Below are 111641 nucleotides of genomic sequence, written 5' to 3'. Positions count from 1 at the left end.
CGCGGCCGATCGGCGCGCGGGTCCAGGGATCGAGGTAGTGGATGCCGCCCGCCCCGCCGAGCGGCGCGCCGCCGAGGCTGATCCGCAGGGATGCGAAGCCGGTCTCCGGCCGGTCGTACGGGCTGAGCAGGGGACCGGGCGCGACCACGAGCCGGCGCCGGCCGGTCAGCGCGAGCAGCCGCGCCGGCAGGCTTTCCGTCTGCCAGACGGCGCCGACCGCAGCCGGCCGGACCGGCCCAAAGGCGAGACCCGTCGCGGCCTCGATCTCCGCCCGCAGGCGGTGGATCGTCCGGCCGGTCGCGTAGAGCGACGGGGTCGGTTCAAGGGACATGATGGGGCGCCCGGCTCCGGTCGTCTGACTCGTTCGGGCCGTCGTGTAGCGCATTTTCCCCGGCATGGGATGGCCGGGCCTGAATCACCGAAATCGCAGGGACAAGCGCGGCCGTCCCATCAAAACGTCACGTCGTGGAAAGGATTTGGACATATCGTCGCCGTGATTGCCCCTTCAATCCAGGCGGGGGCCGCGAAAGTGCGACCGTTGCAGACGGGCCACGCCGGAGCGGAAACGCCATCCTGCGACGCGGCCTCGGATTGCCGGCTCGCGCCGAGGCGTGCCACCTCAGGTCAGTCTTTCCGGTCCGGCTCCGTCCGGCCGAGGGTCAAGGATAGAAGCGCCGCGGAATGCAAAAGACCGCCCTCGACGCCCTCCGCGACCGCCCCGCGACCTTCCTGTTCCTGCAGGGCATCGCATCTCCGTTCTTCTCCGATCTCGGCAAAGCGCTGCGCGCCCGGGGACACGAGGTCCGGCGCATCAACCTGTGCCCCGGCGACTGGCTGTTCTGGAACGGCAAGGCGGACAACTACCGCGGTCGCCGCGAGGCCTGGGGCACGTATCTCGAATCGTATCTCGACCGCGAGGCCGTCACCGACATCGTGCTGTTCGGCGATTGCCGGCCGTTCCACCGGGCGGCCCGGATGATCGCGGAGGTCCGCGGCCTGCGGGTCCACGTGTTCGAGGAAGGCTACATCCGTCCCAACTGGATCACCTGCGAGCTCGGCGGGGTGAACGGCTTCTCGTCCCTGCCCCGTACGGCGGCCGAAGTCCGCGCGCTGGCGCGCCGCCTGCCCCAGCCCGGAAGGGCGATGCCCTCCACCGGCGACATGGCCCGCCGCAGCGTCTGGGATGTCGGCTACAACGTCGCCAACATCGCGTTCCCCTATCTCTTCCCGCATTTCCGCAGCCACCGGCCAACCCATATCGCGGCCGAGTACGCGGGCTGGATCAAGAAGTTCAGTCGCCGCTCCCACACCCGCCGCGAGGCGGCGCGCTGCGACGAGATCTACCGCGCGGTCGGCTGCGACTACTTCCTGCTGCCGCTCCAACTCGACAGCGACTACCAGATCCGGGTGCACTCGCCGTTCCTGGGCGTCGAAGGCTTCATGGACCGGGTGATCAAGTCCTTCGCGGACGCGTCCTCGGCGCCGACGCGGCTCCTCGTGAAGCTTCATCCGCTGGACAGCGGCCTGATCAACTGGCGCAAGTTCGCCCGCGCCTCGGCCCGGCGCCACGGCGTCAGCGACCGGCTCGACTTCATCGACGGCGGCGATCTCCCGTCCCTGATCAAGGGCGCCCGCGGCGTCGTGATCGTCAACTCGACCGTGGGCATGCTGTCCCTGGAGATGGGCCGCCCCACCCACGCGGTGGGTACCGCGATCTACAACATGGCCGGCCTGACCCATCAGGCCGACCTCGACGGGTTCTGGACGAACCCGACCCCGCCGGACATGGGCCTGATGGCCGATTTCCGACGCGTGGTGCTGCACCGGACGCAGGTGAACGGCGGCTTCTTCTCCAAGGGGGCGATCGAGCGGGCGGTGGCCGGCTCGGTGCCGCGGATGGAATCCGCCCTCCCCGATTCGATGCTGGCCGCCGCGCGGGTGATTCGCGAGGGCGGCGAGAGCGACGGGCAACTCGCGCCTGTCTATTGAACCGTAGCGGGAAACCTGTCGGTTTCCGCTGACAGTTTCCGGGTCCCGGTGACCCATTAAGTCACCGATGAGCCCTCCCCGGCCTTGATTTGTCCGTGCTCCGCGGCGTAGCACCCGCGTCATGCCCCGCATTCTGATCACTGGCGCGTCGAGCGGTATCGGCGCTGCGCTCGCACGCCACTACGCGCGTGCCGACGCGAGCCTCATCCTCGTCGGACGCAATGTCGAGCGGCTCGAAGCCGTGGCCCGGGACTGCCGGGCGAGCGGCGCGACCGTCGAGCCCGTGCGCCTCGACACCCGTGACCGGGCCGCCGCGATCGCCCTGATCCACAGGGTTCACGCCGCCCAGCCACTGGACCTCGTGATCGCCAACGCGGCCGTTAACGGCGGCAACCAGAAGGGCGAGGTCGAGTCCGAGGAAACGGCCTTCGAAACCTCCGACATCAATTACACGGGCTCGCTCAACATCGTGCTGCCCACGCTGACGTTGATGCTCCAGCGCGGTAGCGGCCAGATCGTGCTCGTCTCGTCCCTGGCGGCTTACGCGCCGCTGCAGGATGCCCCGGCCTATAGCGGCGCCAAGGCCGCCCTTGTCGCCCACGGGCTGGCTCTGCGCCAGAAGGTCGGGCCGCGGGGCGTTAAGGTCAACGTCGTGGCGCCGGGCTACGTGAAGACCCCGATGGGCGGCGAGCTGAAGGGCTGGCGGCCCCTGGAGATGAGCGCCGAGCAGGCCGCCCTGTACATCGCCAAGGGCGTCGCCAAGGATCGCGACGTGATCGCCTTCCCGTTCGCGCTGGCGGCCCTCGCCAGGACCGTCCTGCTCCTGCCGGAGAGCATCCGCCGGGCCGGGCTCTACGCCTTCCGGTTCCAGCGGCGGCCGCGCCGCTGATGACCCGGGCCCGTATCGCCCTGTTCGTGCTGGAGGCGCTGCCGAATGCCCGGGTGGTGCGCCGGTTCGTGGCCGATCACAGTGCCGACATCGCCTTCGTCGGGCTCTCGAACGCGGAGCGGCCGTCGAGCGGCGGGCTGACGGGCCAAGTCCGGCGCCATCTCGCTCGCTCCGGCGCCGGGATCCTGCCCTACCTCGCGGTGAATTTCGGGCTGCCCGACCTGCTGCGGCCGTTGGCACCCCTGACCCAGGCCGTGGCCGGCAGTGGCGACGCGCCGGAATCGACGCCGCTCAAGACCCTGTGCCGGCGCCTCGGCATCCCGACCCTGACAGTGGACGACGTCAACGGTCCCGAGGTCGCGCAGAGGCTGCGCGAGACCGCCCCCGACCTGATCCTGACCTACCATTTCGACCAGATCCTGAAGGCCGAAACCATCGGGCTGGCGCGGCTCGGTGGCATCAACGGTCATCCCGGGCTGCTGCCGCGCCATCGCGGGCCGGTCCCGACGATCCACGCCCTCGCGGATGGCCCGGGCGCCTTCGGCATGACCCTGCACCGGCTCGCCGCTACGATCGACACCGGGGCGATCCTCGCCCAGGAGGCCGTCCCGCTGCCCGCGGACACCACCGCCACCCGGGCGACCGTGGCACTCCACGCCCATGGCCGCGGTCTGCTGGAGCGCCTCCTCGATGAGATCGCCCGCACCGGCCGCATCCCTGAGGGCCGCAGCACCGAGGTCTTGCCCTACTGTCCGTTCCCGGACCGCGCGCTGCTCGCCTCCCTGCGCCGGAGGGGCCTGCGCCTGACCGACGGACGGGACCTGCGCGAGGCGGTGAGCCTGTCGGGCCGGGCCGGTTAACCGGCCCTTAAGCCTGTTTCGGAAAGGATCGGTCAGTCCCTCTTCCCGTTCCGACCGAGCGCGCCCGCATGCCGGATACCAGCCCCCTCAAGGCGGCCGCCGACGCGCTGGCCTACGGCCGCCGGATGCAGAGCGGCCAGATTCGTGCGATCTCCGAGAACATCGCGAACGCCGACTCGGTCCCGGCCAATCCCAATGGGGTGCCGTACGCCCGGAAGATCGCGGTGTTCCGGCCGGTCGACGTCGATGCGGGGCGCGAGCCGGTCGGTCGCATCGAGCGCGATTCCAGCGATTTCCGCCGGCGTTACGACCCGTCCAACCTGTCCGCCGACCGGCAAGGCTATGTTCGCCTGCCCAACGTCAACGTCGCCCTCGAATCGGCCGACCTGCAGCGCGTGATCCGCAATTACGAGCTGAACCTCAGCGCCGAGGCGTCGATCGACGCGGTGAGCCGGGCCACGCTCAACCTCCTCGGGTGAGCCGGGCGTTGCGCCGGCCGTAGCCGGCGTAGATCGCCAGCCCGATCACCAGCCAGAGTGCGAGCCGGATCCAGGTGTCGGCCGGCAGCGACGCCATCAGGATCACGCAGGACAGGATGCCGAGCACTGCGACCGGGGTCGCCGCCGGGACGCGGAACGGCCGGGGCCTGTCCGGGTCCGTGCGGCGCAGGATCAGCACGATCGCGCAGACGAGGCTGAACGCCAGGAGCGTGCCGATGCTGACGAGTTCGCCCAGGATATCGATCGGCACCAGCCCGGCCACCGCAGCCGTGAACAGCCCGATCACCACCTGGCTCGACACCGGCGCCCGGGTCTCCGGATCGACCCGGCAGAACAGGGGCGGCAGCAGCCCGTCCCGAGCCATGGCGAAGAAGATCCGGCCCTGCCCGTAGAGCGCGGTGAGCGCCGAGGTGGTCAGCCCGATCAGCGCCCCGATCTTGATCACGATGGCGAAGCTGGGCAGCGCCAGGCGGTCGATGGCCTTGGCGATCGGGTCGGCGACGTCGAGTTCCCGGTAGGGCACGAGGCCGGTGAGCACCGCGGCCACCGCCACGTACAGGACCGTGCTGATCGCCAGCGATCCGATCAGTCCGGCCGGCGCGTCGCGCTGGGGCGCCCGGCACTCGCCCGCCGCGGTCGCGACGGTCTCGAAGCCGATGAAGGCGAAGAACACCACCGCGGCCCCGCGGAACACGCCGCTCCAGCCGAAGCTGCCGAACGTGCCGGCGTTCTCGGGCACGAACGGATGCCACAGCGCCGGCTGCAGATGGACGGCGCCGACGCCCACGAAGGCCAGGATGATCGCGATCTTGGCAACCACCAGGAGCCCGTTGATCAGGGAGGCGTCCCGGGTCGAGCGGGTCAGGAGCGCGGTCAGCGCCAGCACGATCCCGGCCGCCGGCAGGTTCACCCAGCCGCCGTCCCCCGGCGCCCCCGACAGCGCGGCCGGCAGCGTCAGGCCGAAATCCGCCGCGAGCGACTGCGCGTAGCCGGACCAGCCGACCGCAACCGTGGCCGCCGCCAGGGCGAATTCGAGCACCAAGTCCCAGCCGATGATCCAGGCCGGGAAAAGCCCGAGGGTCGCCCGGGTGTAGGTGTAGGTCGATCCCGCCTCCGGGATCATGGCGGCCAGCTCGGCGTAGCACAGGCCGACGAAGCCGCAGGCGATGCCGCCGATCACGAAGGACAGGCTGAGGGCCGGCCCCGCATATTGCGCCGCGGCGGTTCCGGTCAGGACGAAGATGCCGGCGCCGATCGTGGCGCCGAGCCCGATCGCGATCAGGCCCGGGGCCGTGAGGCTCCGCGCGAGTTCGGGATGACCGTTCGCCGGGCTCTCGATCCGGGCGATTGCGGCGGTGTCGGTCATGTCGCAGCTCATGGTCGTCCGGCATCAGCTGTGTCGGATGGGAGCCCGGCGAGCAAGATCCGAGCCGCGACGTCACGCCGCACGTACGGACTCGAGGAAGCGGCCGACCTCGGCGCGCAGGTTCGCGAAGTCCTGCGATAGGCCCGAGACCGAGGCGAGCACGCGGCCGGCCTCGGATCCCGTGACCTGCACGTCGCCGGTGACATCGGTCAGGGTGGCGGTGATAGCGCTGGTGTCGGTGGCGGCCTCCGAGACGTTCCTGAGGATCTCACGGGTCGCCGCGTCCTGCTCCTCGACAGCCGCAGTGATCGCCGTGGCGACGCCGCTCATGTCGCGGATCCGAACGGTGATGCCGTCCACGGCCGTGACGGCCTGCCCGGTCGAGGTCTGGATGCGGTGAACCTGTGTGGCGATCTCCTGCGTGGCCCGGCCCGTCTGCTCAGCGAGTTCCTTGACCTCCGCGGCCACCACCGCGAAGCCCCGGCCTGCCTCCCCGGCCCGCGCCGCTTCGATCGTGGCGTTCAGCGCCAGCAGGTTGGTCTGGCCGGCGATGTTCGAGATCAGCGCCACCACGTCGCCGATGCGCTCGGCCGCCGCGCTCAGCTCGGTCACCAGGGGTGTCGTCGTCGCAGATTGCGCGGCGGCCTCGCGGGCCAACGTGGCCGACGCGTCCACCTGCCGGCCGATCTCGCCAATCGACGAACCCAGCTCCGCGGCGGCCGCCGAGGCCAGCTGGACCTTGATTGCGGCATCCCCCGCGGAGGCCGCCACCGACAGGGACCGGTCCGCCGTCGTGGCCGCCGTCGCCGCCATGCCGGCCGCGCGCGACTCGACGGCGCCGGCCGCGGCGGCGACGTGGTCGAGGATGCCGCCGATCGATTCCTCGAAGGCACGGGCGAGCTGCTCGGTCCCGAACCGGCGCGCCGTCTCCAGGGCGGCCCGGCTCGCTTCGGCCTCGCCCTCCAGCGCCATGGCCCGGGCGAGCTGGGCCTGGGCCTGCCCCTCGGAGGCCGCGAGGGCCCGGAAGGACTGCTCGACAGTGCGGCACACCCAGATCAGGATGCCGGTCTCGATCAGGACGATCGCGGCATGGAGGATCACCCGGCCGAGGTCGGCCCGCCCGTCCGGGAAGATCAGGGCGGGCATCGCAACGTCGAGGGCGAGGTGGTGGATGGCCGTCGCCGCGGCCGCGGCCAGGATCACCCGCCAGTCGCACCACCCGGCCAGCATCGCCAGGCAGGCGAAGAAGTACATGTGCAGGTCGATCTGCCAGGGGTGACCCGCGAAGGCCACCAGCAGGAGGGCGGCCATGCCCACGAGGGCCACGCCGCTCACGATGCGGGTCGCCTCGCTCACCGGGTCGCGCATCCAGAGTGCCGTCGCCAAGGCCGCCAGCGAGGCGGCCGCGACCACCGGGGCGATCGCTGGAAAGGCCGCGCTCGTCACGGCCTCCGCGGCGGCGACCAGCACCACGTGCGCCCAGAGCAGCGGGATCAGGAAGCGGCCGAAGCGGCGCTGCAGGGTTTCGAGATCGTTCATGGGGACGAGTTCCGGGCCGTGTCCGCGCTGGGATCCGGCGAAGGCGTGGCGGGTGCGGACGGGCCGCACCCCTCGGAAAGGCGCCCGTCGAGGACGAGGCTGGCCCCGGCGGCATAGAGGCGGCCGGCGAACCCCGCCCGGTCAGAGCGGGCCAGGAAGACGTCGTCGCGCCCGCCGCGGTTCAGGAGGGTTCCGCCCGCCTCCGCGACGATCCGGGCCGCGTCGGCGGCGCTGCCGCCGGGCGGTCCGATTACCGCCACCACGTCCGCTTGGGGAACCGCCAGGATGACCAGCGGCGCCAGCACGGCGATCAGACCGCCGAACCCGGCCAGGCTCCACTCGACTGACGGCCGGGCGTGATGAGCGGGACGCGCGTCACGGACGCGTACAGTCACCACCGAGATGTCAGGCTGTTCGACATGGTGACGTAACCTTTCAATCTTCGGATCTAAAAAAGTGTGTCCACGGCGCAGGGAGCGGTATCGACGTCGGCTGGAATCATTTCCTTTCTTAAAGGAATTGGATCGAATTTAAAATTTATGATGCGATGTACCGCGTCCTGAATGATCCGCTTAACGGTACTAATAGAAATTAAAAAGTTATGGACATTGTTTTTTACTTGATAGGTATCGTACGAACACCATGATCTTGAGTAAAATAATATTTTTATGGTGAAAGGGACTTCAATATATTCACAGCGTCGAACTTTTAGGCAGGTTGAACGTTTTCGGTTAGCGGTGCCGGCGCCGTGCTCATGGCTTCGCCTTGTCGGAGGCCGGTGGCTGGGCCTCGACCATTCGCGGGTCGGTCCGGAAGAGTCGGGCCACGGACGCCGAGAATCGGATGAAGGCGCGTCCCTGCGGGGTGATGACATAGCCGTCCCCGGACGGCGCGAGGTTGCCCGACGCGGTCTGCTCCGCCAGGCGCCGCTCGATCTGCCGGTACTCCCCGAGATAGAGCGATTCGAACAACGCCTGCGCACGCGCGGGGCTGAACCGTTCCTCGGGACGAGCCGCCATCTGGCCGAGCAGGAAGACGCTGATCGAGCGGTCGATCGTCACCGGGAGAAGCACGAAGACGCTGAGGTTCAGGGCGAGCGAGAATACGCAGGCCCCCAGCGCGTCCCGGCGATGCAGACCCCAGGGACGGCCGAGGACGGCGAGCGCTGTCATCGCCCCGGTGGTGATCACGAAGGCCACCAGCAGCAGGATCAGGCCGCGATAGAACAGGATCGTGACGCCGGATGCGAGGTCCGTCCGGAACAGCAGCACGAAGCAGCCGAACCCGATGAGGATTGCTCCGGCATGCAGCGCGCCCTGGGCCGCGAGCCAGCGCAACGCCACTCCCAGGCGCCCGGGGCCGGTCCGGGTCATCGCGCCGCCCCGCTTACGTCCTGGCCAAGATCCTGGACCGACAGGATCCGGACCATCGGCGACGCGTAGAGCGGCCGGCTCCGCCAGACCCAGGAGTCAGGGTCGGTCCAGGGGGCGTCCCGGGCGGTGACGATGAGTGCGCCGATGCCGGCTGCCGCCGCCCGGCGCCGGACGTCGTCTGCCCCGAGAGTCTCGGAGAAGATCGGCTCGACCTGCGCGAGCCGCTCCGCAACCGCCTCCGCGGAGGCCCCGAACAGCCGCGCCTCCCGGTCGGCCACCGCGACCGGCTGGCGTCCGTAGAGGCCGAAGTCGAACACGCGCGGTGCGGCGGCCGCGTGCTGAAGTACGAGGGTCCGCGGCAGATGCGTGCTGGCCCATTCATAGGCCGTCCGCAAGGCGCGATCGATGTCGGGGCGGGCGTTGAGGAACGCGAAGCTCGGATGGCCGGAGACGCGGAAGGCCCGCATCCCGGCGAATCCGTAGAGCGTCGTCGCGTAGCCGAGCAGGAGCAACGCGGCGATCAGGCCGGGCAGGCGAAGCCGCGTTCCGGCGCCCTGCGCCAGCGCCGTGACGGTCCAGGCCAGGGCGGCGACCTGCGCCAGCAGGACCACGCGCCAGCCCAGATCGTTGTACAGGATCGCCGAGCGCAGGAAGCCGCCGATCAGCAGGGACGACGCCGCCACGATGCTGAGCAGGCGTCCCGCCTCGTGTGCATGCGCGACGCGCCGGGGGACGACCCGCCAGAACAGGAACGTGCCGGCGGCGAAGACCCCGAAGGCCAGGTAGTAGTTGACCGGCAGCAGGATCAGGCGGAGCAGGCTCAAGGTCGGCCCGTCCGCAAATCCCTCCAGGGGCCCGAAGCTGCGGATCGCGAGGACGATCGCCTGCCCGGCCTCATGCCGGCTCGCCAGGAGCCCGGACAGGTAGGGTGCCGCCAGGAGTGCGGCGACGAGCCCGGCCGCCATGAGCCGTCCGGCATCGCGCCAGCGGCGCTCGAGCGCGAGCAGCGCCAGCCAGGTCCCGGCCGCCGCGGCCGCGCCCAGGCACACCCAGACCGACAGGCCCGCGCAGGAAGCGAAGGCGATGCCCGCCACCGCGACCGCGAAGCCCGGCGCGCGCCGGGTCCCGTCCGCCGCCTCCGCGAGGACCAGAAGCCCGAGCCAGGCCGCCAGGGTCGCCGCGACGTGGTGCGGGACCCAGACCAGGGAGCTCGGCCAGTTCAGGACCTGATCGTTCAGCCATTCCGGCATCGGGATCCAGAGCCCGGTGGCGATCCGGTCGCGGACGACCAGCAGGATGTCGAGCCCGGCCGCCGGCAGCAGCAGGAGGGTCGCGCGGCGCACGAGCCGCGGGGAGGCCTCCCGGACCATCCCGGTGGCGGCGAGCAGCCGGTCCAGCAGGCCGAGCAGCCCGATCCCCGTCCAGAACGCGAGCCCCGCGAAGGCGGTGCGCCCGTCGACGAGCGTTCCCCCGGCCCGGTCGATCAGAGCGCACAGCGCGTAGAAGAAGTAGTAGTAGCCGGCGCGCTCGGGCCGGGCGAAGAACGGATCGACCGGCGGCAGGCCGTCCTGGACGATCGCGCGGGTCAGGCTCGCATGCTTCACGAGGTCGATGACGGTGACGGGCTGGTACAGACCCGTACCGGTATCGATGTCGATCAGCGCGTAGCCCACGATCCCGAGCCAGAGCCCGGCGAGCGCCAGCCCGCGCGCCGTGCCGGGTGGGTCGATCCGGCCCCGCAGCGCGCGGATCGCCGGCACCAGCCCGGCCAGCCCCAGCGCCAGGTTGGCCAGCACGGCGGCCGGGATGCCGGCGGCCTGGACCAGCAGGCTGTCGAGAACCGGCAGCAGGCCGATCCCCAGCAGGGCCGAACACAGGAGGCGGTCACCGGGCGCGAGGCTGCGAAACCCCAGAATCCCGGTCAGGCTGCCCAGCGCGCAGCCCGGCAGCAGGATGACGGGAACGCCGAGCAGCGTCGCCATGAGGACGCCGCCCATATCCGAGAGACTACCGTTCATCGCCGGGCCGCCGTTCGTGCCGGTTCCGGCTACCACGCCGGTGTTAACCCTTCCCTCGGCGCAGCCCTCCGGCCCGGGGCTGGTTTATCCGGTGGTTTCGTGTATGGATCGCGCAGCCTCGGCCCGGGTTACCGGGTGGGGCTTGAGCCGCTTGGCGCTGTGACCGTGCTGGACGACATCCCGGCACCGGCCGAACGCCGAGCTCGAGCGCCCCGATCGGGGCGCCGCATCTGACCAGCACAACCCGAAAGGTATGCGATGTCGATCACGGCAGAGCGCAAGACCGCGCTCATCAAGGAACACCGCAAGGACGCCAAGGACACCGGGTCCCCCGAGGTCCAGGTCGCGATCCTCACCGAGCGGATCTCCAACCTGACCGGCCACTTCAAGACCCACGGCAAGGACAATCACTCCCGCCGGGGCCTGCTGAAGATGGTCTCGCAGCGCCGCTCGCTGCTCGACTACGTCAAGCGCAAGGACGAGGCCCGCTACCGCGCCCTCATCGAGCGCCTCGGCATCCGCCGCTAAGACCGACCACGCGCGGTTCCGGGCCCGGCTCGGGGCCGCGTTTCACAATCTCGGGCTGCCGGAATGGGTCCGGCCGCTCGAAAACGGGCCGCTTCGAGGCGCCAGCGTCGGGGCAGGATCGCGAGACACTTTGCCGGTCGAAGTGTCTCGCCGTCTTGCCCCCGACGGCGCCGGGCTTGGCCCGCCGAAGGCAAGGAAGAGACAAGAATGTTCGACGTTCAACGCGAAGAGCTGATGTGGGGCGACCGCAAGCTCGTCCTGGAGACCGGCAAGGTCGCCCGGCAGGCCGACGGCGCGGTGCTGGCCACCTACGGCGAGACCTCCGTGCTGGCCACCGTGGTCGCCGGCAAGGAGCCGAAGGCCGGCATCGACTTCCTCCCGCTCACCGTGAACTACCAGGAGCGCGCCTACGCCGCCGGCCGCATCCCGGGCGGCTACTTCAAGCGCGAGGGCCGTCCCTCCGAGAAGGAGACCCTGGTCTCCCGCCTGATCGACCGCCCGATCCGCCCGCTGTTCATCAACGGCTGGCGCAACGACACCCAGGTCGTCATCACGGTCCTGACCCACGACCTCGAGAACGATCCCGACATCGTGTCGATGGTCGCGGCCTCCGCCGCCCTGACCCTGTCGGGCGTGCCGTTCATGGGCCCGATCGGCGCCGCCCGCGTCGGCTACATCAACGGCGGCTACCGGCTGAACCCGCTGGTCACCGAGACCAAGGAGGAGTCGAGCCTCGACCTCGTCGTCGCCGGTACCCAGGACGCCGTGCTGATGGTCGAGTCGGAGGCCAAGGAGCTCTCCGAGGACGTGATGCTCGGCGCCGTGATGTTCGGTCACAAGCACTTCCAGCCGGTCATCGAGGCGATCATCCGCCTCGCCGAGAAGGCCGCCAAGGAGCCGCGCGACTTCCAGGCCCCCGAGAACGCCGACGTCGAGAAGGCCGTCCTCGAGGTCTGCGAGACCGAGCTGCGCGCCGCCTACACGAAGACCGTCAAGCAGGAGCGCTACGCCGCCGTCGACGCCGTGAAGGCGAAGGTGATGGCCGCCCTCTGCCCCGAGGGCGCTGAGAAGTTCCCGGCCGAGAAGGTCAAGGCCGCGTTCAAGGAGGCGCAGTCGAAGGTCGTGCGCTGGAACGTGCTCGACACCGGTTCGCGCATCGACGGCCGCGACTTGAAGACGGTCCGCCCGATCGTCTCCGAGGTCGGCGTGCTGCCCCGCGCCCACGGCTCGTCGCTGTTCACCCGCGGCGAGACCCAGGCCCTCGTGGTCGCCACACTCGGCACCGGCGAGGACGAGCAGTTCATCGACTCGCTCGACGGCACCTACAAGGAGCGCTTCCTGCTCCACTACAACTTCCCTCCCTATTCGGTCGGCGAGACCGGCCGCATGGGCTCCCCGGGCCGTCGCGAGATCGGCCACGGCAAGCTGGCGTGGCGGGCGATCCGGCCGGTCCTGCCACCGGCGCACGAGTTCCCGTACACGATCCGCGTCGTGTCCGAGATCACCGAGTCCAACGGCTCGTCCTCGATGGCCTCGGTCTGCGGCGGTTCGCTGTCGCTGATGGATGCCGGCGTGCCCCTGCGCCGTCCGGTGGCCGGCATCGCCATGGGCCTCATCCTCGAGGGTGAGCGCTTCGCGGTCCTGTCCGACATCCTGGGCGACGAGGATCACCTCGGCGACATGGACTTCAAGGTGGCCGGCACGGACGAGGGCGTGACCTCGCTCCAGATGGACATCAAGATCGCCGGCATCACCGAGGAGATCATGCGGGTCGCCCTCGACCAGGCGAAGGACGGGCGCGCCCACATCCTGCAGGAGATGGCCAAGGCGCTGACCGACGCCCGGCCGGAGCTGGGCGAATATGCCCCGCGCATCGAGACGATGCAGATCCCGACCGACAAGATCCGCGACGTGATCGGCACCGGCGGCAAGGTGATCCGCGAGATCGTCGAGAAGACCGGGGCCAAGATCAACATCGAGGACACCGGCATCGTGAAGATCGCCTCGGCCGACGGCAAGGCGATCAAGGCGGCCTACAACTGGATCCGCTCGATCGTCGCCGAGCCCGAGAACGGCATGATCTACGACGGCACGATCGTGAAGTGCATGGAGTTCGGCGCCTTCGTGAACTTCTTCGGCGCCAAGGACGGCCTCGTCCACATCTCGGAACTCGCCGTCCAGCGGGTCGCCAAGGTGACGGACGTCGTCAAGGAAGGCGACAAGGTCAAGGTGAAGTTCCTCGGTCAGGACGACCGCGGCAAGATCCGTCTGTCCATGCGCGTCGTCGATCAGCAGACCGGCGAGGACATCACCGAGAAGGTGAAGTCCGAGCGCGAGTCCAGCCGCAGCGACCGGGACGGCGAGCCCCGGCGCGAAGATAACGGCGGCCGCCACCGCGGCGAGCGCCGCCGCGACTCCGCCGGCGAGTGATTGTTCGGGACTGTCCCGCGCGGGCTTCGGCCGGCGCGGGTTGTGATGCGAGAGGCGCGGTCCCCCGGGGCCGCGCCTTTTTCGTATGCGGCCCTTCAGAGACCGTGCCGCAGGTCTTCGAGCAGCGGCCGCAGCTTATATTTGCGCTTATGCGTCTCGATCAGGCCCTCGATCCGGCGCGTCCAGTCGTCAAAACGGTCAGCCGCGTCGTAGGCCTGTAGGGCGCAGCGGAGCCATGTGGCGGCCTCTTCGTATTGGCCGGCCTGGCCCTGATCCATGATCGCTGTGGCCCGCGCCTCCGCGAGCGCGATCACCCAGTCGGGGTGGCTCGCATGGGCCGCCTCGGCGAGGCGCAGGAGCTCGCTGGAATGGGTTCCAAAGCTGTTCTTCGCAGCGGCGACAGCCGCGTCGATCATCCCCTCGTCCAGGAAGATCGCGACGCGGTCCACAGCCCTCTCGGCCTCCGACAATCGGGCGAGCAGGACGTCGCGGTCCGAGGGCCAAGCCTTGCCGGCGACCGCCTTGGCGGCATCGAAATCCGCCTTCGCGAACGTCGCCTCGAAGGCCGTCCGGGCCGCCCGCCGGGCCAGCGCCCCCCGGGCCTCGTCCCGCAGCCAGCGGGCCAGGGGCATCACGGAGCGGTTCGGATGCCCGAGCTCAAGGTTCTCGGCCTCGTCCTGCCCGAGCCCGAGGCCCGCCTCCCCAACGGCCAGGGCCTCCTTGCCGTGGCCGGCGTCCTTGAGAACCTGCGCGAGGTCGAGGGCTTCCGCCGGGCTGGTGAAGGTGGCCTCGGCATGCGCCACCGCCTCCGCGATCCGCCCGAGCCGGGCCAGCTTGCCGGCGACCCGCGCCTGCGCGCCGGCCGCCCGAGCGAGGTTCAGATAGGCCTCGTCCTGCCCGCTCGCGTCGAGCACGCGCAGCCGCACCTCCGTCAGAATGCGGTCTGCGAAATCCGCACCCTCCGGCGGCCAGGGTCCGGGGCCGCCGTCGAGGACGGCCTTCAGCGCCGGGTCGTCCCACCCCGTCTCCAGCGCCTGGATCGCCACCGCGAAGCTCTCGGGCCCGTAATCCGAGATCCGCGCCTCCCAGCCCGCCAACGTGTCGCGCAGGGCGACGCGCGCCTTCGGATCGAGGTCCCCCATCAGCACGGCTTCGGCCATCATCCGACCGAGGTCCTCGAACAGCAGATAGCTCGTCTCGTCGTCCTCGTAGCCGTATTCGAGCCAGTCCTGGACCAGCGGTTCGGCCACCGCTTCCAGAATGCGCAGGGCGTTGCGGCCGTCGCCGGCTTCGAGGAACGGGACCGCCTTCTCCACCAGGGCGCGCAACTCGGCTTCATCGCCGTCGGCCCGGTAGCCGGCCCAGTAATTCGCCCGGCGGCCGTGCCCGGCGAGCAGGTTGCGGGCACGGTCGGCGATCGGCTGCGGGTCGATCGTGCCGTCTGCCGATGCTGCGTGCGGAGCGGTGGTGAGCTCCATCGCGATCCAGTCGATCAGGTCGGGGTCGCTGGTGGCTCGCCGCTGGATCAGATCCACGAGGGCATCCCGGTCGAGGGGTGCGAGCAGATCGGCCAGTGGCGGACGCTCGTCGAGGGCTTGCGGTGCCTCGATCAGCGTCAGAAGAGCCGCGATCACGTGCTTGCAGGCGCCTCCCCACTCGTAGGGGCAGGTGCAACTGGTCTGCGCGATACGGCCGTCCTCGATTCGGAGGACGACGCGATAGGGATCGATCTCGCTGCCCGCCACCTCGGCGGTGATCGTATCGCCCCGGGCCACGAGGCCGGAGACCGCACCGTCCTGATGATAAGCGAGGCCGCGCTCGCGTATCTCGGGAGAGGCGAGGTCGGCGATCGCGGATGGTTTCGGCAGCTTGCGCGCCATGCACGCCTCCATCGTGCGCGGCTGAAGGAACGCAGGCCCCGCGCCCGCGTTCGAACCGCGACCTCACAGCGGGACTCTTTCATGGCCAACGATATGATCAATGAAATCTTCAGCGGGCAGCCGAACCTGACCACCACCGAGCGGGCCGTGTCGGTCGCGCTGGGCCTCGGGATCGCGGCGGCGGCGGCGCAGCCCCGGCCGAACAAGATCCTCAGCCTGCTGGCATTGGTCGTCGGCGTCGGCCTGGCAGTGCGCGGCGCCACCGGCCACTGCGCCGTCAAAGCGGCCGCCGAACACCTCTGAGCGTTCCGCGGAGCCACGGGCCGCCTGAGCATCGTCGTTGCACGAGAGCCGGCGGCCCCCTTCGGGACGATGCGGTAGGCCACAAAAAAGGGGCGCCCTGCGGGGCGCCCCTTCGCGTTCCGGCGTACCGGACTTGGTCAGATAGTCGTGCTGCGGCGGCCGGCGATCATGCCGTAGATGAACAGCACCACGACGGCGCCCACGACGGCTCCGATGAAGCCCGCGCCCTGGTTCGGTCCGTACCAGCCGATGGCCTGGCCCAGGAAGGTCGCCACGAAGGCGCCGACGATGCCGAGGATCGTCGTCAGAATGAAGCCCGACGGCTCGTTCGGTCCGGGCATGAGGAACTTGGCGATGATTCCGGCGAGGAACCCGATGACGATGGTCCAGAGAATACCCATGACGAACCCCAAGGCGTGACAAGCGATGCCGTGTGAACGCACGTCGGTCGGAAGCGGTTGCTCGCAACTGCACATGAGGGGAGAATTTTCCGCCGGTTCCCGCGGCGCGTCGGCGCGCGGCCCTTTACGGCCGGCCCCGAGCCGCGGCAGATACCGGCGTTTCGCCGGCTGGAGACTAGAACTAGAATGAGCATCGAACGGATCGAACCGGGCTCGCGGATGTCGCAGGGCGCCGTCCACGGCAACACCATCTACCTCGCCGGCCAGGTGGCATCCGACCCGGTCGGCACCGGGGTCACCGCTCAGACCCAGAACATCCTGGTACAGATCGACCGGTTGCTCGCCGTCGCCGGCAGCGACAAGGATCACATCCTGTCGGCAACGATCTACCTCGCCGACATCGGCCATTTCGCCGAGATGAACGCCGCCTGGGATGCCTGGGTGTCCAAGGATCACCCGCCGGCGCGCGCCACCGTCGAGGCGCGGCTGTGCGATCCGCAATATCTCGTCGAGATCGTTATCGTCGCCGCGAGGCTGGCGTGATCGCGGCCGGGACGGGCCGAGTCGGACGATCGCTCCGGCGCCTCGTCCCAGCCCGCCATCGGGCGGCCCCGCGCGTGGGAAACGGCTTTCGGTCCCGGATGGCGGCGCTGTTTGCCGCCCTCCTCATCCTCGGCCCGGCCGCGCCCGTGCGGGCCGTGGAGGAGCGGGTCGTCAACATCTACAACTGGTCGGACTACATCGACCCGAAGGTGCTCGACGCCTTCACCCGGGAGACCGGGATCAAGGTCGTCTACGACACCTACGACAACAACGAGATACTCGAGACCAAGCTGCTGGCCGGCCGCTCCGGATACGACATCGTCGTGCCCTCGGGGCCCTATCTCCAGCGGCTGATCCGGGCCGGCGCCTTCATGCCGCTCGACAAGGCGAAACTGAGGAACCTCGGCAACCTTTGGCCCGAGATCGCGAGCCGGCTTTCCGTCTACGACCCCGGTAACACCTACGCGGTCGACTACATGTGGGGCACCACCGGCATCGGCTACAACGTCGCCGCCGTGCGCGAGCGCCTGGGTGCCAACGCGGCCCTGAACTCCTGGACCGTCGTCCTCAATCCCGCATCCGCGAACAAGCTCAAGGATTGCGGGATCATGATGCTCGACAGTCCCGAGGATCTGATTCCCAGCATGCTGCCGGTCTTCGGCGCAAAAGCCGATTCCAAGCGCTGGGACGACCTGACCCTGGTCACGGACGCGCTCTACAAGGTCCGGGGCACCGTGCGGAAGTTCCACGCCTCGGAATACATCCAGGCGCTGGCCAACGGCGATATCTGCGTGGCGGTCGGCTATTCGGGCGACGTGCTGCAGGCCAAGCGCCGGGCCGAGGAGGCCAAAAACGGCATCGAGATCGCGTATGTCGTGCCCAAGGAGGGGGCGCTGATGTGGTTCGACACCTTCGCGATCCCGAAGGATGCCGCTCACCCGGCCGAGGCCCTGGCCTTCATCGACTACATGCTGCGGCCCGAGGTGGCGGCGGCCAACACCAACTTCGTGGCCTATGCCAGCGGCAACCTCGCAGCGAAGAAGTTCGTGAAGCCCGAGATCTTGAGCAATCCCGGCATCTACCCCGACGAGGCGACAATGCAGCGCCTGTCGATCAACACCGCCTGGGACGACCGCACCCAGCGCTACGTCACCCGGCTCTGGACCCGGGTCCGTACCGGGCGCTGAAAAGAGAGGCCCGGCGCCGCTCGATGCGCCGGGCCTCTGGGGCGGGTCTAGTTCTTCAGGTCGTCCGGCACCTTGCCGCCGTTCTCGGCAAGCTTCTTCATCACCTGCTTGTGCAGCCAGATGTTCATCGACGCCGAGTCGTCCTTGTCGCCGGTGTAGTGCAGCTCGTCGGCGAGCTGCTTGCGCTCGGACAGGCTCGACTCGAGGCCGAGCAGCTTCATCAGGTCCACGATCGAGTGGCGCCAGTCGAGCTTCTGCCCGTTCTTCTCGGCGAGGCCGGTGAGCACCGCCTCCACGTCCACCGGCTCGCCGGTGCCCGTGCTGCCGGGGGCCGAAGGCGTACCCGAGCCGGCCGAGCCGCTGGCGGAGCCTGACGTGGACGCGGGCGCGGCGTCCGCGGAACCGCCGCCGAACGGATGGAGGATCTTGCCGACGATGCTGCCGAGGAGGCTCATAGGTCCGCTCCGATAATCGAGGCCCGACCTGTGCGCCGGGCGGGCTGTCAACCGGTTGTCGGCCCAGGCGTTCCGAGAATCGGTCTGCGCGGCGCTGAGACTATCCGCGGGCGCCGTGCAGCGCGATCCCCAGCAGAGTCAGGCCGACGATCAGGAAGATGCCGCTCCAGCGTTCGAGGACGACGGCGCGCGCCGGGTCGCGCAGCGAAAGACTCGCCAGACCCACACTGCAGACTAAGCACCCCAGGCTCATCGCGATAACCGACACGTTCCTTGTGGTCCGAACTCGACGGGTCCAGCCTTAATCAGATCTGGCCGCTGTGCGGCACCGAAGACCACGTAGTCAACGGAAAATGCACAGGGTTCGAGCTGAACAGGCTGGGTCGAGCGTGAACCTCTGACGCTCTCGATTTGAATATCAGTCGGAAAATCAATCCTGTCGCACCGCATTTGAAGGATATGTCGGTCGGATATTCGATTTTGGTTCCCCGTTGGTGTCGGCAGACGGCATGAACCGGCTAGGCCCACCGGATGAGGATCGAAGCACTCGCCTACCCCGCGGCAACCGGGGGTTCGACGCTCAACCCGCGCGCGACAGCGCGTCGGCGAGCACCGCACGCTCCTCCGCGAGCGTGCCGCTCGGCACCGGGCGGCCGGCGCGGTCGTACCAGTAGCGCGCGTTGCCGGCATCGCCCTCGATCCGGTGGAGATGGGCGTGCACCCAGGCGGCCTCCGGCCCAGAGGCGTCCTGGACCAGGGCATGCGCCCGCGCCCAGGCGGCGTCGGCAGTCTCGCTGCCATCCTTGGCGAGCCACCAGAGGGCTGCGAGCGGCGCGGGCCAGGCCGAAGGCGGCTCGGATTCCGTCAACGTCGCCCCGAAGGCGGCCGGCAGGGTCTCGGTCATCGGGCACTCCTCCCCATCCGCGACGGGTCAGCCTCCGGCTGCGCGCTCCGGCAGCCAGCGGCTGCGACGCTGGCGGGCGGACCACGCGTAGCGGGTATCGCCGTCGAGGCGGTCGAGATGGTCCGAAAGCCGGTTGCGTTCAAGCCAGGCGAGCGCGGCCTCGAGTTCGGGCAGGGTCATGGTCGCGCGGCCCTTGCCGAGCACGCGTTTCAGAACCGCATTGTAGCGATGCGCGAGGTTGCCGCCGCGGGGAACGCGCAGTGACGCCTCGTCCTCCACGGCCTGGCCCGCCACCGCGACGGCGAGCCGCTGGCGCAGGGTCCGCTCGGTGACCGAGGGCGGCTCGGGCGCAGGGGCCACCGGGGCCGGCTCGGCGAGGCGCGGGCGCAGCAGGGCGTAGCGGAGCCCGATCGCGTTGCTCTCCAGCGGCGTGATCCCCCCGGGATCCTCGTCCCGCCACGGGGTCCGCTCCGGCACGAGCGCGGTGGCCGGCCGCTCGCGCTTGGGCCGCACGCTGCTGCCCTGCTCGGTCTCCAACTCCAGGCGGAACCGGGCGAAGAGCGGATCGTCCGGGTGGAAGATCAGCGCCTGCTGGTTGTCGTAGGGGCCGGCATGCGGATCGACCCGGGTGGCCCGGGCCAGCATCTGCTCGAGCCAGGGCCGCGAGCGGATATGCGTCAGGGCCGCCACCACGGCGACCTCGGGGGCGTCGAGCCCCTCGTAGGCCATTGCCACCGTGACCAGCACGGCGGGCTCCGCGGTCAGGCGGAACGCCGCCAGGGCCGCGTGGGCGTCGCCCTGGCCGGACGTCGCCAGGCGGACGTCGCGCTCGCCCTGCCCGGCCGGCATCCAGCTCCGCAGGGTCGTCAGGTAGGCGCGCGCACTGGCCTGGTCCGGGGCGACCACGAGCAGCTTGCCGAGCCCCCGCGCCATTTCGCCGGCCGGCAGGTCGCGTTCGAGCCGGCGCCGGGCGCGCAGGCGCTTGGTCGCGAAGAAGGATTCGCTCAGGAGATCCCGGGCGAAGCCGGTGCGCAGGGCCGTGAACAGGGCCGGCCGGGTGGTGACCCGCACCGAGCCGGCACCCAGCCGGTGCGGCCCGACCCGGGGGCTGTCACCCGCGATCCGGCCGCCTTCGAGCCAACTCGCCTCGCCGTCGATCGCCCCGAAGGTGACCGGGAGCACCGCCCGCTCGGCCAGCGCCTGCGACCGCGAGTAGCCGATCACCGCGAGCCCCGGCGCTTCGAGGTCGAGTTCAGGCCCGCGGCCGAGGGCGGACGGCCGGTAGGGCAGGCCGAGGATGCGCCGCCCGTCCGCCCGCTCCAGGGTGCCGGACAGGAACAGGCCGATCTCGGCCGCCTCCATCACGGGCAGCATCGCCCGGGACCACGCTCCGGCCTCGGCCTCCTCGGTGGAGGAGTCATCCGCGCCGGGACGTCCCGGGACCGGGAGATGGTGGACCTCGTCGATCACCAGCAGTGTGCGATGGGCCCGTGCCTCCGCCAGGTGCAAAGCCGGGGCGGCCGCCACCGCCTGATAGGTCGTGACGTAGCCGGCGAGGCCCCGGGCGGGATCGCGCTCGTTGTCGGCCGCGCGGACGCTGAGCGCATGCCCGAACGTCGCCCGCCAGAGCGGATCGGCGAAGGCCTCCTCGGCCTGGAGGCGTAGGGAATCCCGCGGCACCACCCAGACCACGCGGTCCACTCGGCCCGCCGCGATCAGCGTATGCGCCGCGATCACGGGCAGCAGCGACTTGCCGCCGCCGGGCGTCACCGCCGCCAGGATCTTCTGGACATGCCCCGCCTGCCCGCTCGCCATGGCTGCCACGAGGGCCATCAACGTACGCTGGTGCGACCGCAGGGACGGGGCGGGACGGGTCAAGGGCCGGTGAAACAGGGCGACATCCGCGCACCGTGGCCGATCCGGATTCTTTTGTGAATCCCTGGGGACACGGAACGTTCGCGTTTTCGTCCCGGGTGATGAGGTGGCGTACGCCGGTTCGGTTGGAAGGAGCCGCTGCGCGGCGCGTCCCATGCTGGGTCCGGGGCGCATTCCGCTGGCGCTGCATGCGCCCGTGAAAGAGCGCGGCGTTTCATCCCGCGCCGCCCCTTTCCCGGACAGGTGGAGCGGAGCGGAACCTGATCCGGGACCCAGCACGGGACCTGCCGCGCAGCGGCTCCGAAATCCTCAACCCCGGAGAAGCGTCGTAAACGCGCCCCGGGAGGCGGGATCCGGCCATGACAAGCGTTGACACCCGGCCAGCCCCTCACCATAAGGGCGCCGCGGGTGAGAAACCCGCCTTGGGGGAATGTCCCGAGCGGCAAAGGGGGCGGACTGTAAATCCGCTGCGTAAGCTTCGTAGGTTCGAGTCCTACTTCCCCCACCAAGCTTTTTCGAAAAGCCTGCCCGATCAGCCCTGCTTCGCCAGGGCCGCCTCGATGCGCGCGGCGGCCGCGGCCGAGAACCCCTTTCCGGCCAGCCCCTGCCCGGCGGCCGCCTGACCGGTAAGATTGCGCCGCTTGCCCTCCGGCAGGTGCGTCTTGCGCAGGGCGTGCGCGTCGCGGTGGCTGGCATGGGTGATCGCGATAGCCAGCGCGTCGGCGGCGTCGGCGACGCGGAATTCGGCCTTCGGGAGCAGGAAGCGGACCATCGCCTGGATCTGCACCTTCTCGGCGTGGCCGGAGCCGGCCACCGTCTTCTTGATCAGGTTGGCGGCGTACTCGAACACCGGGAGGCCGGCGAGCGCCGGCACCACCAGTGCCATGGCCCGGGCATGGCCGAGCTTGAGCGTCGCCTGGGCGTCCTTGTTGACGAAGGTCTCCTCCACGGCGACCTCATCGGGTGTCTGCGCCGCGACGATGCGCCCGATCCCTTCGAACAGTTCGCGCAGGCGCAGCGCCAGCGGCAGGTCGCCGTCCGAAGTGACGACCCCGCAATCGCCGTAGGTCAGCTTGCTGCCCTGCGCGGTGATCAGGCCCCAGCCGGTGCGGCGGAGCCCCGGGTCGATCCCCAGGATGCGAATGATGCTGCTCATGACGCTCCAGGGCTTTTTGTCTCGTCCATCGTCGTGTTCCGAAAGGCGGCCGCGTCCTTTCCGGCCGGCTGCCCTCGACGATCGGCCCGAGCGTGCCGTACGTATCGTGAACGCCTGGTTTCACCAAGGGACCGGGATTCAGGGAGCCCGACCATGAGCGCGTCAGCACCGATCAGCCGCTTCCCGGTGCCGAAGCTGTCCGAGATGCCCGAGGATCTGCGCGCCCGCATCGCCCTGGTGCAGGAGAAGGCGGGCTTCGTGCCCAACATCTTCCTGGCATTGGCTCACCGCCCGGACGAGTTCCGCGCCTTCATGGCCTATCACGACGCGCTGATGGACAAGCCCGGCGGCCTCACCAAGGCCGAGCGCGAGATGATCGTGGTCGCCACCAGCGCGGCCAACAATTGCCTCTACTGCGTGATCGCCCACGGGGCGATCCTGCGGGTCCGGTCCAAGAACCCGCTGCTCGCCGACCAGGTCGCGGTCGCCTACGCCAAGGCCGACATCACCCCGCGCCAGCGCGCGATGCTGGCCTTCGCGCTGAAGGTGGCGCAGGAGGCCCACACGGTCGAGGCCGAGGACCACGCCGTGCTGGCGGGCCACGGTTTCAGCCCGGACGACATCTGGGACATCGCGGCGATCACCGCCCTGTTCGCCCTGTCGAACCGGCTGGCCAGCGTGACGGAGCTGCGGCCGAACGACGAGTTCTACACGATGGGGCGGTGAGGCGCCCTCACCCGCGGCGGCCGAGCAGGATCATCGCCGTGCCAGCCAGGCACACGGCGCCGCCGGCGATATCCCAGCGGTCCGGCCGCTGCCCTTCCGCGAGCCACAGCCACAGCACCGAGGCGGCCACGTAGACTCCGCCATAGGCCGCGAAGGCGCGCCCCGCCGCCGGGCTGTCCACCAGGGTCAGCAGGCCGGCGAACGCCACCAGGGAGGCGGTCCCCGGCAGGGCCCACCAGGCCGAGCGGCCGAGCCGGAGCCAGGCCCAAAAGGCGAAGCATCCGGCGATCTCCGCGAGGGCGGCGCCGGCATAGGCGAGGAGCGTCATCGCACGAGCCTTCGCACGGGAATCAAACTGGGGCGAGCCGGGATGGATCGACTGGCCGACCATGAATCCTCGGAAGACTTTCAACCGAAGTGCAAGATGCTCCCGCGCCCAAGATCGGCTAAGACCGATCCCGATCGCTTCCGCGTGCTTCCCGGGCCCCCGCCCGATCCACCGCCCCCGGCCATGTCAGACCCGATCGAGACCGCCCGCCTCCAAGTCCTCCACAGCTACGGCATCCTCGATACGCCGCGTGAGCCGGCCTTCGACGACATCGTCACGCTGGCGACGCAGATCTGCGCGGTGCCGGTGGGTCTCGTCAGCCTCGTCGCGGCCGACCGGCAATGGTTCAAGGCCCAATGCGGCTTCCCGTCCTGCGAGACGCCCTTGAGCCAGTCGGTCTGCGCCCACGCGCTGACCGCCGCGGACGGGCTGCTGGTGATCCCCGACCTGACCGCCGATCCGCGCACCCGCGAGAACACCCTGGTGACGGGGGCGCCGTTCATCCGGTTCTATGCCGGGGCGGTGCTGCGGACCGATGACGGCGTCTCGCTCGGAACCCTGTGCGTGATCGACACGGCGCCTCGGCCGGACGGGTTGAAGCCGGATCAGGCCTTCGCCCTGCGGGCGCTGGCGCGGCAGGTTATGGCGCAGCTGGAACTGCGCCGCGCGGTCCGGGAGCGGGAGGGGGCGCTGGCCGCCGAGCGCCAGGTCCGCGACGCCCTGGCGGTCTCGGAGGAGCGCTACCGCCTCTCGTCACGGGCGACCACGGACCTGATCTGGGACTGGAACCCGCAGACGGGCCGGATCCACTGGGATGAGGGCTTGTCGGCTTTGTACGGATATCAGCCGGCGGAAATCGAGCCGAGCAACGATTGGTGGTACGCGCACATCCATCCCGAGGATCGCGACCGCGTCCGCCGCAGCGTCCAGGCGGCCATCGACGGCGCACCCCTGCGCTGGAGCGAGGGATACCGGTTCCGGCGGGCCGACGGGAGCTATGCCACCGTCCTCAACCAGGCGATCATCGTCCGGGGCTCGGAAGGCAGAGCCACCCGGATGACCGGCGTGATGCTGGATGCGACGCAGCAGGCCGAGGCCGACGCGCATCGCGAGATGCTCAGCCAGGAACTCAGCCACCGGCTCAAGAACACCCTGGCGATGGTCCAGGCGATCGCCTCGCAGACCCTGCGGGACGCTCCCGACGTCGCGTCGGCCCGCGACGCCCTGCTGCAGCGCCTTCTGGCGCTCGGCAAGGCGCACGACATCCTGCTCGCCGGCAATGCCGAGCGGGCCGGCATGGAGGCGGTGATCCGCGGGGCCCTGGCGCTCCACGACAATGCCCGCGCCGGCCGCTTGCGGATCGAGGGGCCGCCCCTCGACATCGGGCCCAAGGCGGCCCTCGCCCTGGCGCTGATGATCCATGAGTTGGCGACCAACGCGGCGAAGTTCGGGGCCCTCTCGGCGGCGGCCGGCGCTGTCGGCGTCACCTGGCAGATCGAAACCCGGGGTGACAATCCGCACCTTCGCCTCAGCTGGGCCGAGTCCGGTGGGCCCCCGGTGACCGCGCCTTCGCGCAAGGGGTTCGGCACCCGCCTGATCGAGCGCGCCTTCGCGGGCACGGTCGCCGGGGACGTCGCCCTGGATTACCGGGAGACCGGCCTGCTCTGCGTCCTCACCGCGCCGTTGGCCGGTTTCCAGGGCAAGGACGGGATTTTGAACTGAGGGGCGACCCTGCTCGACGTTAAGGCAGCGACAACAAAAAACCGGTCGAGTGGGGCCATGAGCGCGCGCGACACGGCCGACGACCTGATCCTGCTTCCGGGCGATGCGCACCTGCGCGAGGCGGTCCACGCCTGGGTCGACGGGCTGGCGCGGGAGCGGCGGATGTCGCCCAACACGGTGGAGGCCTACAGCCGGGACCTGCGCCAGTTCCTGGGCCACCTGGCCTCGCGCCTCGGCACCCCGACCATCCCGATGCTGGTGGCCCTGAAGGTGCGCGACATCCGCGCCTTCATGGCCGCCCGCCGGGCCGAGGAGGTGTCCGGCCGCTCGCTGATGCGGATGCTGGCGGGGTTGCGCTCGTTCGGACGCTTCCTGGAGCGCGAGGGTTACGGCAGCGTCTCGGCGCTCGGCGGCGTGCGCGCGCCCAAAGTCCCGCGGCGGCTGCCCCGGCCTATGCCCATCGCCGCCGCAGTGGCACTCACCGACACGGCCATCCGGGCCGGCGAGGAACGCGAACCCTGGGTGCTGGCCCGGGACGCCGCGGTCCTGGCCTTGCTCTACGGCGCGGGCCTGCGCATCTCCGAGGCCCTGGGCCTCACCCGGCGCGACGCGCCGCTCCCCGGCAGCGATCAGGTCACGGTGCTCGGCAAGGGCGGCAAGCAGCGCATGGTGCCGATCCTGCCCGTGGTGGCGAAGGCGGTGGCCGACTACGTCGCCGCCTGCCCGCTGCCGCTGCCGCCGGAGGGGCCGCTGTTCGTGGGGGCCCGCGGTGGGCCGCTTTCGCCGCGCATCATCCAGTACACGGTGGCCCGCGCCCGGGGGGCGCTCGGCCTGCCCGACAGCGCGACGCCCCATGCCCTGCGCCATTCCTTCGCGACGCATCTGCTCGCCCGGCAGGGCGAGCTGCGGGCGATCCAGGAACTGCTCGGCCACGCCTCCCTGTCGACCACGCAGCTCTACACCCAGGTCGACGCCGCCCGGCTGATGAGCGCCTACACGGCTGCGCATCCGCGGGCGGGCCGTTGATCTAGACTATCGACGATAGTGCAAACGGCTAATTGCACGGGTTTTTCGCCTGGATAGTCCGTAGACGTAGCTTATTGGGTCGCCTTTTAAGGGGTTCGTCATCACCTGCATCCATGCTCTGGATTGGGGGATGCGGTTGTCGGGGCGTAGCCATGGAGCTTGATCAGGCGAGGTCGCCGGCGCGCGTCGCGATCGCGGATTGCGATGCGGGACGCCGCGCCGCCCTGCGGGCGATCGTCGAACGCTTCGACCCCCACGCCGTGATCGACGAGGCCACGTCGGGTCAGGCGCTGTGCGACATCCTCCTGCAGAAACGCCCGAGCCTCGCCTTCGTGGGGCTCCAACTCGCCGACCTGAGCGGACCCGAGGCCGTCGCGGTCGCGCGCCGGGCCGGCGCCGAGCCGCCCTGCCTCGTCCTGGTCGCCAACCGGGTGCTGCCACACTGGCAGGAGATCGCCCAGAGCCTCGGCGCCTACGAGGTGCTGAAGACGCCGCTCGATCCCGGCCATATCGAGCAATTGCTGCATGCCGATGCCCGCCGCCGCACCCCGACCCGGGCGCTGCTGGCCTGCTCGTCGCCCGCAGGCCGGACCGCGATCAGCCGGGTGGTGGCCCGCAGCGGCTTCGCGATCGCGCTCGAGGAGACCAATTGCGGCCGCCACGCCTTGAGCCAGCTCAAGCTCGGTGCCTACGATTTCGCCTTCCTCGACGTGAAGCTCGGCGGCATCGAAGGGATGGAACTCGCCTGCCAGATCCAGCCCCTCGGGCTGCCGACCCGGATCACCCTTCTGACCACCTCGGAGCTGGAACCGATCGCCCAGGCGGGGCGCTATTTCGGTGTCGACGCGGTGCTGCGGATGCCGTTCTACGCCCGCGACATCGACCTTGCGCTGCACAACGCCCTGGGCCTGCGCCGGCCGTATCTCCTGAACGCTCTGACGGCGCCGCCGGCCCCGAGCGCACTCCTGCGGATCGCCGACCTTCCGAACGCCCGGCGCAAGATCGCCTGATCCTGCGCCGGGTTCTGCCGATCAGACGTGGATGGCGCGCTTGGACACGGCGAGCGCCGCTTCCTTCACCGCTTCGGTCAGCGTCGGGTGCGCGTGGCAGGTGCGGGCGATGTCCTCGGAGGAGGCGCCGAACTCCATCGCCACCGCGACCTCGGCGATCAGGTTGCCGGCATCCGCGCCCACGATGTGCACGCCGAGAACCCGGTCGGTCTGGGCGTCGGCCAGCACCTTCACGAAGCCCTCCGTGGTGCCGTTCGCCTTGGCGCGGCCGTTGGCTGTGAACGGGAATTTTCCCGCATTGTAGGCGATGCCGTCCTTGGTCAGCTCCTCCTCGGTCTTGCCGACGGAGGCCACCTCCGGGAACGTGTAGACCACGTTCGGGATCACGCCGTAATTGACGTGGCCGGACTGGCCGGCCAGCATCTCGGCGATGGCGACGCCCTCGTCCTCCGCCTTGTGGGCGAGCATCGGCCCGGCGATCACGTCGCCGATCGCGTAGATGCCGGTGACGTTGGTGGCGTAGTGGGCATCCGTGAGGATCCGGCCCTTGTCGTCGCGCTGCACGCCCACCGTGTCGAGGCCGAGGCCCTCGGTGTAGGGCACCCGGCCGATCGCCACGAGGACGACGTCCGCCTGCAGGCTCTCCGCCTCGCCGCCCGCGGCCGGCTCCACGGTGACGTTCGCACCCTTCTTGCCGACCTCGACGCCGGTCACCTTGGTGGACAGCTTGAGCTGGATGCCCTGCTTGGTCAGGATCCGCTGGAACTGCTTGCCGACCTCTCCGTCCATGCCGGGGAGCACCCGGTCAAGATACTCCACCACGGTGACCTCGGCGCCGAGCCGACGCCAGACCGAGCCGAGCTCCAGACCGATCACCCCGGCGCCGATGACCAGGAGCTTCTTCGGCACCCGGTCGAGCTCCAGGGCGCCCGTGGAGGAGACCACGACCTTCTCGTCGATGGTCACGCCCGGCAAGCGCGTCACGTCGGACCCGGTGGCGATGACGATGCTCTTGGTCTCGAGCATCTGGTTGCCGCCATCCTCGGACACGACCTCGACTCGGCCGGCGCCCGCGATCTTGCCGGTGCCGTGGAAGGTGTCGACCTTGTTCTTCTTCAGCAGGAACTCGACGCCCTTGGTGTTGCCGGCGACACCCTCGGCCTTGAAGCTCATCATCTTCTTCAGATCGAGCTTCACGCCGCTGACCTCGATGCCGAGGTCGGGGAAATGCTTGGTCGCCTCCTCGAACGCCTCGGAGGCGTGCAGCAGCGCCTTCGACGGGATGCAGCCGACGTTGAGGCAGGTGCCGCCGTGGGTCGCCCGCTTCTCGACCACGGCGGTCCGCAGGCCGAGCTGCGCCGCGCGGATCGCGCAGACGTAGCCGCCTGGGCCGGTGCCGATGACGACGAGATCGTAGGACATGAGAATTCGCTTCCGGTCGGTCATGCCGCCTGGGGCGGTCGAAGAGAAAGGGGTATCGAGGGCGGCTTAGCGGCCGCCGGCGACGTCGAGGATGGCGCCCGTGGTGTAGGCGGCCTCCTCCGAGAGCAGCCACGCGATCGGCGCGGCGACCTCCTCGGCGGTGCCGGCGCGGCCCATCGGGACGCCGGGCCCGAGGCGCTCGACCCGGTCGGGCTCGCCGCCGCTCGCATGAATCTCGGTGGCGATGATGCCGGGCGCCACCGCGTTGACGCGGATGCCCTCCCCGGCCACCTCGCGGGCGAGCCCAATGGTCAGCGAGTCGATCGCGCCCTTTGAGGCGGCGTAATCGACGAACTGGCCGGGGCCGCCGAGGCGGGCCGCCACCGAGGACAGGTTGACGATGGCGCCCCCTGCCCCGCCGCGCTTGTTCGACATGCGCCGCACCGCCTCGCGGGCGCATAGGAAGCTCCCGACCACGTTGGTGGTCATCATGCGCTGGAGCCGGGCCGCGCTCATGTCGGCCACGTCGGATTTCATGTCGACCACGCCCGCGTTGTTCACGAGCGCCGCGAGCCGGCCGAGCCCGTCCGCGGCCTGGAACAGCGCCAGCACGTCGGCCTCGACGCCGACATCGCTGCGCACGGCCAGGGCCTTGCCGCCCTTGGCGGTGATCGCATCCACCACCGCCTGTGCCGCGGCCGCGTCCGACACGTAGCTCAGGCAGATCGCGTAGCCGCGCTCCGCGAGCAACAGCGACACAGCCCGCCCGATGCCGCGGCTGCCGCCCGTGACGATGGCGACGGATCCAAGCGACGTGGTCAAAGCTCGGCTCCCGTTGATTCCCGCGGCTGGCCGACAAGCGTTTGACGGTCAATATAGGTGGGCAGTCGTGTGTGCTCGTCGAGGATCGCAGTAGCGAGCTGCGCCTCAGTCAGATTCAAGGCCCCGGTCAGATCCGCGCCCCGCAAGATCGCACCGCTCAAGCGTGCATCTTGGAAGTCCGAGTTTCGAAACGCGGCCCCGCTCGCATCGATTCGAGACAGGTCCGCGCGCCGCAGGTCGGCGTTGCTGAGATCCGTGTGACGGAGAAAAGCGCCCTGAAGATTGACGATCGGGTGGGGGCTAGAATTCGCCTGATGGTTCATCGGCAGCGATCCTCATGCGCAACGTCTCGACAATAGCCCTTACGTCGATGGGCGGTTCCGACTCCTCGTAACGCGACCGCCTCTCGCGAAGGTGTGCCTGCAAGAGTTCGAAGACCGGATCTGCGAGGTCGGGAAAATCGCGCCCGATCTCGCGAAGAACATAGATAGCCGCCAGTCGGACTTCGAGCTGTCCGTCGCCGAGTTGCCCCGCCGCGCGGTTGAAGAGTTCCGTGACGTGGGCACGCCGCGCCAACTCCACCTGCGTTGCAGCCGACCCGGCCTGCTTCACTTCTGGTGCAAGCTTTCGCCACGCCAGTGCCGCCCCAACCAGCGCCGCGAGGGCCAGTCACAGATTTCGCACGATCTCCAAGACGAACACCCATGTCTGCATCCGGATGATCTACCGCGGGATCACAGATCCAGCACGAGCCGGGCCGGATCTTCCAGCGCCTCCTTCACCCGCACCAGGAAGGTCACGGCCTCCTTACCGTCCACGATCCGGTGATCGTATGACAGCGCGAGGTACATCATCGGCCGCGCCTCGATCTTGCCGGCGCGGACCACCGGGCGCTCCTCGATGCGGTGCATGCCGAGGATGCCCGATTGCGGGGCGTTGAGGATCGGGGTCGACATCAGCGAGCCGTAGATGCCGCCGTTGGTGATCGTGAAGGTGCCGCCCTGCATGTCCTCGATGGACAGCTTGCCGTCGCGGGCCTTCTTGCCGAAGCCGGCGATGGTCTTCTCGATGCCGGCGATCGACAGGTCGTCGGCGTTGCGCACCACTGGCACGACCAGGCCCTTATCGGTGCCGACCGCGATGCCGATGTGGTAATAGTTCTTGTAGACGAGGTCCTGCCCGTCGATCTCGGCATTGACCGCCGGCACGTCCTTGAGGGCGCCGATCACCGCCTTGGTGAAGAAGCCCATGAAGCCGAGCTTGGTGCCGTGCTTCTTCTCGAAGATGTCCTTGTACTGGCTGCGTAGCGCCATCACGGCCGACATGTCGACGTCGTTGAACGTCGTCAGCATCGCGGCGGTGTCCTGCGCGTCCTTGAGGCGGCGCGCGATGGTCTGGCGCAGCTTCGTCATACGCACGCGCTCCTCGCGCGCGGCATCGTCGGGCGCGGAAGGCGCGCGCGGCGGGGTCGGTCGGGCCTCCTTGGCGGGGGCGGCGGTCGGGGCCGGGCCCTTGGAGATCGCGCCGAGCATGTCGCCCTTGGTCACGCGGCCGTCCTTGCCCGAGCCGTTGATGCCGGAGGGATCGACGCCGCTCTCGCGGGCGAGCTTGGCCACCGCCGGGCCGTTGTCGCCGGTCGAGCGCTGCTGGGAGGCCGGGGCGCCGGCGTCGCCGTGGTTGCCATAGCCGGCGGACGATTCCTGGGCGGGCGCCTCGGACTTCGCGGGGGCGGCCGCCTTCGGCGCCTCGCTGCGGCTCTCGGACTTGGTCTCGGCGGCCTCCTTCGGGGCCTCTTTGGCGGCAGCCTTCTTGCCGCCGCCGGAGGCCGCGGCGGCGCCCGCCTCGACGATCGAGCCGAGCAGGGCGCCGGGCTCCACCGTCTCGCCGTCCTTGACCAGGATCTCGCCAAGCTGGCCGGCAGCCGGGGCGTTGACCTCCAGGGTGACCTTGTCGGTCTCGAGTTCGACGATCGGCTCGTCGACCGCGACCGTGTCGCCGGGCTTCTTGAACCAGCGGCCGATGGTGGCCTCGGTCACGGATTCGCCGAGCGTCGGGACGAGGATGTCGGTAGCCATGGTCTTCGCACTTCCGGATCGGTTGGGCCGTGCCGGACGGCCTGGACGTGTTGGGGACGGCGGCCCGAATGGGTCACCGCCGGGTTTTCAAAAAATCAGACCGCCAGCGCCTCGTTGAGGAACGCCTGGAGCTGGGCCTGGTGCTTGGACATCTGGCCCACGGCCGTGGACGCGGAGGCCGGGCGGCCGACGTAGCGGGCGCGCTTCACCGCGGAGCCGGCCTGGCCGAGCACCCATTCGAGGTAGGGCTCGACGAAGGACCAGGCGCCCATGTTCTTGGGCTCCTCCTGGCACCAGACCACGTCCGCGTTGCGGAACCGGCCCATCTCGTTGGCGAGGGCCTTGAGCGGGAACGGGTAGAGCTGCTCGACGCGCATCAGGTAGACGTCGTTCAGGCCGCGCTTCTCGCGCTCCTCCAGCAGGTCGTAGTAGACCTTGCCGGAGCACAGGACGACGCGGCGGATCTTGTCGTCGCGCACCAGCTTGTTGGGCGCGCCCTCCTCCTCGGAATCGTCCCACAGGACGCGGTGGAAGGTCGAACCCTCGGCCAGCGCGTCGAGCGTCGAGACCGCCCGCTTGTGGCGCAGCAGCGACTTCGGCGTCATCAGCACCAGCGGCTTGCGGAAGTCCCGCTTCAGCTGCCGGCGCAGGATGTGGAAGTAGTTGGCTGGGGTGGTGACGTTGGCCACCTGCATGTTGTCCTCGGCGCAGGCCTGGAGGTAGCGCTCCAGGCGGGCGGAGGAATGCTCGGGACCCTGGCCCTCGTAGCCGTGCGGCAACAGCAGCACGAGGCCGGACATGCGCAGCCACTTGCGCTCGCCGCTCGCGATGAACTGGTCCATCACAACCTGGGCGCCGTTGGCGAAGTCGCCGAACTGGGCCTCCCAGAGGACCAGAGCGTTCGGCTCGGCCAGCGAGTAGCCGTACTCGAAGCCGAGCACCGCCTCCTCGGAGAGCATCGAGTTGATGATCTCGATCGAGGCCTGGCCGTCGCGGATGGCGTTGAGCGGCGTGAAGCGCTGCTCGTTCTCCTGGTCGATCACCACGGCGTGGCGCTGCGAGAAGGTGCCGCGCTCGACGTCCTGGCCGGAGAGCCGGACCCGGTTGCCGTCGAGCAGCGTCGCCCCGAAGGCCAGGGCCTCGGCGGTCGCCCAGTCGATGCCGGCGCCGGTCTCAACCGCCTTGGCGCGGTTGTCCATGAACCGCTGGATCGTGCGATGCAGGTGGAAGCCCGGGGGCGCCTGGGTGATCTTGCGGCCGATCTCCTGCAGGGTTTCGGCCGGCACGGCGGTGCGGCCGCGGCGCGGATCGTCGACGTCCTCGTGCACGGCCTTGAAGCCGGACCAGCGGCCGTCGAGCCAATCGGCCTTGTTGGCCTTGTAGTTGGTGGCGACGTCGAGTTCGGTGTCGAGGATCTGGCGGAACTCGGCCTTGCGGGCGTCCAGGGCCTCCTGGTCGAGGGTGCCGTTCTCGACGAGCCGGCGGCCGTAGGTCTCCAGCACCGAGGGATGCTTGCGGATCCGCTGGTACATCTTCGGCTGGGTGAAAGCCGGCTCGTCGCCCTCGTTGTGGCCGAAGCGGCGGTAGCACAGCATGTCGATCACGACCGGCTTGCCGAACTTCTGCCGGTACTCGACCGCCACCTTGGCCGCGAAGGTCACGGCCTCCGGGTCGTCGCCGTTGCAGTGGAAGATCGGCGCCTCGACCATCTTCGCCACGTCCGACGGATAAGGCGAGGAGCGGGAGAAGCGCGGGTCGGTGGTGAAGCCGATCTGGTTGTTGATGATGAAGTGCACCGAGCCGCCGGTCCGGTGGCCCTTCAGCCCCGACAGGCCGAAGCACTCCGCGACCACGCCCTGCCCGGCGAAGGCGGCATCGCCGTGGATCAGAAGCGGCAGCACGCTGGCGCGCTGGATATGCGGCTTGGCCCACTGGTCCTGCTTGGCCCGGACCTTACCGAGCACCACCGGATCGACGATCTCGAGGTGGGACGGGTTGGCGGTGAGCGACAGGTGGACGTTGTTGCCGTCGAAGGCGCGGTCGGACGAGGCGCCCAGGTGGTACTTCACGTCGCCCGAGCCCTCGACCTCCGCCGGCGAGGCGGAGCCGCCCTTGAACTCGTGGAACACCGCCCGGAACGGCTTGGCCATCACGTTGGTCAGCACGTTGAGCCGGCCCCGGTGGGCCATGCCGAGCACGATCTCGCGCACGCCGAGCGCGCCGCCACGCTTGATGATCTGCTCCAGCGCCGGGATCATCGACTCGCTGCCGTCGAGGCCGAAGCGCTTCGTCCCGGTGTACTTCAGGTCCAGGAACTTCTCGAAGCCCTCGGCCTCGATCAGCTTGTTCAGGATCGCGCGCCGGCCCTCGGGCGTGAAGGAGATTTCCTTGTCCTTGCCCTCGATGCGCTCCTGGATCCACGCCTTTTCGGCGGGATCGGAGATGTGCATGAACTCGACGCCGAGCGTCTGGCAGTAGGTCCGCTCCAGGATGTCGACGATCTCGCGGATCGTCCCGAACTGGAGGCCCAGCACATTGTCGAGGAAGATCGGGCGGTCCCAGTCGGCCTCTTCGGTGAAGCCGTAATGCTGCGGGTGCAACTCCTCGTGGTCGCCGCGCGGGGCGAGCCCCAACGGGTCGAGCTTGGCGTGCAGGTGACCGCGCATGCGGTAGGAGCGGATCAGCATGATCGCCCGCACCGAATCCTTGGCGGCCTGCTCCACAGACACGCCCGTGGTGGCGGCGACGCTGTCGACCGGCTTGCCGGGCTTGGGCTCCTTGGCGTCCCGGGCGACGATCTTGTCGCCGATCGCCTTCTCCAGGGCGCCCCAGTTCCCGTCCAGCGCCGAGACCAGCTCGCCGTTCGCCGGCACCGGCCAGTTGGGCTTCTCCCAGGACGCGCCCGCAGCGTTCTTCGCGACGAGGGTCTCGTCCTCGCCCAGGCCCTTGAAGAAGGCCTGCCATTCCGGATCCACCGAGGCCGGGTTGCGGGCGTAGGCCGCCTGCAATTCCTCGATGTAGGCGGCGTTGGCGCCGTAGAGGAACGAGGTTTCGAGAAGCGCTTCGTTCACGTCCTGGCGTGCCATGGTCCGTTCATCCTGTCGCGCGGGCAGGCCGGCTGCCCTGTCGGCGACCCGCTCGCGGGGCGGATCGCCCTGAAATTGACCCGGGGCGAGAACACGCCCCGACAAGGTCGATATGGGGGTCGCGGCCCTGCGCCGGCCGCAACGCAGGCGCGCTGGCCTCAGCCCTTGAGGACGTCCACCAGGGTCGAGCCGAGCCGGGCCGGCGACGGCGAGACGCGGATGCCGGCCGCCTCCATGGCGGCGATCTTGTCCTCGGCGCCGCCCTTGCCGCCCGAGATGATCGCGCCGGCATGGCCCATGCGGCGGCCCGGAGGCGCCGTGCGGCCGGCGATGAAGCCGACCATGGGCTTGCTTCGGCCCCGCTTGGCCTCGTCCCGCAGGAACTGCGCGGCCTCCTCCTCGGCCGAGCCGCCGATCTCGCCGATCATCACGATCGACTCGGTCTTCGGGTCGGCGAGGAACAACTCCAGCACGTCGATGAACTCGGTGCCCTTCACCGGGTCGCCGCCGATGCCCACGGCCGTGGTCTGGCCGAGGCCGGCGTTGGTGGTCTGGAACACGGCTTCGTAGGTCAGCGTGCCCGAGCGCGAGACGATGCCGACCGAGCCCTGGCGGAAGATGTTGGCCGGCATGATGCCGATCTTCGACTGGCCGGCCGTGACGATGCCGGGGCAGTTCGGGCCGACGAGGCGCGACTTCGAGCCGGTCAGCGCCCGCTTCACCCGCACCATGTCGAGCACCGGGATGCCCTCCGTGATGCACACGATCAGCGGGATCTCGGCCGCAATGGCCTCGCAGATCGCGTCGGCGGCGCCGGGCGGCGGCACGTAGACCACCGAGGCGTCGGCGCCGGTGGCCTCGCGGGCCTCCGCGACCGTGTCGAACACGGGCAGGCCCAGATGGCTCGCGCCGCCCTTTCCGGGGCTGGTGCCGCCGACCATCTTGGTCCCGTACGCGATGGCCTGCTCGGAGTGGAAGGTCCCGTTCTTGCCGGTGAAACCCTGGCAGATGACCTTGGTGTTCGCGTCGATCATCACCGACATGATCAGGCTCCCTTCACGGCGGCGACGATCTTCTGGGCGGCGTCGTCGAGGTCGTCCGCCGGGATCACGTTGAGGCCGGAGCCCCGGATGATGTCCTTGCCCTCTTCGACGTTGGTGCCTTCCAGGCGCACCACCAGGGGCACCTGCAGGCCCACCGCCTTGACGGCGGCGATGACGCCGCGGGCGATGACGTCGCACTTCATGATCCCGCCGAAGATGTTGACGAGGATCCCCTTCACCTGGGGGTCGGCGGTGATGATCTTGAACGCCGCGGTGACCTTCTCCTCGGAAGCGCCGCCGCCGACGTCGAGGAAGTTGGCCGGGCTTTCGCCGTAGAGCTTGATGATGTCGAGGGTGGCCATGGCCAGCCCGGCGCCGTTGACCATGCAGCCGATCGTGCCGTCCAGCGCGATGTAGGCGAGGTCGTATTTCGACGCCTCGATCTCCTTGGCATCCTCCTCGGTCTCGTCCCGCAGCGCGACGATGTCGGCGTGTTTGTAGAGCGCGTTCGAGTCGAACGAGATCTTGGCGTCGAGGCACTTGAGGTGGCCGTCGGCTGAGAGCACCAGCGGGTTGATCTCCAGCATGCTCATGTCCTTGGACACGAACGCCGCGTAGAGTTTTTCCGTGAGCGAGGCCGCCTCCTTGGCCTGGGCGCCGGAGAGGCCCAGCGCCTTGGCGACCGCGCGGCCGTGATGGGGCATCACGCCGGTGGCGGGATCGACCGGGATCGTGTGGATCTTCTCGGGCGTGTCGTGGGCGACCGCCTCGATATCCATGCCGCCCTCGGTGGAGACCACGAAGGCCACGCCGCCGGTGGCGCGATCGACAAGCATCGAGAGGTAGAATTCCTCGGCGATCTGGGCGCCTTCCTCGATGTAGAGGCGGTTGACCTGCTTGCCGGCCGGCCCGGTCTGGATCGTCACCAGGGTCTGGCCGAGCATCTCGCCGGCGTATTGCTTCACCTCGTCGATGGACTTGGTGACCCGCACCCCGCCCTTCGCGCCCTCGGGAGCACCCTTGAACGTGCCCTTGCCGCGGCCGCCCGCGTGGATCTGGCTCTTCACGACCCAGACCGGGCCGCCGAGTTCCTTGGCGGCCGCCTCGGCCTCCGACGGATCGAAGATCGGAACGCCGCGGGAGACCGGTAGGCCGAACTCCTTCAAGACGGCCTTGGCCTGGTATTCATGGATGTTCATCGGGGCCTCGTCAGATAAGCGAATGGCGAGTGGCGAGTGGCGAATGGCGAATGGAAGGCGTCGGGAATGGCGATGGCGTCGATGGCCTCCGACCCCATTCGCCACGCGCGATTCGCCATTCGCCTCTTCCTTCAGGCGAGGTTGGCGTCGACGCCCTTGCAGGCTTCGATCAGGCCGGTCACCGAGGCGACGGACTTCTCGAACATCGCCTTCTCGGCCGGGTCGAAGGTGACTTCGAGGACGCGCTCAACGCCGCCGGCACCGATGACGATTGGCACGCCGATGAACATGCCGGAGACGCCGTACTGGCCGTCGAGATAGGCGGCGCAGGGCAGGACCCGCTTCTTGTCACGCAGGTAGCTCTCGGCCATCGCGATGGCGGATGAGGCCGGCGCGTAGAAGGCCGAGCCGGTCTTGAGCAGGTTGACGATCTCGCCGCCGCCCTTGCGGGTCCGCTCGACCATGGCGTCGAGCTTCTCCTGGGTGGTCCAGCCGAGCTTGACCAGATCCGTGAGCGGCACGCCCGCGACCGTCGAGTAGCGGGTGAGCGGCACCATGTCGTCGCCGTGGCCGCCGAGCACGAAGGCGGTGACGTCCTCGACCGAGACCTTGAACTCGTCGGCCAGGAAGTGGCGGAAGCGGGCCGAATCGAGCACGCCTGCCATGCCGACAATCTTGTTGGTGGGCAGACCCGAGAACTTCTGCAGGGCCCAGACCATCGCGTCGAGCGGGTTGGTGATGCAGATCACGAAAGCATCCGGAGCGTAGCTCTTGATGCCCTCGCCCACCGCCTGCATGACCTTGAGGTTGATGCCGATCAGGTCGTCGCGGCTCATGCCGGGCTTGCGCGGCACGCCGGCGGTGACGATCACCACGTCGGCGCCCTTGATGGCCGCATAATTGCTTGCGCCGGCGTAGGTCGCGTCGAAGCCCTCGACCGGGGCGGCCTCGGCGATGTCGAGCGCCTTGCCCTGCGGCACGCCGTCGACGATGTCGAACAGCACCACGTCGCCGAGATCCTTCAGGCCAGCCAGGAGGGCCAGGGTGCCGCCGATCTGGCCGGCACCGATGAGCGCGATCTTGTTGCGAGCCATGTCGGATCAACCTCCGCTGCGTGTCGTCTTCGGTGGGATCGGCGAGGCGCCGGGACCGTCCGCTGGTCGGTGCCGGCGCGGGATTCGCCGCTCTGGAATCTGCGCGGCTGTGTGGCCGAAAAGCCTCGTCGCTTCAACCCGATGGACCGTTGCGGACTCGGCCGCGCCGGCCCGGGCCTGACGTTGATGTCGCAAGCCTGGGCGACGAAACGCCAATGCGGCGAGGCTTTTAGGTGCACTGCACCCTGCGCCGCGGGTGCGGCAAAGCTCAGATAACAGATCTGAGATCCTGTCATTTCATCAAATTCGCGATGGCCGAACCGGCCCGGCCGCATCGCCGTGTCATGCCCTGAAACGCGAAAGGCCCGGACGCGATGTCCGGGCCTTTCGATGTGTTGCCGACCAACAATGAGGCGCGGCTCGCGCTCAAAGGATCCCGGACCGGAGAACCCGCTGGATCGCGTGGATGACCGCCCCGAATCGCGCCTCGATCAGGTCGCGCGGCACGTCCGCATCGTGCTGGATCGCGAGCGGATGCGTGAAGCGGTAGCTCGCGTCGAAGATGTAGGCGATCGCCCGCTCCCGATCCCGGGCCGAGAAGATGCCAGAGGTGATGCCCTCTTCGACCACGCGCTCGACGAGACTGCGCAGCCGAACACGATGCCGCCGGGCGATCGGCCGGGCCGACACCGTGGCGTCGAGATGGACCGCGAACAGGTTTGGCTCGTCGAACAGGGCGTCGCGCTGGACCGTGGCGAGGGCGGTGAGCAGCCGCTCGATCTTGTCGTCGGCCGGGTCGGGTGCGTCGGCGATGCCGGCGAGCCGAGCCTCGACCTCTCGGAGCCAGCGCCCTGCCACCGCGTCGAGGAGCGCGTCCTTCGATGGGAAATAGCGGTAGACGTTGGCGTGCGTCATGCCGGCTTCCGCCGCAACGGCCACCACCGTCACGCGCTTGGGCCCGAGACGGGACAGGTGCTCGGTGGCGATGCCGAGCAGCCTCACATCGGCCGCGACCGGCGCGCGGGGACGCGACGGGGTAGCCACTTCGCCGGTGTCGCGGAGCGCGTCACTGGCGGTCGTGTCCGCTAAAGGACCCCTGGTCTTGGCGCTGAGCGCCTCTTCCTTAGCCCCGTCGGATTCTGGCTTGAGGAACGGAAGCGGCAGGCGGGAAGTGGACAGGTGGTAGGGCGAGACGGACCCCCATCAGACCGGCGGAAGCGTCCCGGCGCTTCGCGTTGACGTTACGGCTTCCCCCCGGGAGCCCGTTACTTAGCGGATTGGTACCGCTTGCACAGGGTATGTGTCAGTTCGCCTTGAGAACGCAACAAAATTTTCTTGGTTATCACCGTCTCTAGAAGCGGTCCTTCCACGCACGCAGTGCCACAAACACCGCTTCCGGATCTGTGCCGGCTCCAAGTTCGACTGACTTAGCCAGGACAGGCAGGTTGCTGCGCAGGAACGGATTGGTCGCCCGCTCCGCGCCCATCGTCGTCGGAATCAGGAAGCGCTCCTCGGCTTTCGCGCGCTGGGCCTCCTCCTTGCGCGCCATCAGGTCGCAGTTCTCCGGGTCTGCCGCGAGGGCGAAGCGAGCATTCGACAGGACGTAATCGTGGCCGCTGAACACGCGGGTCTCGTCGGGCAAAGGCTCGAACCGACGCAGGGAGCGCCACAGGGTCTCGGGCGGGCTCTCCATCACCCGGCCGCACCCGAGGGTGAACAGTGTGTCGCCGGAACAGACGATCCTGGCCTCGTCGAACCAGTAGGTGACGTGGTCGGCACAATGGCCGGGGGTCTCCCAGACCTGGGCCCTGAGCCCGCCGACCCGCACGGTGTCGCCCTCGCGCACAGTTTCGTCCACGTCCGGCACCGCGCCGCCCGCCTTGGCGGGGGCCACCACCCGGGCCCCGGTGGCCCGCTTCACCGCCGGGATGCCCTCGATGTGGTCGCCGTGCCGGTGGGTGACGAGGATGTCGGTCAGGCGCCAGCCGGTCTCGTCCAGGGCCTTCAGGACCGGGCCGGCCTCCGGCACGTCGATCGCCGCGCAGGCGCCGGTGGCGGGATCGCGGATCAGGACCCCGATATTGTCGCTGCGGCACAGGAAGGTTCGGATCTCGGTCTCGGCAGCCATCGGTTTCCCTCTCCCGGGGCTGCGACAATGCACCGGCGCGTCGCAGCGCGAAACGTCAGCCGTGAACCGGCGGCGGTCGAGCGGGTTCCTTCGCCGGCGGGACCCATGGCGCTTGCGGCGCGCATCGCGTCTCACCATTGAGGTTGATCATCGTCCCGGGCTCGGTGTCCTGCTCGTCCATGCGTCTCGACGTCAACGGCCTGCGTGCCTTCTATGCCAGCCCCCTGGGGGCCGAGACGCATCGCGTCGTCGCCCGCGCCCTTCACGGGTTCCTGGGCTCGGTCTCGGGCCTGCGGGTCCTCGGGCTGGGCTACGCCACGCCGTATCTCGGTCCGATCCACTGCATCGCCGAGCGGACCCTGGCGTTCATGCCGGCGACGCAGGGGGTGGTGAACTGGCCGGGGACCGGCCGGTCCTGTACGGCCCTGGCCGACCCGACCATGATGCCGCTGCCCGAGGCCGCCATCGACCGCGTCGTCCTGGTCCACGCGCTCGAATCGGTGGAGAGCCCGACGGAACTACTGCAGGAGGTCTGGCGCACCCTCACCCCAGGCGGTCGGATGATCCTGGTGGTGCCCAACCGGCGCGGCGTCTGGGCCCGGCGCGAGGCGACGCCGTTCGGCCACGGCCAGCCCTACAGCCGCTCGCAGCTCGGCCGGCTCATGCGCGACACGCTGTTCTCGCCCGAGGGCTGGGCCGAGACCCTGTACATGCCGCCGGTGCGCTCGCGGCTGATGCTGCGCACAGGTCCCGCCTGGGAGCGGCTCGGCTCAGGCCTGGCCCTACCCTTCGCCGGCCTGCACGTGGTCCACGCGACCAAGCAGCTCTACCGCCCGATCGCGGTGCAGCAGGTGCACCGCGCCCGCCGCCTCGCTCCCGCCCGGGTGCTGGTGCCCGCGCCGTCGCCGGGCTGACGCGCACGACGGGCTGGCCGTCGGAGGTCCGTTGGTCTAGGCGGCGGCCCTGATGAGCATCGATTTCACAATCCAGCAGTTCCTGCTCGCCCTCTCGGGCCTGATCGCGATCGTGAACCCGATCGGCGGGGCCTTCATCTTCGCGCAGGTGACCACCGCCTACAGCCATGCCGAGCGGGTTCTGCTGTCGCGCAAGATCGGCGTCTATGCCGCCCTGGTTATGCTCGGCGCGCTCTGGGCCGGCACGCCGATCCTCAACTTCTTCGGGGTGACCCTGGCGGCCCTGCGGATCGCGGGCGGGCTGGTGGTGATGTCCTCGGCCTGGACCCAGCTCAACCGGCCCGAGGCGCGCGAGGCACGCAAGCAGGCCGAGGCGTCCGGCTCGAAGGATCGCGGGGCGACGACCCTGATCGAGGCGAGCCGCGACCCGGCGCCGGGGCCGCTGGCCGAGATCGCATTCTTCCCGCTGACGCTGCCGTTCACCACTGGGCCCGGCACCATCGCGGTGGCGATCACCCTGGGGGCGAACCGGCCCGCCGCCTACGCGGACCGCTTCGGCTTCTATCTCGGCGTCACCCTGGCGGCTCTCGTCGTGGCGCTCGCGGTGGCGCTGATCTACGCCTCGGCCGACCGGGTGGTGGCGCTGATCGGCCCGGCCCGGGCGCGGGTGACCGGCCGCCTGTTCGCGTTCCTGCTGCTCTGCGTCGGGACCCAGATCCTGATCACCGGCCTGACCGACGTGTTCGCGCCGCTGATTGCGGCGCGCTGATCCGCGCCTCAGATCACCGGCAGGGCGTCGAGCCCGCCGAACAGGGCCGCGTGGCCCGCGTAGTAGAGGAACAGGAACAGCGCGAGGGCGGCCCCGTACCAAGCCGGCGCCAGCACCACGTGGCGGGCGCGCACCGCAATCCGCACGTCGTCGGCCGCAATCGCCAACAGCACGACGATGATCCCGGAATGCCCGATCGCGTCGACCTTGCCGAACTCGAACACCGCCGAGACGAAGATCGCGGCCAGGATGATCGCCGAGGCGCGCCGCACCAGCGGGGTCCAGAGCAGTGCGAAGGCCAGGGTGAACTCGATGACGCCGGCCGCCTGCATGAACAGTTCGGGGGTGGCGCCGAGCGTCATCTGCGGCTTGGCGGCGATCAGCGGTGCGGTCCATTCCGGATAGGCCCACTTCTCGATCGACGCCCACATCAGCGTGATGGCGGCGGTCCAGCGGACGATGTCGAGCGGACGCAGGCCGAACGGCGACAGGTCGAGGCCGCGGCAGATCAGGTAGACGGCCACCCCCAGGAAGATCGGGTAGTCGGCGAGGTGGAACACGCCGTACTGCGCCGTGGCGAAGCTGAACAGGAAGACGATGCCCAGGCCGGTGAGCGGCATGGTCCGCCGCCAGATCAGGCAGGCGGCCAGCGCGAGCTGGAACCACGGGATCCAGGCGACGTCGGTCTTGAGCTCCGGGGTGAGGATGATGCCGCCGAGTTCCCAGAGCGAGACGAAGAAGAAGCCCAGCGTGGCACGGACCAGCAGCTCGGTGTCGGTCCGGACCCGGGTGGTCACGCGATCCAGCGCGTTGAGCAGGGCGCCGCCCAGCGGCGTGCCCTCGGCCAGGCATCCGAACATCAGGCACACCAGGGCCAGCACGGTCAGCCCCTCGAAGTTGGCGCACAGCACCTGCTCGAGGCCCTGGGGCTGCCCGGCGACGTCGTAGGCGCAGAACCATTTGACGTGGGCCTGGGCCTCGCCGGTTGCCGCCAGGCTCGCGACTCCGGCGGTGGCGAGAGCGTATCCGGCTGACGTGCGCTTTGTCTTGATTGCTAGCATCGGAGCCTCACCGGTGCATGTCGACACCGTGGTTACCGCTCTATTTAGATAGGTTAATAGGCTTCTCGCCAATGGTTTATTAACGAATATGAGTGGAAGGTTAACGCTGTGGATTTCAAGCGTTGCTGGTTCCGCGACGGCCTGATCCCGCATCCTGAAACGGCAAGCCGTCCACCGTCCTGAGCTCCACCGGCAACCGCAATCGTGTTCCGGGACGGGATCTGCCGACGCGCCGTGAGCAGCGCGATCATGACGTTCCTCAATGATCAACATCCATCATTCGTGTATTTTCAAATATTTTTACTTCGATGTCGTCTTGATTTGCGCAACAAAAATCAAAGCCGTCAAATATTGAAGTATTATATACCGTGATTTGCTGGCTATCATCGAAGTTGGAAACAATTTTTCAAAAATGAGTCTCCAAATTTGCGATCGATCTTGCGGATAAGCTGTCAACAGTTCGGATTATGGGCTTGCCTCGCGCGCCGCGCTGAGCGAACTCTCGGTCCTGCGCGACGCTGGCCAGACGACGAACGGACGCAGTCCCGCTGCGGCCCTGGGCCGGCAACGGAGTGCAAGGTTTGACGAGGGCAAACATTTCGGGTCCCGACCTGCACGGCGCGATGCCCCGGCGGGGCCACGTCCGGTTCCGCCATCCTGCGGCCTCTGCGCCGGGGCGCTGGCACCGCCGGACATCGGGCGGTGGACGAGCGGTCGGCCGATGCCTGGGCGGACCGGCGGCTTGAGCGTGCCCGGTCCACTCGCCCGCAACCGCGGCCCCGTTCTCCCGCCGTCGCGAGGCCCGTTCACCGCGTCCCAGTCGGCGATCGGCCGCGCGCAGGGGAGCGGCCCGGCTGCCCGCCGGACGAGCCCGGATCGACGATACCGACCCTGAAACCCCTGCAGGACCGTCCCGGCACGGCGCAGCGGCGCCCGCGCGGACACCGACCTGTGCCCATCAAGTCAAGGAGACTCTCATGATCGACGTCACGCAGCTCAAGGTTCCGGCCTGGTACACCCCGTCCGAGCTTCAGGACATCCAGCAGGATCTGCTCGGCCCGGGCAACACCAAGGTCCTGATCCTGTGCCTCGGCGGCAAGGGCGGCGTCGGCAAGACGACCATCGCGTTGCAGATCGCGGATCTCTGCGCCGAGGTCGGGCCGGTCCTGGCGGTCGACACCGACCCGGCCAACCGGCACTTCCACACGGCGCTGATGCGCGAGACCGATCCGGGCAGCCAGAACTTCGTGCCGCGCCGTCCGGGCGTGTCCTGCTTCCGGCAGCGCCTGCGGGCTGAGGACTCCACCGGCCGCGTCGATCCGACCTTGGTCCAGGACCTGATCGAGCGCGTGTCCGACGCGGCCGAGCGCTTCGTCGTGGTGGATTTCCCGGCGGGCGACACCGAGACGACCCGGCGCAGCACCGAGATCATTGTCGAGAGCTGCCGCGAGGAGAAGATTCGCCTCTGCGTGGTCGTGGCCGCCGGCGCCGTCGATCCCACCGCCCTCGACGTGCTCCGGGAGCTCCGTCCGCTGCTGCTCGAATGCGACCGGGCGATCCTCGCTAAGAACACCGCCCAGGCGACCAACTTCGATTATCTGGAGGCCTCCGACGTGGTGCGGCAGCTGCGGGCGCAACCGAACTTCCGCGCCACCGAGATCGAGCGGATCGGCGAGCGCCTGATCGAGGCGCTGCGGATCCAGCACACGACCTGGCTGGAACTAGCGACCACCGCGCCGATGCGCCTGCGCGTCGAGGGCCGGCGCCTGCGGCGCAACTTCCACACGGCCTGGCGCGAGGCCTTCCGTCCGTGAACAACCTCGAGCGGTTCTACCGGACGGTTCACGGCCGGGAGCTCCTGCCTTGGGAGCGCCAGCTCGCCGTGCGCGTCGCGGCCGCCCTCAACACCACCACGGACGACGATTTCGTCGTCCACCTGCTGCTGCTCTACAACGCCACCCACGTCATCAGCGAGATGCACAACGAGCTGGTCGCCGCGCGGGACGCCCTGTTCCAGGGCAACCGGGACCTCGCCCACGACCTCTCGGTCGAAGTGCGGCGCAACACCCGCACGGTCTACGTCCTTCTCGGCGTGATGTCGGCGAGCGTGCTGGCGAGCGTGTGGATCATCGTCAGCCTCGCGAACCTCTCCCACCGCTACGCGGGCATCGAGGCTCGTATCGGCGCCGCGCCGGAAGCGAGCGAGCGGCGCGCGACCGGAGTGCCGCAGCCTGGTCTGGCGCGCTGACGTTCGCGGTCGCGATCCTATGAGGGCTCGGCGTCGGTCGGCACACAACACGATGCGTGTCCGCGGGTTGGGTATCGCCGTAGCGCCAAAGCAGCCCGCGTGTCGTTCCGGGCTCGCCTGCGGCGCCCTGGAATGACGCGGTGATTTACGCTGCCGCCGTCACGGCGCCGGGGCCGCGGTCGTGAACGATGCCGTCGTCAGGTCGGGGGCCGCTTCGGTCGAGAGCGTCTTGAGGAACGCTAGCAAGTCCGCCCGCTCCGTCGCGCTGAGATGCAGCGGCTTGATCGCTCGGGAGCGGCTCGGCCGGTCGATCCCGCCACGGTCGTAGAGGTCGATCACCGCCTCCAGGGTCGCCAGCGAGCCGTCGTGCATGTAGGGGGCCCGGTGGCCGATCTCCCGCAGGGTCGGGGTCTTGAAAGCGTAGCGCAGGGCGACCGATGTGGGCTTGAAGCGGCCTCGACCGATATCGTTGCCGGTGCCGACCCCGATATCGTGGAACGAGTTGTCGGTGAACGACCAGCCGGAATGGCAGCCGGCACAGTCGGCCCGGCCGTTGAACAGGTCGAAACCGCGCTTTGCCGGCTCGGCGATGGCAGCTTCGTCGCCGGCGATCCAGCGGTCGAACGGGCTCGTCCCCGTCACGATCAGGCGCTCGAACGTCGCCAGCGCCGCCTCCAGCCGGTCCCGGGTGATGGCGGGATCGTTGAATGCGGTGGCGAAGGCGGCCGCGTAGCTCGAATCGGCGGACAGCCGGGCGAGCGCGTCGGCCATCGGCAGGTTCATGTTGGACGGCGAGATCATCGGCATCGCCGCGACGGATTCGAGGGTCTTGAACTTGCCGTCCCAGCCCATCGGGCCGTCCTGCCAGGCGATGTTGATCAGCGTCGGCGTGCGCAGGTCCATGTCGCCCTGCATCCGCGTCGCTGCGCGGGCGCGTCCGTCCCCCCAGCCGAGATCCGGGAGATGGCAGGTGGAGCAAGACCGGGTGCCGTCTCCGGACAGGATCGGATCGAAGAACAGCCGCCGGCCCAGGTCGGCCTTGGCGGCCGAGTAGGGGTTCTCGTCCGGGAACGGGATCTCGGCGGGCGGCCGATAGGTCTCACGCCAGCTGGCCCGGCGCGGATCCGCACCGCCGCCGAGTCCGGCCGTCACACCCACCAACCCGAGAAGCCCCGCGATCGCGGCGCCGACCTTCCAAGCCATCACCGACCTCACCGGCCAGCATTAGGCCGGTATTCGTTGATGACCGATGAATCCCGCCATGAAGACTGACATCGTCGAGCGTATTGGTCCGCACATAATGTCGCGTCCCAGCGCCTCTGATCGTCGGCAACGCTGAGGCGCCACTTCACTCCAGGCGGATGGAGACGCTGTCGCTCGCTCCGGTGGCATCGAGAACCGAGATCCGCGCGAACCCGGCGCCGTTCGGGACCCACGCGGCCTGCCGGCGGGGCGTCTGGGTCACCGGCTGGCCATCGACCAGCCAGGTCAGCGGCGGGACGCCGCCAAGCGCCTTGAGGGCGAGGCCCGGACCACCCTCCCCGTGCCCGGCCTGCTCGGCCGCGAGGCCGAGATCGATCCGGGCCCCGTCCGGGGGATAGGCGATCTTGAGGGACGGGCCGGCCGTCTCCGCCCCGTCGCGCCGCAGGCGCCGGAGCGGCGGCGGCAGGCCGCCGGCCCCGGTGGCGCTCAGGGCGTTGCGGGGCTGCGGGACCGGCTCGGGCTCGATCCCGAGGCGCGCGAAGGCATCGAACAGGATCGGGGCCGCGGCGACGCGGCCGATGAGTCCGGGGACCGCGGCGCCGTCGGGCCGCCCGATCCAGACGGCCACGGTGACGTGCCGGTCGAACCCCGCCGCCCAGGCGTCGCGATAGCCGAACGACGTCCCGGTCTTGTAGGCGATGCGGCTCGACAATGCGTTCTCCGGCGGCGGCGTCCCGCGCAGGATGTCGGCGACGTACCATGCCGCCACCGGCTCGGTGACCCGGCGCTCCGCACCCGCTCCCGCGGCTCCCCCGGCCCGGCGCAGGACGTCGGGCACCCCGCCGCCCCGGGCGAGGCCGGCATAGAGCCGGGCGAGGTCGGTGAGCGTGATGCCGAGGCCGCCCAGCGCCACCGGCAGGCCCGGGGCGGCCTCGCGGGGCAGTTGGATCCCGGCGCCGGCCGCCCGCAGACGGGCGATGAAGCGCGCGGGCCCAACCGCCTCCATCAGCGCCACCGCGGGCACGTTCAGCGAGAGCTGCAGGGCGCGCCGCGCCGTGACCGTTCCCTGAAAGGTCAGGTCGAAGTTCTCCGGTGCGTAGCTGGCGGAGAACCGGGCGGGACGGTCTTCCAGCAACGTCTCGGGATGGGCGAGCCCGTCCTCGAAGGCCATGGCGTAGATGAACGGCTTCAGGGCCGAGCCCGGCGAGCGCACCGCCAGGGTCATGTCGATCGCGCCCCGGCGGCTCGGATCCAGGTAGCCGGGGCTGCCGACCTGGGCCAGCACCCGGCCGTCGCGGTTGTCGAGCACGACGATAGCTGCCGAGAGGGCCGGTCCGGTCGCGGCGGCGCGCTCGGCGGCCAGGTCTTCGAGGCGCGCTTGCAGCCGCCCGTCGATGGACAGGCGGATCACCGCCGTCCCGGGCTCGGCCGCGACCGCCTCCTCGGCGGCGTGGGCGGCCAGCATCGGGAATGGCTTGCGCCCGGCCGGTATCGGCTCGGCCTTGGCGGCGGCGGCCTCGGCCATGCTGATCAGCCCCCGCCCGGCCACCCGATCCAGCACCCGGTCGCGGGCGGCCCGGGCGCGCCCCGGGAAGCGGTCCGGCCGGCGGGTCTCCGGGGATTGCGGCAGGGCGACGAGCAAGGCCGCCTGGGCTGCCGTCAGCCGCGCCGGCTCGCGCCCGAAATAGGCCAGGCTCGCCGCCCGGACGCCCTCGAGGGGACCGCCATAGGGGGCGAGCGCCAGGTAGAGGTCGAGCAGCGCCGCCTTGCCGAGCTGCCGCTCCAGCGCCACCGCCCGGACCATCTGGCGGAGCTTGGCCTCCAGCGAACGCCCGTGGCGCGGCTCGACCAGGCGGGCGACCTGCATCGACAGGGTCGAGCCCCCCGACAGGATCCGGCCATGCCCCAGCCATTGGCCGGCGGCCCGCAGGATCGCCACCGGATCGACGCCGGGATGGGTCTCGAAGCGCCGGTCCTCGTAGGCGAGCAGCATCGCCCGGTAGCGCGGATCGACGGTCGCAGCTCTGGCCGGAAGCCGCCAGCGGCCGTCCGCGGTGGCGAAGGGGCGCAGCAGCGTGTCGGCCCGGTCGAGCACGACGGTGGAGCGTGCCGAGGCCGCCGCCAGGTCGAGGGGCGGCAGCGAAACGGCGTAGTGCCAGACCAGCCCGGCGCCGGCCATGACGAGCCCGGCCAGAAGCGCCGCCATCGCGAGGCCCCTGCGCACCGCACGGCGAAGCCGGGACGCGGCGGCCGCGCCGGGATCGGGCCCTTGGTGCGGCACGCATCCTCCAGATCCCGGGTCTACCAGAGCGCACAGATTCACCGATCCGCCGCGGCAGGCAAGGCCCGGGGCGCCGGCTCAGCCGATGCCGACGCCGCGCAGATCCGGGAAGGCCGGCCGGCCCGCCTGGGCCAGGTGGAGCGGGAACGGCACGACGTTGGACGACAGCATGACGGGCTCGATCGCGATGTTCTGCGGCGCGGGCTTGCGCGCCTTGCCGAGCTTGGCCCAGCGTTCGAGACGCCTGAAATAGGCCCGCCGCGTCAGCCAGATCGGAAATCGCTTGCCCTTGTGCATGATCAACCCCTCGTCGACACGCGCCTGAATCGCGAATTCCAGTCCATGATTCTCGATCACTGAAGATTGATCGAATCATGACTGTATTCGTGATACCATGCCAACGTGTCGCTGCACGCATCCCCCGTTTGGGGGACGCGGCGCGACAGGGTCAGGCCGCCGCCGTTTCCTTCGCTCGCTCGTGCGCGAGCTTGACCACCGAGACCTGATCGACCTTGCCGCTGCCCAGCATCGGGATCGCGTCCAGCACCACCACCTCGGCGGGGATCGCTACGTCGGAGGCGCCACGCTCCTTGGCGAAGCTCTGGTAGGCGGGGCGCGTCGCGCCCTTCTCCTGGGTGAACAGCACCAGCCGCTCGCCCTTGCGCGCGTCCGGCACCGCCGCGACCGCGCTCGGCTGGTTCGGCCAGAGTTCGGCGGCGAGCGCCTCGATGCCGGCGAGCGAAACCATCTCGCCGGCGATCTTGGCGAAGCGCTTGGCCCGGCCCTTGATCGTCACGAAGCCCATGGCGTCGATCGCCACGATGTCGCCGGTGTCGTGCCAGCCGCCCGGCGGCGGCTCCAGCACGCCGGGTTTTTCCGCCCGCAGGTAGCCCAGCATGATGTTGGGTCCCCGAACCGACAGGCGTCCGGCATCGTCGATTCCGGGCACCGGCTCCAGGCGGGTCTCGATCCCGGGCAGGATCCGCCCGACCGTGCCGAATCGGTTGAACATCGGCGTGTTGAGGGCGACCACCGGCCCGCATTCGGTGACGCCGTAGCCTTCCAGGATGCGCAGGCCGAACTTCTCGCCCCAGGTCTTGCGGGTCGTTTCCTTCACGGCCTCGGCCCCGGCCACGACGTAGCGCAGCGAGCGCAAGTCGTAGGCGTGCGCGGCCCGGGCGTAGCCGGCGAGGAACGTGTCGGTGCCGAACAGGACCGTGCTGTTGGAGCCGTAGATCAGCTCCGGGACGATCCGATAGTGCAGCGGCGACGGGTAGAGATAGACCGGCACCCCCGAGACCAGGGGCAGGACCAGCCCGGCGGTCAGCCCGAAGGCGTGGAACACCGGGAGCACGTTGAACACCTTGTCGGTCGGCCCGAAATCGATCCGGGCCGCCACCTGGGCCACGTTGGCGAGCATGCAGCGGTTGGCCAGCACCACGCCCTTGGGCGTACCCTCGCTGCCCGAGGTGAAGAGGACCGCGGCCGGATCCTCGCCCGTGCGCCGTACCAGAGGTTTGCGCCCGGCCAGCAGGGCGCGGATCTTGTCCGGCGTCGTGACGGTGGCGCGCACGTCCTCCAGGTAGATCAGTTCGACCTGTCCCTTGATCGCCTCTATCAGGCTGCCGAGCCGTCCTTTCTCGATGAAGGCCCGGGAGGTGAGGATCTTGTCGACCTGCGCCGCCCGGCACGCCGAGAGCACGTTGGCCGCGCCGGCGGAGAAGTTGATCATCGCCGGCACCCGGCCCGCAGAGGCCAGGGCGAACAGGGTCACGGCCGCGCCGTTGGCGTTGGGCAGCATCACGCCGATCCGGCCGCCTTCCGGGGCGAGCGACATCAGCTTGCGGCCGAGCACGTTCGCGCCGAGGACGAGGCGGCTGTAGGACAGGCGGCCGGTGACCGGGTCCTCGACGGCGGTGCGGCGCCAACCGTGGCGGTCCCCGGCGTCGATCAGCGCTGCCATCAGGCCCCGGTCGGTGTCGGCGGTGCGGAACAGCAGGTCGGACATGATGCCGTAGAGCGCCGCCCCGGCCGCCTGGCGCCGGGCCTTGCCGCGCAGCGCCGGGTCCACGGTGAGGCGCACCGGCGGCAGCAGCGTCACGGTCACCTTGGGCCACCAGCGATGGCGGACCTGCCCGCGGGACAGGCGCGAGAACGCGGTACGCTCCAGCCCGTCGATCTTCACCGGCACCACCATGGCACCCGACTTGTCGGCGATCAGCCCGGCGCCGTCGTAGACCTTCATCAGGCTGCCGGTGACGGTGAGCCGGCCCTCGGGGAAGATGATCAGCGTTTCACCGCTCTTGACCGCGTTGATCAGCGTCCGGGTGGCGAGCGGCCGGGTCGGGTCGAGGGGCATCGCCCTGGTCACCCGCAGGAACGGCCGCACCCACCAGCGCTGCGCGATCCCGCTGTCCACCGCGAAGACCGGCTCCTGATCGAGCAGCGACAGCGCCAGCGGCGCGTCGAGGAACGAGACGTGGTTGAGCGCCAGGATGCAGTTCGGCCCGGCCGCCGCGACGTTGTCGAGCCCGCGGACCTCCAGCCGGTAGAAGGCCCGGAACAGGATCGAGAGCGCGTCGCGGAACGGGCTGGTCGGCAGGGTCGCGAACACCACGGCGCCGACGATCAGGTTCAGCACGCCCACGAGCGCGAGTAGGCTCGCACTCGACAGGCCCGCACCCTGCAGGGCCGCCAGCGCCAGGGTGCCGGCCACCATGAACGCCGCGGTCACGACGTTGACCGCCCCGATGATGCGCGCCCGCATCGCCTTCTCGGTCCAGGCCTGCACGGCCGCGAAGGATGGGACGATGTAAAGGCCGCCCGACACGGCGAGGCCGAGGAAGCCGATCGCAGTGCGCAGGCCGTACCCGGTCTGCAGGAAGTCGGAAGGTCCGATCGCCTCTGCGGGCGGCGGCGGCAGGTGTCCGATCGTCCAGGCGAGGTCGAGGCCGAACAGTCCCATCAGTACCGCGCCGACCGGCGTCGGCAGGAGCACGATCCGGCCGCTGGCGAGCCAGGAGGCGAGCCCCGATCCCACCGCGATGCCGACGGAGAACAGCGCCAGCAGCAGGGTGATCACGGTCTCGGTGCCGTTGAAGGCGTCGCGCACCAGGACCGGCAGGAGCGACAGCACCACGACTCCGACCAGCCAGAACCAGCTCACCGTCAGGGAGCCGCGCCACAGGCGCGTGTCGGCCCAGAGGTCGCGCAGCAGCGAGGCCGTCGAGCGCGCCACGTTGCGATCGACGTGCAGGTCCGGTGCCCCCTCCCCGGTCGGCGGGATCATCCGGGCCGAGAGCCAGCACAGGACCGCGAAGCCCATCACCAGGGCACCGAACACCAGGCCGGAGCCGCCCATCGCCGAGGCCGCGCCGGCCGCGATGGTGCCGAGCAGGATCGCCAGGAAGGTCGCTGCCTCGACCAGCGCGTTGCCGGCCGGCAGCTCCTCGCGGCGCAGGTGGTCCGGCAGGATCCCGTACTTGATCGGGCCGAACAGGGCCGCGATCGTCCCGAACAGGCCCAGCGCCACGAACAATACCGGTACCGAGTGCAGCAGGAAGCCGAGCACCGCGGTGCCGGCCGCGAAGATCTCGGCGAACTTGAGCCGGCGGGCCATCAGCGCCTTGTCGTACCGGTCGGCCCATTGCCCGCCCAGGCCCGACAGAATGAAGAACGGCCCGATGAACACCGCGCTCGCCAAGGTGACCAGGACGCCGGCATGGGCATCCGCCTGCCCGCCGATCCCGAACAGGATCAGGAAGGCCAGCGCGTTCTTGAGGAAATTGTCGTTGAACGCCGAGAAGAACTGGCACCAGAACAGCGGCGCGAAGCGCCGGGCACTCATCAGGGAACGGAACATGGCGATCTCTCGGTTCCGAACCTGACTGGCCCACTCGATGCGTCGAGGTCAAATCGGACCTGCGTCACGCGGTGGTTGCGGGGCCGCCATACACCGTTTCGCGCGTCATTCCGACGATGTCGTCCTTACGCGCGCAAGGAAACGACCCGGTGATGCGCGATGGTTCGGGGATCGTGGGCTGCCCCGGGTTGCGCCGCTGCGCGTGTAAGGACGGTCAAGCCACGGCCAACCTGGCCCGCGGACATCGGGTGTGCGCCCTCAACCACAGGCGATGCGCGAGCAGCCGCGCGGGAGGTGCTTTGACCGCGCGGCCAACCTGAGGATTATTCCGGACATCTCCGTTCCCTCGCCTCGGCTATCTGTGGCGCACAACCGAGTGCCGTGAGCGATCTTAGGGCGCCCGACTCAAGACATTCCCGAACAAGCGCAGCTCCGGGATCTTGAAAAAGACAGTCCGGTATGAACTCCTGTCGCTGGCTGCCCGCCATCACCTCTGCGAGGTCACCATGACCGAACTGCTCGCCGTCATCACCATTACCATTCTGGCCGTGATAAGTCCCGGCCCCGACTTCGCGATGGTGACGCGGAACAGTCTTTTGCTATCGCGCCGCGCGGGATTGCTGACGGCGCTGGGCATCGGCGCGGGCGTATTGGTGCATGTCACCTATACGATCCTCGGCGTCGGCATACTGATCCAGCAATCCATCTGGTTGTTCAATGCGCTCAAGCTGGTCGGCGCAGCCTATCTCATCTGGCTCGGTATCAAGATGCTGCGCGCCGTGCCGACCTCGGATGCACCGTCCGCTGCGCCTGTCGTGCCGTCGGATCTTGAGGCGTTGCGCATCGGCTTTCTGACCAACGCACTCAATCCCAAGTGTACGGTCTTCGTGGTCAGCCTGTTCATGCAGGTGGTCCAGCCATCGACGCCGTTGGCGACGCAGATCGGCTATGGTGCCTTCATCTCGGGCGCGCACATCCTGTGGTTTGCGCTGGTCGCCCTGTTCTTCTCCGCGGGGCGTGTCCGGGATCGCCTCCTCGCCGTGCGCCACTGGATCGACCGGGTGTTCGGCGTCTTGCTGGTCGGGTTCGGGCTGTTGCTGGCGCGGTCGAGCGTGGCACGGTGATGGCGTTGAGCGGTCGCTGTCCGGAGCTGCCCTGTTTCTGAGATAGCGGGCGAAAACAGACAGCTCCTTCAGGGTGTTTGCGGCGGCGGATTGTCCCCCTGCCTCACGATGCTTGGTCTTTGCAGAGGTCGTTCTCAGAACAACCCCGTCGTCCCGGCCGCCGATCGCGCTCGCCTCGACTGCTCAAACCTTCCGGACGGTCCGGCCGTGCCTGTCGGCGAGCCTGCTGACCTGGCGTTCCATCAGGTTCCGCAGCGACGCGCCGACATCGTAGGACCAGGCGATGTAGGCCGCGATCGTCGCGCTCACCACCATCACGGCGCTGGCCGCGCAGATCGGCACCGCCAGCAACAAGGTCAGGACCAGGCCGACCGACATCCGCTCGCCGAGCGAGGCTTGCGGCCAAGGATCGATCGGTAGGGAGAACCGTCGTCCGTATCGCATGGCTGCGATCCTCGAAGGCCGGTCGCGCTGCGATGGCGCGCGACTACGCAGGATCAACAGCGCTCGGTGTCGGATGTTGCGCGCCGGGTTCCAAAAAGACCGGCGGCCGTGACGTTCCGGCACGGCGGTGCGGCGCAACCGTGGGCGTCGGCACCCGTTGCCGCTGCGATTTTCTCCACTCAGGCGAGGCCAGTATGGCACGGGTTGCAGTCGTTACCGGAGGGACCGCCGGAATCGGGCTCGCGACCGCGCATCGCTTCGCCGCCGGCGGATGGTCGGTGGCGGTGGTGGCGCGCGATCCCGCGCGGGTCGCCGCCGCCGAGCGAGCGCTTGCCGCCTACGGCCAGCCGGTCCTGGCGATCGCGGCCGACGTCGCCGATCCCGAGGCCGTCGATGCGGCCGCCGCCCGGATCGAGGCTGAACTCGGCCCAATCCGCGCCTGGGTGAACAATGCCATGGCGACCGTGGTGAACCCGGCCGACCAGATCACGCCGGACGAGTACCGGCGGGTCACCGAGACCACCTACCTGAGCCAGGTCTACGGTACGCTCGCGGCGCTCCGCTACATGAAGCGGCGCAACCGCGGCGCGATCATCCAGGTTTCCTCGGGGCTGGCGATCCGGGCGGCACCGCTCCAAGCGCCCTATTGCGCGGCCAAGTTCGCCGTCTCCGGCTTCACCGACGCCCTGCGGTGCGAACTGCTCCACGACAACGTCGCCGTCAGCCTCAGCGTGGTCTACCTGCCGGCCGTCAACACGCCGCAGTTCAACTGGGCGCGCAACCGCACCGGCCATCGCCAGTATGCCCCGGATCCGGTGTTCGATCCGCGGCTCTGCGCGGAGGCGATCGTGTACGCCGCCGAACATCCGCGCCGGGAGGTCTGGGTCGGGCGCTCGTCGATGATGATGGCCGCCGCGCAGGCGCTCGCCCCCACGCTGGCGGACCGCAAGGCTGCCACGATGTGGTCGGCTCAGCTGTCCGACACGACGATTCCGGACATGACGGGCAACCTGTTCGATCCGGTGCCCGGCGATGTCGGCATCGATGGGCGGTTCAACGACCGGATGAAATCGACCCGCAGCGAGTTCGTGACCAGCCGCACCCGCGACGCGGTGGTCGGTGGCCTGGCCGGGCTGGCGCTGCTGGGCCTCGCCGGCGCCGCCTTGGCGACCAGTCGGTCGCGGCGGGCTGCGCTACCCGACCGGACTCGCTAGACACGGTCTGGTTTCAAAAGGTCTGAGACCTTTTGCGGGTGCAGGGCAGTGCCCTGCGGTGGAGCTTCGCTCTGGATACTCAGGGGCACCGCCCCCGAACACCGCCAAAGGGCGATGCCCTTTGGAACCCCCCGGGATCATTCGCTAGGAGAGGCTTGAGACGATGCCCGGCTACCTGCCCTTCGCGGGCGCCCTGAATCTGCCCGCCTACACCTGCGACAATTGTGGGTTCTGGCAGCGCCATTTCGAGGCGCCCCCGTCCTGCCCGATGTGCCTCGACGCACGCCACGTGGTCCCGCAAGACGGCTGGCGGTTCCGCACCACCCGGGAGGCGCAGGACGCTTTTCCCTGCCACTGGCAGGAGCTGGAGCCCGGCGTGTGGCGATTCTGGAACGAGCCCGTCTCCGGCATCGGCCCCTCCGCCTACCTGATCCGGACCGAGAACGGGAACATGGGCTTCGAGGGCTGCCCGGTCTTCAGCGAGGCCGCCCTGGACCAGATCGAGACGCTCGGCGGTATGCAGGTGCTCTCGTCCTCGCACCCGCATGCCTACGGCGCCCTCGTGCAATTGCAGGACCGGTTCGACCCGGAATTGTGCTTGCCCGCGGCCGACTTCACGTGGAGTGCGGCGCTGCAGGTGAGCTGGCCCTACGACGACGTCCTGGAGCCTCTGCCGGGTCTGGAACTGCACCGCACCGCCGGCCATTTCGACGGTCACGCCGTTCTGTTCGACCGGGCGCGGAACATCTGTTTCTGCGGCGACGCGCTGAAGTTCGAGCTGGACCCCGCCGACCCGCGCCGGGCCACGACGATCTCGGCGCACAAGGCCTTCGTCCGCGGCGTGCCGCTTACCGCGAAGGAATTGGAGCGCTACCGCGCAGTCTTCGCACAATTCGAATTCGATCAGACCTGGACGCCCTTCGAAGCGGCGAAGAATTGCGGGCGGCGCGAGGTTCTGGCGCTGATCGACGCGCAATTGGCCGGCCGGCCGCACGCCGCCCCGGTGCCCCTCGACAGCCTCCTGGATCAGGGCCGGTAGAGCGGATCGTTCTCCAAACGGATCGGCTGACCGTGCGGCGTCGCCTCGGCGGCGCGGAGGAACGCCTCGGTCCGCCCCGCCACGCTGTCTGATGGTGCTACCCCGCGCTCCGCCAGGATCGTCTCCAGGGTCGCGAGCCAGGCGCCGTAATCGGCCGCCCGTTCCGGTCCGTCCGCCGGCCGTATCTCCCGGCCGAGCCGCTCGGCCCATTCGGTCCAGGTGAAGAGCCCGGCCTCCTGCAAGGATACCACCAGGGCGAAGACCTGCGCTTCCCAGGGAGCCGCGAAGGCTTTGGGCGACGGGGCGATCACGCCGCCTCCAGGTAGGGTTCGAACGCCGCCACCGTGACGATCCCGCCCGGGTCGCCGCTGTCGCCCCACAGTTCCCGGGCCGTGAAGCTGACGGTGTACAGCCACGTCGGGTTCTCGCCCGCGCCGTAGGCGTTGGTATCGGGATACACGAAGGCGCCGTCGATGCGTTCGATCCGGCCCCGCCGCCCGCGGACGTAGCGCGGCAGCCGCGTATGCCCGGTCGGGTGGACGTTCCGGGCGAGGACGGCGTCGCCGACCGCGAAGCGGGCGGGCGCGGCGGGATCGCGGCTGCTCGGGAAGCCGGCCCGGAAGCGTGCCTCCAACCCGTCCCGGGCGAGCACCCGCGCCACCGGCTTGGCCGACGCGGAGGCCCGACCCGCCGTGATCTCGTCGGGCGTGGCGAGGCCCGCGGCGGAGATCTGCTTCTCCAGGGCCGCCAGCCAGATCTCGTAGTAGCTCGACGCGAGATATTGCGCGGGCGGCAGCGACTCGCGGTTGGCCCGGCTGCCGTCGAGGTTCCAGGCACCGGTGTAGCCCATGGCCATCGCCATCGCGAAGACGCGACGCTCCCACGCGGCGTGAAACACCGGCTCGTCCGGCTCGGGCACCACCGGCCCGAAGCCGTGTGCGCCGCCGAGGTCCTGGGCGCCGTTCATCGCGGCATCTCCGGCGGGGGCGACCCGGGCAGGCCCGTACCGATCATCGCATCGCGGGTGACGAGGGCGGCGAGAGCCTCTTCGGACAGGCCCTCGGTGTCGGCAGGGCGCATCGGGAGGACCATGTAGCGGGTCTCCGCGGTGGAATCCCAAACGGTGATCTGCGTCGTCTCGGGGATGGTGACGCCGAACTCGGCCAGGACGCCGCGCGGATCGATCACCGCCCGCGCCCGATAGGGCGGTGCCTTGTACCAGACCGGCGGCAGGCCCAGCACCGGCCAGGGGTAGCAGGAGCACAGCGTGCACACGACGAGGTTGTGGGTCTCGGGGGTGTTGGCCACCGCAACCATGTGCTCGCCGCCGCGACCGCCGATACCAAGCTCGGCGATCGCCGGGGTGGCGTCGGCCAGCAGCCGGTCCCGGTAATCGGGGTCGACCCACGCGCGGGCCACCACCCGGGCACCCGCATGCGGCCCGACCTTGGTCTCGTAGAGCTCGACCAGGGCGTCGAGGGCGGCGGGCTCGATGTAGCCCTTCTCGGTCAGCAGAGACTCGAGGGCGCGGACCCGCGCCTCGATCGGCGACAGATCGCTGCCGTGCGGGTGCTCATGGTCGTGGGTGTGGTGGTGGTCCTGGCTCATCCCGGTCTCCTGGCGACCTGCATTCTGCATCGTCGCGCGCTCGGCCGCCACAGGGACGGCGCAAAGGCCGTCCTCGGCGTTCAGCAAGTCTGCGTAAATTACCCATTGCTGTCAGGAGCGTTTGGTAACGGTTCAGGATTGCCGAGATACCGAGTTAGAGACATTCCAATATACCAAGACTTCGGCCGCCGGGAACGCGCATGATCGATGATGGATCGAACCCCTCGGGCAGCACCCCGCCTCGCTACGCCACGATCCTCGGCCAGCACCTCGCCCTGCCGATCCGGGACTATTTCCAGGTCGTCGAGCAGGACCCGCTGCCGCCCCAACTCGCCGTCCTCATGGAGCGCTTCGAGGCGGCCGTGGCGGCGCACGGTCAGGTCGTGGCGTTCGACTTCCGCAGCGATATCATCAAGGCGCTCCCGGCGCTGCGCACCTTCGCGCTGTCGCTCGTCGGCGACGTGAGCCGGGCCGACGACCTCGTTCAGGAGACCTTCGTGAAGGCCTGGGCCAACCAGGCCCGGTTCCGGCCGGGGACGAACTTCACCGCCTGGCTGTTCACGATCCTGCGCAACCAGTTCTACTCGGAGCTGCGCAAGAACCGGCGCGAGGTCGAGGACGTGGATGGCACCCACGCGAGCCAGATGACAAGCCTGTCCGACCAGGAGGATGCCAGCACCCTCAAGGTCGTCTGGAAGCGGCTCGGGACCCTCCCGGCGGCACAACGGCAGGCGCTACTCTTGGTCGGCGCCGAGGGCCACACCTACGAGGAGGCCGCGAGCAAGCTCGGCTGCCAGGTCGGCACCGTGAAGAGCCGCGTCAGCCGGGCGCGGTCGTCACTGCTCGATACGCTCGGCGTCGTGGTGTCGGGCCAAGCGCCGGCTGCCTGAGCGCGCGGGTTCGCGCCGTGTCTCGACGGGCCGTACCATAAATGGCCGTGTCACCGTCCGCGCCGACCAAGCCGAGCCGTAAACCCGCCCGGAATGGGCCGGGGTGCTAAGATGACTGCAAGACGTTGCCGTGCATGATCGTTGCGGTCCCATAGGTGGGAATCGCAGATGGCTCCGACATCCCAGGAAGACGACAGCACAGCGCAGTGGTGGCAGGCACACCCCGTGAGCGTTGCGTTCTGCGCCTGCTTCCTCGCTCTCGCTTGCGTGGCGGCGACGTGGTGGCTCGGTCTCCTCGCAGAAGGTCCGGCTCTGATGTCCGGCTTCCTCTGTGTGGTCGTGCTGATCGGCTTTCTGCACGTGTGCTTCCAGCCGCCGATCCGTCTTCTAAAATCGCTCGCGGCCCTGATCGTGTGGATTTGGGGTTGCTTCAACAAGTAATGCGCGACGCCGCTTGGTCCGGCATCACCACTTGAGCACAGGTGCGACTGTGCAGCTTTCACGCATTCTCGCCGCATCGCTCTTTTCCGATGAGCTGGAGAACGAGGCGGCGACGATCGTCCGGACGACCCGACGCCCGGCTCCTCACACCGGCGGGCGGCGCAGATGCCAGTCGGTCGCCCGCTGATAGGCTTGGCCGATCCGTAGCGCCGTCGCCTCGTCGTAACCCCGGCAGACGATCTGCAGCGACAGCGGCAGACCGGCGGCGGTGAACCCGTCGGGCAGTGCCAGGGCGCAGAGGTCGAGGAGGTTCCCGAAGCGGGTGAACCGGGACGGCAGGTGCGTCTCGTCGACCTCGGCGAGGGCTACGGCGGCGCATTCCGTCGTCGGCGTCAGCAGGGCGTCGATCCCATCGAGGGCGGCGGCGTAGGCGAGCTTCATCGCGGTGCGGCGCTGGAGCGTGCCGAGATACTCCTGGGCGGTGACCGTCGCGCCGGCGAGGATCCGGGCCCGCACGGCGTCGCCGAGTTGCGAGGCCGGGTCCTCCGCGAGGGCGCCGTTGACGAAATAGGCCTCGGCGTTGGTGATCCCGCTCATGGCGACGCAGTCGCTGAACCGGAACGGCAGGACGACATCGACGATCTCGGCCCCCTGCCGGGCCAGCAGATCGAGGGCAGCATCGTAGGCCTGCAGCATGTCGGGGGCGACACCGTCGCGCTCGACCGCCGGCATGCGCCCGAGCCGAAGGCCGCGTACGCCGCGGTTGAGGATCGACCAGGGCGCGTCCGGGGCGATCCCCCGGGTCGTGGGATCGAGCGGGTCGGGACCCGAGATGGCTTCGTAGAGGAGCGCGGTGTCCTCGACGGTGCGGGCGAGCGGGCCCGGCGTGTCCAGCGTGGTCGAGAGCGGCACGATTCCCCACGTCGAGACGCGTCCGACCGTCACCTTGAGGCCCGTGAGCCCGCAGAAGGATGCTGGCAGGCGCACCGATCCGCCCGTGTCTGTACCGATGCCCCAGGGAGCCATCCGGGCCGCCACCGCGACGCCGGTACCGCTGCTCGACCCGCCCGGTGTGCGCGGCGTCTCCGGATCCCAGGGGTTCCAGGGCGTGCCGAGATGCTGGTTGGTGCCCCAGCCGCCATAGGCGAACTCCACCGTGTGGGTCTTGCCCAGCACGATCATGCCCTGCGCGATCAGCCGGCGGGCGATAGTCGCGGTGCGCTCCGCCCGGCGCGCCCGGTGGGCGGCCGAGCCGCCCATGGTGATCCGCCCCTCGAGGTCTATCAGGTCCTTAAGCACCACCGGGACGCCGTGAAGCGGCCCGACTGCGTGGCCCGACCGGATCGCCCGGTCGGCGCCCTCGGCGGCCAGGCGTGCATCGGCGGCGAACACCTCCGTGAAGGCCTGGAGCTTCGGCTCCATCTGCTCGATCCGGCCGAGCAGCGCCTCGACCGCGTCGACCGGGGACAAGGACTTCGAACCGATCGCCCGGGCGAGTTCGGCCGCGGACGCATCGACGGGATTCAGGTCTGCCATCGGGATCACTGCACGCTGACGAGGGTGAGGTCGACGAACCAGGATTGCGGGGAGACGAAGCCGTGTATCTTCTTCGACATCCCGCGCGGGTTGAGGTCGTGCACGATGAACAGCCAGGGCGGGTTGTCCACCAGCCGCTCATGGGCGAGCGCCGTCTGCGCGTCGATCACCTTCCCGTCGTCGGTCTCGGCGAGCGCCTTGAGGGCGGCGTCGAACGCCTCGTCCTTCCAGTTCGGGAAGTTGAAGCCGCCGGGCGGGAACCGGTCGCCGGCGAAGTAGCGTGCCATCACGCTGGGGTCGGACGAGGGCGAGGAGACGTTGAGGGCCATCGAGCCCTGCAGGCTCGGGGCGTCCGGCAGCGCCCGGCTCGAATTCAGCAGAACCTGCCACTCGACCACGTTGAAGCTCAGCTCGACGTTGCAGGCCTGCTTCAGGTTCTCCTGCAGGTACTCGTTCATCGGCATCGGCAGCATTTGGCCCGAGCCCGAGGACGAGATCATCACTTTGAGGCTGAGCGGTTTTTTATCGGAATAACCCGCCTCGGCCAGCAGCGCCTTGCCCTTTGTGGCGTCGAACACGTACCGGTTCTTCGGGCTGCCGAAATTCGGGTCCTTGTCGTTGAGCCAGCCCGAGGCCGGCTCGGCTGTGCCGTTGAGCAGTTCGACGATGGCGGCCCGGTCGACGCAATAGTTCAGCGCCTGGCGGACGCGCACGTCCTTCAGCGGGCTGTCCTTGGCGCCGATGTTGAAGATGTAGGGCCAGACATGCGGGTAGGAGCCCGTGGTGATGGCGAAGCCCGCCTGCTTCAGGGATGGGATCGCGTCGGGCGCCGGCACCTCGATCCAGTCGACCTGCCCCGACCGCAGGGCGGCGACCCGGGCATTCGCCTCGGGGATCGGCATCAGCCGGACCTTGTCGACCTTGGCCATCCGGTTCGGATCCCAGTAACCGTCGAACTTGGCCAGATCGACCGATTCCCGCGGGGCTACGCGGGTGATCTTGAACGGGCCGGTACCGGCCGCCGGCAGCGCCGCGACCTTGGCCCAGTCGCGGCCCGCCTTCTCGAACGATTGGGGCGAGGTGAACAGCAGGTAGACGACCATGTCGGGGAAGTACGACGCGACCTGCGTGGTCGTGATCTGCACGGTGGCATCGTCGATCTTCTTGTAGCTCCCGACCAGGGGCGCCCGGGCCCGGGAGATGCCGGCCCCCTGCGGTTCGAATTGCGGGCTGTCGTTCTTGAAGTAGCGGTCGAGGTTCCAGACCACCGCGTTGGCGTTGAACGGGGTGCCGTCATGGAAGCTGACGCCCCGGCGCAGGTGGAAGGTCCAGATCGTCTTGTCGTTCGGATCCTGCTCCCAGCGCTCGGCCAGGGCCGGGACGATGCCGGCGAGCTTGTCGGTGCTCTTCAGGTCCCACTGCACCAGACCCTCGAAGATCGGGTAGCCGAGGAAGCGCATGCCCTCGAAGCCGTTGTTCGGCATCCCGGTGGCCGTGGGGATGTCGGAGGCCGTCATGGCGATGCGCAGCACGCTCTCGGCCCGGGCCGCGGGCACCAGGGCGAAGGAACCAGCCAGGGAGGCGGCAATCAAGCGGCGAAGTTTCATCGGATCCCGTTCGTCCAAGTTGCGGGACACCAGCGGCAAATCTCGCGCCAGATCGTGCGATAGTCCAGGCGCCCGATGACCGGGCAGCGCGCGTTTCGGCCCTTGCGCTCGGCACGGGCTGCGCCACGATAATAAAGAATGCGATTCGCCGGACGCCCGAGCCGGACCGGAAGGGAGCTGCCCGTGAGTGATGGGACGCCAACCACGATGAACGGGGCCGAGAGCCTGGTTCGGACCCTCGTCGCCGGCGGGGTCGAGGTCTGCTTCACCAATCCCGGCACGTCCGAGATGCATTTTGTGGCGGCCCTCGACCGGGTCGAAGGCATGCGCTGCGTGCTGTTCCTGTTCGAGGGCGGGGCGACCGGCGCCGCGGACGGCTATGCCCGCATGACCGACAAGCCGGCCTCGACCCTGCTGCATCTCGGGCCGGGGCTCGCCAACGGGCTGGCCAACCTGCACAACGCCAAGAAGGCGCGTACACCCGTCGTCAACATCGTCGGCGAGCACGCGACCTACCACCGGGAGTACAACGCGCCGCTGACCTCGGACATCGAGGGACTGGCCAGGCCGATGTCGTCCTGGGTTCACACCGGCATGAGCGCGGCCGAGATCGGCGCGGACGGCGCCGCCGCCATCGCGGCCGCCCGCACCGCGCCGGGGCAGGTCGCGACCCTGGTCCTGCCGGCCAACACCGCGTGGGACCCCGGGACCGGTATCGCGCCGGTGCCGGCAATCCCCGAGCGGGCTCGAGCCGAGGATTCGGCGATCGCAGCCGCGGTGGCGGCGCTCTCCAGCGGCGAGCCGGTGCTCCTGCATCTCGGCGACCGGGCGGTGCGGGGCGAGGGCCGGGTCATCGCCGACCGGATCGCCCACAAGACCGGCGCGACGCTGATGGCGATGACCTCGAACGCCCGGATCGACCGCGGCGCCGGCACCGTGCCGATCGAGCGCCTGCCTTACCCGATCGACCAGGCGATCGAGGCCCTCAAGGGTTTCCGCCACATCATCCTGATCGGCGCGACCCAGCCGGTCGGCTTCTTCGCCTATCCGGGCAAGCCGAGCCTGCTCGCCCCGGAGGGAGCCTCGACCATCACCCTCGCCGCCCCCGAGGAGGACCAGATCGACGCGCTGGAGCGGCTGGCCGAGGCAGTCGAAGCACCGCCCGCCGAGCCTGTCGCCGTGAACCCGCGACCGAAGCTCCCCACCTCCGGACCCCTCGACCAGGACACGATCGGCCAAGTCCTGGGTGCACTGATCCCGGAGGGCGCGGTGATCTGCGACGAGTCGATCACCACGGGCCGCAACTTCTTCGCCCTGACCCGGGATGCGGCGCCGCATTCCTGGCTGCAGCTCAGCGGCGGGTCGATCGGGCTGGGCATCCCGATGGCCACCGGGGCGGCGATCGCCTGCCCAGGCCGCAAGGTGATCAACCTCCAGGCCGACGGCAGCGGCCTCTACACCGTGCAGGCGCTCTGGACCCAGGCCCGGGAGCGCCTCGACGTTGTGACCCTGGTCTGGTCGAACCGCTCCTACGCGATCCTGCGGGCGGAACTCACCAATGTCGGCGCGCTCAATCCCGGCCCCAAGGCGATCGGCATGCTGAGCCTCGACGATCCGGCCCTGGATTGGGTCAGCCTCGCCAGGGGCTTCGGCGTCGAGGGTCTGCGCGTGGAGACGCTTGAGGCCTTCATCGCGGCGTTCCAGCACGCCCTGGCAGATCCCGGCCCGCACCTGATCGAAGTGGCTCTGTGAACCGCACCAGCTACCCGCTCACCGGGCTGGAAGGCCCGGTGGAGATCCGGATCGACCGCTGGGGGGTGGCGCATATCCGGGCCGGAACGACGCTCGACGCGTTCCGGGCCCAGGGGTTCAACGCCGCCCGGGACCGGCTGTGGCAGCTCGACCTCTGGCGCAAGCGCGGCCTCGGCTTGCTGGCGGCGGATTTCGGGCCAGGCTACCTCGCCCAGGATCGCGCCGCCCGGCTGTTCCTGTATCGCGGGGATAGGGCGGCCGAGTGGGCCGCCTACGGGCCGCAGGACACGCGGGCGATCGTCACGGCCTTCGTAGACGGGATCAACGCCTTCGTAGTGCTGACCGAGGCGCGGCCGGCGCTGCTGCCGCCGGAATTCGCCCTGACGGACACGCGCCCGTCCCGGTGGCTGCCGGAGGACGTGGTCCGGATCCGCAGCCACGGGCTGGTGCGCAACGTCCTGTCCGAGGTCGCCCGCGCCCGTGTGCTTGCCAGGGCCGAGACCCGCAACGCCGGCCTTGCCGCAGACGACCTGCGCAAGCGGATCAGCCCGCCCCACGATCCGGTCGTCCCGGACGGGATCGACGCCGCCGGCTGGCCCGACGATCTCCTCGACGCTTTTCGGTTGGCCACCGCCCCGGTCGGGTTCACGCCCGAGCGGATGGCGGCGACGCGCGAGGAGGCCTGGCACTGGACCAGGGTCGATGCGCACGGTGCCGTCACGCGCGGGCCGCGTGCCGCCCCGAAGGAGCCGGCCGAGGGCTCGAACAATTGGGTGGTGGGACCCGCCCGCACCGAGACCGGGCGACCGATCCTGGCGAGCGACCCGCATCGGATCTACCTGCAGCCCTCGCTGCGCTACGCGGTCCACCTCACCGCTCCGGGCCTCGACGTGATCGGGGCCGGCGAGCCGGCGCTGCCGGGTATCTCCATCGGTCATAACGGCCATGCGGCCTTCAGCCTGACCATTGCGCCGATGGACCAGGAGGATCTTTTTGTGTGTGAGACCGATCCCGAGCATCCGGATCGGTACCGATACGAAGGCGGCTGGGAGCCGATCGAGCGGATAACCGAAACGATCCCGGTTCGCGGCGGGCCGGATGAGACCGTTGTGCTCGGCTTCACCCGGCACGGTCCGGTGCTCCGTGAGGCGGGGGGACGCGCCTTCGCGTTGCGCACGGTCTGGTCCGAGCCGGGTGCTGCCGCCTATCTCGGCAGCCTAGCCTATCTCGGCGCCACGACCCCGGAGGCGTTCGGGCAGGCCCTACGCCACTGGTCGGCCCCCTCCGTCAACCAGCTCTACGCCGACGTGACCGGGCGGATCGCCTGGTTCATGGCCGGCAAGGCGCCGGTTCGCCCCGCCCATGACGGGTTGCTGCCGGTGCCGGGCGATGGCCGCTACGACTGGGCAGGATTCCACGATTCCAGCGCCCTGCCCTCCCGCATCGACCCGCCGGAGGGTTACCTCGCTACCGCCAACGAGATGAACCTGCCGCCGGACTTTCCGACCGAAACCCGCAAGGTCGGTTTCGAGTGGGCCGAGCCTTGGCGCGCCCGCCGGATCCGGGCGGTGCTCGACGGGCAGACCCGGCACAGCGTGGCGGATTCCCAGGCCCTTCAGGGCGACGCGCTGTCCGAGCCGGCCCGGTGGCTCGCCGATCTGGTCCGCGCGCTGCCGGCGGTGTCGGATCCCGATGTCGCGGCGGCCCGGGCCATGCTGGCCGCGTTCGACGGTACGCTGCACGAGAACTCCGCGGCGGCTGCCCTGATCGAGGTGTTCTGGGGCCGCCATCTGCGCCCGGCGCTGCTGAAGGCACTGGTGCCGGATGCCGAGACGCATCGCCTGCTGCCGCCCGGCGACACGCAGAGCCTGATCGAGCGCCTGGAGATGGGATTCGATCCGGCCACGCGCGACGCTCTCCTCATCGAGACCATGGGCGCCGCTTTCCGGGATTGTCGTGCCCGCATGGGTCAGGAACCGGCAACCTGGTCCTGGGGGCGTCTGCACCATGCCCTGTTCGCGCATCCACTCTCGCCGCTGCGGCCGGATTTCGCCTGGGATGTCGGCCCGCTGCCTGTCGGCGGCGCCGCGGCATCGGTCATGCACGCGGAGTACCGGACCGACACGTTCCGGCTGACCCACGGTGCCTCGTTCCGCATGGTCGTGGATGTGGGTGACTGGGACCGGTCGGTCTTCATCAACGTGCCGGGCCAGTCGGGGGACCCGGGCAGCCCGCATTACGGCCACCTGGCTCCCGTCTGGGGGCGCCAGGACCATGTGCCGATGCTCTACGGCCGCGCGGCGGTGGATGCGGCCACCGAGACGATCATCACGCTAAACCCGGCCTCCGCCTGACCGGCGGCCGGCCGAAGACGAGGACCAAAAGACCTTGAAGATCTTCATTGCCGGATTGGCCACCGAGACCAACACCTTCGCGCCGCTGCCCACTGGGCGGGCGGCCTTTCTGGCCGATTATGCCCGCCGGGACGGCAGCAAGAACCCGCCCCGCCTCAGCAACATCGGCCTGAAGGCCTGGGGCGCGCTGGCCGAGGCGGACGGACACGATGTGATCGAGAGCGTCTCGACCTTCGCGCAGCCGGGCGGGATCACCCTGCGCGCCGTCTACGAGGAGCTGCGCGACGCGCTGCTGGACGATCTTCGGACCGCGATGCCGGTGGATGCCGTTCTCTTGTTCATGCACGGCGCCATGGTCGCCGAGGGCTACGACGATTGCGAGGGCGATACCCTGGAGCGGGTCCGCGCCATCGTCGGGCCGGACGCAACGATCGGCCTCGAGCTCGACCTGCACTGCCACCTGACCGAGACGATGCGGCGGAGCGCCGACATCATCGTGATCTACAAGGAATACCCCCACACCGACATCGTGGACCGCGCCCGCGACCTCTACCCGCTGGTTATGCGCACGGTCGCCAAGGAGATACGCCCGGTGATGGCCTATGCCGATTGCCGGATGATCAACATGTGGCGCACCACCCGCGAGCCGGTCGCAGGCTTCGTACGCCGGATGGAGGCCCTGGAGGGCCTGGATGGCATCCTGTCGGTCTCCTTCGGACACGGCTTCCCGTGGGGCGACGTACCGGATGTCGGCGCCAAGATGCTGGTGGTCGCCGACGGCGATGCCGCCAAGGCGCAGGCGCTCGCCGACGAACTCGCCGGCGCGGTCTGGGCGATGCGGGAGGAGGCGGCGAGCCGTTGTGACACGATCGATGCCGCCATCGACGCCGCGCTCGCCTCCAGCGACCCGCGCCCGATGGTGCTCGCCGACTTCGCCGACAATGCCGGGGCCGGGGCGCCCTCGGACAACACCGCGATCCTGGCCAGGCTCGCCGAGCGCGGCATCAAGGATGTGGCGCTTGGGCTGATCTGGGATCCCGGCGCGGTCGGGATCTGCCACGAGGCCGGTCTCGGCGCGTCCTTCGTATTGCGCATCGGTGGCAAGTGCGGCGTGACCTCGGGCGATCCCGTGGACCTGCGCATCACCGTGCGCGGCCTCTCCGAGGATCACAGCCAGGGCGGCCTCAGCGGTGGCCGGGCGCACCTCGGACCCGCCGCCTGGGTCGAGGCCGACGGGATCCACGTGGTCCTGACCCATATCCGACAGCAGGCCTTCGCGCCCGACGCCTTCACGGGGCTGGGGCTGACCCTCGATGACAAGCGGATCGTGGTGGTGAAGTCGATGCAGCATTTCTACGCCGCCTTCGCACCGATCGCGAGCGAGGTCCGCTACGTCGCAGCGCCCGGCGCGGTCCCGCCCGATTACGGCGCGATCCCCTACACCAAGCGCTCGGGCCGCTACTGGCCCAAGGTCGCCGATCCCTTCGCCGAGTCCTCCACCGAGAGCGCCCGATGATCCCGGACCTGCCATTCGACGCGGAGTCCATCCTGGCGACGCTGCGCCCCTGGGTGGAATGCGAGAGCCCGACCCACGACGCGGCCGCGGTCAACCGGATGATGGGCCTGGCCGCCCGCGACCTCGCGGTCGCCGGGGCCGCGGTCGAGACCATTCCCGGCCGGATGGGCCTGAGCGATTGCGTCCGCGCTCGATTCCCGCACCGGCATCGTGACCGGCCCGGCATCCTGGTGCTCGGTCATCTCGACACGGTGCATCCGGTCGGCACACTGGGGAGCCTGCCCTGGCGGATCGAGGGCAACCGTGCCTACGGGCCGGGCATCCTCGACATGAAGGGCGGCAACGTGATCGCGCTCGCGGCGATCCGGGCCCTGACAGCGTCCGGGATCGCCACGCCGTTGCCGGTGACCTTCCTGTTCACCGGCGACGAAGAGGTCGGCAGCCCCTCGACACGGGACCTGATCGAGGCCGAGGCTGCCCGCCACGCCTTCGTGCTGGTGCCCGAGCCCGGCCAGGCCGACAACGGCGTCGTCACTGGGCGCTACGCCATCGCGCGCTTCGACCTCGAAGCGTTCGGCCGCCCGAGCCATGCCGGCGCGTCGCCGCATGAGGGCCGCTCGGCGATCCGCGCCATGGCGCGCATGATCCTGGCGATCGACGGCCTGTCGGACGCCGATTGTACCTTCTCCACCGGGATCGTCTCGGGCGGGCAATGGGTGAACTGCGTCCCGACCCTGTGCCGCGGCCAGGCGCTGAGCATGGCCAAGCGCCAGGCCGACCTCGACCGCGGGGTCGAGCGGATGCTGGCACTGACGGGCGAGCAGGACGGCGTCCGCTTCTCGGTCGCCCGGGGCGTCACCCGGCCGGTCTGGGAGCCGGATGCCGGCTGCATGGCCCTCTACGAGCAGGCGCGGACCTTGAGCGAGGCGCTCGGCCAGCCCCTGCCCCACCGCAGCGCCGGAGGCGGCTCCGACGGCAACTTCACGGGCGCCAACGGCATCCCGACGCTCGACGGTCTCGGCCCGCTCGGCCAGGGCTACCACACCCTCGACGAGCATGTGCTGATCGAGACCCTGCCCCGGCGGGCGCGCCTGTTCGCGGCCCTGCTGGCCAATCTCGGCGCGGCGGAACGCCCGTGAGCGCGGACCCCGTGACCGTCGTCGTCGCCGGCGCGACCGGCGATCTTGGCCTGCGGATCGTGCGGGCCCTTCGGCGCGAGGGTACGCCCGTGACAGCCATCGTTCGGCCCGGGGCCAATCTCGCCCGGACGGCACCGCTCACGGCCCTCGGCGCGCGCATGGTGGAGGCCGGCCCGGGTCGCCCGGGCAGCTGGCAGGCCGCCTGCGCGGGTGCCGGCTGCGTGGTCTCGGCGCTCAACGGCCTGAGCGGCACGGTGATCGACGCGCAGACCGCCCTGCTCGAGGGCGCGGTCCGGGCCGGCGTGCCGCGCTTCATCCCGTCCGACTTCTCCATCGATTATGCGAAGACCGTCCCCGGCGGAAACCGCAACCTCGACCTGCGGCGAACCTTTCAGGCCCGGCTCGACGCCGCGCCGATCCAGGCCACTTCGGTGCTCAGCGGCGCGTTCATGGAGCTGCTCGACGGGCAGGCCCCGCTGATCCTCCATCGTCCGCACCGGGTGCTGTGCTGGGGTAGCGCCGACCAGATCCTGGATTTCACCACGAAGGACGACACCGCTGCCTTCACGGCCCGGGCGGCCCTGGACCCGGAAGCTCCGCGCTGGCTGCGCGTCGCCGGCGACAGCTTCAGCGCCCGGACTTTGGCCGAGGCGGCGAGCGACGTCTTCGGCACCCGCTACCGGCCCCTGCGCGCCGGAGGGCTCGGTACCCTGGGCTTGATGATCCGGGTCGCGCGAACCCTCGCGCCGGGGCGGGGCGCGGTGTTCCCGCCCTGGCAGGGCATGCAGTACCTGCGCGACATGTTCGAGGGGCAGGCGCGGCTCACGCCGCTCGACAACGCCCGCTACCCCGACCTGCGCTGGACAACGGTCAGGACCTTTCTCGCGGAATCCGCGCGGCGACGGGGCCGGTAGCCGACGCCGCGTTGCGATCAGGCGCGGCCCCAGCCGAGGGCGGCCACCGCCACGGCGCCGATCATCCCCCCGATCGTGCCGCCACCGAAGAAGCCCGCTGTTGCCAGGAGTGGACCCGAGGGCGCCGCCAGCGCGAAGACCAGGGAGCTTCCGACGCAGCCTGCGGTGGCGATCACGGACATCGGGGACCTCATGCAACTATCGGTTGTATAACCGGGGCCGTTTCCATCAGGTTCCCGTTCGCGGGGCGACGTTGGGTCAGACTGGGTCGATGGGCATCTCCGGGACGCCGCCGGCCTCGATGACCGCGCCCGCCGCGAGGCAGAGATCCTCCCGGTACCGAGAGGCGACGAGTTGGACGCCGACGGGCGTGCGGCCGACCAGGCCGGTGGTGACGGTGAGTGCCGGGACGCCGATCGGCGCCAGACCCACCTGGAGGACGTTCGCCTCGAAGGCGCGCGCGATCCCGGCCTCGCCGGTCCGGTCGAGCCCGTCCGGGAACGGCAGCTCGGCGGAGACCGGCACCAGCAACACGGAATGCTCGGCAAGGAACAACGACCAGTCGCGCACGAGCGTCGCGCGCCGCGTCAGCGCCTTGGCGATGGCGTCGGGTGCCATCGCCTCCGCGCGCGTGCTGAAGTGTTCCAGCAGGTCGATGGCCGCCGGGTCGCCTTCGCGCTCGGCCGCCGCCCGGGCCGCCTCGTAGCCGTCGCCCAGCCAGAGCTGAAGCTGCAGGGCGCTCGCCTCGCGGATCGGCGGCGTGTCGGCGATCTCAGTCACCGCCCAGCCGGCCTCGGTCAGGCGCCGGGCGGCCTCGCGCAACGCGGCCTCGACCTCGGGTACCACCGCGAGGCCGCCGGGCCGCACGCAGAGCGCCGCGCGGCGCGGCACCGCGGGACCTTCCAAGGGCGCCGGCACCCACCAGGGATCGCGCGGGTCGGGGGCCGCCATCGCGTGGAAAGCGAGACGTATATCCGCGATGCTGCGGGCCAGCGGACCCGACACCGCCATCAGCTGCGGCCCGATCCCGCGCTCCGGCGACGAGGCGTTCCAGGCCGGGACCCGGCCCAGGCTCGGACGGAGGCCATGCACGCCGCAGGCATAGGCCGGGTAGCGGACCGAGCCGGCGATATCGGTGCCGTGGGCGATCGCCCCGATCCCGGCCGCCACCGCGGCGCCGGCCCCGCCGGACGAGCCCCCCGGCGTCAGGGCAGGATCGCGCGGATTCTTGGTCTCGCCGTGCAACTGGTTGGTGGTGAACCAGCGCAGCGAGAAGGCGGGCGTGTTTGTGCGTCCGAGCAGCACCGCTCCGGCGCGCCGGAAGTTCGCCACGACGGGGTTGTCGTCGGTGGCCATGAGATCGCGCTGGAGGCGCAGGCCGTTCGTGGTCGCGAAGCCCCGCTGGTCCACGTTGACCTTGATCGTCACCGGCACGCCCGCGAGCGGCCCGAGCGTATCGCCCCGGACGCGGGCGGCGTCGACGGCGTCGGCCTGCGACAGCACCTCGTCCGGGCGATGCTCGACCACGGCGTTGATTCGCCCGTTGACTGCGTCGAGCCGATCCAGGGCGGCCTGTGCGACCTCCCGGGCCGAGACCTGGCCGGTGCGAATCAGGGCCGAGAGGTCGGTCGCAGTCAGACGCCAGAGCTGCATGAGATGTCCCTTCGCCGAGCCCCGCAGGGCGAGATTCGCTTTTGACACGCGCCGCCGCGAGGCGCGTCACGGTCTTATTCTTTATGCAAGCGCGCGGCCGTTTTTTTAAGCATTGGCCGATTGCGAGCATCGGCAACGGCTTGCCGCATCGCAGCAGAGGAACCTAAGCATTTTGCGGTAGCCGACCCTTGCCAAGCATAGACTGATTGATAACCTCGCCACCGTTCGCCCGTTCAACCGGCCAAATCTGCGGGAAGGATCGATCTCCTCCGACGAAGACAGACAACCTCCAGAGCAAGGCAGGCTTCCATGGCAGAGATGATTCGCGTCAAGCCGACTCACGACGGCACCTATACGGTCTATCGCGGGACTCTCGCGTTGATCAGCGGGCTGACCCGCCTGCAAGCGGAGCGTTACGAAGCCAGCATCAGCCAACAGCAACGGTCCGAGCTCGCTGCTGCGAGCCATTGATGCCCTGGACCGAGGCCGGCCGCCGGACGGACAGGCTGGTCTCGGTTTCGACGACGCCCCGGGCGCTCAGGTCAAGCTGATCGGTCCGAGGTCGCTGACCGTGCCGGCCGAGTCCAGGCCGCGGCGCCGCGCGCTGACCGCGAAACCTTCGCCCGAGCGGGCGATCTCGTACATCAGATAGGAAGCCCGCCGCGCCGCGAGCCCGCCATGTCCATCCGGGCGCGCGGAGGCCGATGGCGCGCCGATCACCGGTACGGAACGTCCGTCCGGCCCCGGGACGAGGGCGCTGGTGGTGGTGTGGTTGTGGCCGTGCAGGATCAGGTCGGCCCCTGCCCGCGCGATCATCGCAGTGAAAGCGGCGGCGTCCTTCAGCTCCCGCCCCGACGAGGCGCCCCCCGGCTGAGGCGGATGGTGGATCATCACCACCCGGAACGGCTTGCCCGGTTCGGTCGCGAGCGCGCGCAACAACGCTTCGGCTGCGGCGAGCTGTGACGGTCCGAGGCGGCCGGTGGCCACGAACGGCTTTGTGGGGATCGCGCTCGAGAGGCCGATCAGGGCCACCGGGCCGCGCCGCCGCAGGTAGGGAAAGCGTCCCGACGAACCCGAATCGTCCCCGGTGTAGCCGCGGCAGGCCGCCAGCAGCCCCTCCAGGGAGCCGCGCACGTAGGCGTCGTGATTCCCCGGCACGAAGCTCACCGTCTCGGGCGGACCCAGTGCCTCCAGGAAGGTGCGCGCGGTCTCCCACTCGCTCGGCAGGCCGATGTTGCACAGGTCGCCGGTGCAGGCGACATGCGCAGCCCCCTGCTGCTTCAGGTCCGCCACCAGGGTTTCGAGCACGGTCATGTCGTGGCTGCGCGAGCGACCGCGCCGCCAGTTGGCGTAGCCGGTGGCGCGCTTGCCGATGAGCTGGTGCAGGCGCACGCGGCCGAGCGGGCCGACATGCGGGTCACTGAGATGGGCCAGGCGGAAGATCAAGGCCGACGATCAACGCTGCAGGAGGGCATGGAACGCGCCCGGCATCGCGGTCGCGGGCCCTCGCGTCAAGCGCTGCCGATCAGCATCCCGGCGGCGAGTACCAGAGCGCCGCCGAGCATCACCTGCAGCGCCGCACGCCAGAACGGCGTCGCCATGAAGCGGGTGCGGATCGCCGCGATGGCGACCAGCTCGACGATCACCACCAGGATTGCGAGGCTCGTGGCGAGCAGGAACGGGTTCGGCCAGCCGGGCGGCAGCTTGTCCGGGATCGCGTAGGGCAGCGTGTGCCCGAGGCCGCCCAGCGTCGTCATGGCCCCGCAGACCAGGCCGCGCATCCACGGGTCGCCCCGTCCGGTGACGCTGCCGTCGTCCGACAACGCCTCCGTGAAGCCCATGCTGATGCCAGCCCCCACGGAGGCCGCCAGCCCGACCAAGAAGGTCGCGCCGTTATGGCCGGTGGCAAAGGCTGCCGCGAAGATCGGCGCTAGGGTCGAGACCGACCCGTCGATCAGGCCGGCAAGCCCGGGCTGGACGTAGCGCAGGGCGAAATTCCGCCGGGCTTCGGCGTCGTCGATCACGGTTTCGAAGGCAGCAGCCATCGGATACCCTCCTGTTTGTATCGGTTCTAATCTATAATTTAGAACCGATACAAACAAGGCGCGGACGGATTTTCGCTGCGAAGGGCGCGCTTTCGCCTGGTCCGCTCCGGTGTCGGGCGTGCGATCGCGTCTGTCCGAGGGCCGACCGAGTTGCGTTCGCCGAGGCGCGGGGACTAGACCATGGCGGGACGAATCCGCGCCCGCTCCGATCGGGCTGCGGCGCTCCGGCCGCCAAAAGCGTTTCATGAGTCTCGGCAAGCGCATCCTTCGCCATCCCGTCGTCCAGCGCGCCCTCGGACGCCTGGCGGCCGGATATCTGCGGCTCGTACAGGCGACGAATCGCTTCGAGGTGCAGGCCAGCGCGGCTGCCCCCGGGAGCGCCGACGGGTGGATCGACGCGCATGTGCCGCTCATCGCCGGCATGTGGCACGGGCAGCACATCATGATGCCGTTCATGCGCCGGTCGAGCGATCGGGTCGCGACGATCATCTCAAAGAATCCGGACGGCAACATCAACACCATCGCGCTGGAGCATCTCGGCGTACGCGTGATCCGGGCGTCCGGCGCCCGCGGCCGGGACCGGGCGACCGACCTGCGCGCCAAGGGTGGTGCGGAAGGGTTGCGGGCGATGCTGCGGGCCCTGAAGGCCGGCGAGTCGGTTGCCTTCAGCGCCGACGTACCGAAAGTGTCGCGTCGTTGCGATGCCGGGATCCTGACCCTCGCGCGGTTCTCGGGCCGACCGATCGTCCCGGCTGCCGTGGTCACGAGCCGGCACCTGCGCTTCGGATCCTGGGACAGGGCCTGTCTCGGGCTGCCGTTCGGCCGGGGTGCGGTGGTGCTCGGCGAGCCGATCTACGTCGCACGCGACTGCGCCGGCGACGAGTTCGAGTCGCTCCGACGTCACCTCGAAGCCGAGATGGACCGCGTGCATGCCCGCGCCTACGCGCTGGTCGGGCGTGCCGACCGGGCGGCGCTTTATCGCAATGGGTCCCCGGCCGCGGCGGCCGTTCCGGTGGGAGACCCCGCGTGAAGCTGCCGTCCGTGACCCTGCCGCTGCTGGCCTACCGGTCGGGCCTGCGCGTGGGTGAGCCCGCGCTGGCCGGGCTCCTCGCCTGGCGCGCGCATCACGGCAAGGAGGATCCGCTGCGGCTACCCGAGCGGCGCGGCCTGCCCGGTCGCGCCCGCCCGGTCGGACCGCTCGCCTGGATGCACGGCGCCAGCGTCGGCGAAGTCCTGTCGCTGATCGGGCTTGTCGAGGGCATGATCGCCCGCGGCTTCTCGGTGCTGGTGACCACGGGCACGCGCTCGGCCGCCGAGCTGATCGGGGCCCGCCTGCCGTCGGGCGCCGTGCACCAATACGTGCCGCTCGACGCGCCGCGCTGGGTCGCGCGGTTCCTGGACCATTGGCAGCCCAACCTCGCCATCGTGGCCGAATCCGAGATCTGGCCGAACACGATCTTGGAACTGGACGCCCGCGAGATCCCGCTCATCCTGGTCAACGGCCGGATGTCCGAGCGCTCGTTCAAGGGGTGGGAGCGCTGCCCGCGCACCGCCAAGGCTCTGCTCTCCCGGATCGCGATCTGCCTGACGCAGACCCAGGAGGACGGCGCGCGCTACGCCAAGCTCGGCGCGCCCCGGGTCAGCGTCGCCGGCAACCTGAAATTCGACTCCCAGGTGCCGCCGGTCGATCGCCAGCAACTGGCTTATCTCGACGGCATGGTCGCCGACCGGCCGGTCTGGGTCGCGGCGAGCACCCATGAGGGCGAGGACAGCATCGTCGCCTACGCCCACGCCGTGCTGAAGGCGCAGTTTCCGAGGCTTCTGACGATTCTCGCGCCCCGGCATCCGAGCCGCGGCACGGAGGCGGCCGAAGCCGCGGCCGCCTACGGCCTGCGCAGCGCTCGGCGCTCGAGCGGCGGGCGTCCGCATCCGTCCGTCGAAGTCTACGTCGCCGACACGATCGGTGAGATGGGCTTGTTCTACCGGCTCGCCCCGCTGGTGTTCCTCGGCGGCTCCCTGGTTCCGCATGGCGGCCAGAACCCGATCGAGCCGGTCCGCCTCGATACGGCGATCCTGCACGGGGCCCACACCGCCAATTTCGATGTGGTCTATCGCGCCCTCGACCGGGCCGGCGCCGCCCTGCCGGTGCGGGACGGGGTCGAACTGGCCGTCTTGGTCGGCGAACTCTTGGGGGATCCGGCGCGTCTCGCCGGCATGGTGCAGGCCGGCCCCCGGGCGTTGGAGCCGTTCGAGGGTGCGGTCGGCCGTACGCTGGCAGTGCTCGAGCCGTTCGTGGCGCAGATGAAGCTTCAGCGGCTCGACCGCGGCGACCTCGCGCGCCCGCTCATGCGAACCTGATGCGGCCACCGCGCTTCTGGACGGCGGGGGGCGACCACCCGGCCGCGCGCGCCCTCGCGCCGCTCGGCGCGGCTTATGGGGCGCTGAGCGCCCGGCGCATGAATCGCCCCGGCATCCGGGCGGGCTGCCCGGTCCTGTGCCTCGGTAATTTCACGCTTGGCGGAGCCGGCAAGACGCCTGCCGCGATCGCGGTCGCGGCCCTGCTCGTCGAACTCGGCCGCAGGCCCGCCTTCCTGTCCCGGGGCTATGGCGGACGCATGGCCGGACCGATCCGGGTCGATTCGACCCGCCACGGGGCTGCGGATGTCGGCGACGAGCCGCTGCTCCTAACCCGTCACGCGCCGACAATCGTGTCCCGGGACCGCCCCGCCGGAGCATCGCTGTGCCGGTCGTCAGGCTCCGACGTAATCGTGATGGATGACGGGTTGCAGAACCCGACGCTTACCAAGGACCTAGCCTGGGCGGTGATCGATGGCGGCGCCGGCATCGGCAACGGCCGGCCGTTCCCGGCGGGCCCCCTGCGGGCGCCGCTCGAAGGGCAATGGCCCCACGTCGCCGGTGTGATCCTGGTCGGAGACGGGGCTCCCGGCGCCGCGATGGCGCAGGCCGCGGAGCGGCGGGGGCTGCCGGTGCATCGGGCGCAACTCGTCCCAGATCCGATCGGCCTGATCGGCCGGCGCTGTCTCGCCTTCGCGGGGATCGGCCGGCCGGAAAAATTCTTCGCGACGCTGCGCGGGACCGGGGCAATCATCGCGGCGGCTCGGCCGTTCCCGGATCATCATCCCTACCGCCAGGCGGAACTCGCCGCCCTGGCAGCCGAGGCGGACCGGCTCGGTGCGGAACTCGTGACCACCGAGAAGGACGCGGTCCGCCTCCCCGGCCCGTTCGCAGCGCGCGTCCGCGTCCTGCCCGTGCGCCTCGTGCCGGACGATCCCGAGGCCTTGCGCGCGCAGATCCGCAAGGCGCTGTGACGCTACGGGCGCCCGGTTTCCTTGAGCCGCGCCAGGATCGCCTCGGGTGATACGTAGGCCTCCTGTCGGGTGGCGCTCCAGTAGCGCAACTCGTCCAGCGGGATCGGGTCGCCTGTCACCGCGCAGCGCACGAAGCTGCCTGGCTTGACCACCCGCATGGTGCCGTCCCCATACTGGACGACTGCCTCGCCGTTATGTCCGCGCTCGTAGCGACCCAGCACATCCGCCTCCTGATCGATCCTGCCATCTTAGATATCGGATCCCCGACAGGGGTCTAGCGGTCTGATCCGCATCACGTTTTTCCGAACGCCGGCAAATAAGGCCCGGAATGGTGCACGCCGGCTGCGGAGTCAGGTCAGCATTGAAGGGGCGGTATCGGTAGCCAGTAGGGCCCGCGCCGCGTCGGAATCGACGTGCATGCGTGCGATCAACGCCTCGGCGCTGTCGAACCGCTCCTCTCCGCGGATGTAGCCGACGCATTCGACGGCGATCTCCCGTCCGTAGAGGTCTCCGGCGAAATCGAACAGGTAGACTTCCAGGAGTGGCGCGCCGTCGTCGAAGGTCGGGCGGCGCCCGTAGCTTGCCACGCCGTCGCGGATCTCGCCGGGGCCGAGGCGGGCGCGCACCGCGTAGATGCCGTGGGCCAGCCCGCAATCGGGAAGCATCACGTTGGCGGTCGGGAAGCCGAGTTGGCGCCCGCGCTTGTCGCCGTGACGGACCTGGCCGAGCACGAACCAGCGGTAGCCGAGCAGCGCGTTGGCCCGGGCGACGTCGCCGCCGGCCAGAGCCGCCCGGATCGCGCTGGACGAGACCGGATCGGTCTCGCCTGCCAGGGCGACGGGCTCGACGATCCGGCAGCCCAGGCCGGCCTCGTCGCAGAGTTCGGCCAGGATCGCCGGCGTGCCCTCGCGGTTGCGCCCGAAATGGAAATCGTGGCCGACCACCACGCCGGACAGCCCCAGAGACCCTTTCAGGAAGTCGAACACGAAGGCGCGGGCGCCCGTGGCGGCAAGCGCCCCGTCGAAGCGGCGCACGACCAACCCGTCGAGGCCGAGATGCGCGAACACGATCTCCTTGGCCGCCAGCGAAGTGAGGCGGAACATCGGCGCATCGGGCGCGAAATAAGCGCGCGGATGCGGCTCGAAGGTCAGCACCGCGGATGGCCGGCCGGCCTCGCGCGCCACCGTCCTGACGTTCTCGACCAGCACGCGGTGGCCGCGATGGACGCCGTCGAAATTGCCGATCGCCGCGACCGCTCCGGCGAGGGCCGGTGGGATCGGCGTATCGACGCCGCAAATCGTGAAAGGCCGCATGGCCGGTTGGTCGCCTGAGGCCATCGATTCGGGGTCGGAGACTCGGGAGGGGTCGGATGAGAAGAGGCGCCTGCGCGGTTCGCGTCAGGCCCGACGGCGCCGGACCCTGCCCAAAGCAGCCCGGAGGGTCAAGCGAACCCCCTACCCCGCGACGACGCAGGGGCGGTCTGCGAAAGACACACCCGCAGATTAACGGCTTCGCAATGCGGCGGGCCTATTTTAAATGCTGTGCAGCGCGGCTATTTTGCGGCGTTAGTGAAGCGTTCATCTTTCCGGGAGCCGCCGCGGCTTCCCGCCGGGCAATACGGAGCAGTTGGTCTATGGCTCTCGATCTGAGCATGCCGATCCTCGTTGTCGACGATTACCAGACGATGGTCCGAATCATTCGGAATCTATTGAAGCAGCTCGGCTTCGAAGAGGTCGATGACGCTTCGGATGGTACGGCAGCACTGGCTCGCCTGAAGGACCGCAAGTACGGCCTGGTCATCTCCGACTGGAACATGGAGCCGATGACCGGCTACGAGCTGCTCCGGCACGTGCGGGCCGACGAAAACCTTCGGACCACGCCGTTCATCATGGTGACCGCCGAATCGAAGACCGAGAACGTCATCGCCGCCAAGAAGGCCGGCGTGAACAATTATATCGTCAAGCCGTTCAACGCGGCGACGCTCAAGTCCAAGATCGAGGCGGTCTGCGGGAACTGATGATTTCCGTGGCACGCCCAACGCGCCCTCCGGCAAAGCCGCCGGCACGCCGGAAGGCGCCCAAGAGCGATGCCGCCGGCATCGACGGTCGCCGATCCCAGGAGGAGAGCATGTCGTCAGCCGCCGCGCGACAGCCCGATATGCGGTTCCGTGAACCGCACGCCGTGATCTCTGAGTTGATCGAGATTGCGGATTACATCGCCCATTTGCGCGAGGAGATCGGTGCTCTCCGGGCGAACGAGATGAGCCGCGACCGAATTCCCATGGCGCATGAGGAACTCGGCAGCGTCGTCGTCGCGACCGCCGGGGCCACCAACACGATCATGGAGGCCGCGGAGGCGATGCTCGGCCTCCCGGACGGGCCTGGCTACCGGGATGCCGTCGAAGAGCGAATCAACACGATCTTCGAAGCCTGTGCCTTCCAGGACATCACCGGCCAGCGCATCGCCAAGGTCGTGGAGGCCCTGCGGCTGTTCGAACAGCGGCTCGCCCGCTTCGTCGGCGCCGTGAAGGCCCGGGATGCATCCTCCACCGACCCGGCCGAGATGGCTCGCCGGGCCCGCGCGGAGGACCTCCTCCTCAACGGCCCCCAGGCCGTCGAGGAAACCCCGTCCCAGAACGACATCGACGCCCTGTTCGCCTGACCGGCTCCCGCCCCCGGTCGGTCCGGCGCCCATCGACGCGCCTCGGTCGGGCGGGTTAGACGCCCTCGGCAACCCGATGCCGAGGGCGGCGTCGAAGGAAAGTTCCGGCCCAAACATGGCGGCGCAAAGCTGGTCCGATCTGACGACGGACGACCTCAACCGGCGCGACCTGCGGCGGGCGATCGCGGTGTTGCCGGTGGCTGCCATCGAGCAGCATGGGCCGCACCTCCCGCTCGGCACCGACGCGATCATCGCTGACGGCTATCTCGACCGCGTGCGCACGCGTGTGCCGGACGACCTCGACGTGCTGCTGCTGCCGGTCCAGGCCATCGGCAAGTCCGACGAACACGATGCGTTTCCAGGCACGCTCTCACTCGATACCGGGACGGCCCTGGCGGCCTGGACCGGGATCGGTGCCGCCATCCATCGCGCCGGCTGCCGCAAGCTGGTGATCGTCACGAGCCATGGGGGCAACAGCGCCCTCATCGATCTCGTGGCCGGCGATCTGCGCGCGCGGTTCGGCATGGTCGCGGTCACGACGTCCTGGGCCCGGTTCGGCTATCCCGACGGCCTGTTTCCCGCTGACGAGATCGCTTACGGCATCCATGCCGGGGGCATCGAGACCGCACTGATGCTGGCCCTGCGGCCGGACCTCGTGCGGGCCGACCGCATCGCGGATTTCCCGCCCCGCAACCGCGCGATGATCCGGGATTTCACCCATCTCCGCGCCGGCCGGCCAGCCGCCTTCGCCTGGAAGGCGGGCGACCTGCACCCGTCCGGAGCCATGGGGGATGCCCGGCTGGGCAGTGCCGAGGCCGGGCATGCGGCCCTCGATCATGGCGCCGCCGCGTTCGTGGAACTGCTGCGGGACGTGGAGCGGTTCGAACTGGATCCGGCGTAACCGGCGCGGACGTGCCGCCGAAAGGTCCGTCACGCGCCGTGCATCTTCCGCCGGCGCCGAGAGGCCCGGCCATGAAAGTCGTCGCGTTGATCTCCGCCGCCCTGTTGCTCGCCGCCGGTCGTCCAGCCGCGGCACTCGAGCGGCCCGTCGTCGTCGAACTCTTCACCTCGCAGAGCTGCTCCTCATGCCCGCCCGCCGAAGCGCTGATCGGGCGGCTCGCGCAGGAAGGTGCGGACGTGCTGCCGCTGGCCTTCCACGTCACCTACTGGAACCACCTCGACTGGCGCGACCCCTACTCCCTGCCCGCCGCCACCGAGCGGCAGGCTGATTACGCGGCCCGGTTGGGCAGTTCGAACTACACCCCGCAGGCCGTCATCGACGGACGCGCGGCCCTGGTCGGCTCCGACGAGGCCGGCCTGCGGGCCGCCGTGGCACGGGCCCGGAGTGCCGGGACGGCCGTCCGGGTGACGCTGTCCCGTAATGGAGCCGGTCTCGCCGCCCGGGTCGGGGCCGGAAGCGGAAGGGGCCGGGTCCTGCTGATCGGCTTCGATCCGAGCCATACCAGCCGAGTCCTGCGCGGCGAGAATGCCGGGCGGACCCTCGATCAGGCGAACGTCGTCCGCTCGATCCGGGATCTCGGGGCTTGGTCCGGCGCCTCTGCGACGTTCGAGGCTGCCGCGCCGGCGGGTGAGACGGCGGCTCTCCTGCTGCAGGCGACCGACGGCCGCATCCTGGGCGCGGCCCGCCTGGGCGAACGCGTCGCCGGCGCCGCGGAGTTGCCGCGATGATGCTGGCGATGCCTGGCGTCGCGGGATGCGGATGGGCCCTGGCGCGGGACTCCATCCCCGCGCTAGACTCCTGCCGTGCCGGGGAATGGATCGGCGGCGGAGCCCGGATGGCGCTCGAAGGTGAATTGGCCACTCTGATGGCGGCGGCGCAGGGTGGCGACGCGGCCGCATATCGCGCCTTGCTCAAGGCGTGCCTGCCGGTGGTCTCGTCGATCGCCCGGGCGCAGGGCGTGCGCGGCGAGGCCGTGGACGACGTCGTCCAGGACACGTTGATGACCGTGCATCGGGCTCGGGCGAGCTACGATCCCGCGCGGCCGTTCCTGCCGTGGCTGCGCGCCATCACCCAGCGGCGGGCGATCGATCGCCTGCGCCGAACCGGTCGCCGACCCCGCGAGGTTCACGATCCGATTGCATACGAGGCTGAGGCCGATCCCGGTCCCGCGCCGGGCCAGGGTCTGGAGGCGCGTGACCGCGCCGCGGCCCTGGCGCGTGCGGTCGCCTCGCTGCCGGACGGGCAACGGCAGGCCGTGGAACATCTCGGCCTGCGGGAGCTGTCGTTGGATGAGACCGCAGCCCTGACCGGGCGCAGCAAGGGCGCGCTCAAGGTCAACCTTCACCGGGCTCTCAAGGCCCTGCGCGCCAACCTGATGCAGGAGCGGCGCTGATGGCCGACTTGGCCGGCCATGACCCGGGTCCGCACGCTTTGAGTCGCCACGACCGGCTGGTCGAGGATCTCGCCATCGGCCTGGAGCCGGTTCGGCCTCTGCCCTCTCCGGCCCTGCGCGCCGCCATGTGGCTGGGAGCGGCCCTGATCGTCGGGCTGGTCCTGGCGAGCCGGATCGACTCCACCGGCTTCATGCTGAGGATGCGCGTGCCGGATCTCGCCTGCGCCGCGCTCGGGGCGGTGCTGACGGCGGCCGGCGCTGCGTTCGCGGCCTTCGCCACCAGCGTCCCGGGCCGCTCCCGGGCCTGGGCCTTGCTGCCGCTCCCCGCCCTGGCCCTCTGGATCGGGGCGAGCGGCTTCGGCTGCCTGCGCGATTGGATCGCCCCCGGCACCGATCGGCCGAATCCCCAGGAGGTCGCCGGCTGCTTCAGTTTCCTGGTCTGCGTCTCGGCGCCGCTTTCCGTGCTGATCGTCGTGATGCTGCGCCGCGCCTGCCCGCTCCGGCCGAACCTGACCGCGGCACTCGGCGGGCTCGCGGCCGCAGCGGCGGCGGCCGCTCTTTTGATGCCGTTCCATCCGCACGACGCGACCGCGTCGGATCTGCTGATCCATGCCGTGGCGGTGCTGGGCGTGATCGGACTCAACGGTCTCGCGGGCGGCCGGCTGCTCGGCAGCCGTGTCAACTCGAGCTGAGCGTCAGCGCTCGTCCGGATCCGCCCCCGGCCAGGCCACGATCCGGTCCGGCAACTCGTCGTCGGAGAACTCCTCCTCGTTGCCGGCAAGCCGGCCCCGGATGGAGATGCCGGCCTCGTGCACGCTGGAGGCCCGGCCCGAGACCAGGGGATGCCACGGATAGAGCGGCTCGCCGTCGCGGACGAGCCGATAGCCGCAGGTCGGCGGCAGCCACGGGATCGTCCGCACCGCCTCCGGGGTCAGGCGGACGCAGTCGGGCACGCGCTTCTGTCGGCGGGCGTAGTCGCGGCAGCGGCAGGTCAGGCCGTCGAGCAGGGTGCAGCCGATATCGGTGTGGTGGACCTCGCCGGTCTCGTCGTCCTCGAGCTTGATCAGGCAGCACCGACCGCACCCGTCGCACAGGCTCTCCCACTCGGACGGCGTCATGGCTTCGAGGGTCTTGGTCCGCCAGAACGGCTCGGCGACCCCGCGGCGCAGCGCCTCGGGCTTGGACATCGGTCAATCTCGCGATCGGGAATTGTCTGTCTCTGCCCGAGCCCGCGCCGCCGGGCAAGCCGGCGGGCCTGCGGCGAATCACGGGACTGCGCAGAGCCTCGCCGACCGTTCCGGATCCTGCTAAGGATGGGAACGCCGCGCGGTGTCTCGGCCGCGGGTGCCATGCCCGCGGCGCGGGCGCTCGATCCTTCTCGCCGCGAAGGCGCTCGACAAGCCGGGTCCGACAACGTGCGCCTGCCGACGCTCACCGAGATCAAGATCCGCGTCGAGCGCGCCGCTTTGGCGTTCGATGCCTGGGTCAATGCCGGCCTCTACGACAGCGGCCGCTCCACCGGCGCGGCCTACGAGCGCTTCCAGCGGGTCATGAGCCGGTTCGCCGTCCACGGCTGGAAGCGGATCGCCCTCGACCTGACCAGCGAGGCCGTCACCCTGGGGGCCGGCGGCGCGGTGCTGCTGCTCGCCTTCGCGCAGCCCGCGTTCCAGCTGACCAGCGAGAACTGGCTGAAGCAGCAAGATCTCGCCGTCACATTCCTCGACCGGTACGGCACCGAAGTCGGTCGGCGCGGCATCAAGCACGACGACTCGCTCAAGCTCGACGAGTTTCCCGACATCATGATCAAGGCGTTGGTCTCCACCGAGGACCGGCGCTTCTACGAGCACTGGGGCATCGACCCGATCGGCACCCTGCGGGCGCTGGTCAACAACTCGCGCGGCGGCGGCGGAACGCAGGGCGGCTCCTCGATCACGCAGCAGCTCGCCAAGAATCTCTTTTTGACGAACGAGCGCTCGCTCGAAAGAAAAATCAACGAGGCGTTCCTGGCCCTGTGGCTGGAGAGCCACCTGACCAAGAACGAGATCCTGAAGCTCTATCTCGACCGGGCCTATATGGGCGGCGGCACCTTCGGCGCCGTGGCGGCGGCGGATTACTATTTCGGCAAGCCGCTCAAGGACATCAGCCTGGCCGAGGCGGCCATGCTGGCGGGCCTGTTCAAGGCGCCGACGAAATACGCGCCCCACGTCAACCTGCCCGCCGCCCGGGCCCGCGCCGCGGACGTGCTTCACAACATGGTGGAGGCCGGCTTCGTCACGGAAGGGCAGATCCAGACCGCCCTGCGCAACCCGGCGACCCCGGTGACCCGCACCCGCGACATCACCGCCGACTATTACCTCGACTGGGCCTTCGGCGAGATCAAGGCCATGGCCGATGCGGGCAAGCTCCGCAACGACCGCGTCCTGACGGTCAAGACACCCCTCGACCTCGCGATCCAGAAGCGGGCCGACGAGGCCGTGGCCGACATCCTGCGCAAGTCCGGCGACGCCTTCGACGTCGACGAGGCTGCGATGGTCATCCTCGACCCGGACGGGGCGTTGCGCGCCATGGTCGGCGGCGCCGATTACGGCGAGAGCCAGTTCAACCGCGCCACCGACGCGCTGCGCCAGCCCGGCTCGTCGTTCAAGCCCTACGTCTACTCCGCCGCCCTCCTGTCGGGGCTGTTCAAGCCCGAGACCGCGGTGGTCGACAGCCCGGTCTGCATCGGCAATTGGTGCCCGCAGAATTACGGCCGGTCCTATGCCGGACGGGTGCCGATGTGGCTCGCCGTAGCGAAGTCGATCAACACGATCCCGATCAAGATCTCGATCTCGCTCGGCAAGGCCATGGGCATCAGCCATGAGGCCCGCGCCGCGAAGGCCGGCCGCGCGAAGATCACCGATCTGGCCCACAAGATGGGCATCACCTCGAACCTGATCGACACCGTCTCGATGCCGATCGGTTCCGACGAGGTCACGGTGATCGACCAGGCCGCCGGCTACGCGGTGTTCGCCAACGGCGGCTACAAGGCCAAGCCCTATGCGGCCATGGAGGTGAAGAACTCGTCCGGCGAGGTGATCTACCGCCACGCCGACGAGGCGCCCGATCGGGTGCTTCCGCCCCAGGTCGTCGCCGACATGAACTTCATGCTCAACAAGGTGGTCGAGGAGGGGACCGGCAAGCGCGCCCAGCTCGAGGGCGTGAAGGTCGCCGGCAAGTCCGGCACCACGAACGCCTACCGGGATGCGTGGTTCGTCGGCTACACCGGCAATTACGTCGGCGCGGTCTGGTTCGGGAACGACGACCACACCTCGACCAACAAGCTGACCGGCGGCTCGCTCCCCGCCCAGCTCTGGCACGACGTGATGGAGCCGGCCCACCAGGGCATCGAGATCAAGGGCTTGCCGGGCCTGAAGGAAAGCCCGCGGGCCGCCCAGCAGCAGGCGTCCGGCGGTCCCACCGCCCCGATCGATCCGAATGCCAGCGCCTACGGCAAGCTCTCGCGCCGCTCCTTCGAGGTCATCGGCGGCCTGAACGGCCTGTTCCGCACCGTCGAACGCGCGCCTGCGGGCGACGCGCGGCCGGATGCAACGGGCGCCGACAAGGCCACGCAGAAGTCCGACCGGAAGCCCGGCGACCGGGCCGCGGCACCCTCGGCTCCGCCGGGCGCGGTGGCCGAGGGCGCCCGGTCCGTCGGCGGCCGCATCGAGCTGCGGTGACCCGATGAGGCTCGCAATCCCCGGAAGCCCCGGCCGCAGCGCTGCGGCCGGAGAACCCAGACCCGCGCCGAAGGTCCGGTCCCTGGGCGGTGCCGGCCGTTTCCTCGCCCGTGTCTGGCGCAAGAGCTCGGTCGCGGGCCTCGCGGTCTACGCCCTTGCGCTCGGCGGGGTGCTCGGCCTTGCCAGCGCCGATTGGGCGACGCGGGGCGGCTATCCGTTCGGCGGCGTGCCGGTCGGCGCCTGGACGGCCTGGCCTCGGGCCGGAGCCGGGAATGCCGACCCCTATACCCGTGCCGTCAACGCCCGCCGCGGGGAGATCCCCCTGGCGGTGGGCGAGGGCCTGCTGCTGACGGCGGCGGCCGACGACCAGGGCCAGACGCTCGACGCGACCTGCACGTATCGCATTGGCGGCGGGACGCCGCCGGCCCGGGCCTGGACCCTCACCGTCGCGGGTCGCGGTGCGCGCGATCCCGGGCGTCCGGCCGTGCGGGAGGGCTTCACCTCCACGGAGGTCCTGCGCTCGGCCGACGGGCGGTTCTCGGTGATCCTCGCGCCGGACGTCCAGCCCGGCAACTGGCTGCCGAGCCCCCGGAACAGCGGCCCGGTTCGCCTGGCCCTGCGCCTCTACGACACGCCGGTCGCCGCCAGCGTCGGATCCCTCGACCGGGCCTCGGTACCGGCCATCACCCGCCTGGGATGCGCCTCGTGAGCCCGCGCTTCCTCTTCGCCACGCTGATCGGCCTGGTGCTCGCCGGGATCGTGCACATCGCGACGGTGCTGGCGATCCCGCGTCTGTCCGAGACGGACGCCGTCTCGCGCGCCCGGACCAGCGAAAACCTGGATCACCCGCAGCCGATCTACACGGTCGCCACCGGCGACGACCCCTCCCCGCCCGAGGCGTGGCTGCCGATCCCGGACCCGGCCGTGGCGGTGGGCGTCTGTGCCTACGATCTCGCCGACGGGCCGATGCGCGTCTCTGCGCGGACCGGACCGCTGTCGCTGTCGCTCGCCGCGCATGCCCGGCGAGGCGCCTTCTACGCCGTGACCGACCAAGCCGCCGTGCGCGGCGCCCTCGACCTCGTGATCCTCACCCGGGCGCAGTACGACGAGGCTCTGGCCGACGACGACGAGAACGACCCGAGCCGCGACGTGCGCATCGTCGCGCCGGACACGCGGGGCGTCGTGGTCGTGCGGGTGATCGCCAGCCTGCCCAGCCAGCGACCCGGCGCCAACGCCGCCGTCAAAGCCGTCTCCTGCACCACCGACATGCCGGCAGACGAGTCCGCAGGCAAGGATGCCGGCGGCAAACCCACCGGGCGGTAGCGCCGGGTCGACTCAGTATTTGACGACCAGCGGGGGCGCCTCGGCGACCGGTACGATGGCGGCTTCGAGGCCGCACCGGGCCGCGGCGTCCGGCGGCAGCAGCGGGTCGAGCAGGTTGCGGCGCGCGGCGAGCATGGCCAGCGAGCGCTCGGCCGGGACCGATTCCTTGGCCGGCGCCTGGGCGAAAAGATGCTCCAGGGCGTAGCGGTAGCGGGCCAGCCGCAGGCCGGCCTCGATCCGCACCCAGGCGATCAGGCAGCGGTTCTCGGCCACGTGCTGGGCTGCGAGGCGGATATCCGCGTCGTCGAGGGTCTTGGCGAAGGGCAGGCTGCGCAGCCGCGCGGCATCCGCGTCGATCACCCGCGCGGCGAGCGCCGTGAAGATCGGGATCAGGCGGGCATCGGCCGTGGCGTCGTCGGCGAGCTGTCGGTAGCGGGAGACGGGGGAGCGCGACGGCTCCGCGGTCAGCGTGTCGTAATAGGCGCCGACCTCGTCGAACCGCCAGGTCGGCGTCGCGTGCGCGCTCGCCAATCCAAGGAGGGCATCCTGGAAGGCCGTGACGGTGCTGGCCGGCTGGACGAAGCGCCAGGCGCGGTCGCGCAGGGCCTGCTCGTCGTCGGTCAAGCCGGAATCGAGGATCAGGCGGCCGCGATCGCGCGATGAGAAACTGCCGGTGGTGTCGATCAGCCCGTTCCACACACCGGTGCGGGGGCGGCCGAAATCGCCGCTCTGGGTGCAGGCGGCGAGGAGCGCCAGCGCCGTGCCGGCGGCCAGGAGGATGGAGACCCTGCGGGCGCGGTTCGGGTGCCTGTCGGCGACAGGGGCGACCGTTGGCCGATGGCGGTCCGGAACAGGCATGATCAAACCGTCGGAAACGTCGCCTGGCCGGGCCGGTCGGCGGCTATCGGTGCGTTCAGGAGGCAAGGCGCTCGTAGCGCACGCCGAGGAAGAACAGGATCTCGCCCCGCTGCTCGTCGGTGGGCGGCAGCTGGCGGGTCCGGCGCAGGTCGGGCCCGGGGAACGGCAGCAGGACCGCGGACGGATCCCGCCGCGCGTCGCGCGCCGCATCGTTGGCGGGCATTGGCAGGCGGGTCTGGCCAGTCACCTGCGGCTTGAATGGGGTCATGGTCTCCGGCTCCTGTCGGCGGCTCGAGCGGCAGTGCCCGGGCCCTGCAGAGGGGGTCGGCAAGGGCTACGGAAACCATTCAGCATGACGTGGTTAACGGAGTCTTGCCGGATCCCGGCCAGGATCCGGACGGCCTCCCGGCAGGTCTGGCGCGCGAATTGCGACGCCGGTTTTGCCCATGGCGGGCGTTTCCTCCCTTTGACTGAGGCCCTGTCCGTTCACGGATGGGGCCTTTTTTCTTGGCGGCCGTTGCGGCCCGGGCGCCACACAGCGGCGAAGCGTGGGCGCGGCGTTGCGCGCGGGGAACCCATGCAGAGCCGTGGCGCTTGCCTACCGCCCAGCGCGACCGATATGCCGGGCGCAAGCGGACGGGCCGACCGCCGCACAGATTTTCCGCGCGACCGAGATTTGAGGACACCGCTGAATGCGACTCGTTCCGGAACGATTCCTGCGCTCCAACCGCCGCCGCGGCGTCGCGACGGCAGCGCTCGCGCTGTTCGCGCTCGCCACCGGCCCGGCCTACGCCCAGCGTGAGGACCAGGGCCTGCAGCTCGGCTGCGCCAACGACTATTTCCGTCTCTGCGCCGGCGTCGATCCGAACAGCCAGGACGCGGACAAGTGCATGATGCGCAACCGCAAGCGCCTGTCGCCCGAGTGCCGCTCGGCGATCGGCGACTACGACAAGCGCACCGGCAGCAAGTCGCTGTTGGACGATTGAGCATTTACTCGGTCCAGACACGCGCCGCAGGCGAAGGGCATTTTCGATGGGCCTGACCGTCGCCGTCCAGATGGACCCGATCCAGAACATCCGGATCGCCGGGGACACGACCTTCGCTCTGCTGCTCGAGGCGCAGCGGCGGGGGCATGACCTGATCTACTACACGCCCGACCGGCTCTCGATGCAGGGCCGTCGGGTGACGGCCCGGGTCGAGCGTTTGACGGTCCAGGACGTCGAGGGCGCGCATTTCACGCTCACGCCGCCGGAGCGGATCGACCTCGCGGAGGCGGACGTGGTGCTGATGCGCCAGGATCCGCCCTTCGACATGGCCTACATCACGGCCACCCACATGCTGCAGCGGATCCACCCGGACACGCTGGTGGTCAACGATCCCTTCGAGGTGCGAAACGCGCCCGAGAAGCTGTTCGTGCTCGATTTCCCCGAACTGATGCCCCCGACCCTGATCAGCCGCGACAAGGCCGAGATCGAGGCGTTCCGTTTGGAGCACGGCACGGTCGCGATGAAGCCGCTGCACGGGCACGGCGGCGCGGCCGTCTTCAAGGTCACCGAGACGGACCCGAACTTCGGCTCGATGTTCGACCTGTTCGCCACCACCTTCCGGGAGGCCTGGGTGATCCAGCGCTACCTCGACCGGGTGACCGAGGGCGACAAGCGCATCATCCTGGTCGACGGCGTGGCGATGGGCGCGGTCAACCGTGTGCCGGCGGCCAACGATATTCGGTCGAACATGGTGCGCGGCGGGGCCGCCTCGGCCTCGGAGCTGACCGAGCGCGAGCGCGAGATCTGCGCGACGATCGGGCCGGAGTTGGCCCGGCGCGGCCTGATCCTGGTCGGGATCGACGTGATCGACGGACATCTCACCGAGATCAACGTCACCTCCCCCACGGGCATCCGGGCGATCCAGCGGCTCGGCGGTCCGGATCTCTCGGTGGCGGTCTGGGACGCGATCGAATCGCGGGTCGCAGCGCGCAAGGGTGTTTGAACGGACGGCTGTTTGGACGCTGCGACTCAGGTCTCAGCCTTCGGCGTGGCGTTGAGCTCGGCCCAGTCGAACTCCTCCTCCAGCAGGAAATAGGCGTCGTCGCCGATGCGGCCCTGCCGCCGCAGGGACAGGACCGCATTGCGTGCCGCTGCCACCGACCGGCGGCGCGCGGCATCCGAGGGCAGACTCTCGGGAGCAAGGCCCTCCTCATGGGCCTCGGCCTCTTCGAGCGCCGAGCGGAACTCAGCGCGGAGCGAATCGATTGCCGGCTCGTCGCCCGCTTCGGAGAGGCTTTCGAGGGCCGCCTTGTAGGCGGCGGCGCGTGCCCAGCCCACCTCCCGCCCGACCGGATCGTCGTCCTCAAGCTTCAGGTGTGCAAGCAGCGGGCGCAGGGTCAGACCCTGGACGATCAGCGTGCCCAGCACCGTGAAGAAGGCGGTGAACACCACGAGGTCCCGGTGCGGGAATTCCATCGGCAGCGCCAGGGCGGCCGCGACCGTGACGATGCCGCGCATCCCGGCCCAGGACAGAGCGAGCCCCGGCCCGAACTTCGCACGCGCTCCGGCCTGACGCAGGCCGAGGCCCTTGAGGCCAGTGGTGGGCAGGACCCAGGCCAGGCGCGTCACCACCACAGTCGCGAAGATCGCAGCCGCCAGGAATATCGCCTGCCAGGCGTCGGGACCGGTCAACCGGTCCTGGATCGGGTCGATCTGGATGCCGATCAGGATGAAGGCCAGGACGTTGAGCACGAACACCGCCGTGTCCCACACAGCGTAGGAGATCACCCGGGTGCGCGGGGCCGTGATGCCCGGCGCCCGGCGAGCGACCGTCACGGCGAAGGTGACGATGGTCAGCACCCCCGACATCTCGAGCCGCTCTGCGACGAGCCAGATCCCGAACGCGGCGACGAACTGCATGACGATGGTGCTCGCCGGGTCGGTCACCCGGCGGGTCAGTGCGACGAAAGCCAGGCCCAGGCAGGGCCCAGCGGCGAGGCTCGCTACCACGCCGAGCAGGAAGGCCGGGGCGACCTCGGCCGGATGGAAGCCGTCGGCCATCGCGGCCGCCACCGCCAACCGGTAGATGATCAGCGAGGCTGCGTCGTTGAGCAGGCTCTCGCCGCGCAGGATCGTGGCGAGCCGATGCGGCATCGGCGCGTGCTTCAGCACCGCCAGGGCCGCCACGGCATCGGGCGGCGCGACCACGGCGCCTAATACGATGCAGGCCGCGATCGGCATGTCGGGCACGATGAGGTGGGCTACGAACGCCACGGCGAGCGTCGTCACCGCCACGGCGCCCACCGCCAGCCCGAATACCGCGCGCCAGTTGTCCCGCATGTCCCGCACGGAGGCGTCGAAGCCGGCATCGAGCAGGACGGGGGCGAGGAACAGGGCGAGCGCCAATTCGGGATCGAGCCGCAGGTTCGGCACGCCAGGCACGAAGGCGAGGCCGACGCCGCCGAGCGCCAGGAACGCCGGGTACGGCGCACCCAGCCGTCGCGCCAGCGCAGCCAAAAGGACGGCGCCGAACAGGACGCCGACAACCCACTCGAAGATGACCATAGCCCTGAAAGAGGGCAGGCCCGCGCCCGTTCCAGGCCGGACGGCTCAGTACTGCACGCTGGCGCGCACGCCGAGCACCGCCGCGTTGCGCAACCGGCGGCCGTCCGGGCCGGCAATGCCGGCACCCGGATGGAAGACGTATTGGAGGTCGGGCTGCACCGTGAAGCCCGGAACCACCACCGCCTGGTAGGTCGCCTCCAGCACCGTCTCGGCCCGCCGCCGCGGCATCGGGACGCCGGTATAGAAAATCGTGTCCCGGTCGGCCCGGCGGGCGTCGTCGCTGATCCGGGCATGGGCGAGGCTGACCCCGACGGTGTCGTCGTCGCGGCCCTCGAACAGGCCCTTGTAGGCGAGGCCGGCATCGACATAGGCGTCGACCAGGCTCGATCGGGTCGGCGAGTAGGCGGCGCGCACGAAGAAGCCGAGGCCCTCGTCGTCCTTGCCGGATTCCCGGTACAGGGTCTGGTCGTAGATCGCGTAGAACCCCGCATTGCCGCGCAGCGGGCGGCCGATGCCGGTGGCGTTCGGGTCTGCCAGCGGTACCCCGGTTATGTCGTAGCGCAGGCTGTCGAACCGGCCGAAATGCTGCCAGCCGCCGAACGTGATGTCGCCGGGCAGGCCTTTGGCTCCCGGCTCGATATTGAACGCGTAGGTCGCCTCGGCGACGATCAGGGCCGGGTCGTTGGTTCGGAAATTCGTGCCGGTGCGGTTGAGCCGCTGCGCCTCCGGATCCTTGCCGGGCGGGTTCGCTCCCGCCGGATCGCCGTCATAGAGCCCGACCTGAAGCGAGAAGCCGTTGCCCGGCGCGTACTTCGCGCGGATCGCGGGCGCCGAGAGCGGATAGGCCGGCCCGCCGCTCGGCAGGTCGAGCCCGGTGATCGCCGGCCAGCCGAAGGTGGAGTTCACGAACAGGGTCGCGGTCTGGCTGACGAAGAACTCGGTGTCGGCCGCCTGCTGGCCGATCCGTAGGCCGAGCTGCCCGTCCATCAGGCTCTGATCGAACCACAGCACGTAGAGCCGGCTCGATGGCAGCGCTTCGATCACGCTCGTGGTCAGCAAGTCGCCGACATAGTAGCGCGACAGGCCGGTGCCGTGGATGAAGTAGGCATTGGCGTGGATCGTCGCGCCTTCCCAGCCAGCGAGTCGGTCGAGATCGAGGTTGAGCCGCAGGTTCAGGCGATCCTCGACGATCGCGCCCTGACGAAGACCTCCGGTCGGGTTGCCCAACAGGTCGGCGATGTAGGTCAGGCTGTACTCGATGCCGCGCGCTTTCAGCACCGGGCGCAAGCCCAGGGGATCGCCGAGCGGGCCCAGCGACGGCTCGATCGAACGGACATAACCGCCGGACGCCTGGCTGGTGCTCTCCGGCTGCGAGACCGAGATCCGCGGATCGGCGCCCGCACCCTCATAGACGGTCCGCACTCGCTGCTGCGCCGTGGCCGGCATGGCAGCCAGGGTGAGGCCGACGGCCAACCGAGGCAGACTCTTGAACGACATCGGCCGCTTCTGCACGATGGGCATCGGCGTTCCTAGCATGGGACGGGCCTCGCGAACCGTGATCCCTTGCGGCGGCCGCAGACTTGCCTAACGCTGCGGCCGGAACACCACAGGATCTTCGATGCTCGAGACCCCCGTCTTCTCCGACAGCGCCGTCGCGGCCCCCCACCACCTGGCCGCCTCGGCCGGCCGGACCGTGCTGGCGCAGGGCGGCAACGCCATTGAGGCGATGGTGGCGATGGCGGCCTCGATCGCCGTGGTCTACCCGCACATGAACAGCATCGGCGGCGACGGTTTTTGGCTGGTGCGCGAGCGCGGTGGGCGGGTGCGCGGCATCGAGGCCTGCGGGCCGGCCGGGCGCCTCGCGACGATCCAGCGCTACCGCGAGAAGGGTTACGACACGATCCCGTCGCGCGGCCCCGACGCCATGGTGACGGTGGCCGGCGCGGTCGGTGGCTGGGAACTCGCACTGGCGCTGTCCAAGGCGCTCGGCGGTCGCCTGCCCGTGGACGTGCTGCTCGCCGACGCGATCACCCAGGCCCGCGACGGGGTCCCGGTCTCACCGAGCGAGGAGCGCTACACGCCGCAGCCGGGCGACACCCTGCATGAGGCCCCGAACTTCGCCGCGACCTTTCTCAACGATGGCAAGCCCTACCGGGCCGGCGAGATCCGCAAGCTCTCGGCCCTCGGGGCGACCCTGGAGCAGCTCGCGCATGCCGGACTGGACGACTTTTACCGAGGCGATGTCGCCCACGAGATCGGCGCCGACCTGGAACGCTTCGACGCGCCGGTGACCCGGGCCGACCTCAAGGCCTACCAGGCGGTCGAGCGCAGGCCGCTGGCCCTGCGTCGGCGCGACGCCACGCTGTTCAACTTCCCGCCCCCGACCCAGGGGCTCGCGGCCTTGATCCTCCTCGGCCTGTTCGACCGATTGAACGTCTCCGCCCCCGAGAGCCTCGCGCACTACCACGGGCTGATCGAGGCGACGAAGCGCGCCTTCGCGATCCGCGACCGGGTGGTGACCGATTTCGGTCGCCTGCGCCACGACATCGAGGAGTTCCTGGCGCCGGCCTTCCTCGCTACGGAAGCCGCGCGCATCGACATGAAGCGCGCCGCAACGGTCCCCCTGCGCGATTCCCCCGGCGACACGGTCTGGATGGGGGCGATCGACCGCGACGGGCTGGCGGTCTCGTACATCCAGTCGGTCTATTGGGAATACGGCTCCGGGGTGGTTCTGCCGCGTACCGGCATCGACTGGCTCAACCGGGGCGTCTCGTTCTCCCTCGACCCGGCCGCCGTGAATCCGCTGGAGCCGGGCCGGCGCCCGTTCCACACCCTGATCCCGGCACTGGCCTGCTTCGACGACGGCCGGGTCTTGGCTTACGGCGCGATGGGTGGAGACGGTCAGCCCCAATTCCAGGCGCAGATCTTCTGCCGCTACGCCGATTACGGCTTCTCCGTCGCCGACGCGGTGGATGCCCCGCGGCTGCTCTACGGCCGGACCTGGGGGGCGCCTTCGCTCAGCGTGAAGGTCGAGGATCGGTTCGATCCGGCCATCCTGTCCGCTCTGGAGCGCATGGGCCACCAGATCGAGCCGGTCGGCGTACCCTACAGCGACACGCTGGGTCATGCCGGCATGCTCGTCCGCCGGGCCCGCGATGGGCGGATCGAGGCGATGCACGACCCGCGGTCCGACGGCGGCGCGTTGGGGTTCTGAATCGCGGGCGATCGCCGCTCGCGCGACGCCCTTTACCGGGCACATGCAGCGCCAGCGGAATGCGATCCTGGACCCAGCACACGATGACGCGAAGCCGCCGAAATATCGCTTCTCGATCGTGCCGCTGGGCGGCGTCTTCTGCGCTGAGTCCCGGATCACCGTCCACTGACGTTCCAGGCGCCCGGGAAAGGGTTGCGTTTCATTCGGGAAGGACGGTGCTGGCGGCCCCCTCGTCGTTCGACCGGAAACCGCGGTGATCTGCCGTTCGTCAGTCCGCCTGGACCAGCCAGCAGGAGGCGCGCAGGCTGACGATACCGCCCTCCGCGTGCGGGTGCAGGGCCGCGGTGACGGCGGCTTCGGCCCGGGCGCGCAGATCGGGCTCGGCCTCGCGGACGAGACGCGCCGTCGGCCCGAGATTGATGGCGACATGGGCGGCGGCCTCCGCCGCCTCGGTATCGGTGGTCCCGCGGCCGAGCACCACGTCCCGGTCGATCGCGTCGCAGGTCACGGTCCCGAAACCGGCGTCACGCAGCAGCGCGATCAGCCGCGCATCGTCGGCGAAGCGGAACGGACCGGGCGTATCCGGTTGCGGGGTCGGCGGGATCTCGGGCAGGAGCGGCAGCACCGCATCGCGCGGCACCGTCACCCAGAGGTTTTCCGGCAGCGCCCGCCAGCACAGGAAGGTCAGTCGCCCCCCGGGGTGCAGCATCCGGCGGATGTTGGCGAAGGCGCGGGCCGAATCCGGAAAGAACATCACGCCGAACCGCGACAAGGCCTGCCGGTAGGTTCCGAGATCGGCGTTCTCTACGTCCGCCTCGACGAATCGGATCGGTGCGGCACCAGGTGGTTCCGCCTCAGCCCGGCCCCAGGCGACTGCGAGCAGCGGCGCCGAGATGTCCGCGCCGGTCACGGTCCCCTGCTGACCGACCCGGCGGGCGGCCTCCAGGGTCGTGGTGCCCGAGCCGCATCCGATATCGAGCACGGATTGCCCCGACTGGAGCGTCAAGCGCGTGAACAGCGCCTCGGTGAGCGGTGCGAACACCGCGTCGAGCACCGCCTGATTGCGGGCCCAGCGGGTGCCGACCTCGCCGTTCCAGTATTCCGTCTGGGTGATGTCGCCGGCCATCGTCGTCTTCCCTCAGGCCGACGTGACGGCGACCGACAACGCGGGTTTGCGGTTCAGGGTCTGGAACACGACGCAGTAGCGCTCGGTCAGCTTGAGCAGCTGTGCGAGTTTGTCCTCGGACGCGTCGGTGTCCAACGCGAAGAACAGCCGAATGCTGCGGAAGCCCACCGGGGCTTCCTTGTCGACGCCGAGCGTTCCGCGAAAGTCGAGGTCGCCCTCCGCAATCACCGTGCCGGAGCGCAGCGGAATCTCGAGCGCCGTCGCCACCGCCTTGAGGGTCACGCCTGCGCACGCGACCAGAGCTTCGAGCAGCATGTCCCCGGAGCACAGTTCGAGGCCGGAGCCGCCGCTGGCCGGGTGGAGCCCGGCTTCCGCAATGGCGCGGCCGGTCTCGACCTTGCAGGCGATCTTGGTGTCGTCGAGGGTACCCTTGGCCTTCAGGGTGATCACCGCCGAATCCGGCGCCGTCCGGTACTGGTCCTTGATCGGAGCCTGGAGGGCTCGCAGAGCGGTGGCGTCCATGGCGTCGTCCTCACGGTTGATCTGTGCCGGCCGGCTCCTCTTGTGCGGGAGCGTCGCCCACGAGGTATAGGGTCGGCGCTCAGGGACGGGAAGCGCGGCCGGTCAGCGCCGCCACCGCGTCGGCCAGGGCATCGACCTGCGCGTCCGTGTGGGCCGCCGAGAATGCGACCCGCAACCGCGCGGTCCCGGCCGGTACGGTCGGGGGACGGATCGCCACGACCAGGAAGCCGGCCGCCTCCAGGGCCGCGGAGATGTCGAGCGCCGCCTGCGCGTCGCCGACCAGGACTGGCACCACGGCGCTCTCGGCTTCGGGCAGGCCGAGGCGGGCGGTGAAGCGTTGGGCCAGCGCCAGCGGCCGGGTGCGCCGGGCCGGTTCCTCTTCCAGGATCGCCAGGGCTTCCAGGGCCGCGGCGGCCGAGGCCGGGGGCAGGCCGGTGGTGTAGACGAAGCTCCGGGCGCGGCTGGTCATCAGGTCGATCACCGCCCGCGAGGCGCAGAGATAGCCGCCGTAGGAGCCGAGCGCCTTCGACAGCGTGCCCATCTCCAGCGGTGCCCGCGGCCCGTCCTCGACCACGCCGATCCCGTGGGCGTCATCGACCAGCGTCCAGGCGTCGAAGGCCTCCGCGACACCCAGCAGGTCGCCGAGCGGCGCCCGGTCGCCGTCCATACTGAACACCCGCTCGGTGAGCACCAGAGCGCGGGCGTGGTGCGGGCGGTGCGCGGCGAGTGTGTCCGCGAGGTCGGCCGGATCGTTGTGGCGGAAGGTCAGCACCGTGGCGCCCGACAGCCGCGCCCCCGCCCACATGCAGGCATGGGAGAGTTCATCCAGCACCACGAGGTCGCCGTGTCCGGCGAGCGCCGGGGTGATTCCGAGATTGGCGAGGTAGCCGCTGCCGAACACCAGGGCGGCCTCGGCGCCCTTGTGGCGAGCGAGTCCCTCCTCCAGGGCGCCCAGATAGGGATGGTCGCCGGTGACGAGGCGCGAGCCGCCCGCCCCGGCCCCGTAGCGGCCGGCGGCTTCCTGCGCGGCTCCGATCACCCGCGGATGATGCGACAGGCCGAGATAGTCGTTGCACGAGAACGAGACGAGCGCCCTGCCCCGGCGCGACGCCGCGGCCCCTGTGCCGCGCTCGGTCGGCGTGAGCCGCCGCCGCAGGCTGCCGGCTTCCAGGGCGTCGAGTTTGGTGCGGGCGAAGGCGTCGAGGCTGTCCATCGGGTGGGTGATGGGGCCGCGGGGGCGGTGGATGTCAAGGTGCCGAGCGGCGCGGAGCCGCAGAAGTCACGCTCGGGCGATTTCGGGCGCCTAGGCGTGGAGGCTTCGTCGGCACAGAACAAACATTACTCGCCATTCGCCTGTCTTACCGTCTCCGGTGGATCAAAGCGGCTTCGGCGGGTTCACGCGCCGCATCGCGCGTCTGCTTGACCACTTCGGCCTTGCCGCCCATCCCTCCGCCATGACGTCCGATCGACCCTCGAAACAGAATCTCTGGCGCCCCTACACGCAGATGCGCGTGGCCGCTCCGCCCCTGAAGGCGGTGGCGACGCTTGGCAGCCGCATCATGCTGGCCAATGGCCGCGAGCTGGTGGACGGCATCGCGTCCTGGTGGACGGCGGTGCACGGCTACAACCATCCCCACATCGCCCGGGCCGTGGCCGACCAGCTGGCGCGGATGCCGCACGTGATGTTCGGCGGCCTCACCCATGCCCCGGCGGAGCGGCTGGCGTCACGGCTCGCCGCGCTGCTGCCGGGGGACCTCGACCACGTGTTCCTGAGCGATTCGGGCTCGGTCGCCGTCGAGGTCGCCCTGAAGATGGCGGCCCAGATGTGGCTCAATCGCGGGGTGAGCGGCCGGACCAAGGTGCTGGCGTTCCGGGGCGGCTATCACGGCGACACGATGGGGGCGATGTCGATCTGCGACCCCGAGGAAGGCATGCATCGCCGGTTCGGCGCTTACCTGCCCAGCCAGGTTTTTTGTGACCTGCCGAGGAGCCTGGCCGAGACCGAGGCGCTGGATGCGGCTCTGGCCGCCAATCGTGAGACGCTGGCCGCCGTGATTGTCGAGCCGCTGGTCCAGGGCGCGGGCGGCATGGTCTTGCACCCGCCGGACGTGCTGGCGACCGTCGCACGCCTCGCCCGCCGACACGGCCTGCCGCTGATCGCCGACGAGATCTTCACCGGGTTCGGGCGCACCGGCAGCCTGTTCGCCTGCGAGCAGGCCGGGATCGTGCCGGACATCCTGTGCCTGTCGAAGGCGCTCACCGGCGGCACCATGGCGCTGGCGGCCACGATCGCCCGGACGGAGGTGTTCGAGGCGTTCTGGTCCGAGGATCCGGCGGCGGCCTTGATGCACGGCCCGACCTTCATGGCCAATCCGCTGGCCTGCGCGGCGGCCAATGCCAGCCTCGACCTGTTCGAGACCGAGCCGCGCCTCAAGCAGGCCGGCGCCATCGCCCGCCGGCTCGCGGATGAGTTGTCCGGCCTGAAGGGCTTGCCCGGGGTGGCGGATGTCCGCGTGCTGGGCGCCATCGGGGCGGTGCAGTTCGCGGCGCCGCCCGACCTCGCCGCCCTCAAGACCGGCTTCCTCGACCGGGGCGTCTGGGTGCGGCCGTTCGGCGACATCGTCTATCTCACCCCCGCCCTGACCATTCCGGACGCCGATCTCGACCGGCTGATCGAGGCCGTCGTCGGCGTCGTCTCCGAGCGGGCCGCGGCGCTCGCCTGAGCGCATCCGCCACACGATCCCGCGAGCCGTCGCCACGCCGCCCTGCAACCTGGAACCGTTTCTGCCGTTGGCTCACCGCTGACAACGCGTGCGGCGGCCCTCGCGGTCGGACGCTGCCGGAGGGAGTACACAGTGGCGAGCGAGCAGACGGTTTCGGGCGGCGATCGGCCGGTGATCCTCCTCGTCGAGGACGAGGCGCTGACGATCATGGACCTCGGGGACGTGCTGGAGGATGGCGGTTACGACACGGTGCAATGTGCTTCCGCCGAGCGGGCGCTCAGCATCCTGCAGGCGCGGCCTGACATCTGTGGCCTGGTGACGGACGTCCAGCTCTCGGGAAAGACCGACGGCTTCGACCTGGCGAGCGCGGTGGCCGAGGCCCGCCCGCAACTGCCGATTCTCATCGTGTCCGGGCGGGCCGCGCCCGATCCGGCCCGGATGCCCGCCCACGCCGACTTCATCGCCCGTCCGTGCACGGGCGAGGACATCCTTGACCGGCTGAAGCGCTTGATGCCCTGTTGAGTGCAGGGCGTTTTCGGCCCCCGTCATCGCACCGTCACCGGCCCGCGCCACAGGAACCCGGGCGGCCTCGGGACGGGAGTGGACGGTGCAGGTTCAGGATGGTCCGGCGGCCGCCGGCATAGATGCGGGCGCTCCGGTGGGCGACAAGCAGAAACGTGATCGCGAGACCAAGGACGCGGGTGCGTCCGAAGGATCGTCCAAGAAGATGCGGCCGCCCGGCGTGCGCAGCGTCGGCTGGGCCCTGGTGCAGGCCGCGCGCCTGCACCGCGCGCGCACCGGTGACCGGCTGGCCAAGCTCGGCCTGTTCGCCGGGCAGGAACAGGTGGTCCAGGCCCTCGCCTCCGCCGGCACCATGACGATGGGCGACCTCGCCGCCCTCCTGCGGGTCCGCCCGCCGACCGCGTCCAAGACGGTCACCCGGCTCGCGGCTCTCGGCATCGTGGAGCGCCGGGCCGAATCGGGTGACGGCCGCGTCGTGCGGGTGCAGCTCACCGAGGCCGGCCTGGCGAAGGCCGAGGCCATCGAGCGGATCCAGGAGGATGTCGAGGCCGAGTTGCTCGACCATCTCGACAAGACCGACCGACGCCGCCTGCGCAAGCTCCTGCGCAAGGCCGCCCGCGGCCTCGCCGAGGCGGCCGGCGCCTCCGGTCAGCTCACCGATGTCGACGCGGAGATCGATGCCGAGGCCGAGGACGAGGTCGAGGCGATCCCGGTCTGACGGGCTACCGGCTCAGGCCGCCCGGCGCCAGGCCGGGAACGGGTCCGGCAGGTCGCGATAGGCTTCGGGGTCGAACACCTCCCCGTCGCCGGCCTTCACCAGGCACGCATCCAGGGCCGCGATGAGCGTGTCCCGGTCCATGCCGGTGCCGATGAAGACCAGTTCCTGGCGCCGGTCGCCCCAGACCTCGCTCCAGACCGCGTCGAGTCGCTCCTGGAACTCGGGCGCCTCCGGCCAGCGCCGGCGCGGCACCGCCGACCACCAGAACCCCATCGCGGAGATCCGCGCCACCGCGCCGGCCAAGGAAAAGTCCCCGACCCAGTCCGGCCGCGTCGCCAGCCAGAAATGGCCCTTGGCCCGGATCAGGCCCGGCCAGGTCGCGTTGACGAAGGCGTTGAACAGCTCCGGATCGAACGGCCGCCGGGCCCGGTAGACGAACGACGAGATCCCGTATTCCTCGGTCTCCGGCACGTGGTCGTGGGCGCCGTACAATTCCTGGAACCAGAGCGGGTGGCTCTGCGCCTTCGCCTCGTCGAACAGCCCGGTATCGAGGACCGCGTCGAGGGGCGCACGCCCGTGATCGACCTCCGGGATGCGGGCGTCGGCGTTCAGGCCGCGCACCACCGCGCGGACCAGGGCGCGGTGCGCCTCCGAGACGTCGCGTGCCTTGTTGATCACCACCACGTCGGCGAACTCGATCTGCTCCACCAGCAGATCGACCAGGGTGCGGGTATCCTTGGCGCCCGCGGACTCGCCGCGCTCGCGCAGGAAGGCGGCCGAGCCGTAATCCTTCAGTAGGTTCACGGCGTCGACCACTGTCACCATCGTGTTGAGGCGGGCGAGATCCGAGAGCGAGCGGCCGGCCTCGTCCCGGAACGGGAAGGTCGAGGCGATCGGCAGTGGCTCGGCGATGCCGGTGCCCTCGATCAGCAGGTCGTCGAACCGCCCCGCCTCGGACAGGCGGCGGACCTCGTTCAGCAGGTCGTCCCGCAGGGTGCAGCAGATGCAGCCGTTGGTCATCTCCACCAGCGTCTCGTTGGTCCGGGAGAGGTCGGCGCCGCCGGCCCGCACGAGGTCGGCATCGATGTTCACCGCGCTCATGTCGTTGACGATCACGGCGACCCGGCGGCCGTCGCGATTGTTGAGCACATGGTTGAGCAGGGTCGTCTTGCCGGCTCCCAGGAATCCGGACAGCACGGTGACGGGAAGGCGGGGATCGGGCTTGGCCATACACAAAACAAAACGTTATAACGTTTCAAATTCAAGCGCGGCCGGAATCTGAAGCGCGGGGCTAGCGGGCGCGCCTGTTGTAATGGTGTAACGTTTCCGGCCGATCGCGATGGGAGGCGCGATCGGCACTTGCGTCCATCCCGTGTGGAGCGTGAATGAAACGATATAACACTGTGTGAGTCACGATGACACCGACCCTCCGCCTCGCCGCCCTGGCCGGCACGATCCTGTCGGCCCCGGTCTCTGCCGGCCTGCTCGCCGCTCCGGCGCGGGCGCAGCCGGCCGTCGCCCTCGACGAGATCAGCGTCACCAGCCCCAGCCCGATCCAGACCGGCCATCCCACGGTCGGGAATGCGGCCCCGCTCCAGACCGGCATCCTGCCGGTGGCGACCAACACCTTCTCACCCGTCACCGTGGTGACCCAGGACCAGATCGCCCGCGACCAGCCCCGGACCCTGGGCGACGCCTTGTTCGACCGGCCCGGCATCTCCTCCACCACCTACGCGCCGGGCGCGGCCTCGCGGCCGATCATCCGCGGCCTCGACAACGCTCGGGTGCGGATCCAGGAGAACGGCATCGTCAACGGCGGCGTCTCGGATCTCGGCGAGGACCACGCGGTCCCGGTGAACCCGCTGGTCTCCGACCGGATCGAGGTGATCCGCGGTCCCGCGACCCTGCGCTACGGCTCCGGGGCCATCGGCGGCGTGGTCTCGGCCGACAACAATCGGGTGCCGACCTTCATCCCGGCCAACGGCGTGCAGGGGCAGGTCACCAGCGGCTTTTCCAGCGTCGACAACGGCCGGCTCGGCGCCGCCACGGTGGATGCCGGGGCCGACGGGATCGCAGTCCATGCCGACGGGTTCCGGACCGCCAACGACAGCTACGCGATCCCCGGCGGCATTCAGCGCAACTCCTACAACGAGTCGCAGGGCGGCGCGGTCGGCATCTCGGCGATCGGCGACCGCGGCTTCGTCGGCCTCTCGTTCAGCCACTACGACGCGATCTACGCGATCCCGGGCGGCGTGGCCGAGCAGGACCGCACCCGCCTGACCCCGAACCAGGACCGGGTCCTGTCGCGGGGCGAGTACCGGCCGCTGGACGGCCCGTTCGAGGTGATCCGCTACTGGGCGGGCTACTCGGTCTACCGCCACAACGAGGTCGGCATCGGCGAGGACGGGATCGAGGGCGTCCAGGCGATCTTCAAGAACCGCGAGGCCGAGGGGCGCCTGGAACTCCAGCACGTCCCGGTCGACACGCCGTTCGGCCGGCTCACCGGCGCACTCGGCTTCCAGTCGGACCGGCGGGTGATCAACACCCAGCTCGAATCGTTCCTGCCCAAGACCGAGTCCCGGGCCAACGCGGTCTACCTGTTCGAGGAATTGGAACTGCGCCCCGGCACGCGGCTGCAGGCGGCCGGCCGCTACGAGGTGGACCGGCTGTCGAGCATCGCGGCGCAGTTCCCCGCGGACTACGCCCCGGTCGATGGGCAGGATCCGTTCCAGTACGCCCGGACCCGGCGCTTCGCCCCGAAGAGCGCCAGCATCGGCGCCCTCCAGGACCTGCCCTTCGGCTTCGTGGCGAGCCTCAACGGCTCCTATGTCGAGCGCGGGCCCACCGGCTACGAGCTGTTCTCGCAGGGGCCGCACGATGCCACCGCGACCTTCGAGATCGGCAATCCGGACCTCAAGAAGGAGCGCGCCCGCACGGTGGAGGCCAGCATCCGCCGCGCGGAGGGGCCGCTGCGCCTCGACGCCACCGGCTACTACACGCGCTATACCGGCTTCATCTACCGCAACTTCACCGGGCTCGCTTGCGACGACGACTTCGCGTCCTGCGGCAGCGGCACCGAGAACCGGCAGATCGTCTACCAGCAGCAGAACGCCACCTTCTACGGCGCCGAGATCATCGGCCAGTACGATCTCCTGCCGGTCGGCGACGGCTTCGCCGGCGTCGAGGCGCAGTTCGACTTCGTGCGCGCCCAGTTCGACAACGGCACCAACGTGCCGCGCATCCCGCCCTACCGACTCGGCGGCGGCGTCTACCTGCGGGCGGACGGCTGGTTCGCACGGGTGAACCTGCTCCACGCCTTCGACCACCAGGCGACTGCCCTGTTCGAGACCCCCACCCCCGGCTACGACGACCTGCGCGCCGAGCTGAGCTACACCAAGGCGGTCGATCCGGCGGTCTATGGCGCGAGCGCGATCACCCTCGGGGTGCAGGGCCGGAACCTGCTCGACGCCGACATCCGCAACTCGACCTCGTTCAAGAAGGACGAGATCCTGCTGCCGGGCCGGAACATACGGTTATTCTTGACCGCACGGTTCTAGGGACGGTTTTCGGCGGCGGCAGCGCCGGATACGGTTCTCACGCGACGGCCCGTGATCCCCTCCATCATTGCGAGCGCAGCGAAGCAACCCGGTGTGGCGTCTCGCGCGGCGAAGTCGCGCTGCCCTGGGTCATTTCGCTTCGCTCGTGATGACGGTGGGGGCTGAGCTGACGGCGGCACGCGGCCGGAACCGGATGAGACGAGGTGCGGTGCGCCGGATGGCGTGAACCCGGGCGCTCGCGCGGCTATCATCGCGCAACCCCGATGGCCCAGACCGGACGACACCACCATGGCGAACGCACCTGCACCGATCCGAGTCGGCCTGATCGGCTACGGCTATGCCGGCAAGACCTTCCACGCCCCGCTGATCCGGGCGGTTCCGGCGCTCGACCTCCGGGTTGTCGGCTCGCGCGACCCGGCCAAGGTCCGGGCCGACCTGCCCGGTCTGGCCGTCATGGCCGATCCCGCCGCGGTCGCCGCCTCGGACGGCGTCGATCTCGTGGTGATCGCGTCCCCCAACGACACGCACGCGCCCCTGGCCCGGATCGCCCTGGAGGCCGGCAAGCACGTGGTCATCGACAAGCCCTTCACCCTCGACCTCGCCGAGGCGCGCGGCCTGGTCGCGCTGGCGCGGCGCCACGGCGGGAAGCTGTCGGTGTTCCACAACCGGCGCTGGGACAGCGATTATCTGAGCGTCCGGAAAGCCATCGCGGACGGCCTCGTCGGCAAGGTCCAGCATTTCGAATCGCATTTCGACCGGTTTCGCCCGCAGGTCCGCGACCGGTGGCGGGAGGGGGCCGGACCGGGAAGCGGGATCTGGTACGATCTCGGCCCACACCTCGTGGATCAGGCATTCCAACTGTTCGGCCTGCCCGACCTGGTGAGCGCGAACCTGGCTCGGCTGCGCCCTGGCGCGCTGTCAGACGACTGGGCCCACGTGGTGCTAGACTATCCGGACCTACGCGTGGTCCTGAACGCCAGCATGCTGGTCGCCGGCGGATCGCCCCGCTTCGTCGTCCACGGTGAGGCCGGCAGCCTCGTCAAGGAGCATCCCGACGTACAGGAGCAGCAACTTCTGGCCGGCATGGCTCCGGGGGCCCCGGGTTGGGGCCAGGATCCGGACAGGATCGCGATCCATGACGGGCGCGGCGGCGTGAAGCGCCTGCCCGCCTTGGCCGGAGACCAGCGCGGGTTCTACCAAGACCTCGCTCAGGGGATCGCCCATGGCGGCGTCGATCAGACCCCCGCGCTGGACGCGCTCCAGGTCATGGCCTGCATCGAGGCGGCCCTGATCTCGGCGCGGACCGGGACGGTGGTGGCGCTGCCGCTCGCGCCGGAGGAGCGACACGCGTCCCAGTTCGCGGGGGATGGCGCCATATCCCTTTCTTGAAGTCGAGGAACGCAGCCAAACTTGAGGCGAGGCCATGTAACCGAATGCGGCTCGTCGCAGTGGCAAAGGGTTGCACCGCCCAAGCACATGACCCGCCATTTCAGGGCGTCGCAGGCGCGCCCGGAATTCAGGACCGGCGACGGTGCAAAAGCCTGTTCCACCTGTGGTTCTAGATTCCGGGCTCCGCTCTGCGGCCACGGAATGACGGGCTGATTTACCGGAGTTGCCTCCGCTCAGCGAGTCAGCGGCGAAAAAATCCGTCCGAGGCGCCGCCAGCCCGCGACGATCCCGGTGACTGCGATCACGGCGGCGAGCAGGTTCAGGAGCCACTGCCCTGCGTCGCGCAGGGCGGGCCGTCCGGTCAGGAACGGTAGGTCGAGGCGGTGGGGCGCATCGAACAGCCAACGGTTGATCCGGCCCGAGCGGTCGAGGCGCTGCAGGAGAGTGCCGTCGCGCGGGTCGATATGAAGCCAGGTCGCGTCCGGATCGTCGAAGCGCAGGCGCAGGACCGGCAGGGGCCGCGGGTCCGTCCCATGCGGATACCAGTAGGCATCGTACGCGCCGAGCAGGCCCGCCGCCTGCACTTGTCCCGCGGGAATCGCGTCCGCGGCGGCGGCGGTAAGGGACGCCGTGTCCGGACCGGGGCCGCCGTCCGGCGCGACCGCGCGGGGGCCGTCCGCCGCCTCGGCGACCACCCACCAGCGACCGCCGACTGTGGTGAAGCGCAGCGATCGGGTGCCCGGCCCGGCGCGATCGCGCAGCCGTCCGACATCGAGCCCGAGCGGTCCCGGCGTTCCGGCATAGGCGCTGCGTAGCGCGGTCGGCGGCGTACTCGACGCGAACCAGCGGTTCGGGTTCATGGAGATCCAGCCGCTCAGGATGAAGGCCGCGAGCCCAAGCCCGCCCGCCAGGCCGAACAGGTGGTGCCAGCGCGCCAGCCCGCGATAGGGCGTGACGGCGCCGTGCGCATAGCGGCGGCGCAGGCGCAGGCGCCAGATCCCGACGACCAAGCCGCTGACCGCCCCGAGGGCGGCGAATCCGGAGAGCCAGAGCAGCACGGTCCGCCACAGCTCCGCCCGGGCGCGCAGCGGCGTCAGGTAGATCCAGTGCGGCACCGAACCGAGCCAGTTCCAGGCCCGCTCGAACCGGGTCGTGTCGAGAGCGATCTCCCCGGTTACCGCGGAGACGTAGAGCTCGGTCCCCTCCGGGTCATCGAAGACGACCTTGTGGAACGGCCGGAGCGGGTCGTAGCGAGCGGTCACGGTCCACTGGTCCCGCTCGACCGGATCGACGCGGGCATCCGGCCGATCCCCGGCGGCGAGCCGCAAGGCCGCCTCCGCACCAACCGGGCCGAGCCGCGCGCCGGTACGGCCCGATACGGTCGCCCGCGCCCCGTCGCGGCCTGTGATCCGGTAGACCGGCTCGGCACCGCGCATCTCCAGGGCGAACGCCGCCGGCACGCCCGCAAGGTCGCCGGCGGCGAGCGCCGCGTCCGGCGGGACCGCGACGGTCTCCCAATCGATCGGCGCCAGGCGCGCGAGGCGCTGGGCTTCTGTGAGTGCCGGGAACGGCACGTAGAGCATCACCAGTCCGGAGCCGATCCACAGGGCGAAGAACACGGCCGTGGCGATCCCGGCCCAGCGGTGGAACAGCAGCAGCCAGCGACGCGCGGCTTTGCCGACCCGCTGCCTCACCAAGTCACCGTGTAGGCGAGTTCCACCGAACGCGGCCGGCCCAGCAGCCAGTTGGTGCCGACCCCGTTCACGGCGTTGCCGCTGATCGCGTAGACCTTGTCGAACAGGTTGTAGACCCGCAGGCTCAGGCGCGAATCCACCGTCACCTGATGGTCGAGCACGAGGTTGACGAGGTTGTAGGCTGGGCGCCGGGCCGTGTTGGAGAAGTCGCTGTAGACCTGGCCGACGTTCTGGAGCCCCACGCGTGCCGTCCAGGCGCGGGCAAAGTCCCAGGTCAGCCAGAGATTGGCGACCCGCTCGGGCACGTCGATCGGCTGGTTGCCGGCATACGAGACGGTCGCGCCGTTCACGCTCTGATTGAACGTATCGTATTGCGCGTGCAGGAGCGCGAGGTTGCCGTCCAGCCGCCAGCCCGGGGCGAGGTGCCAGCCAAGCGCCAGCTCGAAGCCCTGCGAGGATTGCTGGCCGACCTGGGTCGACACGGTCGGCTGACCCGGCACGGTCGATATCAGGTTGTCCTTGACGATCCGGTAGCCGGCAATTGTCCATTCGAGGGCGCCGTCGAAGGCCAGCCCCTTGGCGCCGATTTCGACCTGCGTGCCGGTGGCGAGCTGGAACCCGGAGAGCGATTGCGTCAGGGTAATGAGGCTGTTCACCGGGTCGGTCGCGAAGCTGTATTGGGCGTAGAGCGCGCTGTCCGGCGTCGGGTTGTAGACCAGCCCGAACCTGTATCCGAGCGCCTGATAGGTCTTTTCGAACTGCGAGCCGGTTTGCAGATCTTGCCGGTGCAGTGTCGGCACGTCGAGCCGCACGCCGGTCAGGAACGAGAGTTTTTCGGAGAGGATCACCCGGTCCTCGGCGAAGACCGAGGCCTGGCTGGTCTGGGTCGCGTAGGCCGGCCGTGCCCGCCCGTTCTGCGGGAAGTATCCCGGATCGTAGCCGGTCAGCGGCACGCTGGTGGTCTGGTCGAAGTAAAAATTGTTCGTGTGGCGGAAGTCGATGTGGTTCACGTCGAACCCGACCGCGAACGCGTTCGGCAGGCCGAACAGGTTGCCGTTGAAGCTCGCGTCCAGGCGATTCCCGACCTGTTCCTGGCTGTGATAGATCTCGAGGTAATCGCCCCGGTCGACCAATCCCGTGCCGCGGTTGTAGGTGTATTGCTCGGTATCGAGCCAGTGGCGCCGGCTGGTGAGCCGGTAGGCCGTGTTGCGCACGATGATGTCGGCCGAGGGCGTCCACTCGGTCTTGAACTGGGTCCAGTTGTCCGCCCAGGTGATCTTCGCGTCGCGGACGTTGTAGTTGTTGAACCGGATCAGATCTGGAATTCTTCCCTCGACCAGGGGCGTCCCCCAGTAGCGCGCCGGCTCTTGGTAGCCGAGGTCGTGACTGACTGTGAAGGCGAGGTCCGGGCTCGGCTGGAACAGCAGGGCTGCCGAGACTGCGAGGTTGCGGAAATCGCCCTCCGGCCGGATCCAGCCGTCCGCGCGGTTGCCGCTGACGTTGAGGCGGTACGCGAAGGTGTCGCCGAACTCCTCCCGTCCGAGCGCCCCGCCCGAGTCCAACGCCAGCCGCGCGACGCCGTCGGTGCCGATCACCGTGCGGGCGGTGTTGATCGGCGCGAAGACCGGCTTCTTCGGCACCACGTTGATCACGCCGCCGATCGCGCCGTCGCCGTACAGGACCGAGGACGGGCCGCGCAGAACCTCGATACGCTCGACGTTCCAGGTGTCGAACGGGAACGTGACCGTGTTGGCCCCGACGTAGAAGCGGGTGCCGTCGTAGAGCTGCTGGATCGAGTTCGGCCCCGCGAAGCCGCGCGACGTGAACGCGCCGTTGCCGTTGCCCGGTGCCGCGATCGTGGTGATGCCGGTGGCGTCCTGGGTCACGGCTTCGGCGATCGTGTCCTGGCCGCGCAGCCGTGCGGTCTCACCCGACACGATATCGACGCTCGCCGGTGTCTCCAAAGGCGTAAGGCCGAGCCGGCTCGCGGTCCGGTCGGGGGTGCGCAGGTTCAACCCGATCTGGGCGGCGCGGGTCAGGCTGACGCTGCCTTCCCCCTCGACGGAGAGCTGATCGAGGGCCACGGTCTCCTGGGCTGCGGCCGGGCTTGCCAGAAACGTGAGCATGGCACCGCAGAGCGGCACACGCCGGCTGCGAGGAGGCTGTTTGGATCGCGACATGGTGAGGAAAGGTCCGAGCGCGGCGGCCGCCGGTTCGCATGCCCTAAAGGCAATGTAATAACATTGCAATTGCTGCTGCCTGTCTGAGCCGTTCCGGCCCAGGCATTGTGGCCTGGGTGGAGGATCGGGCCGCATGCAAACGCGGCCGGGATCGGCACGACAAGGGAGGGCATCGGGAACCGGGACGCGGGCGCGCTTGCTGTGGCACGTCACCGCGAACGAGGCCTCGCCGACCGCGCTCGCGCACGGCCGTCTCGACACCCGCCAGGACACCCCGCCTGACGCGTTTCGCGTGTGACCACGGCTGACGGCAGGTCTCCTGGCTCGCGGGTCGCCGCCCTCGCACCGTCTTCCCGGGCTTGAGGCCCAGTGACGTGGTGGTGAAGGACTCGCCGCTCACAGTTGCGGGGACAGCCGCGGTTTCAGGGCAGGCCCCTCACCGCGTTCCCTTTTGATCCCCGAGGGGAACCGTCGCCGAGCAGCTTGGCTGTATGCCGGTGGATCGTCAAGCGTGTGGATATCCGGGCCCCTGCGGGGGCGGCCTGCGATCGGGCACAGGATCGCCTCGCGCGATGCCTGACGGATCACGGAGCAACGGCAGCATGACGTAAGATTTTTTATTAACAAATGTAATTTTTTAGACATATATTTCTGAATTTAAATATTATAAACTTTTTTGTGGGCATCAAAGATGTCGTTTAATCAAGTCCACGGATTTATATCTATGTTTTCAGTGTTGAAAAAATCACGGAACCTTTTTGATCTGTAGCGTAAAATTCTCGATCCCCAAGGAGAGATAAGTTTTAATGCCATATCATCTAAAATAGCAGGTTTCGATCTGTCACCTATTCGTTGATGGTTCAAAATCCAGTGAGGGAATCATTATGAATTCACCTTATGTATCAGAGAATCCCTGCCATCCTGGCGGGTTCGTTCGTCGCAATGTCCTTGAGCCGCGCAACCTGGCCGTCATGGCTGCGGCCAGCCTGCTCAACGTGACGCGCCAAACGCTGTCCGACTTCCTGAACGAGAAGGCCCCACTCACGGCCGAACTGGCTCTACGGATCGAGAAGGTGTTCGGGTCCCGCATGGAAATGCTGATGGAGATGCAGACCCGCTTCGATATCTCGCGCGCGCGGAAACTCGAACGGAGGGTCGAGAGGGAACTCGCGGGCCGGACGGGCGTCCAACCCCCGACCGAAAGGACTCAGGTGATCGTCAAGCGCGTCCACGCGTTCGGGTGAGCTCAGTTCGCGGCGACCGGATCTCCGGGATACCGCAACGGTACCGGATCCCCCTGCGCGACGCGGGGTGAACGCGCATCAGTCCGGCCTCCACGCCTTCGTCGCCTCTAGGCCGGGACACGCTGCTTGGCCGCATGATGGACGACTCCGAAAAACACCTCAGCGCGTTTCCACACGGGACCGGGTGACGATCGCAGGGGGACCAGCCCCCACGCCTCGATATCGATCGTCGTCACGGGATAAGGCGACCGGAATTTTCCATATCGGACGATATCGCGCGCGCGATCCTGATCGTGTTGCATCGGATTCATTTGATCAGGCCGTATCGCGGCAATATTTTACCTGCGAATAGCGGAGAGTTTACAAGTAACGGCAATTAAATTCTTGGCGTATTTGATCCGAATCTACAAATAACGCTAAGATTGACATGCGGAAATCCGATTGGTATCGGCGCTTTGCTTAAATCTGCAAGGCAATAAAATTTGTATCCGGCAAAATATATTAAAAAGATGGGCGGCTAAGTTAATCGGCTAGTCCGATGCTGCTGGCGGAGCGCTGCTTGCGCCCATGTGGCCTAGGTCGTGAACCCATAACGGGTGGCACGGTTTGGTCGGGGCGTCGTTGGTTCTCCGAATGGAGGACCGAGGATGGCGCGGTTTGACCTGACGGACGCAGAGTGGGCGGTGATCGAGCCGGTTCTGCCGACGGACGTACGCGGCAAGGATCGGGTGGACGACCGACGGGTGCTGAACGGGATCTTCTGGCGGCTGCGCACGGGTGCGCCGTGGGCCGACATCCCGGCGCGTTACGGGCCCTACACGACCTGCGGCAACCGCTTCCGGCGCTGGCGCAAGCGCGGCATTTGGGATCGGCTTCTGGCTGCTGTGTCGAAGGCTTACGAGGGCGATCTGCAGATGATCGACGCCACCAGCGTGCGGGTGCACCAGCATGCAGCCTGCGCCAAAAAAAAGACGGCGGATCCGGTGGCATGGGTCGCTCACGGGGCGGCCTGACCAGCAAGATCCACGCGCTGGTGGATGCCGAGGGCCGTCCCGTTGCGCTGAAGATCACGCCCGGTCAGGCGCATGACGGGCGCTCGGCGACCGACATGCTGGGCGGGCTGGGTGAAGGCCAGGTCCTGCTAGGTGACCGGGCCTACGACAGCGATGCGCTGCGAGCCCGGATGTCCGAGCAGGGTGCTTGGGCGAACGTGAAGCCGATGCCCAACCGAAAGCAGGTCTTGGCCTTCAGCCCGTTCCTGTACAAGTACCGCAATCGGGTCGAACGCTTCTTCAGCAAGATCAAGCACTTCCGTGCCGTCGCCACCCGCTACGACAAGGATCCCGACAACTTTCTTGCCAGCGTCAAACTCGCCGCCGTTCGGGTCTGGCTACGAACTTTATGAGTCCGCGACCTAGCACTACTTTGGCATTTTGACTTCAGGGTGGCAGATTGAGAACGGCGTCACA

102 protein-coding genes, 1 tRNA gene, 1 pseudogene and 1 riboswitch (1 of these 105 running past the window's edge) are annotated in these 111641 nt (G+C 69.7%); of the genes and pseudogenes, 51 read left to right on the top strand and 53 right to left on the bottom strand.

Features of this window, described 5'->3' with window-relative positions:
- A protein-coding gene (locus MFF40_RS17605) for a capsular polysaccharide export protein, LipB/KpsS family (protein ID WP_238261532.1) crosses the window boundary here: on the bottom strand, nt 1-331 show its start. 1166 nt of this gene lie to the left of the window's left edge; the window shows 331 of its 1497 coding nt (coding positions 1-331); the start codon lies at nt 329-331; its stop codon lies beyond the left edge, outside the window.
- Nucleotides 332-681: 350 nt separating this feature from the next.
- On the opposite strand from MFF40_RS17605, the gene MFF40_RS17600 reads away from it, so the two are divergent.
- The 4 genes from MFF40_RS17600 to MFF40_RS17585 all read left to right on the top strand — a co-directional run bounded on the left by MFF40_RS17600 (nt 682) and on the right by MFF40_RS17585 (nt 4217).
- Complete coding sequence (locus tag MFF40_RS17600; RefSeq protein ID WP_147855887.1) at nt 682-1989, top strand: capsule polysaccharide biogenesis protein; 1308 nt, start codon at nt 682-684, stop codon at nt 1987-1989.
- 121 nt (nt 1990-2110) lie between these two features.
- Complete coding sequence (locus MFF40_RS17595) at nt 2111-2878, top strand: SDR family NAD(P)-dependent oxidoreductase (protein WP_147896456.1); 768 nt, start codon at nt 2111-2113, stop codon at nt 2876-2878.
- Complete coding sequence (locus MFF40_RS17590; protein WP_238261530.1) at nt 2878-3738, top strand: formyltransferase family protein; 861 nt, start codon at nt 2878-2880, stop codon at nt 3736-3738. Before MFF40_RS17595 ends, MFF40_RS17590 begins: the two co-directional genes overlap by 1 nt.
- A gap of 68 nt (nt 3739-3806) precedes the next feature.
- Nucleotides 3807-4217 (top strand): flagellar basal body rod protein FlgC, encoded by a 411-nt coding sequence (locus tag MFF40_RS17585; RefSeq protein WP_238261529.1) that lies wholly within the window; start codon nt 3807-3809, stop codon nt 4215-4217.
- On the opposite strand, the gene MFF40_RS17580 is transcribed toward MFF40_RS17585, so the two are convergent.
- The 5 genes from MFF40_RS17580 to MFF40_RS17560 all read right to left on the bottom strand — a co-directional run bounded on the left by MFF40_RS17580 (nt 4201) and on the right by MFF40_RS17560 (nt 10534).
- On the bottom strand, nt 4201-5604 hold the full coding sequence (locus MFF40_RS17580; RefSeq protein ID WP_147896459.1) for an amino acid permease: 1404 nt from the start codon (nt 5602-5604) through the stop codon (nt 4201-4203). The genes MFF40_RS17585 and MFF40_RS17580 overlap by 17 nt on opposite strands.
- A gap of 72 nt (nt 5605-5676) precedes the next feature.
- Nucleotides 5677-7143 carry a methyl-accepting chemotaxis protein gene (locus MFF40_RS17575; protein WP_238261527.1) on the bottom strand — a complete coding sequence of 489 codons (1467 nt, stop codon included), beginning with the start codon at nt 7141-7143 and terminating at the stop codon, nt 5677-5679.
- On the bottom strand, nt 7140-7538 hold the full coding sequence (locus MFF40_RS17570) for a hypothetical protein (RefSeq protein WP_238261525.1): 399 nt from the start codon (nt 7536-7538) through the stop codon (nt 7140-7142). Before MFF40_RS17570 ends, MFF40_RS17575 begins: the two co-directional genes overlap by 4 nt.
- A gap of 357 nt (nt 7539-7895) precedes the next feature.
- Complete coding sequence (locus MFF40_RS17565) at nt 7896-8516, bottom strand: hypothetical protein (protein ID WP_238261523.1); 621 nt, start codon at nt 8514-8516, stop codon at nt 7896-7898.
- Nucleotides 8513-10534, bottom strand: coding sequence for a hypothetical protein (locus tag MFF40_RS17560; protein ID WP_238261521.1), 2022 nt, complete (start codon nt 10532-10534; stop codon nt 8513-8515). Before MFF40_RS17560 ends, MFF40_RS17565 begins: the two co-directional genes overlap by 4 nt.
- 258 nt (nt 10535-10792) lie before the next feature.
- Here MFF40_RS17560 and rpsO point away from each other — a divergent pair, with 258 nt between their 5' ends.
- Nucleotides 10793-11062 (top strand): 30S ribosomal protein S15, encoded by a 270-nt coding sequence (gene rpsO / locus MFF40_RS17555; RefSeq protein ID WP_147856365.1) that lies wholly within the window; start codon nt 10793-10795, stop codon nt 11060-11062.
- Between the two features lie 207 nt (nt 11063-11269).
- The gene (gene pnp / locus MFF40_RS17550) at nt 11270-13492 is read left to right on the top strand and encodes a polyribonucleotide nucleotidyltransferase (protein ID WP_238261519.1); all 2223 of its coding nucleotides are present in this window, start codon (nt 11270-11272) and stop codon (nt 13490-13492) included.
- Between the two features lie 95 nt (nt 13493-13587).
- On the opposite strand, the gene MFF40_RS17545 is transcribed toward pnp, so the two are convergent.
- Nucleotides 13588-15372 (bottom strand): SWIM zinc finger family protein, encoded by a 1785-nt coding sequence (locus MFF40_RS17545; protein WP_238261517.1) that lies wholly within the window; start codon nt 15370-15372, stop codon nt 13588-13590.
- A gap of 81 nt (nt 15373-15453) precedes the next feature.
- Between MFF40_RS17545 and MFF40_RS17540 the strand changes: the two genes are divergently transcribed.
- Entirely contained in the window at nt 15454-15675 is a 222-nt protein-coding gene (locus MFF40_RS17540; protein ID WP_147856160.1) for a YgaP-like transmembrane domain, read from the top strand.
- 137 nt (nt 15676-15812) lie between these two features.
- Here MFF40_RS17540 and MFF40_RS17535 read toward each other — a convergent pair whose 3' ends face one another.
- The gene (locus tag MFF40_RS17535) at nt 15813-16076 is read right to left on the bottom strand and encodes a GlsB/YeaQ/YmgE family stress response membrane protein (protein ID WP_147856159.1); all 264 of its coding nucleotides are present in this window, start codon (nt 16074-16076) and stop codon (nt 15813-15815) included.
- A 186-nt stretch (nt 16077-16262) separates the two neighbouring features.
- Between MFF40_RS17535 and MFF40_RS17530 the strand changes: the two genes are divergently transcribed.
- Together MFF40_RS17530 and MFF40_RS17525 are read left to right on the top strand one after the other, a co-directional pair.
- Nucleotides 16263-16619, top strand: a complete 357-nt coding sequence (locus MFF40_RS17530; RefSeq protein WP_147856158.1) for a RidA family protein — start codon at nt 16263-16265, stop codon at nt 16617-16619.
- 98 nt (nt 16620-16717) lie between these two features.
- On the top strand, nt 16718-17806 hold the full coding sequence (locus MFF40_RS17525) for a polyamine ABC transporter substrate-binding protein (RefSeq protein ID WP_147856157.1): 1089 nt from the start codon (nt 16718-16720) through the stop codon (nt 17804-17806).
- Between the two features lie 47 nt (nt 17807-17853).
- On the opposite strand, the gene MFF40_RS17520 is transcribed toward MFF40_RS17525, so the two are convergent.
- The 4 genes from MFF40_RS17520 to MFF40_RS17510 all read right to left on the bottom strand — a co-directional run bounded on the left by MFF40_RS17520 (nt 17854) and on the right by MFF40_RS17510 (nt 21043).
- On the bottom strand, nt 17854-18261 hold the full coding sequence (locus tag MFF40_RS17520; RefSeq protein WP_147856156.1) for a DUF3597 domain-containing protein: 408 nt from the start codon (nt 18259-18261) through the stop codon (nt 17854-17856).
- Nucleotides 18262-18361: 100 nt separating this feature from the next.
- Nucleotides 18362-18487: a hypothetical protein gene (locus MFF40_RS28860; protein ID WP_283206112.1), complete on the bottom strand. Its 126-nt coding sequence runs from the start codon at nt 18485-18487 to the stop codon at nt 18362-18364.
- 354 nt (nt 18488-18841) lie between these two features.
- Nucleotides 18842-19165 carry a hypothetical protein gene (locus tag MFF40_RS17515; RefSeq protein WP_147896464.1) on the bottom strand — a complete coding sequence of 108 codons (324 nt, stop codon included), beginning with the start codon at nt 19163-19165 and terminating at the stop codon, nt 18842-18844.
- 27 nt (nt 19166-19192) lie between these two features.
- Complete coding sequence (locus tag MFF40_RS17510; RefSeq protein ID WP_283206111.1) at nt 19193-21043, bottom strand: DEAD/DEAH box helicase; 1851 nt, start codon at nt 21041-21043, stop codon at nt 19193-19195.
- 421 nt (nt 21044-21464) lie between these two features.
- Between MFF40_RS17510 and MFF40_RS17505 the strand changes: the two genes are divergently transcribed.
- A tRNA-Tyr gene (locus tag MFF40_RS17505) sits at nt 21465-21548 on the top strand.
- Nucleotides 21549-21572: 24 nt separating this feature from the next.
- On the opposite strand, the gene ruvC is transcribed toward MFF40_RS17505, so the two are convergent.
- Nucleotides 21573-22196, bottom strand: a complete 624-nt coding sequence (gene ruvC, locus MFF40_RS17500) for a crossover junction endodeoxyribonuclease RuvC (RefSeq protein WP_147856115.1) — start codon at nt 22194-22196, stop codon at nt 21573-21575.
- A gap of 153 nt (nt 22197-22349) precedes the next feature.
- Between ruvC and MFF40_RS17495 the strand changes: the two genes are divergently transcribed.
- Nucleotides 22350-22922, top strand: a complete 573-nt coding sequence (locus MFF40_RS17495) for a peroxidase-related enzyme (RefSeq protein ID WP_147856114.1) — start codon at nt 22350-22352, stop codon at nt 22920-22922.
- Nucleotides 22923-22929: 7 nt separating this feature from the next.
- On the opposite strand, the gene MFF40_RS17490 is transcribed toward MFF40_RS17495, so the two are convergent.
- Nucleotides 22930-23250 carry a YnfA family protein gene (locus MFF40_RS17490; RefSeq protein WP_147856113.1) on the bottom strand — a complete coding sequence of 107 codons (321 nt, stop codon included), beginning with the start codon at nt 23248-23250 and terminating at the stop codon, nt 22930-22932.
- Nucleotides 23251-23433: 183 nt separating this feature from the next.
- Between MFF40_RS17490 and MFF40_RS17485 the strand changes: the two genes are divergently transcribed.
- The 3 genes from MFF40_RS17485 (at nt 23434) to MFF40_RS17475 (ending at nt 27008) form a co-directional block, all read left to right on the top strand.
- On the top strand, nt 23434-24972 hold the full coding sequence (locus tag MFF40_RS17485; protein WP_238261514.1) for a PAS domain-containing protein: 1539 nt from the start codon (nt 23434-23436) through the stop codon (nt 24970-24972).
- A gap of 57 nt (nt 24973-25029) precedes the next feature.
- Complete coding sequence (locus MFF40_RS17480; RefSeq protein WP_238261512.1) at nt 25030-25998, top strand: tyrosine recombinase XerC; 969 nt, start codon at nt 25030-25032, stop codon at nt 25996-25998.
- 152 nt (nt 25999-26150) lie between these two features.
- Nucleotides 26151-27008, top strand: coding sequence for a response regulator (locus MFF40_RS17475; protein ID WP_147857062.1), 858 nt, complete (start codon nt 26151-26153; stop codon nt 27006-27008).
- 21 nt (nt 27009-27029) lie between these two features.
- On the opposite strand, the gene lpdA is transcribed toward MFF40_RS17475, so the two are convergent.
- From lpdA to gloB, 11 genes are all read right to left on the bottom strand, one after another.
- Complete coding sequence (lpdA, locus tag MFF40_RS17470; RefSeq protein ID WP_147857061.1) at nt 27030-28430, bottom strand: dihydrolipoyl dehydrogenase; 1401 nt, start codon at nt 28428-28430, stop codon at nt 27030-27032.
- A gap of 66 nt (nt 28431-28496) precedes the next feature.
- Nucleotides 28497-29252, bottom strand: coding sequence for an SDR family oxidoreductase (locus MFF40_RS17465; RefSeq protein WP_147896469.1), 756 nt, complete (start codon nt 29250-29252; stop codon nt 28497-28499).
- A complete protein-coding gene (locus MFF40_RS17460; protein WP_147857415.1) occupies nt 29249-29575 on the bottom strand; it encodes a pentapeptide repeat-containing protein in 327 nt (108 codons plus the stop codon). The genes MFF40_RS17465 and MFF40_RS17460 overlap by 4 nt, the downstream gene beginning before the upstream one ends.
- Nucleotides 29553-29864 carry a hypothetical protein gene (locus MFF40_RS17455; protein WP_147857414.1) on the bottom strand — a complete coding sequence of 104 codons (312 nt, stop codon included), beginning with the start codon at nt 29862-29864 and terminating at the stop codon, nt 29553-29555. The genes MFF40_RS17460 and MFF40_RS17455 overlap by 23 nt, the downstream gene beginning before the upstream one ends.
- A gap of 122 nt (nt 29865-29986) precedes the next feature.
- Nucleotides 29987-31327: a 2-oxoglutarate dehydrogenase complex dihydrolipoyllysine-residue succinyltransferase gene (gene odhB, locus MFF40_RS17450; protein WP_147896470.1), complete on the bottom strand. Its 1341-nt coding sequence runs from the start codon at nt 31325-31327 to the stop codon at nt 29987-29989.
- 95 nt (nt 31328-31422) lie between these two features.
- Complete coding sequence (locus MFF40_RS17445) at nt 31423-34413, bottom strand: 2-oxoglutarate dehydrogenase E1 component (RefSeq protein WP_147854100.1); 2991 nt, start codon at nt 34411-34413, stop codon at nt 31423-31425.
- Nucleotides 34414-34571: 158 nt separating this feature from the next.
- Complete coding sequence (gene sucD / locus MFF40_RS17440; RefSeq protein WP_147854099.1) at nt 34572-35456, bottom strand: succinate--CoA ligase subunit alpha; 885 nt, start codon at nt 35454-35456, stop codon at nt 34572-34574.
- A gap of 2 nt (nt 35457-35458) precedes the next feature.
- A complete protein-coding gene (gene sucC, locus MFF40_RS17435; protein WP_147854098.1) occupies nt 35459-36655 on the bottom strand; it encodes an ADP-forming succinate--CoA ligase subunit beta in 1197 nt (398 codons plus the stop codon).
- 131 nt (nt 36656-36786) lie between these two features.
- Nucleotides 36787-37749, bottom strand: a complete 963-nt coding sequence (mdh, locus tag MFF40_RS17430) for a malate dehydrogenase (RefSeq protein WP_147854097.1) — start codon at nt 37747-37749, stop codon at nt 36787-36789.
- A 426-nt stretch (nt 37750-38175) separates the two neighbouring features.
- Nucleotides 38176-38793 (bottom strand): TetR family transcriptional regulator, encoded by a 618-nt coding sequence (locus MFF40_RS17425; protein ID WP_238261510.1) that lies wholly within the window; start codon nt 38791-38793, stop codon nt 38176-38178.
- Nucleotides 38794-39100: 307 nt separating this feature from the next.
- Nucleotides 39101-39877: a hydroxyacylglutathione hydrolase gene (gene gloB / locus MFF40_RS17420; protein ID WP_147896471.1), complete on the bottom strand. Its 777-nt coding sequence runs from the start codon at nt 39875-39877 to the stop codon at nt 39101-39103.
- Between the two features lie 179 nt (nt 39878-40056).
- Here gloB and MFF40_RS17415 point away from each other — a divergent pair, with 179 nt between their 5' ends.
- The gene (locus MFF40_RS17415; protein WP_147854095.1) at nt 40057-40791 is read left to right on the top strand and encodes a methyltransferase domain-containing protein; all 735 of its coding nucleotides are present in this window, start codon (nt 40057-40059) and stop codon (nt 40789-40791) included.
- Nucleotides 40792-40843: 52 nt separating this feature from the next.
- The gene (locus MFF40_RS17410) at nt 40844-41560 is read left to right on the top strand and encodes a MarC family protein (RefSeq protein WP_147854094.1); all 717 of its coding nucleotides are present in this window, start codon (nt 40844-40846) and stop codon (nt 41558-41560) included.
- 8 nt (nt 41561-41568) lie between these two features.
- On the opposite strand, the gene MFF40_RS17405 is transcribed toward MFF40_RS17410, so the two are convergent.
- Nucleotides 41569-42621, bottom strand: a complete 1053-nt coding sequence (locus tag MFF40_RS17405; RefSeq protein WP_147896472.1) for a hypothetical protein — start codon at nt 42619-42621, stop codon at nt 41569-41571.
- Between the two features lie 977 nt (nt 42622-43598).
- On the opposite strand from MFF40_RS17405, the gene MFF40_RS17400 reads away from it, so the two are divergent.
- Entirely contained in the window at nt 43599-44435 is an 837-nt protein-coding gene (locus MFF40_RS17400; RefSeq protein ID WP_147854093.1) for a nucleotide-binding protein, read from the top strand.
- Nucleotides 44432-44869: a hypothetical protein gene (locus MFF40_RS17395; protein ID WP_147854092.1), complete on the top strand. Its 438-nt coding sequence runs from the start codon at nt 44432-44434 to the stop codon at nt 44867-44869. The genes MFF40_RS17400 and MFF40_RS17395 overlap by 4 nt, the downstream gene beginning before the upstream one ends.
- Before the next feature lie 159 nt (nt 44870-45028).
- Here the strand turns inward: MFF40_RS17395 and MFF40_RS17390 are convergent, their stop codons facing one another.
- The 4 genes from MFF40_RS17390 to MFF40_RS17375 all read right to left on the bottom strand — a co-directional run bounded on the left by MFF40_RS17390 (nt 45029) and on the right by MFF40_RS17375 (nt 52215).
- The gene (locus MFF40_RS17390) at nt 45029-46072 is read right to left on the bottom strand and encodes a cytochrome-c peroxidase (RefSeq protein ID WP_147896474.1); all 1044 of its coding nucleotides are present in this window, start codon (nt 46070-46072) and stop codon (nt 45029-45031) included.
- Nucleotides 46073-46217: 145 nt separating this feature from the next.
- Nucleotides 46218-48278: a penicillin-binding protein 1C gene (pbpC, locus tag MFF40_RS17385; RefSeq protein ID WP_187278038.1), complete on the bottom strand. Its 2061-nt coding sequence runs from the start codon at nt 48276-48278 to the stop codon at nt 46218-46220.
- 153 nt (nt 48279-48431) lie between these two features.
- Nucleotides 48432-48650, bottom strand: coding sequence for a hypothetical protein (locus MFF40_RS17380; protein ID WP_147855829.1), 219 nt, complete (start codon nt 48648-48650; stop codon nt 48432-48434).
- Between the two features lie 151 nt (nt 48651-48801).
- Nucleotides 48802-52215: an acyl-[ACP]--phospholipid O-acyltransferase gene (locus tag MFF40_RS17375; RefSeq protein ID WP_147855830.1), complete on the bottom strand. Its 3414-nt coding sequence runs from the start codon at nt 52213-52215 to the stop codon at nt 48802-48804.
- Between the two features lie 506 nt (nt 52216-52721).
- Between MFF40_RS17375 and MFF40_RS17370 the strand changes: the two genes are divergently transcribed.
- On the top strand, nt 52722-53339 hold the full coding sequence (locus MFF40_RS17370) for a LysE family translocator (RefSeq protein WP_147855831.1): 618 nt from the start codon (nt 52722-52724) through the stop codon (nt 53337-53339).
- Between the two features lie 183 nt (nt 53340-53522).
- Here the strand turns inward: MFF40_RS17370 and MFF40_RS17365 are convergent, their stop codons facing one another.
- Complete coding sequence (locus tag MFF40_RS17365) at nt 53523-53783, bottom strand: hypothetical protein (protein ID WP_147855832.1); 261 nt, start codon at nt 53781-53783, stop codon at nt 53523-53525.
- Between the two features lie 194 nt (nt 53784-53977).
- On the opposite strand from MFF40_RS17365, the gene MFF40_RS17360 reads away from it, so the two are divergent.
- Together MFF40_RS17360 and MFF40_RS17355 are read left to right on the top strand one after the other, a co-directional pair.
- Nucleotides 53978-54997, top strand: a complete 1020-nt coding sequence (locus MFF40_RS17360) for an SDR family oxidoreductase (protein WP_147896477.1) — start codon at nt 53978-53980, stop codon at nt 54995-54997.
- 163 nt (nt 54998-55160) lie between these two features.
- Nucleotides 55161-56036, top strand: a complete 876-nt coding sequence (locus tag MFF40_RS17355) for an MBL fold metallo-hydrolase (RefSeq protein WP_147857282.1) — start codon at nt 55161-55163, stop codon at nt 56034-56036.
- Here the strand turns inward: MFF40_RS17355 and MFF40_RS17350 are convergent.
- Genes MFF40_RS17350 through nthA form a run of 3 tightly spaced genes read right to left on the bottom strand, consistent with a single transcriptional unit; the run spans nt 56024 to nt 57644 of the window.
- Complete coding sequence (locus MFF40_RS17350) at nt 56024-56347, bottom strand: nitrile hydratase accessory protein (protein WP_147857281.1); 324 nt, start codon at nt 56345-56347, stop codon at nt 56024-56026. The genes MFF40_RS17355 and MFF40_RS17350 overlap by 13 nt on opposite strands.
- Nucleotides 56344-57003 carry a nitrile hydratase subunit beta gene (nthB, locus tag MFF40_RS17345; RefSeq protein ID WP_147896478.1) on the bottom strand — a complete coding sequence of 220 codons (660 nt, stop codon included), beginning with the start codon at nt 57001-57003 and terminating at the stop codon, nt 56344-56346. The genes MFF40_RS17350 and nthB overlap by 4 nt, the downstream gene beginning before the upstream one ends.
- Nucleotides 57000-57644, bottom strand: coding sequence for a nitrile hydratase subunit alpha (gene nthA, locus MFF40_RS17340; protein WP_147855901.1), 645 nt, complete (start codon nt 57642-57644; stop codon nt 57000-57002). The genes nthB and nthA overlap by 4 nt, the downstream gene beginning before the upstream one ends.
- Nucleotides 57645-57844: 200 nt before the next feature.
- Here nthA and MFF40_RS17335 point away from each other — a divergent pair, with 200 nt between their 5' ends.
- Nucleotides 57845-58534 carry a sigma-70 family RNA polymerase sigma factor gene (locus MFF40_RS17335; RefSeq protein ID WP_147855902.1) on the top strand — a complete coding sequence of 230 codons (690 nt, stop codon included), beginning with the start codon at nt 57845-57847 and terminating at the stop codon, nt 58532-58534.
- A 168-nt stretch (nt 58535-58702) separates the two neighbouring features.
- Nucleotides 58703-58975 (top strand): hypothetical protein, encoded by a 273-nt coding sequence (locus MFF40_RS17330; RefSeq protein WP_147855903.1) that lies wholly within the window; start codon nt 58703-58705, stop codon nt 58973-58975.
- Nucleotides 58976-59119: 144 nt separating this feature from the next.
- Here MFF40_RS17330 and MFF40_RS17325 read toward each other — a convergent pair whose 3' ends face one another.
- On the bottom strand, nt 59120-60511 hold the full coding sequence (locus tag MFF40_RS17325; protein ID WP_147855904.1) for an amidase: 1392 nt from the start codon (nt 60509-60511) through the stop codon (nt 59120-59122).
- A 5-nt stretch (nt 60512-60516) separates the two neighbouring features.
- Entirely contained in the window at nt 60517-62118 is a 1602-nt protein-coding gene (locus MFF40_RS17320) for an ABC transporter substrate-binding protein (RefSeq protein WP_147855905.1), read from the bottom strand.
- A gap of 207 nt (nt 62119-62325) precedes the next feature.
- Between MFF40_RS17320 and MFF40_RS17315 the strand changes: the two genes are divergently transcribed.
- The 5 genes from MFF40_RS17315 to MFF40_RS17295 are packed head-to-tail and all read left to right on the top strand — an operon-like array spanning nt 62326 to nt 69793.
- On the top strand, nt 62326-63870 hold the full coding sequence (locus MFF40_RS17315; RefSeq protein ID WP_147896494.1) for an acetolactate synthase large subunit: 1545 nt from the start codon (nt 62326-62328) through the stop codon (nt 63868-63870).
- Entirely contained in the window at nt 63867-66224 is a 2358-nt protein-coding gene (locus MFF40_RS17310) for a penicillin acylase family protein (RefSeq protein ID WP_238261508.1), read from the top strand. The genes MFF40_RS17315 and MFF40_RS17310 overlap by 4 nt, the downstream gene beginning before the upstream one ends.
- A 34-nt stretch (nt 66225-66258) precedes the next feature.
- Nucleotides 66259-67740, top strand: coding sequence for a M81 family metallopeptidase (locus MFF40_RS17305; RefSeq protein ID WP_147855375.1), 1482 nt, complete (start codon nt 66259-66261; stop codon nt 67738-67740).
- Complete coding sequence (locus tag MFF40_RS17300; protein WP_147855374.1) at nt 67737-68879, top strand: M20/M25/M40 family metallo-hydrolase; 1143 nt, start codon at nt 67737-67739, stop codon at nt 68877-68879. The genes MFF40_RS17305 and MFF40_RS17300 overlap by 4 nt, the downstream gene beginning before the upstream one ends.
- On the top strand, nt 68876-69793 hold the full coding sequence (locus MFF40_RS17295) for an NmrA family NAD(P)-binding protein (RefSeq protein WP_238261506.1): 918 nt from the start codon (nt 68876-68878) through the stop codon (nt 69791-69793). The genes MFF40_RS17300 and MFF40_RS17295 overlap by 4 nt, the downstream gene beginning before the upstream one ends.
- A gap of 17 nt (nt 69794-69810) precedes the next feature.
- On the opposite strand, the gene MFF40_RS17290 is transcribed toward MFF40_RS17295, so the two are convergent.
- Complete coding sequence (locus MFF40_RS17290) at nt 69811-69987, bottom strand: hypothetical protein (protein ID WP_187277762.1); 177 nt, start codon at nt 69985-69987, stop codon at nt 69811-69813.
- A 64-nt stretch (nt 69988-70051) separates the two neighbouring features.
- Entirely contained in the window at nt 70052-71446 is a 1395-nt protein-coding gene (locus tag MFF40_RS17285) for an amidase family protein (RefSeq protein ID WP_238261504.1), read from the bottom strand.
- 309 nt (nt 71447-71755) lie between these two features.
- Between MFF40_RS17285 and MFF40_RS17280 the strand changes: the two genes are divergently transcribed.
- Nucleotides 71756-71917, top strand: a complete 162-nt coding sequence (locus MFF40_RS17280; RefSeq protein ID WP_187277829.1) for a hypothetical protein — start codon at nt 71756-71758, stop codon at nt 71915-71917.
- Nucleotides 71918-71983: 66 nt separating this feature from the next.
- Here the strand turns inward: MFF40_RS17280 and MFF40_RS17275 are convergent, their stop codons facing one another.
- Nucleotides 71984-72889, bottom strand: coding sequence for a metallophosphoesterase family protein (locus tag MFF40_RS17275; RefSeq protein WP_147856247.1), 906 nt, complete (start codon nt 72887-72889; stop codon nt 71984-71986).
- Nucleotides 72890-72957: 68 nt separating this feature from the next.
- A pseudogene (locus MFF40_RS17270) lies at nt 72958-73464 on the bottom strand (VIT1/CCC1 transporter family protein); the annotation flags it as partial.
- A 271-nt stretch (nt 73465-73735) separates the two neighbouring features.
- Here MFF40_RS17270 and MFF40_RS17265 point away from each other — a divergent pair.
- The 3 genes from MFF40_RS17265 to lpxK are packed head-to-tail and all read left to right on the top strand — an operon-like array spanning nt 73736 to nt 76820.
- Nucleotides 73736-74521 (top strand): lysophospholipid acyltransferase family protein, encoded by a 786-nt coding sequence (locus MFF40_RS17265; RefSeq protein WP_147856245.1) that lies wholly within the window; start codon nt 73736-73738, stop codon nt 74519-74521.
- Nucleotides 74518-75849, top strand: coding sequence for a 3-deoxy-D-manno-octulosonic acid transferase (locus MFF40_RS17260; RefSeq protein ID WP_238261502.1), 1332 nt, complete (start codon nt 74518-74520; stop codon nt 75847-75849). The genes MFF40_RS17265 and MFF40_RS17260 overlap by 4 nt, the downstream gene beginning before the upstream one ends.
- Nucleotides 75849-76820: a tetraacyldisaccharide 4'-kinase gene (lpxK, locus tag MFF40_RS17255; protein WP_238261500.1), complete on the top strand. Its 972-nt coding sequence runs from the start codon at nt 75849-75851 to the stop codon at nt 76818-76820. Before MFF40_RS17260 ends, lpxK begins: the two co-directional genes overlap by 1 nt.
- Before the next feature lie 2 nt (nt 76821-76822).
- Here the strand turns inward: lpxK and MFF40_RS17250 are convergent, their stop codons facing one another.
- A complete protein-coding gene (locus MFF40_RS17250) occupies nt 76823-77041 on the bottom strand; it encodes a DUF2093 domain-containing protein (RefSeq protein WP_147855881.1) in 219 nt (72 codons plus the stop codon).
- A gap of 129 nt (nt 77042-77170) precedes the next feature.
- Complete coding sequence (locus MFF40_RS17245; protein WP_238261498.1) at nt 77171-78157, bottom strand: bifunctional riboflavin kinase/FAD synthetase; 987 nt, start codon at nt 78155-78157, stop codon at nt 77171-77173.
- A 296-nt stretch (nt 78158-78453) separates the two neighbouring features.
- Here MFF40_RS17245 and MFF40_RS17240 point away from each other — a divergent pair, with 296 nt between their 5' ends.
- The 6 genes from MFF40_RS17240 (at nt 78454) to MFF40_RS17215 (ending at nt 82527) form a co-directional block, all read left to right on the top strand.
- Entirely contained in the window at nt 78454-78837 is a 384-nt protein-coding gene (locus tag MFF40_RS17240; protein WP_007560016.1) for a response regulator, read from the top strand.
- 110 nt (nt 78838-78947) lie between these two features.
- The gene (locus MFF40_RS17235; protein WP_147855879.1) at nt 78948-79481 is read left to right on the top strand and encodes a protein phosphatase CheZ; all 534 of its coding nucleotides are present in this window, start codon (nt 78948-78950) and stop codon (nt 79479-79481) included.
- A 115-nt stretch (nt 79482-79596) separates the two neighbouring features.
- Nucleotides 79597-80382, top strand: a complete 786-nt coding sequence (locus MFF40_RS17230; RefSeq protein WP_238261496.1) for a creatininase family protein — start codon at nt 79597-79599, stop codon at nt 80380-80382.
- A gap of 71 nt (nt 80383-80453) precedes the next feature.
- Nucleotides 80454-81170 carry a DUF1223 domain-containing protein gene (locus MFF40_RS17225; protein WP_238261494.1) on the top strand — a complete coding sequence of 239 codons (717 nt, stop codon included), beginning with the start codon at nt 80454-80456 and terminating at the stop codon, nt 81168-81170.
- A 107-nt stretch (nt 81171-81277) separates the two neighbouring features.
- Nucleotides 81278-81835, top strand: coding sequence for a sigma-70 family RNA polymerase sigma factor (locus MFF40_RS17220; RefSeq protein WP_147896486.1), 558 nt, complete (start codon nt 81278-81280; stop codon nt 81833-81835).
- Nucleotides 81835-82527, top strand: coding sequence for an NrsF family protein (locus tag MFF40_RS17215; RefSeq protein WP_238261492.1), 693 nt, complete (start codon nt 81835-81837; stop codon nt 82525-82527). The genes MFF40_RS17220 and MFF40_RS17215 overlap by 1 nt, the downstream gene beginning before the upstream one ends.
- A 3-nt stretch (nt 82528-82530) precedes the next feature.
- Here the strand turns inward: MFF40_RS17215 and MFF40_RS17210 are convergent, their stop codons facing one another.
- Nucleotides 82531-83022 carry a YcgN family cysteine cluster protein gene (locus tag MFF40_RS17210; RefSeq protein ID WP_147856885.1) on the bottom strand — a complete coding sequence of 164 codons (492 nt, stop codon included), beginning with the start codon at nt 83020-83022 and terminating at the stop codon, nt 82531-82533.
- A gap of 228 nt (nt 83023-83250) precedes the next feature.
- On the opposite strand from MFF40_RS17210, the gene MFF40_RS17205 reads away from it, so the two are divergent.
- From MFF40_RS17205 to MFF40_RS17195, 3 genes are read left to right on the top strand one after another with little or no spacing between them, the layout of a single operon-like run.
- Nucleotides 83251-85551 (top strand): transglycosylase domain-containing protein, encoded by a 2301-nt coding sequence (locus MFF40_RS17205; protein WP_147896495.1) that lies wholly within the window; start codon nt 83251-83253, stop codon nt 85549-85551.
- A 4-nt stretch (nt 85552-85555) separates the two neighbouring features.
- A complete protein-coding gene (locus MFF40_RS17200; protein WP_147857210.1) occupies nt 85556-86260 on the top strand; it encodes a DUF1214 domain-containing protein in 705 nt (234 codons plus the stop codon).
- Nucleotides 86248-86874, top strand: coding sequence for a DUF1254 domain-containing protein (locus tag MFF40_RS17195; RefSeq protein WP_238261490.1), 627 nt, complete (start codon nt 86248-86250; stop codon nt 86872-86874). Before MFF40_RS17200 ends, MFF40_RS17195 begins: the two co-directional genes overlap by 13 nt.
- Nucleotides 86875-86886: 12 nt before the next feature.
- Here MFF40_RS17195 and MFF40_RS17190 read toward each other — a convergent pair whose 3' ends face one another.
- The gene (locus tag MFF40_RS17190; RefSeq protein WP_238261488.1) at nt 86887-87732 is read right to left on the bottom strand and encodes a hypothetical protein; all 846 of its coding nucleotides are present in this window, start codon (nt 87730-87732) and stop codon (nt 86887-86889) included.
- A 55-nt stretch (nt 87733-87787) separates the two neighbouring features.
- Nucleotides 87788-88000, bottom strand: coding sequence for a hypothetical protein (locus MFF40_RS17185; RefSeq protein WP_147853779.1), 213 nt, complete (start codon nt 87998-88000; stop codon nt 87788-87790).
- Nucleotides 88001-88424: 424 nt separating this feature from the next.
- Here MFF40_RS17185 and MFF40_RS17180 point away from each other — a divergent pair, with 424 nt between their 5' ends.
- Together MFF40_RS17180 and gshB are read left to right on the top strand one after the other, a co-directional pair.
- Entirely contained in the window at nt 88425-88718 is a 294-nt protein-coding gene (locus MFF40_RS17180) for a hypothetical protein (protein ID WP_238261486.1), read from the top strand.
- A 46-nt stretch (nt 88719-88764) separates the two neighbouring features.
- Nucleotides 88765-89721: a glutathione synthase gene (gene gshB, locus MFF40_RS17175; protein WP_147853781.1), complete on the top strand. Its 957-nt coding sequence runs from the start codon at nt 88765-88767 to the stop codon at nt 89719-89721.
- A 26-nt stretch (nt 89722-89747) separates the two neighbouring features.
- On the opposite strand, the gene MFF40_RS17170 is transcribed toward gshB, so the two are convergent.
- The gene (locus tag MFF40_RS17170) at nt 89748-91283 is read right to left on the bottom strand and encodes a cation:proton antiporter (protein ID WP_147853782.1); all 1536 of its coding nucleotides are present in this window, start codon (nt 91281-91283) and stop codon (nt 89748-89750) included.
- A 45-nt stretch (nt 91284-91328) separates the two neighbouring features.
- Entirely contained in the window at nt 91329-92780 is a 1452-nt protein-coding gene (locus tag MFF40_RS17165) for a carbohydrate porin (RefSeq protein WP_147853793.1), read from the bottom strand.
- A 121-nt stretch (nt 92781-92901) separates the two neighbouring features.
- Between MFF40_RS17165 and MFF40_RS17160 the strand changes: the two genes are divergently transcribed.
- Nucleotides 92902-94497 carry a gamma-glutamyltransferase family protein gene (locus MFF40_RS17160; protein WP_147853783.1) on the top strand — a complete coding sequence of 532 codons (1596 nt, stop codon included), beginning with the start codon at nt 92902-92904 and terminating at the stop codon, nt 94495-94497.
- A gap of 268 nt (nt 94498-94765) precedes the next feature.
- Here MFF40_RS17160 and MFF40_RS17155 read toward each other — a convergent pair whose 3' ends face one another.
- From MFF40_RS17155 to MFF40_RS17145, 3 genes are all read right to left on the bottom strand, one after another.
- A complete protein-coding gene (locus MFF40_RS17155; protein WP_147853784.1) occupies nt 94766-95623 on the bottom strand; it encodes a class I SAM-dependent methyltransferase in 858 nt (285 codons plus the stop codon).
- Between the two features lie 12 nt (nt 95624-95635).
- The gene (locus MFF40_RS17150; protein WP_147853785.1) at nt 95636-96145 is read right to left on the bottom strand and encodes an OsmC family protein; all 510 of its coding nucleotides are present in this window, start codon (nt 96143-96145) and stop codon (nt 95636-95638) included.
- 79 nt (nt 96146-96224) lie between these two features.
- Nucleotides 96225-97358 (bottom strand): aminotransferase class I/II-fold pyridoxal phosphate-dependent enzyme, encoded by a 1134-nt coding sequence (locus MFF40_RS17145; protein ID WP_147853786.1) that lies wholly within the window; start codon nt 97356-97358, stop codon nt 96225-96227.
- A 241-nt stretch (nt 97359-97599) separates the two neighbouring features.
- Here MFF40_RS17145 and MFF40_RS17140 point away from each other — a divergent pair, with 241 nt between their 5' ends.
- The 3 genes from MFF40_RS17140 to MFF40_RS17130 all read left to right on the top strand — a co-directional run bounded on the left by MFF40_RS17140 (nt 97600) and on the right by MFF40_RS17130 (nt 100108).
- A complete protein-coding gene (locus tag MFF40_RS17140) occupies nt 97600-98868 on the top strand; it encodes an adenosylmethionine--8-amino-7-oxononanoate transaminase (protein ID WP_147896489.1) in 1269 nt (422 codons plus the stop codon).
- 132 nt (nt 98869-99000) lie between these two features.
- Nucleotides 99001-99390 (top strand): response regulator, encoded by a 390-nt coding sequence (locus MFF40_RS17135; RefSeq protein ID WP_147853788.1) that lies wholly within the window; start codon nt 99001-99003, stop codon nt 99388-99390.
- Nucleotides 99391-99475: 85 nt separating this feature from the next.
- Nucleotides 99476-100108, top strand: a complete 633-nt coding sequence (locus MFF40_RS17130) for a MarR family winged helix-turn-helix transcriptional regulator (RefSeq protein ID WP_147896490.1) — start codon at nt 99476-99478, stop codon at nt 100106-100108.
- A 12-nt stretch (nt 100109-100120) separates the two neighbouring features.
- On the opposite strand, the gene MFF40_RS17125 is transcribed toward MFF40_RS17130, so the two are convergent.
- Nucleotides 100121-101338 carry a GTP-binding protein gene (locus MFF40_RS17125; RefSeq protein WP_147896491.1) on the bottom strand — a complete coding sequence of 406 codons (1218 nt, stop codon included), beginning with the start codon at nt 101336-101338 and terminating at the stop codon, nt 100121-100123.
- A 185-nt stretch (nt 101339-101523) separates the two neighbouring features.
- On the opposite strand from MFF40_RS17125, the gene MFF40_RS17120 reads away from it, so the two are divergent.
- Entirely contained in the window at nt 101524-103665 is a 2142-nt protein-coding gene (locus MFF40_RS17120; RefSeq protein WP_147896492.1) for a TonB-dependent receptor, read from the top strand.
- A 288-nt stretch (nt 103666-103953) separates the two neighbouring features.
- A complete protein-coding gene (locus tag MFF40_RS17115) occupies nt 103954-105054 on the top strand; it encodes an oxidoreductase (protein WP_147853791.1) in 1101 nt (366 codons plus the stop codon).
- 233 nt (nt 105055-105287) lie between these two features.
- Here the strand turns inward: MFF40_RS17115 and MFF40_RS17110 are convergent, their stop codons facing one another.
- Together MFF40_RS17110 and MFF40_RS17105 are read right to left on the bottom strand one after the other, a co-directional pair.
- Nucleotides 105288-106748, bottom strand: a complete 1461-nt coding sequence (locus tag MFF40_RS17110) for a PepSY domain-containing protein (RefSeq protein WP_147896493.1) — start codon at nt 106746-106748, stop codon at nt 105288-105290.
- The gene (locus tag MFF40_RS17105; RefSeq protein WP_238261483.1) at nt 106745-108874 is read right to left on the bottom strand and encodes a TonB-dependent receptor; all 2130 of its coding nucleotides are present in this window, start codon (nt 108872-108874) and stop codon (nt 106745-106747) included. The genes MFF40_RS17110 and MFF40_RS17105 overlap by 4 nt, the downstream gene beginning before the upstream one ends.
- Nucleotides 108875-109220: 346 nt before the next feature.
- Nucleotides 109221-109415, bottom strand: a riboswitch (cobalamin riboswitch).
- Nucleotides 109416-109812: 397 nt separating this feature from the next.
- Between MFF40_RS17105 and MFF40_RS17100 the strand changes: the two genes are divergently transcribed.
- Together MFF40_RS17100 and MFF40_RS17095 are read left to right on the top strand one after the other, a co-directional pair.
- Nucleotides 109813-110172: a HigA family addiction module antitoxin gene (locus MFF40_RS17100; protein WP_147857412.1), complete on the top strand. Its 360-nt coding sequence runs from the start codon at nt 109813-109815 to the stop codon at nt 110170-110172.
- A gap of 647 nt (nt 110173-110819) precedes the next feature.
- Nucleotides 110820-111577, top strand: a protein-coding gene (locus tag MFF40_RS17095) for an IS5 family transposase (protein ID WP_147857411.1) whose coding sequence is annotated in 2 segments (ribosomal slippage) — nt 110820-111132 and nt 111132-111577 — 759 coding nt in all. Because the reading frame shifts where the segments join, the coding sequence is not laid out codon by codon here.
- Nucleotides 111578-111641 lie beyond the last annotated feature (64 nt).

Source organism: Methylobacterium mesophilicum, from assembly GCF_022179445.1.
GTDB lineage: Bacteria > Pseudomonadota > Alphaproteobacteria > Rhizobiales > Beijerinckiaceae > Methylobacterium > Methylobacterium mesophilicum.
The sequence above is the reverse complement of the archived record's forward strand: the minus strand, read 5'-3'. Positions and strand labels throughout refer to the sequence as shown.

What these genes read in the sequence shown, in the direction of transcription:
- MFF40_RS17600 (WP_147855887.1), top strand. Translation starts at nt 682, where the DNA reads ATGCAAAAGACCGCCCTCGACGCCCTCCGCGACCGCCCCGCGACCTTC.
- MFF40_RS17595 (WP_147896456.1), top strand. Translation starts at nt 2,111, where the DNA reads ATGCCCCGCATTCTGATCACTGGCGCGTCGAGCGGTATCGGCGCTGCG.
- MFF40_RS17590 (WP_238261530.1), top strand. Translation starts at nt 2,878, where the DNA reads ATGACCCGGGCCCGTATCGCCCTGTTCGTGCTGGAGGCGCTGCCGAAT.
- MFF40_RS17585 (WP_238261529.1), top strand. Translation starts at nt 3,807, where the DNA reads ATGCCGGATACCAGCCCCCTCAAGGCGGCCGCCGACGCGCTGGCCTAC.
- MFF40_RS17580 (WP_147896459.1), bottom strand. Translation starts at nt 5,604, where the DNA reads ATGACCGACACCGCCGCAATCGCCCGGATCGAGAGCCCGGCGAACGGT.
- MFF40_RS17575 (WP_238261527.1), bottom strand. Translation starts at nt 7,143, where the DNA reads ATGAACGATCTCGAAACCCTGCAGCGCCGCTTCGGCCGCTTCCTGATC.
- MFF40_RS17565 (WP_238261523.1), bottom strand. Translation starts at nt 8,516, where the DNA reads ATGACCCGGACCGGCCCCGGGCGCCTGGGAGTGGCGTTGCGCTGGCTC.
- MFF40_RS17560 (WP_238261521.1), bottom strand. Translation starts at nt 10,534, where the DNA reads ATGAACGGTAGTCTCTCGGATATGGGCGGCGTCCTCATGGCGACGCTG.
- rpsO (WP_147856365.1), top strand. Translation starts at nt 10,793, where the DNA reads ATGTCGATCACGGCAGAGCGCAAGACCGCGCTCATCAAGGAACACCGC.
- pnp (WP_238261519.1), top strand. Translation starts at nt 11,270, where the DNA reads ATGTTCGACGTTCAACGCGAAGAGCTGATGTGGGGCGACCGCAAGCTC.
- MFF40_RS17545 (WP_238261517.1), bottom strand. Translation starts at nt 15,372, where the DNA reads ATGGCGCGCAAGCTGCCGAAACCATCCGCGATCGCCGACCTCGCCTCT.
- MFF40_RS17540 (WP_147856160.1), top strand. Translation starts at nt 15,454, where the DNA reads ATGGCCAACGATATGATCAATGAAATCTTCAGCGGGCAGCCGAACCTG.
- MFF40_RS17535 (WP_147856159.1), bottom strand. Translation starts at nt 16,076, where the DNA reads ATGGGTATTCTCTGGACCATCGTCATCGGGTTCCTCGCCGGAATCATC.
- MFF40_RS17530 (WP_147856158.1), top strand. Translation starts at nt 16,263, where the DNA reads ATGAGCATCGAACGGATCGAACCGGGCTCGCGGATGTCGCAGGGCGCC.
- MFF40_RS17525 (WP_147856157.1), top strand. Translation starts at nt 16,718, where the DNA reads ATGGCGGCGCTGTTTGCCGCCCTCCTCATCCTCGGCCCGGCCGCGCCC.
- MFF40_RS17520 (WP_147856156.1), bottom strand. Translation starts at nt 18,261, where the DNA reads ATGAGCCTCCTCGGCAGCATCGTCGGCAAGATCCTCCATCCGTTCGGC.
- MFF40_RS17515 (WP_147896464.1), bottom strand. Translation starts at nt 19,165, where the DNA reads ATGACCGAGACCCTGCCGGCCGCCTTCGGGGCGACGTTGACGGAATCC.
- ruvC (WP_147856115.1), bottom strand. Translation starts at nt 22,196, where the DNA reads ATGAGCAGCATCATTCGCATCCTGGGGATCGACCCGGGGCTCCGCCGC.
- MFF40_RS17495 (WP_147856114.1), top strand. Translation starts at nt 22,350, where the DNA reads ATGAGCGCGTCAGCACCGATCAGCCGCTTCCCGGTGCCGAAGCTGTCC.
- MFF40_RS17490 (WP_147856113.1), bottom strand. Translation starts at nt 23,250, where the DNA reads ATGACGCTCCTCGCCTATGCCGGCGCCGCCCTCGCGGAGATCGCCGGA.
- MFF40_RS17485 (WP_238261514.1), top strand. Translation starts at nt 23,434, where the DNA reads ATGTCAGACCCGATCGAGACCGCCCGCCTCCAAGTCCTCCACAGCTAC.
- MFF40_RS17480 (WP_238261512.1), top strand. Translation starts at nt 25,030, where the DNA reads ATGAGCGCGCGCGACACGGCCGACGACCTGATCCTGCTTCCGGGCGAT.
- MFF40_RS17475 (WP_147857062.1), top strand. Translation starts at nt 26,151, where the DNA reads ATGGAGCTTGATCAGGCGAGGTCGCCGGCGCGCGTCGCGATCGCGGAT.
- lpdA (WP_147857061.1), bottom strand. Translation starts at nt 28,430, where the DNA reads ATGTCCTACGATCTCGTCGTCATCGGCACCGGCCCAGGCGGCTACGTC.
- MFF40_RS17460 (WP_147857415.1), bottom strand. Translation starts at nt 29,575, where the DNA reads ATGAACCATCAGGCGAATTCTAGCCCCCACCCGATCGTCAATCTTCAG.
- odhB (WP_147896470.1), bottom strand. Translation starts at nt 31,327, where the DNA reads ATGGCTACCGACATCCTCGTCCCGACGCTCGGCGAATCCGTGACCGAG.
- MFF40_RS17445 (WP_147854100.1), bottom strand. Translation starts at nt 34,413, where the DNA reads ATGGCACGCCAGGACGTGAACGAAGCGCTTCTCGAAACCTCGTTCCTC.
- sucD (WP_147854099.1), bottom strand. Translation starts at nt 35,456, where the DNA reads ATGTCGGTGATGATCGACGCGAACACCAAGGTCATCTGCCAGGGTTTC.
- sucC (WP_147854098.1), bottom strand. Translation starts at nt 36,655, where the DNA reads ATGAACATCCATGAATACCAGGCCAAGGCCGTCTTGAAGGAGTTCGGC.
- mdh (WP_147854097.1), bottom strand. Translation starts at nt 37,749, where the DNA reads ATGGCTCGCAACAAGATCGCGCTCATCGGTGCCGGCCAGATCGGCGGC.
- gloB (WP_147896471.1), bottom strand. Translation starts at nt 39,877, where the DNA reads ATGGCTGCCGAGACCGAGATCCGAACCTTCCTGTGCCGCAGCGACAAT.
- MFF40_RS17415 (WP_147854095.1), top strand. Translation starts at nt 40,057, where the DNA reads ATGCGTCTCGACGTCAACGGCCTGCGTGCCTTCTATGCCAGCCCCCTG.
- MFF40_RS17410 (WP_147854094.1), top strand. Translation starts at nt 40,844, where the DNA reads ATGAGCATCGATTTCACAATCCAGCAGTTCCTGCTCGCCCTCTCGGGC.
- MFF40_RS17405 (WP_147896472.1), bottom strand. Translation starts at nt 42,621, where the DNA reads ATGCTAGCAATCAAGACAAAGCGCACGTCAGCCGGATACGCTCTCGCC.
- MFF40_RS17400 (WP_147854093.1), top strand. Translation starts at nt 43,599, where the DNA reads ATGATCGACGTCACGCAGCTCAAGGTTCCGGCCTGGTACACCCCGTCC.
- MFF40_RS17390 (WP_147896474.1), bottom strand. Translation starts at nt 46,072, where the DNA reads ATGGCTTGGAAGGTCGGCGCCGCGATCGCGGGGCTTCTCGGGTTGGTG.
- pbpC (WP_187278038.1), bottom strand. Translation starts at nt 48,278, where the DNA reads ATGGCGGCGCTTCTGGCCGGGCTCGTCATGGCCGGCGCCGGGCTGGTC.
- MFF40_RS17380 (WP_147855829.1), bottom strand. Translation starts at nt 48,650, where the DNA reads ATGCACAAGGGCAAGCGATTTCCGATCTGGCTGACGCGGCGGGCCTAT.
- MFF40_RS17375 (WP_147855830.1), bottom strand. Translation starts at nt 52,215, where the DNA reads ATGTTCCGTTCCCTGATGAGTGCCCGGCGCTTCGCGCCGCTGTTCTGG.
- MFF40_RS17370 (WP_147855831.1), top strand. Translation starts at nt 52,722, where the DNA reads ATGACCGAACTGCTCGCCGTCATCACCATTACCATTCTGGCCGTGATA.
- MFF40_RS17365 (WP_147855832.1), bottom strand. Translation starts at nt 53,783, where the DNA reads ATGCGATACGGACGACGGTTCTCCCTACCGATCGATCCTTGGCCGCAA.
- MFF40_RS17360 (WP_147896477.1), top strand. Translation starts at nt 53,978, where the DNA reads ATGGCACGGGTTGCAGTCGTTACCGGAGGGACCGCCGGAATCGGGCTC.
- MFF40_RS17355 (WP_147857282.1), top strand. Translation starts at nt 55,161, where the DNA reads ATGCCCGGCTACCTGCCCTTCGCGGGCGCCCTGAATCTGCCCGCCTAC.
- nthB (WP_147896478.1), bottom strand. Translation starts at nt 57,003, where the DNA reads ATGAACGGCGCCCAGGACCTCGGCGGCGCACACGGCTTCGGGCCGGTG.
- nthA (WP_147855901.1), bottom strand. Translation starts at nt 57,644, where the DNA reads ATGAGCCAGGACCACCACCACACCCACGACCATGAGCACCCGCACGGC.
- MFF40_RS17335 (WP_147855902.1), top strand. Translation starts at nt 57,845, where the DNA reads ATGATCGATGATGGATCGAACCCCTCGGGCAGCACCCCGCCTCGCTAC.
- MFF40_RS17330 (WP_147855903.1), top strand. Translation starts at nt 58,703, where the DNA reads ATGGCTCCGACATCCCAGGAAGACGACAGCACAGCGCAGTGGTGGCAG.
- MFF40_RS17325 (WP_147855904.1), bottom strand. Translation starts at nt 60,511, where the DNA reads ATGGCAGACCTGAATCCCGTCGATGCGTCCGCGGCCGAACTCGCCCGG.
- MFF40_RS17320 (WP_147855905.1), bottom strand. Translation starts at nt 62,118, where the DNA reads ATGAAACTTCGCCGCTTGATTGCCGCCTCCCTGGCTGGTTCCTTCGCC.
- MFF40_RS17315 (WP_147896494.1), top strand. Translation starts at nt 62,326, where the DNA reads ATGAACGGGGCCGAGAGCCTGGTTCGGACCCTCGTCGCCGGCGGGGTC.
- MFF40_RS17300 (WP_147855374.1), top strand. Translation starts at nt 67,737, where the DNA reads ATGATCCCGGACCTGCCATTCGACGCGGAGTCCATCCTGGCGACGCTG.
- MFF40_RS17290 (WP_187277762.1), bottom strand. Translation starts at nt 69,987, where the DNA reads ATGAGGTCCCCGATGTCCGTGATCGCCACCGCAGGCTGCGTCGGAAGC.
- MFF40_RS17285 (WP_238261504.1), bottom strand. Translation starts at nt 71,446, where the DNA reads ATGCAGCTCTGGCGTCTGACTGCGACCGACCTCTCGGCCCTGATTCGC.
- MFF40_RS17280 (WP_187277829.1), top strand. Translation starts at nt 71,756, where the DNA reads ATGGCAGAGATGATTCGCGTCAAGCCGACTCACGACGGCACCTATACG.
- MFF40_RS17265 (WP_147856245.1), top strand. Translation starts at nt 73,736, where the DNA reads ATGAGTCTCGGCAAGCGCATCCTTCGCCATCCCGTCGTCCAGCGCGCC.
- lpxK (WP_238261500.1), top strand. Translation starts at nt 75,849, where the DNA reads ATGCGGCCACCGCGCTTCTGGACGGCGGGGGGCGACCACCCGGCCGCG.
- MFF40_RS17245 (WP_238261498.1), bottom strand. Translation starts at nt 78,157, where the DNA reads ATGGCCTCAGGCGACCAACCGGCCATGCGGCCTTTCACGATTTGCGGC.
- MFF40_RS17240 (WP_007560016.1), top strand. Translation starts at nt 78,454, where the DNA reads ATGGCTCTCGATCTGAGCATGCCGATCCTCGTTGTCGACGATTACCAG.
- MFF40_RS17235 (WP_147855879.1), top strand. Translation starts at nt 78,948, where the DNA reads ATGTCGTCAGCCGCCGCGCGACAGCCCGATATGCGGTTCCGTGAACCG.
- MFF40_RS17230 (WP_238261496.1), top strand. Translation starts at nt 79,597, where the DNA reads ATGGCGGCGCAAAGCTGGTCCGATCTGACGACGGACGACCTCAACCGG.
- MFF40_RS17225 (WP_238261494.1), top strand. Translation starts at nt 80,454, where the DNA reads ATGAAAGTCGTCGCGTTGATCTCCGCCGCCCTGTTGCTCGCCGCCGGT.
- MFF40_RS17220 (WP_147896486.1), top strand. Translation starts at nt 81,278, where the DNA reads ATGGCGCTCGAAGGTGAATTGGCCACTCTGATGGCGGCGGCGCAGGGT.
- MFF40_RS17215 (WP_238261492.1), top strand. Translation starts at nt 81,835, where the DNA reads ATGGCCGACTTGGCCGGCCATGACCCGGGTCCGCACGCTTTGAGTCGC.
- MFF40_RS17210 (WP_147856885.1), bottom strand. Translation starts at nt 83,022, where the DNA reads ATGTCCAAGCCCGAGGCGCTGCGCCGCGGGGTCGCCGAGCCGTTCTGG.
- MFF40_RS17200 (WP_147857210.1), top strand. Translation starts at nt 85,556, where the DNA reads ATGAGGCTCGCAATCCCCGGAAGCCCCGGCCGCAGCGCTGCGGCCGGA.
- MFF40_RS17195 (WP_238261490.1), top strand. Translation starts at nt 86,248, where the DNA reads ATGCGCCTCGTGAGCCCGCGCTTCCTCTTCGCCACGCTGATCGGCCTG.
- MFF40_RS17190 (WP_238261488.1), bottom strand. Translation starts at nt 87,732, where the DNA reads ATGCCTGTTCCGGACCGCCATCGGCCAACGGTCGCCCCTGTCGCCGAC.
- MFF40_RS17185 (WP_147853779.1), bottom strand. Translation starts at nt 88,000, where the DNA reads ATGACCCCATTCAAGCCGCAGGTGACTGGCCAGACCCGCCTGCCAATG.
- MFF40_RS17180 (WP_238261486.1), top strand. Translation starts at nt 88,425, where the DNA reads ATGCGACTCGTTCCGGAACGATTCCTGCGCTCCAACCGCCGCCGCGGC.
- gshB (WP_147853781.1), top strand. Translation starts at nt 88,765, where the DNA reads ATGGGCCTGACCGTCGCCGTCCAGATGGACCCGATCCAGAACATCCGG.
- MFF40_RS17170 (WP_147853782.1), bottom strand. Translation starts at nt 91,283, where the DNA reads ATGGTCATCTTCGAGTGGGTTGTCGGCGTCCTGTTCGGCGCCGTCCTT.
- MFF40_RS17165 (WP_147853793.1), bottom strand. Translation starts at nt 92,780, where the DNA reads ATGTCGTTCAAGAGTCTGCCTCGGTTGGCCGTCGGCCTCACCCTGGCT.
- MFF40_RS17160 (WP_147853783.1), top strand. Translation starts at nt 92,902, where the DNA reads ATGCTCGAGACCCCCGTCTTCTCCGACAGCGCCGTCGCGGCCCCCCAC.
- MFF40_RS17155 (WP_147853784.1), bottom strand. Translation starts at nt 95,623, where the DNA reads ATGGCCGGCGACATCACCCAGACGGAATACTGGAACGGCGAGGTCGGC.
- MFF40_RS17150 (WP_147853785.1), bottom strand. Translation starts at nt 96,145, where the DNA reads ATGGACGCCACCGCTCTGCGAGCCCTCCAGGCTCCGATCAAGGACCAG.
- MFF40_RS17145 (WP_147853786.1), bottom strand. Translation starts at nt 97,358, where the DNA reads ATGGACAGCCTCGACGCCTTCGCCCGCACCAAACTCGACGCCCTGGAA.
- MFF40_RS17140 (WP_147896489.1), top strand. Translation starts at nt 97,600, where the DNA reads ATGACGTCCGATCGACCCTCGAAACAGAATCTCTGGCGCCCCTACACG.
- MFF40_RS17125 (WP_147896491.1), bottom strand. Translation starts at nt 101,338, where the DNA reads ATGGCCAAGCCCGATCCCCGCCTTCCCGTCACCGTGCTGTCCGGATTC.
- MFF40_RS17120 (WP_147896492.1), top strand. Translation starts at nt 101,524, where the DNA reads ATGACACCGACCCTCCGCCTCGCCGCCCTGGCCGGCACGATCCTGTCG.
- MFF40_RS17115 (WP_147853791.1), top strand. Translation starts at nt 103,954, where the DNA reads ATGGCGAACGCACCTGCACCGATCCGAGTCGGCCTGATCGGCTACGGC.
- MFF40_RS17105 (WP_238261483.1), bottom strand. Translation starts at nt 108,874, where the DNA reads ATGCTCACGTTTCTGGCAAGCCCGGCCGCAGCCCAGGAGACCGTGGCC.
- MFF40_RS17100 (WP_147857412.1), top strand. Translation starts at nt 109,813, where the DNA reads ATGAATTCACCTTATGTATCAGAGAATCCCTGCCATCCTGGCGGGTTC.